The sequence below is a fragment of the Nonomuraea sp. NPDC048881 genome, from assembly GCF_040649795.1.
In the GTDB taxonomy this organism is placed as follows: Bacteria; Actinomycetota; Actinomycetes; order Streptosporangiales; family Streptosporangiaceae; genus Nonomuraea.
Window position 1 is genome coordinate 496,825 of sequence record NZ_JBEZGC010000005.1, and the last position, 113,047, is coordinate 609,871.

Annotated in this window: 110 protein-coding genes and 1 tRNA gene (2 of these 111 running past the window's edge); 50 read left to right on the forward strand and 61 right to left on the reverse strand. The window is 71.0% G+C overall.

Annotation, left to right across the window (positions count from 1 at the left end; all coding sequences use genetic code 11):
- A protein-coding gene (locus AB0C33_RS21110) for a hypothetical protein (RefSeq protein WP_358290394.1) crosses the window boundary here: on the forward strand, positions 1–418 show its 3' portion. Its footprint begins 299 nt before the window's first position; 418 of the gene's 717 nt are visible here — the last part of the coding sequence; its start codon lies beyond the left edge, outside the window; it ends in the stop codon at positions 416–418.
- 5 nt (positions 419–423) lie between these two features.
- Here the strand turns inward: AB0C33_RS21110 and AB0C33_RS21115 are convergent, their stop codons facing one another.
- On the reverse strand, positions 424–3,132 hold the full coding sequence (locus AB0C33_RS21115) for a serine/threonine-protein kinase (RefSeq protein ID WP_358290397.1): 2,709 nt from the start codon (positions 3,130–3,132) through the stop codon (positions 424–426).
- 169 nt (positions 3,133–3,301) lie between these two features.
- Between AB0C33_RS21115 and AB0C33_RS21120 the strand changes: the two genes are divergently transcribed.
- Positions 3,302–3,958: a hypothetical protein gene (locus tag AB0C33_RS21120; protein WP_358290400.1), complete on the forward strand. Its 657-nt coding sequence runs from the start codon at positions 3,302–3,304 to the stop codon at positions 3,956–3,958.
- Between the two features lie 8 nt (positions 3,959–3,966).
- Here the strand turns inward: AB0C33_RS21120 and AB0C33_RS21125 are convergent, their stop codons facing one another.
- Positions 3,967–4,590 (reverse strand): response regulator transcription factor, encoded by a 624-nt coding sequence (locus AB0C33_RS21125; RefSeq protein ID WP_352357384.1) that lies wholly within the window; start codon positions 4,588–4,590, stop codon positions 3,967–3,969.
- Positions 4,587–5,705 carry a GAF domain-containing sensor histidine kinase gene (locus AB0C33_RS21130; RefSeq protein ID WP_358290403.1) on the reverse strand — a complete coding sequence of 373 codons (1,119 nt, stop codon included), beginning with the start codon at positions 5,703–5,705 and terminating at the stop codon, positions 4,587–4,589. Before AB0C33_RS21130 ends, AB0C33_RS21125 begins: the two co-directional genes overlap by 4 nt.
- Before the next feature lie 112 nt (positions 5,706–5,817).
- Between AB0C33_RS21130 and AB0C33_RS21135 the strand changes: the two genes are divergently transcribed.
- The 4 genes from AB0C33_RS21135 to serB all read left to right on the forward strand — a co-directional run bounded on the left by AB0C33_RS21135 (position 5,818) and on the right by serB (position 9,459).
- On the forward strand, positions 5,818–6,474 hold the full coding sequence (locus AB0C33_RS21135; RefSeq protein WP_358290405.1) for an SDR family oxidoreductase: 657 nt from the start codon (positions 5,818–5,820) through the stop codon (positions 6,472–6,474).
- The gene (locus AB0C33_RS21140; protein ID WP_358290408.1) at positions 6,471–7,481 is read left to right on the forward strand and encodes an S-adenosylmethionine:tRNA ribosyltransferase-isomerase; all 1,011 of its coding nucleotides are present in this window, start codon (positions 6,471–6,473) and stop codon (positions 7,479–7,481) included. Before AB0C33_RS21135 ends, AB0C33_RS21140 begins: the two co-directional genes overlap by 4 nt.
- Positions 7,482–7,577: 96 nt before the next feature.
- The gene (locus AB0C33_RS21145) at positions 7,578–8,162 is read left to right on the forward strand and encodes a hypothetical protein (protein WP_358290411.1); all 585 of its coding nucleotides are present in this window, start codon (positions 7,578–7,580) and stop codon (positions 8,160–8,162) included.
- A 79-nt stretch (positions 8,163–8,241) separates the two neighbouring features.
- Positions 8,242–9,459, forward strand: a complete 1,218-nt coding sequence (serB, locus tag AB0C33_RS21150) for a phosphoserine phosphatase SerB (protein WP_352357394.1) — start codon at positions 8,242–8,244, stop codon at positions 9,457–9,459.
- Here serB and AB0C33_RS21155 read toward each other — a convergent pair.
- From AB0C33_RS21155 to AB0C33_RS21175, 5 genes are all read right to left on the reverse strand, one after another.
- Positions 9,449–11,602, reverse strand: coding sequence for an FUSC family protein (locus tag AB0C33_RS21155; protein ID WP_358290414.1), 2,154 nt, complete (start codon positions 11,600–11,602; stop codon positions 9,449–9,451). The two genes, serB and AB0C33_RS21155, sit on opposite strands and share 11 nt — an antisense overlap.
- Before the next feature lie 15 nt (positions 11,603–11,617).
- Positions 11,618–12,085, reverse strand: coding sequence for a histidine phosphatase family protein (locus AB0C33_RS21160; RefSeq protein ID WP_358290417.1), 468 nt, complete (start codon positions 12,083–12,085; stop codon positions 11,618–11,620).
- A 294-nt stretch (positions 12,086–12,379) separates the two neighbouring features.
- Entirely contained in the window at positions 12,380–14,692 is a 2,313-nt protein-coding gene (locus AB0C33_RS21165) for a sodium-translocating pyrophosphatase (protein ID WP_358290420.1), read from the reverse strand.
- A gap of 2,055 nt (positions 14,693–16,747) precedes the next feature.
- Positions 16,748–17,173: an ATP-binding protein gene (locus AB0C33_RS21170; protein ID WP_358290423.1), complete on the reverse strand. Its 426-nt coding sequence runs from the start codon at positions 17,171–17,173 to the stop codon at positions 16,748–16,750.
- Between the two features lies 1 nt (position 17,174).
- Positions 17,175–17,525: an STAS domain-containing protein gene (locus AB0C33_RS21175; RefSeq protein ID WP_043629845.1), complete on the reverse strand. Its 351-nt coding sequence runs from the start codon at positions 17,523–17,525 to the stop codon at positions 17,175–17,177.
- 259 nt (positions 17,526–17,784) lie between these two features.
- On the opposite strand from AB0C33_RS21175, the gene AB0C33_RS21180 reads away from it, so the two are divergent.
- Positions 17,785–20,289 (forward strand): DEAD/DEAH box helicase, encoded by a 2,505-nt coding sequence (locus AB0C33_RS21180; RefSeq protein ID WP_358290426.1) that lies wholly within the window; start codon positions 17,785–17,787, stop codon positions 20,287–20,289.
- A gap of 584 nt (positions 20,290–20,873) precedes the next feature.
- Here the strand turns inward: AB0C33_RS21180 and AB0C33_RS21185 are convergent.
- Complete coding sequence (locus AB0C33_RS21185; RefSeq protein WP_358290429.1) at positions 20,874–21,332, reverse strand: MarR family transcriptional regulator; 459 nt, start codon at positions 21,330–21,332, stop codon at positions 20,874–20,876.
- Positions 21,333–21,395: 63 nt separating this feature from the next.
- On the opposite strand from AB0C33_RS21185, the gene AB0C33_RS21190 reads away from it, so the two are divergent.
- A complete protein-coding gene (locus AB0C33_RS21190) occupies positions 21,396–21,764 on the forward strand; it encodes a VOC family protein (RefSeq protein WP_358290432.1) in 369 nt (122 codons plus the stop codon).
- On the forward strand, positions 21,751–22,614 hold the full coding sequence (locus AB0C33_RS21195) for an NAD(P)H-binding protein (RefSeq protein ID WP_358290435.1): 864 nt from the start codon (positions 21,751–21,753) through the stop codon (positions 22,612–22,614). Before AB0C33_RS21190 ends, AB0C33_RS21195 begins: the two co-directional genes overlap by 14 nt.
- A 276-nt stretch (positions 22,615–22,890) precedes the next feature.
- On the opposite strand, the gene AB0C33_RS21200 is transcribed toward AB0C33_RS21195, so the two are convergent.
- The 8 genes from AB0C33_RS21200 to AB0C33_RS21235 all read right to left on the reverse strand — a co-directional run bounded on the left by AB0C33_RS21200 (position 22,891) and on the right by AB0C33_RS21235 (position 29,906).
- Complete coding sequence (locus AB0C33_RS21200; protein ID WP_358290439.1) at positions 22,891–23,253, reverse strand: Rv3654c family TadE-like protein; 363 nt, start codon at positions 23,251–23,253, stop codon at positions 22,891–22,893.
- A 227-nt stretch (positions 23,254–23,480) separates the two neighbouring features.
- A complete protein-coding gene (locus AB0C33_RS21205) occupies positions 23,481–23,861 on the reverse strand; it encodes a TadE family type IV pilus minor pilin (RefSeq protein WP_358290442.1) in 381 nt (126 codons plus the stop codon).
- Positions 23,858–24,256 carry a DUF4244 domain-containing protein gene (locus tag AB0C33_RS21210; protein WP_358290445.1) on the reverse strand — a complete coding sequence of 133 codons (399 nt, stop codon included), beginning with the start codon at positions 24,254–24,256 and terminating at the stop codon, positions 23,858–23,860. The genes AB0C33_RS21205 and AB0C33_RS21210 overlap by 4 nt, the downstream gene beginning before the upstream one ends.
- 148 nt (positions 24,257–24,404) lie before the next feature.
- Positions 24,405–25,193: a type II secretion system F family protein gene (locus AB0C33_RS21215; RefSeq protein ID WP_358290448.1), complete on the reverse strand. Its 789-nt coding sequence runs from the start codon at positions 25,191–25,193 to the stop codon at positions 24,405–24,407.
- Between the two features lie 272 nt (positions 25,194–25,465).
- The gene (locus tag AB0C33_RS21220) at positions 25,466–26,179 is read right to left on the reverse strand and encodes a type II secretion system F family protein (RefSeq protein ID WP_358290451.1); all 714 of its coding nucleotides are present in this window, start codon (positions 26,177–26,179) and stop codon (positions 25,466–25,468) included.
- Between the two features lie 13 nt (positions 26,180–26,192).
- A complete protein-coding gene (locus tag AB0C33_RS21225; RefSeq protein WP_358290454.1) occupies positions 26,193–27,356 on the reverse strand; it encodes a TadA family conjugal transfer-associated ATPase in 1,164 nt (387 codons plus the stop codon).
- Positions 27,353–28,393, reverse strand: coding sequence for a septum site-determining protein Ssd (ssd, locus tag AB0C33_RS21230; RefSeq protein ID WP_358290456.1), 1,041 nt, complete (start codon positions 28,391–28,393; stop codon positions 27,353–27,355). Before ssd ends, AB0C33_RS21225 begins: the two co-directional genes overlap by 4 nt.
- Positions 28,394–29,126: 733 nt before the next feature.
- The gene (locus AB0C33_RS21235) at positions 29,127–29,906 is read right to left on the reverse strand and encodes an oxidoreductase (RefSeq protein ID WP_358290459.1); all 780 of its coding nucleotides are present in this window, start codon (positions 29,904–29,906) and stop codon (positions 29,127–29,129) included.
- Between the two features lie 392 nt (positions 29,907–30,298).
- Between AB0C33_RS21235 and acs the strand changes: the two genes are divergently transcribed.
- From acs to AB0C33_RS21255, 4 genes are all read left to right on the forward strand, one after another.
- On the forward strand, positions 30,299–32,272 hold the full coding sequence (gene acs / locus AB0C33_RS21240; protein WP_358290462.1) for an acetate--CoA ligase: 1,974 nt from the start codon (positions 30,299–30,301) through the stop codon (positions 32,270–32,272).
- 186 nt (positions 32,273–32,458) lie between these two features.
- Complete coding sequence (locus AB0C33_RS21245; RefSeq protein ID WP_352321392.1) at positions 32,459–32,899, forward strand: phage holin family protein; 441 nt, start codon at positions 32,459–32,461, stop codon at positions 32,897–32,899.
- Entirely contained in the window at positions 32,889–33,806 is a 918-nt protein-coding gene (locus AB0C33_RS21250; protein ID WP_358290465.1) for an alpha/beta hydrolase, read from the forward strand. Before AB0C33_RS21245 ends, AB0C33_RS21250 begins: the two co-directional genes overlap by 11 nt.
- Before the next feature lie 15 nt (positions 33,807–33,821).
- Positions 33,822–34,265, forward strand: a complete 444-nt coding sequence (locus tag AB0C33_RS21255; protein WP_358290468.1) for a DUF309 domain-containing protein — start codon at positions 33,822–33,824, stop codon at positions 34,263–34,265.
- Here the strand turns inward: AB0C33_RS21255 and AB0C33_RS21260 are convergent.
- The gene (locus AB0C33_RS21260; protein ID WP_358290471.1) at positions 34,262–35,452 is read right to left on the reverse strand and encodes a MarP family serine protease; all 1,191 of its coding nucleotides are present in this window, start codon (positions 35,450–35,452) and stop codon (positions 34,262–34,264) included. The two genes, AB0C33_RS21255 and AB0C33_RS21260, sit on opposite strands and share 4 nt — an antisense overlap.
- A gap of 103 nt (positions 35,453–35,555) precedes the next feature.
- On the opposite strand from AB0C33_RS21260, the gene AB0C33_RS21265 reads away from it, so the two are divergent.
- Positions 35,556–36,047, forward strand: a complete 492-nt coding sequence (locus AB0C33_RS21265) for a HEAT repeat domain-containing protein (RefSeq protein ID WP_352321385.1) — start codon at positions 35,556–35,558, stop codon at positions 36,045–36,047.
- A 26-nt stretch (positions 36,048–36,073) separates the two neighbouring features.
- Here AB0C33_RS21265 and AB0C33_RS21270 read toward each other — a convergent pair whose 3' ends face one another.
- Positions 36,074–36,739 carry a CoA pyrophosphatase gene (locus tag AB0C33_RS21270; RefSeq protein WP_358290474.1) on the reverse strand — a complete coding sequence of 222 codons (666 nt, stop codon included), beginning with the start codon at positions 36,737–36,739 and terminating at the stop codon, positions 36,074–36,076.
- Between the two features lie 49 nt (positions 36,740–36,788).
- Positions 36,789–37,511: an endonuclease III gene (nth, locus tag AB0C33_RS21275; protein ID WP_358290477.1), complete on the reverse strand. Its 723-nt coding sequence runs from the start codon at positions 37,509–37,511 to the stop codon at positions 36,789–36,791.
- 76 nt (positions 37,512–37,587) lie between these two features.
- On the opposite strand from nth, the gene AB0C33_RS21280 reads away from it, so the two are divergent.
- Together AB0C33_RS21280 and AB0C33_RS21285 are read left to right on the forward strand one after the other, a co-directional pair.
- The gene (locus tag AB0C33_RS21280; protein WP_358290480.1) at positions 37,588–38,016 is read left to right on the forward strand and encodes a hypothetical protein; all 429 of its coding nucleotides are present in this window, start codon (positions 37,588–37,590) and stop codon (positions 38,014–38,016) included.
- A gap of 133 nt (positions 38,017–38,149) precedes the next feature.
- Positions 38,150–38,830 carry a Crp/Fnr family transcriptional regulator gene (locus AB0C33_RS21285; protein ID WP_125644033.1) on the forward strand — a complete coding sequence of 227 codons (681 nt, stop codon included), beginning with the start codon at positions 38,150–38,152 and terminating at the stop codon, positions 38,828–38,830.
- Here the strand turns inward: AB0C33_RS21285 and AB0C33_RS21290 are convergent.
- Genes AB0C33_RS21290 through AB0C33_RS21305 form a run of 4 tightly spaced genes read right to left on the reverse strand, consistent with a single transcriptional unit; the run spans position 38,812 to position 41,075 of the window.
- The gene (locus AB0C33_RS21290; RefSeq protein ID WP_358290483.1) at positions 38,812–39,600 is read right to left on the reverse strand and encodes an MBL fold metallo-hydrolase; all 789 of its coding nucleotides are present in this window, start codon (positions 39,598–39,600) and stop codon (positions 38,812–38,814) included. The two genes, AB0C33_RS21285 and AB0C33_RS21290, sit on opposite strands and share 19 nt — an antisense overlap.
- Positions 39,597–40,415, reverse strand: a complete 819-nt coding sequence (locus AB0C33_RS21295; RefSeq protein WP_358290486.1) for an NUDIX hydrolase — start codon at positions 40,413–40,415, stop codon at positions 39,597–39,599. Before AB0C33_RS21295 ends, AB0C33_RS21290 begins: the two co-directional genes overlap by 4 nt.
- 49 nt (positions 40,416–40,464) lie before the next feature.
- Positions 40,465–40,923 (reverse strand): RidA family protein, encoded by a 459-nt coding sequence (locus tag AB0C33_RS21300; protein ID WP_358290489.1) that lies wholly within the window; start codon positions 40,921–40,923, stop codon positions 40,465–40,467.
- Complete coding sequence (locus AB0C33_RS21305) at positions 40,920–41,075, reverse strand: hypothetical protein (protein WP_352321370.1); 156 nt, start codon at positions 41,073–41,075, stop codon at positions 40,920–40,922. Before AB0C33_RS21305 ends, AB0C33_RS21300 begins: the two co-directional genes overlap by 4 nt.
- A gap of 131 nt (positions 41,076–41,206) precedes the next feature.
- Here AB0C33_RS21305 and AB0C33_RS21310 point away from each other — a divergent pair, with 131 nt between their 5' ends.
- Positions 41,207–42,211: an ArsA-related P-loop ATPase gene (locus tag AB0C33_RS21310; RefSeq protein ID WP_358290492.1), complete on the forward strand. Its 1,005-nt coding sequence runs from the start codon at positions 41,207–41,209 to the stop codon at positions 42,209–42,211.
- Positions 42,208–43,335, forward strand: coding sequence for an ArsA family ATPase (locus AB0C33_RS21315; protein WP_358290495.1), 1,128 nt, complete (start codon positions 42,208–42,210; stop codon positions 43,333–43,335). The genes AB0C33_RS21310 and AB0C33_RS21315 overlap by 4 nt, the downstream gene beginning before the upstream one ends.
- 53 nt (positions 43,336–43,388) lie before the next feature.
- On the opposite strand, the gene AB0C33_RS21320 is transcribed toward AB0C33_RS21315, so the two are convergent.
- Complete coding sequence (locus tag AB0C33_RS21320; protein WP_090771382.1) at positions 43,389–43,685, reverse strand: WhiB family transcriptional regulator; 297 nt, start codon at positions 43,683–43,685, stop codon at positions 43,389–43,391.
- A gap of 244 nt (positions 43,686–43,929) precedes the next feature.
- On the opposite strand from AB0C33_RS21320, the gene AB0C33_RS21325 reads away from it, so the two are divergent.
- Positions 43,930–46,263, forward strand: coding sequence for a transglycosylase domain-containing protein (locus AB0C33_RS21325; protein ID WP_358290498.1), 2,334 nt, complete (start codon positions 43,930–43,932; stop codon positions 46,261–46,263).
- A gap of 386 nt (positions 46,264–46,649) precedes the next feature.
- On the opposite strand, the gene AB0C33_RS21330 is transcribed toward AB0C33_RS21325, so the two are convergent.
- The gene (locus AB0C33_RS21330) at positions 46,650–47,105 is read right to left on the reverse strand and encodes a GatB/YqeY domain-containing protein (protein ID WP_352321362.1); all 456 of its coding nucleotides are present in this window, start codon (positions 47,103–47,105) and stop codon (positions 46,650–46,652) included.
- 89 nt (positions 47,106–47,194) lie between these two features.
- On the opposite strand from AB0C33_RS21330, the gene AB0C33_RS21335 reads away from it, so the two are divergent.
- The 3 genes from AB0C33_RS21335 (at position 47,195) to AB0C33_RS21345 (ending at position 49,289) form a co-directional block, all read left to right on the forward strand.
- Complete coding sequence (locus AB0C33_RS21335) at positions 47,195–48,058, forward strand: metallophosphoesterase (RefSeq protein ID WP_358290773.1); 864 nt, start codon at positions 47,195–47,197, stop codon at positions 48,056–48,058.
- Between the two features lie 64 nt (positions 48,059–48,122).
- A tRNA-Pro gene (locus AB0C33_RS21340) sits at positions 48,123–48,196 on the forward strand.
- 472 nt (positions 48,197–48,668) lie between these two features.
- Positions 48,669–49,289 (forward strand): TMEM175 family protein, encoded by a 621-nt coding sequence (locus AB0C33_RS21345; protein WP_358290501.1) that lies wholly within the window; start codon positions 48,669–48,671, stop codon positions 49,287–49,289.
- Between the two features lie 90 nt (positions 49,290–49,379).
- On the opposite strand, the gene AB0C33_RS21350 is transcribed toward AB0C33_RS21345, so the two are convergent.
- Both AB0C33_RS21350 and AB0C33_RS21355 read right to left on the reverse strand, forming a co-directional pair.
- Positions 49,380–49,922, reverse strand: a complete 543-nt coding sequence (locus AB0C33_RS21350) for a hypothetical protein (protein WP_358290504.1) — start codon at positions 49,920–49,922, stop codon at positions 49,380–49,382.
- A 454-nt stretch (positions 49,923–50,376) separates the two neighbouring features.
- A complete protein-coding gene (locus AB0C33_RS21355; RefSeq protein WP_358290507.1) occupies positions 50,377–51,780 on the reverse strand; it encodes a hypothetical protein in 1,404 nt (467 codons plus the stop codon).
- 43 nt (positions 51,781–51,823) lie between these two features.
- Between AB0C33_RS21355 and AB0C33_RS21360 the strand changes: the two genes are divergently transcribed.
- On the forward strand, positions 51,824–52,387 hold the full coding sequence (locus AB0C33_RS21360) for a hypothetical protein (protein WP_358290510.1): 564 nt from the start codon (positions 51,824–51,826) through the stop codon (positions 52,385–52,387).
- 30 nt (positions 52,388–52,417) lie between these two features.
- Entirely contained in the window at positions 52,418–52,969 is a 552-nt protein-coding gene (locus AB0C33_RS21365) for a hypothetical protein (protein WP_358290513.1), read from the forward strand.
- A gap of 11 nt (positions 52,970–52,980) precedes the next feature.
- On the opposite strand, the gene AB0C33_RS21370 is transcribed toward AB0C33_RS21365, so the two are convergent.
- The 3 genes from AB0C33_RS21370 to AB0C33_RS21380 all read right to left on the reverse strand — a co-directional run bounded on the left by AB0C33_RS21370 (position 52,981) and on the right by AB0C33_RS21380 (position 55,686).
- Positions 52,981–53,841 (reverse strand): hypothetical protein, encoded by an 861-nt coding sequence (locus tag AB0C33_RS21370; protein ID WP_358290516.1) that lies wholly within the window; start codon positions 53,839–53,841, stop codon positions 52,981–52,983.
- Positions 53,838–54,413 (reverse strand): sigma-70 family RNA polymerase sigma factor, encoded by a 576-nt coding sequence (locus AB0C33_RS21375; RefSeq protein ID WP_358290519.1) that lies wholly within the window; start codon positions 54,411–54,413, stop codon positions 53,838–53,840. Before AB0C33_RS21375 ends, AB0C33_RS21370 begins: the two co-directional genes overlap by 4 nt.
- A 139-nt stretch (positions 54,414–54,552) precedes the next feature.
- Complete coding sequence (locus AB0C33_RS21380; RefSeq protein ID WP_358290522.1) at positions 54,553–55,686, reverse strand: ring-hydroxylating oxygenase subunit alpha; 1,134 nt, start codon at positions 55,684–55,686, stop codon at positions 54,553–54,555.
- A 165-nt stretch (positions 55,687–55,851) separates the two neighbouring features.
- Between AB0C33_RS21380 and AB0C33_RS21385 the strand changes: the two genes are divergently transcribed.
- Complete coding sequence (locus tag AB0C33_RS21385; protein WP_358290525.1) at positions 55,852–56,760, forward strand: hypothetical protein; 909 nt, start codon at positions 55,852–55,854, stop codon at positions 56,758–56,760.
- A gap of 15 nt (positions 56,761–56,775) precedes the next feature.
- Here AB0C33_RS21385 and AB0C33_RS21390 read toward each other — a convergent pair whose 3' ends face one another.
- Positions 56,776–57,129 (reverse strand): YbaB/EbfC family nucleoid-associated protein, encoded by a 354-nt coding sequence (locus tag AB0C33_RS21390; protein ID WP_358290528.1) that lies wholly within the window; start codon positions 57,127–57,129, stop codon positions 56,776–56,778.
- A gap of 17 nt (positions 57,130–57,146) precedes the next feature.
- Complete coding sequence (locus tag AB0C33_RS21395; protein WP_358290531.1) at positions 57,147–57,563, reverse strand: hypothetical protein; 417 nt, start codon at positions 57,561–57,563, stop codon at positions 57,147–57,149.
- 226 nt (positions 57,564–57,789) lie between these two features.
- On the opposite strand from AB0C33_RS21395, the gene AB0C33_RS21400 reads away from it, so the two are divergent.
- The gene (locus AB0C33_RS21400; RefSeq protein ID WP_358290534.1) at positions 57,790–57,930 is read left to right on the forward strand and encodes a hypothetical protein; all 141 of its coding nucleotides are present in this window, start codon (positions 57,790–57,792) and stop codon (positions 57,928–57,930) included.
- Between the two features lie 88 nt (positions 57,931–58,018).
- On the opposite strand, the gene AB0C33_RS21405 is transcribed toward AB0C33_RS21400, so the two are convergent.
- The 3 genes from AB0C33_RS21405 to AB0C33_RS21415 form a co-directional block, all read right to left on the reverse strand.
- Positions 58,019–58,381, reverse strand: coding sequence for a nuclear transport factor 2 family protein (locus AB0C33_RS21405; RefSeq protein ID WP_358290537.1), 363 nt, complete (start codon positions 58,379–58,381; stop codon positions 58,019–58,021).
- A 120-nt stretch (positions 58,382–58,501) separates the two neighbouring features.
- Positions 58,502–58,777, reverse strand: a complete 276-nt coding sequence (locus AB0C33_RS21410; protein WP_358290540.1) for a hypothetical protein — start codon at positions 58,775–58,777, stop codon at positions 58,502–58,504.
- A gap of 80 nt (positions 58,778–58,857) precedes the next feature.
- Positions 58,858–59,124 carry a hypothetical protein gene (locus tag AB0C33_RS21415; protein ID WP_358290543.1) on the reverse strand — a complete coding sequence of 89 codons (267 nt, stop codon included), beginning with the start codon at positions 59,122–59,124 and terminating at the stop codon, positions 58,858–58,860.
- Positions 59,125–59,293: 169 nt separating this feature from the next.
- Between AB0C33_RS21415 and AB0C33_RS21420 the strand changes: the two genes are divergently transcribed.
- Positions 59,294–60,574 carry an esterase-like activity of phytase family protein gene (locus AB0C33_RS21420; RefSeq protein WP_358290546.1) on the forward strand — a complete coding sequence of 427 codons (1,281 nt, stop codon included), beginning with the start codon at positions 59,294–59,296 and terminating at the stop codon, positions 60,572–60,574.
- Between the two features lie 9 nt (positions 60,575–60,583).
- On the opposite strand, the gene AB0C33_RS21425 is transcribed toward AB0C33_RS21420, so the two are convergent.
- From AB0C33_RS21425 to xylA, 3 genes are read right to left on the reverse strand one after another with little or no spacing between them, the layout of a single operon-like run.
- Entirely contained in the window at positions 60,584–61,687 is a 1,104-nt protein-coding gene (locus AB0C33_RS21425) for a Gfo/Idh/MocA family oxidoreductase (RefSeq protein WP_358290549.1), read from the reverse strand.
- Entirely contained in the window at positions 61,684–62,427 is a 744-nt protein-coding gene (locus tag AB0C33_RS21430; RefSeq protein ID WP_358290551.1) for a sugar phosphate isomerase/epimerase, read from the reverse strand. The genes AB0C33_RS21425 and AB0C33_RS21430 overlap by 4 nt, the downstream gene beginning before the upstream one ends.
- On the reverse strand, positions 62,424–63,575 hold the full coding sequence (gene xylA / locus AB0C33_RS21435) for a xylose isomerase (RefSeq protein ID WP_358290554.1): 1,152 nt from the start codon (positions 63,573–63,575) through the stop codon (positions 62,424–62,426). The genes AB0C33_RS21430 and xylA overlap by 4 nt, the downstream gene beginning before the upstream one ends.
- A gap of 90 nt (positions 63,576–63,665) precedes the next feature.
- Here xylA and AB0C33_RS21440 point away from each other — a divergent pair, with 90 nt between their 5' ends.
- Positions 63,666–64,778 (forward strand): ROK family transcriptional regulator, encoded by a 1,113-nt coding sequence (locus AB0C33_RS21440; RefSeq protein WP_358290556.1) that lies wholly within the window; start codon positions 63,666–63,668, stop codon positions 64,776–64,778.
- 4 nt (positions 64,779–64,782) lie between these two features.
- On the opposite strand, the gene AB0C33_RS21445 is transcribed toward AB0C33_RS21440, so the two are convergent.
- Positions 64,783–65,298: a DinB family protein gene (locus tag AB0C33_RS21445; protein WP_358006890.1), complete on the reverse strand. Its 516-nt coding sequence runs from the start codon at positions 65,296–65,298 to the stop codon at positions 64,783–64,785.
- Between the two features lie 89 nt (positions 65,299–65,387).
- Between AB0C33_RS21445 and lysS the strand changes: the two genes are divergently transcribed.
- The 4 genes from lysS to AB0C33_RS21465 are packed head-to-tail and all read left to right on the forward strand — an operon-like array spanning position 65,388 to position 69,325.
- Positions 65,388–67,001, forward strand: coding sequence for a lysine--tRNA ligase (lysS, locus tag AB0C33_RS21450; protein WP_358290559.1), 1,614 nt, complete (start codon positions 65,388–65,390; stop codon positions 66,999–67,001).
- Between the two features lie 13 nt (positions 67,002–67,014).
- Positions 67,015–67,554: an AAA family ATPase gene (locus tag AB0C33_RS21455; RefSeq protein WP_358290562.1), complete on the forward strand. Its 540-nt coding sequence runs from the start codon at positions 67,015–67,017 to the stop codon at positions 67,552–67,554.
- A gap of 60 nt (positions 67,555–67,614) precedes the next feature.
- Positions 67,615–68,343: a glycosyltransferase family 2 protein gene (locus tag AB0C33_RS21460; protein ID WP_352321313.1), complete on the forward strand. Its 729-nt coding sequence runs from the start codon at positions 67,615–67,617 to the stop codon at positions 68,341–68,343.
- Between the two features lie 19 nt (positions 68,344–68,362).
- A complete protein-coding gene (locus AB0C33_RS21465; RefSeq protein ID WP_358290565.1) occupies positions 68,363–69,325 on the forward strand; it encodes a 2-dehydropantoate 2-reductase N-terminal domain-containing protein in 963 nt (320 codons plus the stop codon).
- Here the strand turns inward: AB0C33_RS21465 and AB0C33_RS21470 are convergent.
- Positions 69,300–69,827, reverse strand: a complete 528-nt coding sequence (locus AB0C33_RS21470; protein ID WP_358290568.1) for a DUF6886 family protein — start codon at positions 69,825–69,827, stop codon at positions 69,300–69,302. The genes AB0C33_RS21465 and AB0C33_RS21470 overlap by 26 nt on opposite strands.
- Before the next feature lie 74 nt (positions 69,828–69,901).
- Here AB0C33_RS21470 and AB0C33_RS21475 point away from each other — a divergent pair, with 74 nt between their 5' ends.
- Positions 69,902–70,345, forward strand: coding sequence for a hypothetical protein (locus AB0C33_RS21475; protein ID WP_358290571.1), 444 nt, complete (start codon positions 69,902–69,904; stop codon positions 70,343–70,345).
- 2 nt (positions 70,346–70,347) lie between these two features.
- Here the strand turns inward: AB0C33_RS21475 and AB0C33_RS21480 are convergent, their stop codons facing one another.
- On the reverse strand, positions 70,348–70,761 hold the full coding sequence (locus AB0C33_RS21480) for a hypothetical protein (RefSeq protein WP_358290573.1): 414 nt from the start codon (positions 70,759–70,761) through the stop codon (positions 70,348–70,350).
- A 62-nt stretch (positions 70,762–70,823) separates the two neighbouring features.
- Here AB0C33_RS21480 and AB0C33_RS21485 point away from each other — a divergent pair, with 62 nt between their 5' ends.
- The gene (locus AB0C33_RS21485) at positions 70,824–72,725 is read left to right on the forward strand and encodes a nitrate- and nitrite sensing domain-containing protein (protein WP_358290576.1); all 1,902 of its coding nucleotides are present in this window, start codon (positions 70,824–70,826) and stop codon (positions 72,723–72,725) included.
- On the opposite strand, the gene AB0C33_RS21490 is transcribed toward AB0C33_RS21485, so the two are convergent.
- The 4 genes from AB0C33_RS21490 to AB0C33_RS21505 are packed head-to-tail and all read right to left on the reverse strand — an operon-like array spanning position 72,684 to position 74,644.
- Positions 72,684–72,854 carry a hypothetical protein gene (locus AB0C33_RS21490; RefSeq protein WP_358290579.1) on the reverse strand — a complete coding sequence of 57 codons (171 nt, stop codon included), beginning with the start codon at positions 72,852–72,854 and terminating at the stop codon, positions 72,684–72,686. The genes AB0C33_RS21485 and AB0C33_RS21490 overlap by 42 nt on opposite strands.
- A gap of 10 nt (positions 72,855–72,864) precedes the next feature.
- Complete coding sequence (locus tag AB0C33_RS21495; protein ID WP_358290582.1) at positions 72,865–73,731, reverse strand: hypothetical protein; 867 nt, start codon at positions 73,729–73,731, stop codon at positions 72,865–72,867.
- Between the two features lie 24 nt (positions 73,732–73,755).
- A complete protein-coding gene (locus AB0C33_RS21500) occupies positions 73,756–74,493 on the reverse strand; it encodes an MBL fold metallo-hydrolase (protein WP_358290585.1) in 738 nt (245 codons plus the stop codon).
- 10 nt (positions 74,494–74,503) lie between these two features.
- The gene (locus AB0C33_RS21505; RefSeq protein ID WP_352321299.1) at positions 74,504–74,644 is read right to left on the reverse strand and encodes a hypothetical protein; all 141 of its coding nucleotides are present in this window, start codon (positions 74,642–74,644) and stop codon (positions 74,504–74,506) included.
- Between the two features lie 390 nt (positions 74,645–75,034).
- Here AB0C33_RS21505 and rho point away from each other — a divergent pair, with 390 nt between their 5' ends.
- The 3 genes from rho (at position 75,035) to AB0C33_RS21520 (ending at position 79,090) form a co-directional block, all read left to right on the forward strand.
- A complete protein-coding gene (gene rho, locus AB0C33_RS21510; RefSeq protein WP_358290588.1) occupies positions 75,035–76,147 on the forward strand; it encodes a transcription termination factor Rho in 1,113 nt (370 codons plus the stop codon).
- 20 nt (positions 76,148–76,167) lie between these two features.
- Positions 76,168–77,178 carry a putative RNA methyltransferase gene (locus tag AB0C33_RS21515; RefSeq protein WP_358290591.1) on the forward strand — a complete coding sequence of 337 codons (1,011 nt, stop codon included), beginning with the start codon at positions 76,168–76,170 and terminating at the stop codon, positions 77,176–77,178.
- Positions 77,179–77,323: 145 nt separating this feature from the next.
- Positions 77,324–79,090, forward strand: a complete 1,767-nt coding sequence (locus AB0C33_RS21520) for a prolyl oligopeptidase family serine peptidase (protein WP_358290594.1) — start codon at positions 77,324–77,326, stop codon at positions 79,088–79,090.
- A gap of 50 nt (positions 79,091–79,140) precedes the next feature.
- Here the strand turns inward: AB0C33_RS21520 and AB0C33_RS21525 are convergent, their stop codons facing one another.
- Complete coding sequence (locus AB0C33_RS21525) at positions 79,141–80,343, reverse strand: GAF domain-containing SpoIIE family protein phosphatase (RefSeq protein WP_358290597.1); 1,203 nt, start codon at positions 80,341–80,343, stop codon at positions 79,141–79,143.
- 462 nt (positions 80,344–80,805) lie between these two features.
- Between AB0C33_RS21525 and AB0C33_RS21530 the strand changes: the two genes are divergently transcribed.
- Positions 80,806–84,996 (forward strand): HAMP domain-containing protein, encoded by a 4,191-nt coding sequence (locus AB0C33_RS21530; protein ID WP_358290600.1) that lies wholly within the window; start codon positions 80,806–80,808, stop codon positions 84,994–84,996.
- A 3-nt stretch (positions 84,997–84,999) separates the two neighbouring features.
- The gene (locus AB0C33_RS21535) at positions 85,000–85,629 is read left to right on the forward strand and encodes a response regulator (protein WP_358006940.1); all 630 of its coding nucleotides are present in this window, start codon (positions 85,000–85,002) and stop codon (positions 85,627–85,629) included.
- A 63-nt stretch (positions 85,630–85,692) separates the two neighbouring features.
- Here AB0C33_RS21535 and AB0C33_RS21540 read toward each other — a convergent pair whose 3' ends face one another.
- Together AB0C33_RS21540 and AB0C33_RS21545 are read right to left on the reverse strand one after the other, a co-directional pair.
- A complete protein-coding gene (locus AB0C33_RS21540; RefSeq protein WP_358290603.1) occupies positions 85,693–86,955 on the reverse strand; it encodes an NYN domain-containing protein in 1,263 nt (420 codons plus the stop codon).
- Positions 86,956–87,141: 186 nt separating this feature from the next.
- The gene (locus tag AB0C33_RS21545) at positions 87,142–89,478 is read right to left on the reverse strand and encodes a sigma-70 family RNA polymerase sigma factor (RefSeq protein WP_358290606.1); all 2,337 of its coding nucleotides are present in this window, start codon (positions 89,476–89,478) and stop codon (positions 87,142–87,144) included.
- A gap of 111 nt (positions 89,479–89,589) precedes the next feature.
- Between AB0C33_RS21545 and AB0C33_RS21550 the strand changes: the two genes are divergently transcribed.
- Positions 89,590–90,288: a hypothetical protein gene (locus tag AB0C33_RS21550; protein ID WP_358290609.1), complete on the forward strand. Its 699-nt coding sequence runs from the start codon at positions 89,590–89,592 to the stop codon at positions 90,286–90,288.
- A 10-nt stretch (positions 90,289–90,298) separates the two neighbouring features.
- On the forward strand, positions 90,299–90,832 hold the full coding sequence (pyrE, locus tag AB0C33_RS21555) for an orotate phosphoribosyltransferase (RefSeq protein WP_352357535.1): 534 nt from the start codon (positions 90,299–90,301) through the stop codon (positions 90,830–90,832).
- Here the strand turns inward: pyrE and AB0C33_RS21560 are convergent.
- The gene (locus tag AB0C33_RS21560) at positions 90,807–91,211 is read right to left on the reverse strand and encodes a hypothetical protein (protein WP_358290612.1); all 405 of its coding nucleotides are present in this window, start codon (positions 91,209–91,211) and stop codon (positions 90,807–90,809) included. The two genes, pyrE and AB0C33_RS21560, sit on opposite strands and share 26 nt — an antisense overlap.
- A gap of 89 nt (positions 91,212–91,300) precedes the next feature.
- A complete protein-coding gene (locus tag AB0C33_RS21565; protein WP_358290615.1) occupies positions 91,301–92,011 on the reverse strand; it encodes a DedA family protein in 711 nt (236 codons plus the stop codon).
- A 126-nt stretch (positions 92,012–92,137) separates the two neighbouring features.
- On the opposite strand from AB0C33_RS21565, the gene fbaA reads away from it, so the two are divergent.
- The 3 genes from fbaA to AB0C33_RS21580 all read left to right on the forward strand — a co-directional run bounded on the left by fbaA (position 92,138) and on the right by AB0C33_RS21580 (position 95,018).
- A complete protein-coding gene (fbaA, locus tag AB0C33_RS21570; RefSeq protein WP_352318009.1) occupies positions 92,138–93,160 on the forward strand; it encodes a class II fructose-bisphosphate aldolase in 1,023 nt (340 codons plus the stop codon).
- A gap of 34 nt (positions 93,161–93,194) precedes the next feature.
- A complete protein-coding gene (locus AB0C33_RS21575) occupies positions 93,195–93,605 on the forward strand; it encodes a DUF3151 domain-containing protein (protein ID WP_352318011.1) in 411 nt (136 codons plus the stop codon).
- 129 nt (positions 93,606–93,734) lie between these two features.
- The gene (locus AB0C33_RS21580) at positions 93,735–95,018 is read left to right on the forward strand and encodes an adenylosuccinate synthase (RefSeq protein ID WP_358290619.1); all 1,284 of its coding nucleotides are present in this window, start codon (positions 93,735–93,737) and stop codon (positions 95,016–95,018) included.
- 60 nt (positions 95,019–95,078) lie between these two features.
- On the opposite strand, the gene AB0C33_RS21585 is transcribed toward AB0C33_RS21580, so the two are convergent.
- Positions 95,079–95,654: a GNAT family N-acetyltransferase gene (locus AB0C33_RS21585; RefSeq protein WP_358290622.1), complete on the reverse strand. Its 576-nt coding sequence runs from the start codon at positions 95,652–95,654 to the stop codon at positions 95,079–95,081.
- A 266-nt stretch (positions 95,655–95,920) separates the two neighbouring features.
- On the opposite strand from AB0C33_RS21585, the gene AB0C33_RS21590 reads away from it, so the two are divergent.
- The gene (locus tag AB0C33_RS21590; protein ID WP_358290626.1) at positions 95,921–96,829 is read left to right on the forward strand and encodes a glycerophosphodiester phosphodiesterase family protein; all 909 of its coding nucleotides are present in this window, start codon (positions 95,921–95,923) and stop codon (positions 96,827–96,829) included.
- A 63-nt stretch (positions 96,830–96,892) separates the two neighbouring features.
- Here AB0C33_RS21590 and corA read toward each other — a convergent pair whose 3' ends face one another.
- Positions 96,893–97,909: a magnesium/cobalt transporter CorA gene (gene corA / locus AB0C33_RS21595; protein ID WP_352357551.1), complete on the reverse strand. Its 1,017-nt coding sequence runs from the start codon at positions 97,907–97,909 to the stop codon at positions 96,893–96,895.
- Positions 97,910–98,371: 462 nt separating this feature from the next.
- Here corA and purD point away from each other — a divergent pair, with 462 nt between their 5' ends.
- The 4 genes from purD to AB0C33_RS21615 all read left to right on the forward strand — a co-directional run bounded on the left by purD (position 98,372) and on the right by AB0C33_RS21615 (position 103,257).
- On the forward strand, positions 98,372–99,589 hold the full coding sequence (gene purD / locus AB0C33_RS21600) for a phosphoribosylamine--glycine ligase (protein WP_358290629.1): 1,218 nt from the start codon (positions 98,372–98,374) through the stop codon (positions 99,587–99,589).
- Complete coding sequence (locus AB0C33_RS21605) at positions 99,586–100,422, forward strand: phosphoribosylaminoimidazolesuccinocarboxamide synthase (protein WP_358290632.1); 837 nt, start codon at positions 99,586–99,588, stop codon at positions 100,420–100,422. The genes purD and AB0C33_RS21605 overlap by 4 nt, the downstream gene beginning before the upstream one ends.
- Positions 100,423–100,500: 78 nt before the next feature.
- Positions 100,501–101,766 (forward strand): UDP-N-acetylglucosamine 1-carboxyvinyltransferase, encoded by a 1,266-nt coding sequence (gene murA, locus AB0C33_RS21610; RefSeq protein ID WP_358290635.1) that lies wholly within the window; start codon positions 100,501–100,503, stop codon positions 101,764–101,766.
- 201 nt (positions 101,767–101,967) lie between these two features.
- Positions 101,968–103,257, forward strand: coding sequence for a GTP cyclohydrolase IIa (locus tag AB0C33_RS21615; RefSeq protein WP_352357559.1), 1,290 nt, complete (start codon positions 101,968–101,970; stop codon positions 103,255–103,257).
- 339 nt (positions 103,258–103,596) lie between these two features.
- Here AB0C33_RS21615 and AB0C33_RS21620 read toward each other — a convergent pair whose 3' ends face one another.
- Complete coding sequence (locus AB0C33_RS21620; RefSeq protein ID WP_358290638.1) at positions 103,597–104,064, reverse strand: rhodanese-like domain-containing protein; 468 nt, start codon at positions 104,062–104,064, stop codon at positions 103,597–103,599.
- A 150-nt stretch (positions 104,065–104,214) separates the two neighbouring features.
- On the opposite strand from AB0C33_RS21620, the gene AB0C33_RS21625 reads away from it, so the two are divergent.
- The gene (locus AB0C33_RS21625) at positions 104,215–105,153 is read left to right on the forward strand and encodes an EamA family transporter (RefSeq protein WP_358290641.1); all 939 of its coding nucleotides are present in this window, start codon (positions 104,215–104,217) and stop codon (positions 105,151–105,153) included.
- On the opposite strand, the gene hisC is transcribed toward AB0C33_RS21625, so the two are convergent.
- From hisC to AB0C33_RS21660, 7 genes are all read right to left on the reverse strand, one after another.
- Positions 105,150–106,208, reverse strand: a complete 1,059-nt coding sequence (gene hisC, locus AB0C33_RS21630; protein WP_358290644.1) for a histidinol-phosphate transaminase — start codon at positions 106,206–106,208, stop codon at positions 105,150–105,152. The two genes, AB0C33_RS21625 and hisC, sit on opposite strands and share 4 nt — an antisense overlap.
- Positions 106,209–106,270: 62 nt before the next feature.
- A complete protein-coding gene (locus AB0C33_RS21635; RefSeq protein WP_358290646.1) occupies positions 106,271–106,768 on the reverse strand; it encodes a GNAT family N-acetyltransferase in 498 nt (165 codons plus the stop codon).
- Positions 106,765–107,421 carry an NUDIX domain-containing protein gene (locus AB0C33_RS21640; RefSeq protein WP_358290649.1) on the reverse strand — a complete coding sequence of 219 codons (657 nt, stop codon included), beginning with the start codon at positions 107,419–107,421 and terminating at the stop codon, positions 106,765–106,767. The genes AB0C33_RS21635 and AB0C33_RS21640 overlap by 4 nt, the downstream gene beginning before the upstream one ends.
- A 31-nt stretch (positions 107,422–107,452) precedes the next feature.
- A complete protein-coding gene (locus AB0C33_RS21645) occupies positions 107,453–109,252 on the reverse strand; it encodes a DUF4434 domain-containing protein (RefSeq protein WP_358290652.1) in 1,800 nt (599 codons plus the stop codon).
- 43 nt (positions 109,253–109,295) lie between these two features.
- Positions 109,296–110,384 carry a glycosyltransferase gene (locus tag AB0C33_RS21650; protein ID WP_358290655.1) on the reverse strand — a complete coding sequence of 363 codons (1,089 nt, stop codon included), beginning with the start codon at positions 110,382–110,384 and terminating at the stop codon, positions 109,296–109,298.
- A gap of 19 nt (positions 110,385–110,403) precedes the next feature.
- On the reverse strand, positions 110,404–111,666 hold the full coding sequence (locus AB0C33_RS21655) for a nucleotide sugar dehydrogenase (protein WP_352357573.1): 1,263 nt from the start codon (positions 111,664–111,666) through the stop codon (positions 110,404–110,406).
- A 115-nt stretch (positions 111,667–111,781) separates the two neighbouring features.
- Positions 111,782–113,047: the 3' portion of a glycosyltransferase family 4 protein gene (locus tag AB0C33_RS21660; RefSeq protein WP_358290658.1), read on the reverse strand. Its footprint extends 408 nt past the window's final position; only the last 1,266 of its 1,674 coding nucleotides appear in the window; the start codon falls outside the window, past its right edge; the stop codon is at positions 111,782–111,784.

A 113,047-nucleotide genomic window follows, 5' to 3' on the forward strand; every position in this document is an offset into this window, starting at 1 on the left:
CGGCCTGGTGCCCGTCCCCGACCGGCGCGGCTCCTCGTACGTGGGGACCCGCCTGGAGGTGCACGACGCCGGGCCCGTACGCCAGGACCTGCCCTCGCTGGCCGAGGCCGAGCACGAGCTGTCGTCGGCCATGCGCGCCGCCACCGAGGCGCTGACCGGCGTCGAAGGCCCGGCCCAGGCCCGGCCCGACCGGCCCGGGCGCGGCGGCGAGCTGGCCCCCGGCTACCCGGCCCGCGCCCACCGCGTCTCCACGCTGGCCACCCGGCTGGCCGCCGTCCTCGTCCTGGCCGACGACCGCGGGCTCACCTCGACGCAGGTCGCGGCCAGGGCCACGGCCCTGCGGGAGCTCGACCGGGCCGTCCGCCGCGCCCTGGTGGCCGCCCATCACGCCATCTTCGAGCCGGTACACCACTCGTAGGCGGCTCAGGACCCGGCCTCCTCCTTCGGCTTCCAGACGCGGATGACCTTGTCCTTGCCGGCCGACACGACGACCGGGCCGCCGTCCGAGGGGACGATCCCGACCGCGTACACGCCGCGCTTGTGGGCCTTGACCGGTTTGCCCAGAGGCTTGTGCGTGTCGGGGTCCCAGAGCCGGATGGTCCCGTCGGTCGAGCCGGACAGCAGGACCGGGCGGCCGCCCAGCGTGCCGAAGGACAAGGAGTAGATGATCTTCTTGTGACCCGACAGGGGCGAGCCGATGGTCTTGCCGGTCTTCGGGTCCCAGATCCGGATCTTCCGGTCCTTGCCGCCGGACGCGACCACCGTCCTGTCTCCGAGCCTGCCGGTGGCCACCGCGTACACGCCCTTCGCGTGCCCCTTGTACGCCTTTCCGTACGGCTTGTGGCGGGCCACGTCCCACAGGCGCAGGGTCGCGTCCTCGCCTGCCGAGACGACGATCGCGCGGTCGCCGAGGTGGGTGGCGTTGAGCCAGTTCACGGACGTGCGGTGGGCCTTGACGGCCCTGCCGGTGGCCTTGCGCCTCTTCAGGTCCCAGAAGCGCAGCCAGCCGTTGGCGTCCCCGGTCACGGCGATCCACTTGCCGCCCGCCTTGGTCAGCGCGACCGAGTAGACGGCGTCACCGTGCCAGCCGAGGACCTTGCCCTTGTGCGTCTTGAGGTTCCACAGGCGGACGCTGCCGTCGTAGCCCCCGGACACCGCCATGGGGGTCTTGCCCATCATGACGGCGGCCACGGCGTACACCTCCTCGCTGTGGCCCCTCATGGTGGCCAGCGGCTTGTGCCTGCCCAGGTCCCACAGGCGGACGCGGCCGTCCTGGCCACCGGACACCAGCCAGGTCCTGCCGTCGCCCAGGGACAGGGCGGAGACCGTCTGGACGCCCTTGGTGTGGCCCTTGAGCGACTTGCCGTCCTGCTTGCCGATGGCGGCGACGGCCTGCGGCGGCGGGACCGTCTGTGTGGGCACGGGGGTGACGGTGGGACTCGGGACCGGCGTGGACGGCGGGGTGGCGGTGGCGGGCAGCGTCGCCGTGGGCCGGGCGGTGGGCAGAGCGGGGCTCGGGGCCAGAGACGTGGTGGCCTCGGCCGCCGCGCCCGGGCTCGGCGGGTTTTCCGGGCCGAACATCCTCGGCCCCAGGAACAGCACCCCGCCGGCCAGCGCGAGCGCCACGGCGAGCGCGCTGGACACCATGATCGCGCGCCTGCGCCTGGCCCTGACCTCACCGGGCGGCTCGACGGCGGGGGCGTGCCGGAAGAACGCGTCGTTGCCGCTCCCGGCCGGCGCCTGCCGCGACCCCATGGGGTACGGCGGCGGAAACCGCGGCGGCTGCCCGTAGGGTCCTGCGGGCGCCTGCCGGACGTATCGCGTGACCCCCTCCTGCCCGCCGCCCGCCCCAGCCCCTCCGAACGGCGCCCCGGGACCGGCCGCCCCTCCCCCAGCCCCAGCCCCTCCGAACGGCGCCCCCGGACCGGGCGGCCCTCCCCCGGCCCCACCCGCCCCAGGCCCTCTGGACGGTGCCCCCGGACCGGCCGGTCCTCGCCCGGCCCCGCCCGCCGCAGGTGGGCCCTGGACCGCCGGGCGGGCGGCGGGCGGCGGCGGGGTGTAGGACGCCCCGGACGGATTGGCCCACCCGGTCGGCGCGGGCGCCCCCTGCGGCCCCCGAGCCCCTACCGGCCCCGGATCCCTCACCCCGCCGGCGGGCGCGGGCCCGGACGGCCCGGCGCCCGAGGGCCGGGAACCCGAAGGGAGAGGACCCGAAGGCGGCGGGACCGAAGGGCCGGGGCCGTCGGCGGCGGGGTGGGGGTGGTCGGCGGCGAGCTGGGAGCCGGTGTTGAGGGCGACCTCGGCGTCCCGCTGGGCCGCCGCCCCCTGGTTCTCCAGCAGGGCGAACAGCGCGTCCGCCGCCGTGGGCCGGTCCTCGGCGCGCTTGCTCAGGCACGCCTGCACCAACGGCCGCAGCTCGCCGGGCAGCGCCGACAGGTCCGGCTCCTCGTTCATCACCCGGTAGATGACCGCGGGCAGGCTGTCCTGGCCGAACGCGGGCCGCCCGGTGGCGGCGTACAGCATGGTGAGCGCCCAGCTGAACATGTCGCCGGCGGGCCCCACCCGCTCGCCCGAGATCTGCTCGGGCGACATGTACGCCGGCGTCCCGACCACCCCGCTGCTGATCGTCATCGCCGAGTCCAGCGCCCTGGCGATGCCGAAGTCGATCACGCGCGGCCCGTCGGGCCCCAGCAGCACGTTGCTCGGCTTGAAGTCCCTGTGGACGATCCCGGCCCGGTGGATGGCGGCCAGCGCGGTGACGGTGCCGACGGCCAGCCGGTACAGCGCCCCGCCCTGGCGCGGCCCCTCCCGCTGCACCACGACCTGGAGCGACACCCCGTCGACCAGCTCGCTCACGATGTACGGCTGCTCGCCGTCCAGGTTGGCCCCCAGCACCTGCGCGGTGCAGAACTGGGCGACCCGGCGCGCGGCGGCGACCTCACGCAGGAACCGCTCCCCGTCGAGTCCGGGCCGGTCGAGCAGCGTGTTCAGCAGCTTGATCGCGACAAGCCGCCCGTCGGGCCCCGCCGCCTTGAAGACGACCCCCTGGGCCCCCTTGCCGAGGCGCTCCAGCAGCCGGTAGGCGCCCAGAGATCGCGGATCGCCGGGCTGTAATGGGTGCGTCTCCGGCACCTGGTCCTCCCCTTGCGCTGAGACCCCCGATCGAAGCGTGATGAACCATGCGAAAAGCCCGCAAGCCATCCCAAGTCACGAAAGATCATCGCTCTTTGCGAAAAATTTGCCCTACGCAATAATCACGGAGAAGATCGGGGATTTCCAGCACCGTACGGGGAGCCGTCACATGCGCAAGAGCTTCAGCCTGTTCTTAGTCAGCGGCCTGGCCGCCGTGCCGTTGGTGGCCCCGGCCCAGGCAGAGGCCACGACTACCGCGACAACCACGACGACGCCGGCCGTCGCTGCCAGGGCCAAGCCGTTCTCGAACTTCAAGATCTCCGTTAAGTACAACAACCGCACCAGAAGCGGCGGAAAGATAACTTACTACCTCAAAGCGAAGAATCTGGGGCCGTACTACGCCGACTATTACTGGATCGGCGGACAGGTGCCCAAGGGCGTGGTGCCCACGCTGCGCTGGGGGGCGTCGAAGGGCACGAAGTGCACCTGGGAGGGCCGCTGGTTCTGGTGCTGGGGCAAATTCGTCCTGCCGAAGGGCAAGACGGACTGGCTGAACTTCCAGGTCACCCTGAAGAAGGGCACCAGGGGCGTGGCCGTCGCCAAGCTCGGCGTCATCGCGTACGACGTCGACCAGGGCATGGAGAACATCGACAAGGAAGAGCTCAAGCGCCTCGGCATCAAGGGCTACTCCTGGCTCAGGACGGCCAAGACCAAGATCGTGGTCCCGCCGCGCAAGCCCACCAAGCACTGGACGCCGCCGCCGCCCGTCAAGGAGTACAACCCGCCGGCCAGCCACGAGGAGTCCAATCAGAAGAAGGACACCTGACCGGCTGATCAGGCCAGGCCGTGCCGCACGGCGTACAGCGCGGCCTGGGTCCGGTCCTGGACGCCCAGCTTCATCAGCACATTCGACACATGGGTCTTGACCGTCTTCTCCGCGACGGCGAGGCTGCGCGCGATCTCCCTGTTGGACCGCCCGGCCGCGATCAGGGCGAGCACCTCGCGCTCGCGCTCGGTCAGCGGCGCCGGCCCCGGCACGGCGGCCACCGGCGCCGGGGCGGACAACATCGCCTCGGCCGCCTCCGGCGCGAGCAGCACCTGACCGTTGTGCACCGCCCGCACGGCCTGGACCAGCGCGGACGGATCGACGTCCTTGTAGAGGAAGCCCGCGGCCCCCGCCCGCATCGCCGGGCCCACGTCGGACCGGTCGCTCACGGACGTCAGCACCACCACCCGCGTGGCCGAGCCGGCCAGCCGCTCCAGCGCGCCCAGCCCGTCGAGCACCGGCATCTTCAGGTCGAGCAGCAGCACGTCGGGCGTCAGCTCGCCGACCAGCTCGACAGCCTGCGCGCCGTCGGCCGCCTCGCCGACGACGGTGATGTCGTCCTGCAGGTCGAGGAACGTCCGCAGCCCCTGCCGGACCACCGGATGATCGTCGGCGATCAGCACCCGGATCACACGCCCACCTCCACGCGTACGGTGGTCCCCTGGCCGGGGGCCGAGGAGACCGTCATCGCCCCGCCGACCGACTCCGCCCGGTCGCGCATCGACACCAGGCCGAGGCCGTGCGACTCCCCCTGCTCGAAGCCGTCGCCGTCGTCGTGGACGGTCAGCGCCAGCGTCCCCCCGTCGAGGACCAGACGCACGGACACCCGCGAGGCCCCGGAGTGCCTGAGCGCGTTGTGCAGCGCCTCCTGGGCCACCCGCAGCACGGCCACCTCCACCGCCGAGTCGAGCGGCGGCAGCTCGTCGCACTCGAAGGTGACCAGCGAGGGGTGGAGCCGGTCGAGCATGCGCACGTGCTTGCGCAACGTCTCGGCGAGCCCGTGGCGGTCGAGCTCGGCCGGGCGCAGCTCGACGATCACCGCGCGCAGCTCCGACAGCGCCTCCCCGGCCAGCCGCTGGACGCGTTCGAGCTCGGCGTGCGCCTTCTCGGGGGCCTTGTCCAGCATGGTGGCGGCGGCCTGGGCGGTCAGGCGGAGCGAGAACAGCTTCTGGGTGACCGCGTCGTGCAGCTCGCGGGCCACCCGGTTGCGCTCCTCCAGCATGGCCAGCTCGCGCCCGCGCTCGTAGAGCCGGGCGTTGGTGAGCGCGATGGCGGCGTGCGCGGCGAACAGCGTCAGCAGCTCCTGGTCCTCCTGCGTGAACCCGCCGGGGGTGCGCTTGTTGGCCAGGAAGATGATGCCGATCACCTGGTCGGCGTCGCGGATGGGCACGCCGAGGAAGTCCTTCATCACCGGGTGCGCCTTCGGCCACCACTCGAACCGCGGGTCCTCCCGCAGGTCGGGCAGCCGGGCCGGGGTGCCTTCGCGGAGCATCGCGCCGAGCATGCCGTGCTGCCTGGGCAGCGGGCCGATGGCCTCCCACTGCTTGTCGGTGAGGCCCTCGGCGACGAACTCGGCGAACGAGCCGTCGTCGTCGGGCACGCCGAGCGCGGCGTAGCGGGCGTCGAGGAGGCGCTGCGCCGACCGTACGATGACCTGGAGCACCTCACGGACCGACAGATGGCGGGTGACCGCGAGCACGGCGGAACTCACCGCCTGCAGGATCTCGTCCCGGTCCGATGAGCTCACGGACCCACTCTAGGGTCCCGCTCCAGGGGCGAAGTCCTAGGACGATGTGCCCAGGCGGGAGCGGGCCCTGCGCCCGATGCCGGCGCGGCGCGCCGATCCTAGCGTCGATGTCATGACGAACACCGCTCTCATCACCGGCGCCTCCCGCGGCCTCGGCCTCGCCCTGGCGAGGTCCCTGTCGGAGGCGGGCTGGAACCTCGTGCTCACCGCCCGCGGCGCCGACGAGCTGCGCCGGATCGCCGACGAGCTGGGCGCCACCGCGATCCCCGGCGACGTGACCGACCCCGAGCACATCGCGCGGCTGGGACGGGCCGTGCCCCAGCTGGACCTCCTGGTCAACAACGCCAGTGACCTCGGGGTGACCCCGCTGCCGCCGCTGGCGGGCTACCCGCTGGAGGCGTTCCGGGTCCTGCTGGAGACGAACGTGACCGCGCCGCTCGCGCTCATCCAGGCCACGCTGCCCGCCCTGCGCGCGGCCGGCGGAGCCGTGGTCAACATCACCTCCGACGCCGCCACCGGCGCCTACGCGGGCTGGGGCGGCTACGGCGCGACCAAGGCCGCCCTGGAGCAGCTGTCGAACGTGCTGGCCGCCGAGGAGCCCGGCCTGCGGGTCTGGTGGGCCGATCCCGGCGAGATGAACACCCGCATGCTCGCCGACGCCGTCGGGGCGGAGGAGGCGTCGTCGGCCACCGACCCCGCCAAGGTGGCCGCGGCGCTGCGCGACCTGGTCACGTCCCGGCCGGCCGGCGGGAAGGTGAGCCTGCAATGACGGCGCTGCTGGACTTCGCGCTGCCCGACGACCTGTCGGCCCACGAGCCACCCGAGGCGCGCGGGCTGGCCAGGGACGCGGTGCGCCTGATGGTCTCGCGCGGCGAGGCCGAGCCCGCCCACCACCGGTTCGGCGACCTGCCCGGACTGCTCGACCCCGGCGACCTGATCGTGGTCAACAACTCGGCGACGCTGCCCGCGGCGGTCCGGCTCGACCGGCTCGCGGTGCATTTCTCCACCGCCCGCGAGGACGGCACCTGGCTGGTCGAGCTGCGCCGCAGGACGGCCAAGGCGTCCGAGCCGTACGGGGGCGGCGAGCCGGGCGAGTGGCTGCCGCTGCCCGGCCGGGCCACGCTGCGGCTGATCGAACGGGAGACGCCGCGGCTGTGGCGGGCGCGACTGGACCGGGACGTGCTGCCGTACCTGCGCGAGCACGGCCGGCCGATCCGCTACTCGTACGTGCCGGCCGACTGGCCCATCGACGCCTACCAGACGGTGTTCGCCACCGTGCCGGGCAGCGCGGAGATGCCGAGCGCGGCCCGGCCGTTCACCTCCGAGCTGGTCACCGCGCTGGTCTCGCGGGGCGTGACGATCGCGCCCGTCACGCTGCACACCGGCGTGGCCTCGCCGGAGAAGGACGAGCGGCCCTACGCCGAGCGGTACGAGGTGCCCGCCGCCACCGCCCGGCTGGTCAACCTGACCCGGCGGAACGGCGGCCGGGTGATCGCCGCGGGGACGACCGTCGTGCGCGCCCTGGAGACCGCCGTGGGCCCGGACGGCCTGGTCGGCGCCGCCTCCGGCTGGACCGGCCACGTCGTCACCCCGGCCACCGGGGTACGGGCGGTCACCGGGCTCATCACCGGCCTGCACGAACCTCGCTCCAGCCACCTGCTCATGCTGACGGCGATCGCCGGCGAGAGGGCGCTGGCCCGCGCGTACGAAGAGGCGCTGCGGAAGGGATATCTGTGGCACGAGTTCGGCGACACGCACCTGATTCTGGATAAATAAGCTTTACACACATTTTGCCCTCGTGATAGGAACAGCCGACATTTACGGGGGCTTGTTCAAGCGCGTCCCCGTGCCACTTCCTCTCCGGAGACGTTGATGCGCAACTCCCTCACTAAGGTCGCCTCGCTGGCTTTGCTGGCCGGTGCGCTGATTGTCCCGGCGGTGCCCGCGTCCGCCACGACGACCACCGCCGCCCACACCGCCACGGCCGCCAAGGCCGCCGACGCCCCCTTCGCGGTCTTCGACATCAAGTTGAAGGCGTCCAAGACGGCCAAGGCCGGCGGCCTGATCAAGTACAGCCTCCAGGCGACCAACACCGGCCCGTACTCGGCCGACGCCTGGTTCGTCGGCGGCCAGTTCCCGAAGGGCGTGGACCTCCGGAAGATCAGCTACCGCGCCCCCAAGGGCACCGTCTGCGCCCTCGACGGCCGCGCCCTGTACTGCAGCGTCCCCTACGTCCTGGAGAAGGACGACTGGGTTCGCCTCGACTTCTACGCCAAGCTGAAGAAGAGCGCCACGGGCACGCAGAAGGCGACCCTCGGCGTGGTCACCTACGACGTCCAGCAGGGCATGTGGGACCAGGAGAAGGGCACGTGGTCCCTGGCCCAGGAAGAGCTCGAGCGCCTCGGCATCCCTGAGCACGGCTACGCCAAGACCGCCAAGACGAAGATCGTCCGCTAGTCCCGCGGCCGCTGCGCCCGTGTCCGAATGGCGAGCCTGCTGCGCGGGCACCGGACCGGGCGCAGTACCGTGGCTGGATGTGGACCAGCGCACCCTCCTGATCACCCTGACCGGCCCCGACCGGCCCGGTGTCACCTCCAGGCTCTTCTCCGTGCTGTCCGGGTTCCCGGTGACGGTCGCGGACATCGAACAGGTCGTCATCCGCGGCAGACTCACGCTCGGCGTGCTCGTCGCGTACGCCGGCGGCCCGTCCACCGGCACGGGCACCACCCTCGGCGCGATGTGGACCGCCGTCGAACGGGTGGCCGAAGACCTCGGGATGGAGGTCGAGCTCTCCACCGGCTCCCAGGCCAAGGAACAGCGCCGCCGCGGCCGCCTGTCGGTCAGCGTGCTGGGCGCCACCCTCCAGCCCGCCGCCATCGCGGGCATCGCCGGCCGCATCGCCGCCGCCGGCGCCAACATCGACCGCATCGAACGCCTCGCCCAGTGGCCCGTCACCTGCATCGAGCTGTCGGTCTCCGGCGCCAACCCGACCGCCCTGCGCGTCGAGCTGGCCGCCGAGGCCGCCGCCCAGGAGGTCGACGTCGCCGTCCAGCGCACCGGCCTGTCCCGCCGGGCCAAGCGGCTCATCGTCATGGACGTCGACTCCACCCTCATCCAGGGCGAGGTCATCGAGCTGCTGGCCGCGCACGCCGGCTGCCTGGACGAGGTCGCCCGGGTCACCGAGCAGGCCATGCGCGGCGAGCTCGACTTCGCCGAGTCGCTGCGCCGCCGCGTCGCGCTGCTCGAAGGGCTGCCGGCCGAGGTGTTCGAGCAGGTGCGCCAGGAGGTCGTGCTCACCCCCGGCGCCCGCACCCTCGTCCGTACGCTCAAGCGCCTCGACTACCGCTTCGCCATCGTCAGCGGCGGCTTCACCCAGATCACCGACGCCCTGGTCGAGGAGTTGGGCATCGACTACTCGGCGGCGAACGTCCTGGAGGTCATCGACGGCAAGCTCACCGGGCGGGTCGTCGGCGAGATCGTCGACCGGCCGGGCAAGGCCCGCGCGCTGGAGCGGTTCGCCAGGGAGGCCAGGCTGCCCATCTCCCAGACGGTGGCCATCGGCGACGGCGCCAACGACCTCGACATGATCGCCGCGGCCGGGCTGGGCATCGCCTTCAACGCCAAGCCCGTCGTCCGGCAGGCGGCCGACACCGCGGTCAACACGCCCTACCTCGACTCGATCCTCTACCTCCTGGGCATCTCCAGGGACGAGGTCGAGGCCGCCGACGCCGAGGACGGCGTGCTCACGTCCTGAACCGGGCGGTGACCTCGGCGGCCAGGTCGAGCGCGTCCTTGCAGAGCGACCTGAGCGCCGGGTGGGCGGTCACCGCGTGCCGCAGCCGCCTGCGCACGGCCGTGCCCTCGCCCGCCGCCGCCTCCTCCATCAGCGAGCTGACCTCCCGCGCCACCTCGTCGAGCTGCGCCTCGAACGCGTCGGCGGCGGGCGGCGGCTCGCGCTCCCGTACGGCCTGCCCCACGGCGTCCAGCCGGTCGGCCACCGCGTCGAGCACGCCGGCGGTGGCGTCCGAGCCGGGCTCGGCCCCGCGCAGCACGGCGCCGAGCAGGATCGCGTCGTCCCTGAGCTTCCTGGCCAGCGTCAGCGCGGCCCGCAGCTCGGCCGGCGCCCTGCCGCCCGGCTCCTTGTCCAGCTTGTCCAGCGACTCGCGCAGCCGGTCGGCCGCCGTCCCGGCCGATTCCGTACGGTCGGGCAGCCGGTCCAGGTCGCCTTCGGCCAGCGCGCGGACGAGGCAGGCGTGCTCGCGCAGCAGCTCGGCGGCCAGGCCGCGCAGCCGTCCCGCCTGGCCGCGCGGCCACAGCAGCCGGGCCGCCGCCAGCGCCAGCACGCCGCCGCCCGCGGTGAGCGCCAGCCTGATCCCCGCCGCCTCCCAGTCGAGCCGGGTCGAGAAGTCGGTGAGCATCATGGCCAGCGGCGTCGCGAAGATCGACCAGTAGCCGTAGCTGACCTCGCGCAGGGCGAACCCGAGCGTGCCGAACACCAGCACCGTCCCCACGATCGTGTACGGCCCCGGCACCGCCGCCAGGATCAGCGCCGCCGCCGCGGCCCCCGCCACGGTGCCGGCCACCCGCAGCACCACCCGCTCGACGGTGTCCCCGTAGGTGGGCCGCACCGCCAGCAGCACGGTGAACACGAACCATTTGCCGTACTGCTCGTGCACCCCCAGCATCAGCGCCATCGCCACGGCGGCGGTGAGCCCCAGCCGCCCGGCGTGCTCAGGCCCCGAACCGCCCGGCGGCGGCTTCCACGGCAGCCGCGCGAACAGCCGGCGCCCCGCCGCAGGCTTCCCGGGCAGCAGCCCGCGGCCCGCCGCAGGCTCTTCCGGCAACCCCGCCAGCAGCCCGCGCCCCGCCGCAGGCTTTCCCGGCAACCCGGGCAGCAGCCCGCGGCCGGCCGGGGGCACGTGCCGGGCGGCCAGGAGGCCGACCGTGCGCACCCCCACCGCGATCCGGTCCAGGCAGCGCCGGGCCTGCCCGAGCACCGCGCCGCTGCGCAGCGCCGCCGGGTCGGCGCCCGGCTCGCGCGCGCCCAGGCGCTCGGCGTAGTCGGCGGTGACGGCCAGCGCCTCCACCACCCCGGCCCGCCGCCCGTCCGCGGCCTCCCGCAGGTCCGCGGCCAGCGTCGTGGCCACGTCGTCGATCCCGTCCTGCTCGTCCGGGGCGGCAGCGCGCAGGGCGCGCAGCGCCACCGTCTCGTGGAAGATCCGGACCAGCGCCTCGACGTACGCGTCGGCGGACCGGCCGGCCGCGTCCATGCTCTCGAACGACGCCGACGCCGTGGCCGCCGTCTCCAGGGCCTTGGACGCGCGTTCCCTGCGGTCGTCCCAGTCGTCGCCGGCGAGCCCGTCGAGCAGCCCGGCCACGCCCCGGACGGCCTCGCCCAGCGCCGTCGCCAACGGGTCGAACCGGCGCAACGGCCACAGGGCCAGGGCGGGCACGGCGTACAGGAGGCCGCCGAGCACCATCAGCTCGGGCGGCCCGAACCCCGCGGGCACCGCCAGGTAGAACCCGGTGACCAGGGCGAACGCGGGCGGCGTCCCGACCGTGCGCCACCGGCCGCCCGCCGCGGCGACCGCTCCGAGCGCCAGCACCGCCCACCAGGGCCGATCCGCCAGGTACAGGCCCAGCCAGCACCCGCCCGCGATCAGCACGATCTTGATGGCCATGGACCGCGCCCGCGCCGCGTACGGCTGCCCGTACATGTCCCCGAACGCCGTCAGATACGCCCCCAGGGCCAGGAACGCCCCCGACTGCGGCCGGCCCGCCAGCACCCCGGCCAGCAGCGGCCCGGCCACCGCGAGCCCGCACAGCAGCCCGTACCCCCAGGGCGGGCGCGCGGGCAGCGAGAAGCCGTCACGCAGCGCTCTGGCGGCCCCCCGCATAGGCGTCGTCCCCGGTCAGTGCTCCTTGGGATCCCAGTGCGTGACCAGGCGTCCCTCCCCCGGCCACAGGTCTACCCACGCCGCCTGCACCTGGATCACCGCGAACGCCCCCGGCCGGAAGCCGTAGTCGCCGCCGCCCAGTTGCAGGGCCAGCTCGTGCACCGCGGGATTGTGCCCGCACAACACGACCGTGCCCAGCTCAGGGTCGGTCCTGCGGAGCAGTTCGAGCAGTTCTTCGGGATAGGCCTGGTAGATGTCGCGTTCGTAGCTGATCTCCATGCCGGGGAAGGCCAGCTCGGCGGTGCGCCTGGTCCGCAGCGCCGGCGAGCAGAGCACCGCGTCGGGGCTCAGCCCGGCCGCCCTGATCTCGTCGCCGGCCCGGCCGGCGTCCCGCTCACCGCGCTCGGTCAGCGGACGTTCGCGGTCGGCCAGACCGGGCACCTGCGCGGCCTTGGCATGGCGGAGCAGTATCAGGGTCCGCATCACGTCATCACCTCGGCACGTCATCCTCTCGACACGTCATCATCTGGCACGTCATCACCCGGCACGTCATCATCTGGCACGTCAGCCCTTCGACGCCCAGATCCCGAGCCCGATGATCACGCCCAGGATGACCAGCATCGCCAGCAGGATCAGGCCCAGCGTCTTCCCGCCCGAGGGCCGGTTGTCCTCTTCCACCCGCCCAGTTTCCCACCGCGCCCCCGCCGTCCCCGCGCCACCCACCCGCATGCGAAGACGCCCGCCCCTGGCCGGGACGGGCGTCTCGTCGATCGGTCGTTACGAGGCCACGGGCTCGTGCTCGCGGTCGTTGTTGGCCGGCTCGCTCGTCACCGACCTGCGCTTGGAGATGACGATGGCCGCCACGACCACCGCCACCGCCACCACCGTGATGCCGATCCGCAGCGCGGCGTTGCCCGCGTACAGGACGACGGCCGGCGCGACCAGCAGCGCCACCAGGTTCATCACCTTGATCAGCGGGTTGATGGCCGGGCCCGCGGTGTCCTTGAACGGGTCGCCGACCGTGTCGCCGATGACCGTGGCGGCGTGGGCCTCGGAGCCCTTGCCGCCATGGTGCCCGTCCTCGACCAGCTTCTTGGCGTTGTCCCAGGCGCCACCGGAGTTGGCCAGGAAGACGGCCATCAGGGTGCCGCAGGCGATCGCGCCGGCCAGGAACGCGCCGAGCGGCGCGTAGCCGAGCGCGAACCCGACCGCGATCGGGGTCATCACCGCCAGCAGGCCGGGCGTGGCCAGCTCGCGGAGCGAGTCGCGGGTGCAGATGTCCACGACGCGGCCGTACTCGGGCTTCTCGGTGCCGTCCATGATGCCCGGCTTGTTGCGGAACTGGTCGCGTACCTCGAAGACCACCCGCATGGCCGCGCGGCCGACCGCAGAGATCGCCAGGCCGGAGAACAGGAACACCACCGCGGCGCCGACGATCAGCCCCACCAGCACGTTCGGCTGGTCGATGCTGAGGCTGAAGGTGGAGAAGGCGCCCAGCGCCGCCTTGATGTCCTGGCCGGCCTTGGAGAGCTGGTCCTCCACCGCCGTGCGGAACGCGCCGAACAACGCCGTCGCCGCCAGCACGGCCGTGGCGATGGCGATGCCCTTGGTGATGGCCTTGGTGGTGTTGCCGACGGCGTCGAGGCTGGTGAGCACCCGCGCACCCTCGCCCTCGACGTCGCCGGACATCTCGGCGATGCCCTGGGCGTTGTCGGAGACCGGGCCGAAGGTGTCCATGGAGACGATGACGCCGACCGTGGTCAGCAGGCCGGTGCCGGCCAGGGCCACCGCGAACAGCGCGATCGTGACGTTCCCGAACCCGAGCAGGAACGCCCCGTAGACCGCGCCGCCGATGATCAGCGCCGAGTAGACGGCCGACTCCAGGCCGACGCTGATGCCGGCGAGGATGACGGTGGCCGGCCCGGTGGCCGAGCTCTCGCCGATCTCGCGCACCGGACGGCGGTTGGTCTCGGTGAAGTAGCCGGTCAGCAGCTGGATCGCGCTGGCCAGGACCAGGCCGATCAGCACCGCGCCCACCGCGATCAGGCGCGGGTCGGCGTCGGAGGTGACGGTCGAGCCCGACAGGGCGCCGAAGCTGCTGGGCAGATACCAGAAGGCCGCCGCGGCGACCAGCACCGCCGAGATCCCGGCCGAGATGAAGAAGCTGCGGTTGATCGCCGCCATGCCGCTGCGGTCGCGGTCGCGCAGCCCCGTGACGAAGATGCCGATGATCGCCGTCAGCACGCCGATCATGGGCACGATCAGCGGGAAGATCAGGCCCTGCTCGCCGAAGGCCACCTTGCCCAGGATGAGGCTGGCGACCAGCATGACCGCGTACGACTCGAACAGGTCGGCCGCCATGCCCGCGCAGTCGCCGACGTTGTCACCGACGTTGTCGGCGATCGTCGCGGCGTTGCGCGGGTCGTCCTCGGGGATGCCCTGCTCGACCTTGCCCACCAGGTCGGCGCCGACGTCGGCGGCCTTGGTGAAGATGCCGCCGCCGACTCGCATGAACATCGCCAGCAGCGCCGCCCCGAACCCGAAGCCTTCGAGAACGTGGGGCGCCTCGCCCTGGTAGATGAAGACGACCACGGCCGCACCGAGCAGCCCGAGGCCGACGGTGAACATGCCGGCGACGCCGCCGGTGCGGAAGGCGACGCGCATGGCGCGCTTTTCGCCCGACTCGTTGGCCGCGGCGGCGACACGCACGTTTCCGCGCACCGCCAACCACATGCCCATGAATCCGGTCAATGCGGAGAACACCGCACCGACCACGAAGAAGATCGAGCGACCGACGCGTACGTCCATTTCGCCCGGCAGCAAGAGCAACAGGAAGGGAATGACGATCACGAAGACCGCCAGTGTGCGGAATTGGCGCGTGAGATAGGCAGCCGCGCCTTCCTGCACGGCTCGCGCGATGTTCTGCATGCGTTCGGTGCCCTGGCCGGCGGACAGCACCTCGCGTACGAGGCCGCCGGCGACGGCTAGCGCGATCAGCGCGACCGCGGCGACCACGATCACGATGGTGAGATTGTTACCGCTCAGGGACAGATTGGGCGCTGGCGCCAATGCCAGCATGTGCCTGCTCATCGTTCTCCTCGGCAAGACCGGTCGTCCTGCCCGAACGGTGCTGCGGATTTCTCGGCGGGCGGGTGCGGCACCATCCGGGTTGTGGGTGCCGCTTCCGGTTGAATCCGCGGTTCCGCCGGATCACCTTGGCCGGTGCCGGGAGTCTACGCAGGCACTGAACGGATATGAAGGCTCTCGGGGCGGCTATTTGCGCGGGCGTTCAGTAATCCCCTGACAGCGGGCCGGTTTGAGATCTGACAGGCGAAATTTCCTCAGGTTTACGGGCATGACAACCCCACAAATCGGACCGCCCGAAACCCAGATTTAATCCCCACGACACGCCGACCCACCCCACCACCCACCCGCACCGACACCCCCACCGGCCATCCGAGCCTCACCACCACCGCTTGGCAGCACCGCTTGGCACCACCTCCAGGCGCGACCGCCGGCCGCGACCGCCGGGTGCCACCTCCCCGCTACCTCCGCGCGCCACCTCCCTGCTACCTCCGCGAGATGCGGCGGGGCACCACGACCGACGGACGCGCCCAGCAACACAGCCCGCCGAACGCGCCCTGGCCGACGCGGCCCGATGACACAACCCGCCAGGACACGTCCCGGCCAACGCGGCCGATGACACGGCCTCGCAGGGACACCCGATCGACGCAGCCCGATGACATGGCCCGCCGGAGCTGCCCGGCCGCCGCGCCTCCCGCGACACGGCCCACCGGACGCGGCCAACCGACGCGGGCCCGGCGACCCGGCCACCCACCGCCTCCTGGAGCCGTACGCCGTCCCTGACCTCCCGCCGGGCACCACTCGGCCCCTGGCCGACACCGCCCCGCCCCGCCCCGCCCCTCCAGGCCACCTCCACGACAGCCCACAGCTCGCGCGTCGGCCCGAAAGGCTCTACACCGCCTCAAGAGCCCCTGCGGCGGCCGAGAAGCTACGCCAGCCAATAACCAAACCCGATGCCTCAATCTCGGCCTGGAGCTCCCACGCGGCCCTCCGGATGTCGGTCCTGACAGCCCCATGCACAGCCGCCATGCCTTCCTTCCACTCGCCGCCAGTCACCCACCTCACCCCGTGCCCCCGCCGCCCCACGGCGAGACCTTCTGACGACCCGGCCGACTATCCCCCGCCCATCCACAGCCTGTGGATAACTCTCATCGCCTTCCACAGACACCACTGGGGGGAGCAAGATCCTATGGGGCAGTCGCGTCGCTCCACCAGAACACCCCAAGCAGGCCCAGGCCGTACTTCGCCGCCCTGGCTTTCGACCCTCAGTCGCGACAGCGCCATGCGGAGCCTTCGCAGCGACTGAGCCTTCAGCCCTCAGCCCAGGCCCTCACCGCACTGACCTTCGACCCTCAGCCGCCGGCCTTCGCCGCCGTAGACCTTGGCCCTTCGAGCCCAGCCATTGACCCGCGCCCGGTGGAGCCGCCTGCACGGCCGGCCCGCAGTCCGCCCCCTGAGCAACCGCCCGATCGGAACCTGGGCGTCTCGCCACACGACACAGCGGTTGAACGTGCAAAGCCGGGCTCTGGCCTGCTCCGAGGCCAAAGCTCCGTAAGCGTGCGGCACAGAAGCGTCAGGCGCAGAAGCGTCAGGCGTAGCAGAAGCGTCAGGCGTAGAGGCGTGCGCCCCTCACACTGCTTCGACGCCATGCCAGGCCCCGCGCCGGATCGCCCTGAGCCGCTTCGGCCGGTGCACGCCGAAGTCCCTGTGGCACCGAACCCCTGCACCGGACCTCGCTGAACCGCTCCAGCCGAACCCCTGCACCAGACTTCGCCGAGCTTCGCACCAGGCGTGGCCCAATCCGGCGGCCGGGCCGTCCGACGTCCGCGTGCACACGCGCTGCCGCTTGTCGCAGAGCGGCGCAGGCCGTCCGGGCATGCCGACAGAACGAGGCACTCAGCGACCTCGTCAGGGCATGCGGAAATGTGGTGCGACTCGACGGGGAGGAAAGCATGCCACAACCGGACATCCCCTCATCCCCGTCTGTCGCCCCTAAAACCACACCCGACCAGCTCGAACACGCCCCCAGGGAGACAAGGGACCGATCCAAGCGATGTCAGGTCAGGAACCCACCCCGTTGGAGGCGGGCCAGCTCATCCGGATGTTCGTCCCCTTGGGGCTGGGGAAGACCTCGACGTCATCGGCCAGACCCGAGATGACGGCGATGCCGAAGCCTGACATGAACGAGTCAGAGAGCATGCCCAGATCGAGCGGCTGCTCCTGCTTGATCTCGTCACTGGGGGCCAGATCGCTGACCGTGACCTCGAAACGCCCGGAGTCGTCACGTAGCTCGATGCGGATGGGCTCGCCCGGGCAGTGAAGTCGATGCGCCTCGACCGCCCGGGAGCATGCCTCACCCACGGCGAGCCTGACTTCGTCCAGCAGCGATTCCTCCACGCCGGTACGACGGGCGATCGCCGTGGCCACCAGCCGGGCGGTCCGCACGTGCGCGGGGAGAGCGCTGAACGTCAGCTCGACGGTAGCCATGCTACTTGTCTTTGCCGTGAGCTTCCTTGGCCTCGTCGACGGAAGCGTAAATCCCGAAGACCTTGGTCAGACCGGTGATGCGGAAGATCTTGAGGATGCGCTCCTGGGTGCACACCAGCTCAAGCGAGCCGTCGTGCGCCCGGACCCTCTTGAGCCCTCCGACGAGCACTCCCAGCCCCGTGGAGTCGAGGAAGTCGACCTTCTCCATGTTCACCAGAAGGTGGAAGTTGCCCTTGTTCACCAGGTCGATGAGGAGCTCACGCAATCTCGGCGCCGTGTAGACATCGATCTCACCCTCGACCTCCACGATGGTGAGTCGGTCTTCGGTGCGGTGATCCAACTTCAGATCCACAGATCCTCCAGCGCCTCGCCTGCGAAAGTACTCTTGCGGGCCTGGCAATCTGGAGCGTGGCCCCAGACTGTCCGACCCTGACGCGCGGCATTCAACCACGCGTCTGGCTTGTGTCTATACGAAATCACGATTCCCGGCGACTTTGCCCATCGATGCAAGACTGGAAACAGTGACTTCCTCGGCATCCTCCCCACAACAGGCAGGTCCACTCCTCGCCCACCTGCTCGGAGTTCCCGCACGTCATGAGCGTGTCACCCATGTGGAGCATGTTCCAGCACGTCAGGCGGGTCAAGCCCGTTGGCCGGACTGGGCTCCGGAAGTCCTGGTTACGCGCTTGGCGAACCGTGGAGTTACAGGACTCTGGCCCCACCAGTACGAAGCCGCCGACCTGGCTTTCCGTGGCCGAAACGTGATCATCAGTACGGGAACGGCCTCGGGCAAGTCCCTGGCGTACCTCACGCCGGCGGTCGCCTCCTGCCTCGACGGCGGCACCGTCCTGTACCTGACGCCGACCAAGGCCCTGGCCGCCGACCAGCTCCGCGGCCTGCGCGAACTGCGCATCACACAGGTGCGCGCCGCCTGCTTCGACGGCGACACCCCCTTCGAGGAACGTACGTGGGTCCGCCAGCACGCCAACTACGTCCTGACCAATCCGGACATGCTGCACCGCGGCGTCCTGCCCCGGCACGCGCAGTGGTCCTCGTTCTTCCGCCGCCTCCGCATGGTCGTCGTGGACGAGTGCCATGGATACCGCGGCGTCTTCGGCTCGCACGTGGCCCAGATCCTGCGCCGCCTGCGCCGGGTCTGCGCCCGGTACGGCTCGCGCCCCACGTTCGTGCTCGCCTCGGCCACGGCGAGCGAGCCCGGCGTGTTCGCCATGAGGCTGACGGGGCTTGAGATGGACGAGGTGACCACCGATGCCTCGCCGAAGGGTTCCACGACCATCGCGCTCTGGGAACCGCCCCTGACGGATCTGCGGGGCGAGGGAGGGGCTCCTGTGCGCCGCACGGCCACCGCGGAGACCGCCGACCTCCTCGCGGACCTGGTTCTGGCGAACGTACGGACGCTCGCATTCGTGCGTTCGCGACGCGGCGCGGAGACGGTCGCCCTGTCCGCCCGCGCCAAACTCGCCGACGTCGCCTTCTCCGTCACCGCGCCTTGGCCTCCCCAAGCCACCCCCGAAACCGCGGCCTGGCCTGCGCACACCACCACCGAAACCGCTCCCTGGCCTTCGCATACCACCCCCGAAGCCGCGCCCGCGGATTTCTCCCCCAGCGCCGAGCCCCCGCCGCTCGCCTCCCCCTCCACCCCTGAGGACTCCGCTTCACCCCTTGGAAGCGCCACCTCCGACGCCCAGGACCCGCGCCACCCCGCCCCCGCGAGCCCGCTCACCTGGGCCATCCCCGACGACGTCCAAGACCTGGCCGCCCTCCCCGACAAGGTCGCCGCCTACCGCGCCGGCTACCTCGCCGAGGACCGCCGTCTCCTGGAGAAGGCCCTGCGCGCCGGCACCCTCATGGGCCTGGCCACCACGAACGCCCTCGAACTCGGCGTGGACGTCTCGGGCCTGGACGCCGTACTGATCGCCGGCTGGCCCGGCACCCGCGCCTCCCTCTGGCAGCAGGCCGGCCGGGCGGGACGCGACGGCCAGGACGCCCTCGCCGTGCTCATCGCCAGGGACGATCCCCTGGACACCTACCTAGTCCACCACCCGCAGGCCCTGTTCGGACGGCCGGTGGAGGCGATCGTCCTGGACCCGGACAACCCGTACGTCCTGGGCCCCCACCTGTGCGCCGCCGCCGCCGAGATCCCGCTGACGGACGACGACCTGCCCGTCTTCGGGACCACCACCCCCGACGTCCTGGAAGACCTGGTCGCCCGGAACCTCCTGAGACGCCGTCCCGCGGGCTGGTTCTGGACCCGTCGCGAACGCGCCACCGACCTCGCCGACATCAGAGGCGGCGGAGGCGCCCCGATCCAGGTGGTCGAGTCCTCGACCGGCCGCCTGCTCGGCAGCGTGGACGAGCCGTCCGCCCACACCACGGTCCACACCGGCGCGGTCTACATCCACCAGGGCGAGACCTTCCTCGTGGAGACCCTCGACCTGGACTCCGGGGTCGCCCTGGTCGAGGCCGCCAATCCCGACTACTCCACGTTCGCCCGCGACATCACCGACATCTCCATCCTGGCCACCCAGCGCTCCCGCCCCCTCGGCCCGGGAACGCTGCACTTCGGCGAGGTCGAGGTGACCAGGCAGGTGGTCTCGTACCTGAAAAGACGCCTGCAGTCAGGCGAGATGCTCGGTGACGAACCCCTCGACCTGCCGCCCCGCACCCTCCGCACCCGCGCGGTCTGGTGGACCCTGCCCGCCACGGCGGTCGCGCCGCTCGCGGCGGCGGACATCGACCTCGGCGGCGCCGCACACGCCGCCGAGCACGCCTCGATCGGCCTGCTCCCCCTGTTCGCCACCTGCGACCGATGGGACATCGGCGGCGTCTCCACCGAACTGCACGCCGACACCGGCCTGCTCACCGTCTTCGTGTACGACGGTCACGAAGGCGGCGCGGGCTTCGCCGAACGCGGCTACGCGCGGGCCACCGACTGGCTGACGGCCACGCGTGAGGCGATCGCGTCCTGCGAGTGCGAGCGCGGGTGCCCGTCCTGCATCCAGTCCCCGAAGTGCGGCAACGGCAACGAGCCCCTGCACAAACGCGGCGCGCTCCAGCTCCTGGACATCCTCCTCACCCCCGGCCCTCTGTCCTGACTGTCACCCTTCTCCGGCCGACGCCCCGCACACGCCCGCTCTGCTTCGTCGTAGGCGTCATCGTCATCGTCGGCGGCCCAGAAGTCGCCGGCGCCGGGCAGCGGACGCTCCCAGAAGCCGCTGTCCTCCATGCACCTGGGCGACGGGGGCAGGTAGTCGTCCCATCGCTGCTCCAGGGGTGGCGGGTGGGACAGCGGGCCGGGCTCGGGAACGTCCGTGACGGCTCAGCTGGTCAATACGATGCGCAGCGGCTCCTGCCGCGCATCCCGCCCTGTCTCCCCCGCCGTTTCCCGGCCCGCTTCCGGCCGAGCCCCATGACGGGCTGACTCCTGCACTTCCTGGGCCGCGCGTAAGTCCTGCACGCTCAAATGGATCGGCAGAACAACCGGCGCCTGCCCCGACGCCCCACCCGGCACCTTCACCACCCTGGGCTCCGCCTCGCCCCTCAGCTTGCGCCACACGGGCCTTCACTAATTCGCTCGCCTGACGATCTATAGGTGCCGGATTTTCGAGGTCACTCGCACAGATTTCCACACCCGCCCGCGCCCCTGACCCGACGCGGCGAATCGTGCACCGAGAAACGACTAGGCACCGCCGTCACCATCGCGCAGCGAATGAATCATGCTCTGCAAAATCCGGAACGCGTCCGACTGCTCGGCGTCGGTCATGCCGGCCAGCATTCTGACCTCGACGGACCGGACCGCCGCGCTCGCCTTCTCCAGACTCCGTCGTCCGCGAGGCGTGAGCCGCGCCGGAAGAGCCTTTCCGACGGGCGCCTCCGCTGGCCTGGTCACGTAGCCGTCTCGTTCCAGGGTCTGGAGCAGCACGTTCATCGACTGCCTGGTCACGAACGCGCCACGCGCCAGCTCGGAGTTCGACAAGCCCGGCCGTTGAGCCAGCAACTCCAGGCAGGAGTAGTGCGTCACGGTCATCCCGAGTGGCCGCAGCACCTCCTCCATGGCTGCGCGCAAGGCGCTCGAAGCCTCTTTCAGCAGGTAGCCCAGCGATTTGTCCAGGTCGACGCCGGCACCGTTTTGACTCATGTCAGTATTCTGACATACATTGCGACGTGTCAGCTAACTGACATGAGGACAAGGAGCATCACCATGCCCGTCACCGGCCCCGACTTCATCTCGCTGCAAGCGCGCGACCTCGACGCTTCGCGAGCGTTCTACGAGCAGTACCTCGGCCTCGTCCGCTCGCAGGCCGGGCCTCCGCACGCCGTCGTCTTCGAGACGAAGCCGATCGCGTTCGCACTCCGCGAGGTCGTTCCCGGCACCGATCTCGCCTCCGCTGCCCAGCCCGGCATCGGTGCCGCGATCTGGCTCCACGCCACCGACGTCCAGGCCATCCACGACGCCCTCGTCGCCGACGGTCACACCATCGTCTCCGCACCGATCGACGGCCCCTTCGGCCGCACCTTCACCTTCGCCGACCCCGACGGCTACCAGATCACCCTCCATGACCGCGCCTGAGGCGAGCACCCTCGTCTTCGGGGCCACCGGGGCACTCGGTCGCCACGTCCTGAACGCGCTGGCCGCTCGGGGAACCAGCCCAGGAACGATCACCGCGGCCGGTCGGAACCAAGCGCGCCTCGGGGAACTTGCTTCCACCGGATTCAACACCGCCGCCGTCGACCTGTCGGATTCGGCCACCGTCGCAGCGCTGGTTGCCAGGCACTCCGAGATCGTGTTGATCTCGGGCAGAGACCCGAACCGCCTTGCTCAGCACGAGTCGATCGTCAAGGCGGCGAAGAACGCCAAGGTCCGACACGTCTACTACACCAGCGGAGTCCGGGCCGACGACGACCGGTTCGAGATCAACGCGGACCACAGAGCGACAGAGGACGCTCTCACCGCTTCCGGCGTGACGTACACGATCCTGCGGAACACCTGGTACATCGAGAACTACATCCAGGCGCTGGCAGGCCCCCGCTTCTCCGGCGTCCTGGCCGCCGCCACCGGCAACGCCGTCGTTGCCCCAGCCAGCCGGAAGGACCTGGCTGAGGCGTTGGCCACCGTCGTCACCACAGACGGGCACGACAATGTGACTTACAGCCTCTCCGGCGACACGAACTTCACCTACGCCGACATAGCCGACGCAATGTCGGTCGTCCTGAAGCGCGAGGTCACCTACCGGCCTGTCACTCCCGAAGAGTTGCAGGCAGCGCTCATCAACTCGGGGATGGACAGCAAGCTGGCCGGCTTCTTGGCACGTCTCGATGAAACCATCGCCGCCGGGGTCTTCGCTCGGGTCGGTGACGATCTTCCTCGACTCCTCGGCAGGCCGACTACCGGCCTGGTCGAAGGACTGACAGCAGAGTGAACACCGGGGCTGGCGCAGGCGGATCGACATCTCGGCTCGCGCCGCCCCTTCTCCCGATCAGCGCGTCTGGCGCAACGCCGTCAGTTTGGATCACGTCGAAGCGGGCGGCCACGGAGGCTGCACGCATGTGGGCCACGGCGCCGGCACGCGCTTCTCAGCCTGAGGAGCCGGTCGCCGGACTCGCGCGACACGCCCCCAGGCTTGCACGGTCGCGGTCGGTCACGCGCCCCCAAGGCCCAGGACGGTGGCCTGACGGCCGACTGCTGCAAACAGTTGCTACCCAGGTGACATCGTGACCGGCCCCGCGCGAGACCTGCCCATAAGAGTGTGTGCTCCGGCGATCGGCAAGGTGATCGACAGAGAGGTCCGGACATCCGCGATCTCTCCCGTGATCTCACAAGCCGCCAGCCGGACGCCGTTCCTTCTGGCCAACGCGGCCGCCCTGCCGCAAGCGCCCTCCGGATCGATGATCGCCGCTCTGGCCGCGGCCAGAGCGCTCAGATCGGCCGCGCTGTCGACCCGATGGCGAGCCACACGAACCGCCCCCACGGAGGCCAACCCTCCGGCAACCGCCATCAGGAGCCCCATGAGGGCCACTCCCCATAAGGTCGCCGACCCTCGTTCCTTGTGCTTGATCATCCTTGTCCTCGGAGTGATGGGTCGGTGAAGGTCGTCGATTCGCCCGGCCTTGAGACGCTTCTGCGCCTCCCGCGCGGACGATCTCCGTGCCGCGTCGCGGAGTTGTTGTCTCTTCTTGTGGGTAGAAGACGCCGTAGGGGTTGGAGATTTCGCCCCCCGACTGCCAGGAGGACACGAGGGCTCATGTCCTCCTGGCAGATCTCATTTCGGCGAGTACGTGCGTGACGTCATGGTTCTGTGGCGGCTGTCGCCGAGGCCGACACGGGGACGGCCGGTAGCGAAACGCCCCAAGCTGGTCGTACATCTACTGCGATCTCTACGTGGGTGAATTCTGCGTCGTGGGTGATCTCTACGTGTGCGTCTGGGCGAGTGGCCGAGCGGGCGAGCTCGCGGACCTGGTCCAGCGGCTCACCTCGGGCTGCGGCGCGCACCGCCGCTCGGGCTGCGTCTACACATTCCAGTTGGACGTTCACCGCTTGTATGGCCCAGAGCGCGGCTGCCAGGACGATCATGAGCGCGGGCAGCATGGCGGCGGTCTCGGCGGTCACCGAGCCGCGTGATGCCGACCGTTGCCTGGTGGCGGCGTTCCGCGTCTGGTGGAGGGTCATCCGGTCATCTTGAGCGCTCGGTCTATGAGGGACTTCAGCATCTCCTGAACCTCCGGGCTGCTGACCACCTTGAACAGGAGCGCGGCGAAGGCGCAGGCCGCGATGGTGCCGACTGCGTATTCGGCTGTGGACATGCCGCGCTCTCTGTTCGCAACAGCGCAGGTGATCCACTTGCCCGGGTACCAGCGTGAGCTCTGCCCAGTGGGCCCACCGGGAGGACCGGAGGTGGTCGAGGAAGCGCGGGCGGCTTCCGTCTCGACGTTGGAGGAGGCGTCGGCTTCGAGAGGCGGCGCCGTGGTGGTCGGCTCGGTGCAGGCGGTGGGCCGGGGTGAAGTGGTGTACGCGTGAGCTGGAGTGGGGCTGAGGGTGCCTGGCATGGTGGCGGGACCTTGCATCGTGCCTCCAGGTGGTCGGAGCCGGGTCTTGTCCGGCGGGAGTCCAAGATTCGCCGAGAAGGCACAGCTGCCGTCAGGCCGAATGGCGTTCTGGGGATTGTCCAGCGGGGTCGGCCCTCAGGCTGTGGACAACGCCGCCGTCGGGATGTCACGGCAGGACGATCGTGGAGGCGAGGCCGGCGATCACCGGGATGATGCCCAGCAGGACGAAGGCCGGCAGGAAGCACAGGCCCAGCGGGGCGACCGCTTTCACGCCCACGGTCCGGGCGGCGGCGAGTGAGGCGGCTCTGGCTGTGTCTCTCGCGTCGTCGGCCAGGCGGGTCAGGACGTCCGCCAGCGGGGCGCCGGTCTGCGCGGCCCGGCTCATCGCTCTCGACAGCTGGCTCAGGGCCGGGTCCTTCGCCAAGATTGCCCAGGTCGGCTCGGGGTCGGCGCCCAGGCGGAGTTGGCTGCCCACCCATGCCAGACGCTGACCGAGAGGGCCGCCGATCGTGGTCGCGGCCAGGTCGGTGGCGGCGGTCACCGGCTGTCCGGCGAGAAGGCAGGCGGTCATCAGGTCGGCGACGAAGGGGAGATCGGCGGTGATCTGCTCGCGTTCCTGGCGGGACCGCGGAGGTTCCTTCCTGTGCAGGATCAGGGCGGTCACCGGGGTCAGCAGCAGGGCCACCGCGATTCCTGGGAGGCCGCCGACCAGGAGGGCGGTGATCACGCCGGTGATGGCGGCGGTGGTGACGGTTCTGCGGGTCGGGCGGCGGTGGTGGGGGTCCTTCTTGTCGAGCCAGTCGGGCTGGGCGGGGGTGTCCGTCGAAGAGATGGCGGGGCTCGACGGCGGGTCGGGTGAGGGCAGGAGGCGGGCGAGGCGGTCTACCGGGGTGCGTGGGGCCGACCACAAGAAGGTGGCGAGGGCTGCGCAGAAGGCGGACAGCAAAGGGAGCATCGGGCGGATCCAGTGGTTCGGGCGGACGTGGATGAAGACGACTCGGCGGCGGGGATGAGGACGACTCCGACGGGCGGGGACGAGGACGACTCGGACGGGCGAGGATGAGCACGGCTCAGGGAGGACGACTCGCCGGAATAAAGGGCCTACAGGCTTCCCTGGAGTGCTGGCCTACAGGACTCGCATGAGCGCGGAGCCACAGGACTCGCATGAGCGCAGAGCCACAGGACTCGCCGGAGCCCTGGCCTACAGGTGTTCGGGGACGTGGCGGGTCAAGGTTGGGCCTTGGTGGCCATGCGGTGGGTCCACCACAGGCCGCAGACGTCGAGGGCGATGCCGGACAGGAGGCAGAGCAGGCCCGGCAAGGTGCCGAACAGGAAGCTCAGCGGGTGCATGTTGAGCGCTCCCGCCATGACCAGGCCGAGGACCGGCAGGGCCGCGAGCATCCGGGCTGTGGTGCGGGGGCCGGCCAGTTGGGCGGCGACGTCCTGGCGGTGGGTCTGGGCGGCGCGGAGCGTGCCGCCGACTCGTTCGACCAGGGCGGACATGCCGGCGCCCACGGTGAGGCTGACGTCCCAGCAGGCCGCGAGCCGGCGGAGGCCCTCGCCGCCCTGAGCCGGCGCCGCCGCCGTGAGGGTCGCGGAGACGTCGCCGCCGTCTCGTGCGGCGGCCAGGGCGGGGCGCAGGGCTTCCGGGTCGGGGAAGTCGACTGCCGCGATGGCTCGGGTCAGGGCTTCGCCAGGGGTGCGGCCCGCGGCGAGCTCGGCCGAGAGCGACTGGCACAGCTCTATGGAGGCCCGGCGCCAGGAGTCGGCACGGCGGGCAGGGCCGGGGCGGGTGAGGGTGGCCCGCAGCAGGTGCTGCCATGGGAGACGGCCATGGCGAGCGGTCAGGAGCGCGTGCAGGCGGAGGGCGGGCGTGGCGGGGCCGGTCCACAGCCAGATGGCACAGGCTGTGGACAGCGCTGAGACGATCGCGGCGGTCATCGTCCGGGGGCCTTCATGATGTCCTGCGCAACAGGGATTCGTAGCCGGGGCCGGTGTGGACGGAGCCGTTCGGGGCGAAGGTGAGGGCGGGGAGCGACTCGACGAGGCCGGCCGGGGTTCTGGAGAGCAGGCAGATCTCGGCGACGCGCCTTCGGCCGTCGCTGCGGGTGCGGGTCAGGTGGACGACCACGTCGAGGGCCGCGGCCAGCTGGCTGTGCACGGCCTCCCTGGTCAGGCCCGCCGCGCAGCCGAGGGCTTCCAGGCGGGGTGGCACGTCGGCGGCGGCGTTGGCGTGCAGCGTTCCGCAGCCGCCCTCGTGGCCGGTGTTCAGGGCGGCGAGCAGGTCGACGACCTCCGCTCCCCTGACCTCGCCCACCACGAGCCGGTCCGGACGCATGCGCAGCGCCTGGCGCACCAGGTCGCGCAGGCTCACCCCGCCCGCTCCTTCGAGGTTGGCCGGGCGGGTCTCCAGTCGGACCACGTGGGGGTGCAACGGGCGTAGCTCGGCGGAGTCCTCCACCAGCAGGAGGCGTTCGGCCGGGTCGGCCTGGGACAGGAGGGCCGACAAAAGCGTGGTCTTGCCCGTGCCGGTGCCGCCCGTGACGAGGAAGGCGAGCCGGGCGTCGACCATCCCCGTCAGCACCGTGACGGCCGCCGGCGCGATCGTGCCGGCCGACACCAGGTCGGACAGGGTGAAGGTGCGGCGCGGCGGCAGGCGCAGCGACACGCAGGTGCCACCGGACGCGATCGGCGGCAGGACGGCGTGCAGCCGGACGCCGCCGGCCAGCCGCGCGTCCACATAAGGCGATGCGTCGTCGAGCCGGCGACCGGCGGCGGCCGCGAGGCGCTGGGCCAGCCTGCGGACCGCTCCGTCGTCGGTGAAGGTGACGGAGGTGCGGCGCAGGCCGCCGCCGTCGTCGATCCAGACCTCGCGTGGGCCGTTGACCAGGACGTCGGTGACGTCGGGACGGGCCAGGAGCGGCTCCAGCGGGCCGGCGCCGATCAGGTCGGCGCACAGGGCGCGGGCGACCGCCAGGATCTCGGCGTCTCCGTAGACCGAGCGTTCGGCCCGGAGCGCCACGGCCACCTGGGCCGCCGTCGGCTCCACACCGGCGCGCGCCAGCCGGACGCGGACGGCCTCCACGAGCTCCGGTGAGACCTCCTCCGCGGCGCTCATGCCGGAAGCAGGTCGCGGAGGAGGGCGGCGCAGAGGGTGCCGAGAACCGTGCGCGGGCCGAGCCTGGGCAGCTCGCCGCGGTTGAGGGTGGCGGTGAGCCTCGGGTGGTCGGGCAGGTGGGCGGCGACGGGGATGCCGAGGGACGCCGCGGCCGTCTCCTCGTCGAGGACGCCGGGACGGAGGACGGCCCGCACGTCGGAGGTGTGTTTGCGCAGCTCGCCCAGGACCTGGACGGTGGACAGGATGCCGCGCAGGTCTGCCGTGGTGACCGTCAAGGTCGTGGTCGCCCTGGTGAGGGCTTCCACGGCGGCCAGGTCGAGATGGCGCGGCAGGTCGACGACGATCAGGTCGAAGCCGCGCCGGCCCGCTTCCAGGACCGAGCGCATGGCCTGGGGCGGGATCGCGGCCACCTCACCGCGGTGGAAGGACAGGACGGCGAGGTCGCCGAACGACGGGAGCGCCGCCTGCAGGGCGCTGGAGCTGATCCTTCCCTCCCTCGCCACGAGGTCGCCCCAGCGGGCGCCCGCCGACTCCTCGTGGCCGAGCAGCGCGTCGATGCCGCCGCCCAGCGGGTCGGCGTCGATCAGCAGCGTACGGAGGCGGTCGCCCGAGGCGCGCAGGGCCAGGCAGGCGGCGACCACGCTCGCGCCCGCCCCGCCGTGGCCGCCGATGACGCAGGTCACCGCGCCGGATCGGGGTTCGGGCTCCATGGCGTCGGCGAAGCGTTCCACGAGGTGGCGTTCGTCGCCCGGGAGGCGTACGACGGCCTGGGCGCCCACCGCCACGCATTTTCGCCACGTGTCGGGGTCGTCGGGGGCGCGGGTCACCAGGAGCACCTGGTCGCGGGCGGGCGGCGAGGTGGCGGAGAGGGCGTCGGCCTGGTCGGGGCCGACGGCGACCATGGGGGCGAGGTTCCAGTAAGGGCGCGCGCCGGCGGGGGTGTGGGCCACGTCGAGCTGGGCGCCGGCGGCGGCCGCGATGCGGACCAGGTCGTCGAGGAGGTCGTGGTCCTCGGTGATGACCAGGGGGCGGTGCACGGGGTCCTCCTCTTGCGGGGGCGTGGGAGGCCAACCCTGCCGAGGAGGACGGACGTCGCGAGAAGGCGAACGGGATTCTGGGGACGGCGGCGCGGAGGCGCGGGCCGCCTGTGGACAACCGATGGGCCCAGCGCGACTTGGGGCGGAAAAAGGGCGACCCCCGCCGGGGGGGAGAGCGGGGGTCGCCTGATCGGTCCGGCTCCGGGGGGGTAGAGCCGGTCCCGTTTCAGAAGAAAGCTTTCATCACTTCACCGGAGCATGGCAAGAGACTTGCAAAGCAATCCCTCACACAGCCGCTCCAGTTTCGGGCGATACCACCGTATGCTGCCCGATCCACTCGAGTTTCGTCGAGCAGTAATCTGGCATTTTCGCCAAGTTTTTTCGCCACCCCATAACAATCACATAAAGGCGATCACTGTCTGTAATCGTCACAGGTAGATAACGGGTTGGCGCCGACGGGCGCCGCAACGGGACTCTCCCGGCCGCTCCACGGCTCGGTAAAGGTCTTGCTCCAAAGGGTTCCCATCAGGGGGGATCCGACGTAGAAAGGTGTTACGGACCACTTGTCCGGGTGCATCAGCCGGGCACCCACGCGCGACCAGCCGCGGGAGGCGCGTCGTGGCGGGCTTGACCCGCTCCGACGGATTGAGGTGCACGCTTGGTAACCCGGTGTGATGCACCGGCGGACGGCGTCTCGGACGAGACGCCGTCAGCTATGTGACCAGCCCGTCCGTCAGCCCCGCTGCATCGCTTCGCAGATCGCGGTCGTCTCCCGTACCCCCAGGCTTACCGCCGAGGCACAGTGTTGTACCCACTGGCCGACGCCCTCCGGAGTCCCGGTCAGGTACGCCCGCAGCGCCTCCGCGTACGGCAGCTCCAGGTGCCCGATCTCCACGACGACCAGCGATTTCGGGTCGAGCCCGTACTCGACCAGGGTCAGCCGCTCCGCGGAGCGCGCCACGACGCCGTCGCACGTACCGAACGGACGCAGCACCGCCAGCTCGGCGTGCACCACGGCGGCCAGCACGATCGCGGGCGCCTTGCCCGCGCCCTCCAGCAGCCGGAGCAGGGCCTCCATCCGCGTCGCGGTCTCCGCGGCCCCCGGCGCGGGGCCGAGCCCGAGCGGGTCGGGGGCGGAGTCGTCCGTACGGGGACGTCCCAATGCGGGCTGGTCGGCGAGCCCCGCGGCGGCGACGGTGTGCAGGCGGGCCAGCACCTGCCTCGGGGCCTTCCGCCAGGTGGCGCCGAGCCGGCCCATCTCCGCGGACGCCCGCAGCGCCCCCTGGACCAGCGGGTCGTGCACCTCGTCGCGGCGCAGCGCGTCCAGCGGCACGTCGGCGCCCTCGATCGCGGCCGAGGCCCGCGCGCCGCGCAGGGACGACTCGGTGGACACCGCCGGGCTCGCCCGGCGCAGGACGCGATGCCGATAGAGCCGGTCGACGGCCTGCCGCGCCTCGTCAACCGCCTCGGACACGCCTGGGAACCGCGCGATGACGGCCAATGGGTCACTCACGGAAACCGACCTTACCGGCGGGTACACCGTGCCCTGCCATGGGCCACACCGCCGCCGGAAAAGGCACCCACGCAGGGCTCCGCCGGACACCGCTCCACCGCCGCACAAGGCGCCGCGGGAGCGCGACATAAGTCCTACGCCGCCCCCGCCATGGACCGGACCGCCGCCGGATTAGGCGCTACGGCGACCCCCGCTTTTTCCCGCCACGCCGAACCGCATATTCTCCTGATTTCAGGATGACAACAGTTCAATTGCGTTTGTCATGCGAGCTGATAATCATGCGGCCACCCACGCGAATCGGTACAGACCTGTCTAGACCTCTTGTGTGGGGAGGCCGTGAGCTGGTGAAGTGGGAGCCGACCTATCCCACCTGGCCATAGAAGGAGCACGAAGTGGCCCCGGAGACCCCTGGCAACGAGACCCAGGCGCTGTCCAACCTGCTGCAGGAGAACCGCCGGTTCGCACCACCGGCTGAGCTGGCCGCGGCCGCGAACGTGACCGCCGCCGCCTACGCCGAGGCCGACGCCGACCGTCTCGCCTTCTGGGAGCGCGCGGCCGAGCGGCTGACCTGGGCCAGGCGGTGGGACACGACGCTGGAGTGGAACGCGCCGTTCGCCAAGTGGTTCGTCGGCGGCGAGCTCAACGTCGCCTACAACTGCGTCGACCGGCACGTCGAGGAGGGACGCGGCGACAAGGTCGCCTACCACTGGGAGGGCGAGCCCGAGGGCGACAGCCGCACGCTCACCTACAACGACCTCAAGACCGAGGTCAGCAAGGCCGCCAACGCCCTGCAGGAGCTCGGCGTGGGCAAGGGCGACCGGGTGGCCATCTACATGCCGATGATCCCCGAGCTGCCGATCGCGATGCTGGCCTGCGCCCGCATCGGCGCGATCCACTCGGTGGTGTTCGGCGGCTTCTCCGCCGGCGCGCTCAAGAGCCGCATCGACGACGCCGACGCCAAGCTCGTGATCACGGCCGACGGCGGCTACCGCCGCGGCAAGCCGAGCGCCCTCAAGCCCACCGTGGACGAGGCCGTCGCCGAGTGCCCGCAGGTGGAGAACGTGCTCGTCGTACGGCGTACCGGCCAGGACGTCGCGGTGGGCGAGAAGGACGTGTGGTGGCACGACCTGGTCGAGCGCCAGAGCGACCAGCACACCGCCGAGCCCCACGACGCCGAGGACCCGCTGTACATCCTCTACACCAGCGGCACCACCGGTAAGCCCAAGGGCATCCTGCACACGACCGGCGGCTACCTCACCCAGACGGCCTGGACGCACCACGCGGTCTTCGACCTCAAGCCCGAGACCGACATCTACTGGTGCACGGCCGACATCGGCTGGGTCACCGGCCACTCCTACATCGTCTACGGCCCCCTCGCCAACGGCGCGACCAGCGTCATCTACGAGGGCACCCCGGACACCCCGCACCGCGGCCGGTTCTGGGAGATCGTGCAGAAGTACAAGGTCACGATCCTCTACACCGCCCCCACGGCGATCCGGACGTTCATGAAGTGGGGCGACGACATCCCCGCCAAGTTCGACATGTCCAGCCTGCGCGTCCTGGGCTCGGTCGGCGAGCCGATCAACCCCGAGGCCTACGTCTGGTACCGGGAGAACATCGGCCACGACCGCTGCCCGGTCGTGGACACCTGGTGGCAGACGGAGACCGGCGCGATCATGATCAGCCCGCTGCCGGGCGTCACCTCGGCCAAGCCGGGCGCGGCGATGCGGCCGCTGCCGGGCATCAACGCCGACGTGGTCGACGACCAGGGCAACAGCGTGCCGAACGGCGGCGGCGGCTTCCTCGTGGTGCGCGAGCCGTGGCCCGCCATGCTCCGCACGATCTGGGGCGACGACCAGCGCTACATCGACACGTACTGGTCGCGTTTCGAGGGCATGTACTTCCCCGGCGACGGCGCGAAGAAGGACGAGGACGGCGACCTGTGGCTGCTCGGCCGCGTCGACGACGTCATGCTCGTCTCCGGCCACAACATCTCCACCACCGAGGTGGAGAGCGCGCTGGTCAGCCACCCCAAGGTCGCCGAGGCGGCCGTGGTCGGCGCCACCGACCCGGTGACCGGCCAGGCCATCGTGTCGTTCGTGATCCTGCGCGGCAGCGCCGAGGAGAGCGACGACATCGCCGCAGAGCTGCGTGACCACGTGGCCAAGACGCTCGGCCCGATCGCCAAGCCGCGGCAGATCCTGGTCGTGCCCGAGCTGCCGAAGACCCGCTCCGGCAAGATCATGCGCCGCCTCCTGCGCGACGTGGCCGAGAACCGCAGCATCGGCGACGTCACCACGCTGGCCGACAGCACGGTGATGAACCTCATCTCCGAGAAGCTGCCCGCGGCCAAGTCCGAGGACTGATCAGGCCGCAGGTCAGCTGAGGCGCATGCCCGAACCGGGCATGCGCCTCAGCCGTCTCCACCGGACGGCGTTATCGTGGGCGATCGGGTAGTTCTGTGAGTAGCAGCGTCCTCGGCGTGTTCGGTGGCGCCCAGCCGTCCGTACGGGATGTTTGACACGGCCACCAGGCCTCGATAGGAGACGTTCATGCCGCAGACTCCCGAGGAAGAATCCCTGGGCTCGCTGGTCGCCCAGGCCAGCAGCCATATCTCCGACCTCGTCCGCTCCGAGATCGAGCTGGCCAAGGCCGAGTTCAAGTTCGACGCCAAGCGGGTGGGCATGGCCGCGGGCCTGTTCGCCGCCGCCGCGTTCATGGCGCACCTGTGCCTGATCCTGGCCTCGTTCACCATCGCGTACGTGCTGGCCCAGTGGCTGCCCAACTGGCTGGCCTTCCTCATCGTGACCGTCTTCTACCTGGTGGCCGCGGGCCTGCTGGTGCTGGTCGGCGTGCGCAGGCTGAAGGGCCTGGCCGGGATGAAGCGCACCGCCAGGTCGATCAAGGGCCTCAAGGAGATCGCGACGCCGGAGGAGCAGCCGCTTCCCGTGCCCAGTCCCGAGGGCCAGCCGGTGAGTCGTGATGGCACCTGACGAGTCGGTCGTCCAGATCGACGGCCCGTGGACACACCGGGCCGTGCACGCCGGCGGCACCCGCTTCCACGTCGTGGAGGCCGGTGAGGGGCCGCTGGTCCTGCTGCTGCACGGGTTCCCGCAGTTCTGGTGGACCTGGCGCAACCAGCTCACCTCCCTCGCCCGGGCCGGTTTCCGGGCGGTCGCCGCCGACCTGCGCGGCTACGGCGGCAGCGACAAGCCGCCGCGCGGCTACGACCTGCCCACCCTGGCCGCCGACGCCACCGGGCTGATCCGCGCGCTGGGCGAGACCGGCGCGGTCGTCGTCGGGCACGACTGGGGCGGCCTGCTGGCCTGGACGATGGCCGTGCTCGACCCCAAGTGCGTGCGCCGGCTGGTCGTGGTCTCGGCGCCGCACCCGCTGCGGCTGCGCAACGCGCTGGTGACCGACCCCGCCCAGTTCAGGGCCGGCCGGCACGCGCTCGGCTACCAGCTCCCGCTGCTGCCCGAACGCCGGCTCACCCGGCACGACGCCGCCCTGGTCGGCCGGATCCTGGCGGGCTGGTCGGCGCCCGGCTGGCCCGACGCCGAGACCGCGCGCACCTACCGGGAGGCGTTCCGGATCCCCGCCGTGGCCCACTCGGCGCTGGAGTACCACCGCTGGTTCGGCCGTTCGCAGCTCCGGCCCGACGGCCGCCGCTACGCCAGGGTCATGCGTACCGAGATCGAGGCGCCGACGCTGCACCTGCACGGCGCGCTCGACCCGTGCGTGCTGCCCCGCACCGCCCAGGGCTCCAGCCGGTACGTCGCCGCCCCCTACCGCTGGCGGCTGTTCGAGGGCGCGGGCCATTTCCCCCACGAAGAGATCCCCGACGTGTTCGACACCGAGCTGCTCGGCTGGCTGGCCGACCCCGAGCCCGACCGATAGGAAGCCCCGCGAGCGATGAGAGACCGCGACCCCCAGGGCAAGCCGCGCAACGCCAGGCCACGCGACGCGTACGGCAGGCCGCTCCCCTACGGCTCGCCCGGCGTCGACCGGGTCCCCGACGACTACGCCCCCACCGCCGACCAGGCGCTCGCCGACGCGCGGCGCTTCCTGGCCGAGGGGCTGCCGTTCAACGCGCACGAGGTCTTCGAGGGCCGCTGGAAGTGCGCGCCCGAGGAGGAGCGCGAGCTGTGGCAGGGGCTCGCGCAGATCTGCGTCGGCCTGACGCACCTCCAGCGCGGCAACGGCCGCGGCGCGGTCACCCTGTTCAGCCGCGGCGCGGCCAGGGCGCAGGCGTACGGCGGCGACTACGACGCCGTCGGCAGGGCGGTCACCGGCCTGACCCAGGACAGCGACCCCGTCGAGGCGATCGCCCTCGTCCTGGGCGAGCTGCCCGGCTAGTCGCACTCCTGGGTGCTGGCCGCGGTGGTGTCGTTCCTGCCCTGGCCGGCGTCGGGCGCGACCTCCTCGGCGGTCAGCACGTAACCGGTGTCCTTCTCGCTGACCGCGGCGGCGAAGATCACGCCGTAGACGCGGCCGTCGACGGTGAGCAGCGGGCCGCCGGAGTTGCCCGGCAGCACCTTGCCGCGGATCGCGTAGACCTTCCGCCGGACGTTGCTGCCGTGGTAGATGTCGGGGCCCTCGGCGTCGAGGCGGCCGCCGATGCGGGCCGGCTCGGCGGTGAAGCCCTTGCCCCTGGGGAAGCCGGCGATGATCGCGTTGGCGCCGCGCTTGCCGTCGGCCTCGAAGCTGAGCTGCGGCAGGTCGAGGCCGGGCACGTGGAGGATCGCGATGTCGCGCTGGGGGTTGTAGCGCACGACCTTGGCCGGGTGGCGCACGTTCTTGTAGTCGATGACCTCAAGGTCGCGGGTGACGCCGGCGACGACGTGGGCGTTCGTCATGATCCGGCCGTCGGCGTAGACGAAGCCGGTGCCCTCGATGTGCTTGTTGCAGCTCTCGGCGTTGCCCTGCACCTTGACGATGGCCCGCTGGGCCCGGCCCAGCTTGGCGCCCTGGAGGATGCTCTGCGCGGGCGGCGGCACGTCGATCAGCGTGTCGGCGCCGATCGCGTCGAAGACGGGCGGGAACTCCGACCGGTCGACGAACTTCTTGAACGGCTGCTGCCAGTTGCGCGCGGCCTGCGGGATCGCGTCGTCGACGGTGGTCAGCAGCGCGGAGTTCTTGACCTGGTCGACCAGCGGGGTGAACGTCGTGGAGACGATCAGCGACCCGATCAGCCAGGCGATCACCAGCACGGACAGCGCGCTGGCGAACGTGCCGCCCACCGCGTCGGCCATCTTGGCCGGCTCCCACGTCACGTGGCTGCGCACGACCGCGCCGACCGTGGAGGAGGCGAACTGGCCGATCGTGGCGGCCAGGAAGACGATCACGATCGCGAGCAGCGCCTGCGGGGTGTCGCCGTCGACGACGGCCTTGGCGACCGGCGGAGCGATGAAGATGCCGAGCACGGCGCCGCCCACGAACCCCACGAAGCTCATCGCGCCGATGATGAAGCCCTGTCGGTAGCCGGATACGCCGAAGGCGATCACGAGGCCGATCAATATGAGGTCAAGCAGATCACCGCGCACGCTTCAAAGGTAACCAGCGATACGGTCAAGTGTGCACGTCTTCCGCCAGGACGGCGTCACCCGCCTGGCTATCTTGAGCGGTATGCCGCCGGCCGAGGGAACAGTGCGCGATCTCATCCAGGCCGCTCTCAGCGACACCGATCCGGACGGCCCGCTGCGCTGGCACGTGATCTGTCAGCTGCGCCAGCGGGCCGACCTGGAGTCGTTCATCGAGGCACGCCGCCTGTGCGCTGCGGACAACGTGGCCGAGCGCCTGCTCGGGGTGGACATCATGGGCATGTTGCGGCCGTTCGTGGACCGTACGCTGCCGGTGCTGCGCTACCTGGCCGCCAGCGAGGACGACGCCATGGTCCTGTACTCGGTGCTGATCGCCTTCGGCCACCTGGCCGACCCCCGCTCGCTGCCTTCGGTGATCGACCTGGCCTGTCACGGCGACGCGAGGGTGCGGTACGGGGCGGCGTACGCGCTGCAGCACGTGCTCGGCGATCCGCCCGACCGGGCCGGCCTGGAGATGCTGCGCACCCTGGCCGCCGACGACGACGCCGACGTGGCCGACTGGGCCTCCCTGGGCGTCTCGCTCAGAGCCCCGGAATGACCCCAGAATGACCCCGGCGTCCTGCGTCAGGGCGCCGGAGTGGTCCGCTCGCGCAGGCCCAGCCGGACGACCTCGGCCGGCAGGTCCTCCAGCCGTGCCTGGTCCCAGGGGCGTTCGAGGCCGCCCTCGCGCAGCACGACGTCGAGCACCATCGCGGTGAACCCCCACACCAGCATGCCCCGCACGCGGAAGGCGGGGCCGGCGAGCCCGCTGGGATGCCGCAGCATGACCCGGTTGCCCGGATCGACCAGCTCCGCGACCGGCACCCGCTCCACGGACTCCACCTCGTCGGGCGAGGCCGCGTGCACGGCGGACGGCGTGTGCCACCAGCCGAACACCGGGGTGACCCGGTTGTCACTGTGGTCGAGGTAGAGCTCGGGCATCGTGCCGAGCACGCGGACGCCGCGCGGATCGACGCCGGTCTCCTCCTCCGCCTCGCGCAGGGCCGCGCCGACCGGGCCGCCGTCGCCGGGATCGACGCCGCCGCCGGGGAAGGCGGGCTGGCCCGCGTGCCTGCGCCCGCGTGAGCTGCGCTGGATGAGCAGCACGTCGGGGCCGAGCGGGCCCTCGCCGAACAACATCAGCACCGCGGCCAGGCGCCCGCCGTCGGCCGGGGGACGCAGGTATCGGGGGACCGTGATGCGCGCGGCCTGCGCCGCCAGCCGTTCGAGCCAGTCGGGCACTTCTGTCACGCCAACCTCCAACACGGCACGGCCTCGATCACTTCCCGCGGCTCGGGGATCAGGAGAAGGGGCCGGGCCTGACCAGCTTCTCGGCCTCCGCCTCGCCGGTGGGCCCGGTGCCGAAGGAGGGGCACAGGCTCGCCAGCGGGCACACGCCGCAGGCCGGGCGGCGGGCGTGGCAGATGCGGCGGCCGTGCCAGATCACCCGGTGGGAGAAGATCGTCCACTCGCGGCGGGGCAGCAGCTCGGCCACGATGTGCTCGATCTTGACGGGGTCGGTCTCCTCGGTCCAGCCGAAGCGGCGCACGAGCCGCTGGAAGTGCGTGTCGACGGTCAGCCCCGGCACGCCGAACGCGTTGCCGAGCACCACGTTCGCGGTCTTGCGGCCCACGCCGGGCAGGGTGACCAGGTCTTTGAGCCGGCCGGGCACCTCGCCGCGGTAACGCTCGCACACGGCCTGGGCCATGCCGATGATGCTGTTGGTCTTCGCGCGGAAGAAGCCGGTCGAGCGGATGATGTCTTCCATCTCGGCGCGGTCGGCGGCGGCGTAGTCCTCGACGGTGGGGTATTTGGCGAACAGGGTGGGGGTCACCATGTTCACCCGCTTGTCGGTGCACTGGGCCGACAGGATGGTGGCGACCAGGAGCTCCAGCGGGTTGCGGAAGTCGAGCTCACAGTGGGCGTCGGGGTAGGTCTCGGCGAGGATGCGGTTCATCTTGCGTGCCCGCCGTACCAGGGCGAGCTGGGTCTCCGGCTTGCGCCCCGCCGCGTTCGTGGCCATGCCGCAAGACTATGGGAACGGTTGAACCTTCTACGCCGCGTTCGCGTACAACCTGGCGGCTTGGAGGGCGGCGACCATGGGCGATCGGCACAAGGGCGAGTCACTGACCGAGTTCGTCCGCGCGGGCGGACCGTTGCGCGGCGCGGCGCTGCACCGGCTGGCGCTGGGCAGCGCGGCGGCCATGGCCAGGATGCACGCCCATGGCGTGACCGGCCTGCGGCTCACTCCGGACAACGTCGCGCTCGGCACGCGCGGCCAGGTGCTGGTGGGCGTGCAGGGCTCGCCCGGCCGCGGCGGCCAGGCCGCCGACGTGCGGGACTGGGCCGAGCTGGTGAGGTTCGCGAGCGGGTCCGGCGCGCTGCCGCAGCCGCTGCGCGGGATCGTCGAGCGGTGCCGCCGTCCGGAGCCGGCCGGCCGCCCTTCGGCGGCCCATGTCGTACGCGTCCTGCTGGGCCACACGATGGCGACGGCGGTCGCCTCCGTGGACGACCTCCTGCGGAAGTAAGCAGGTCACCCGATTTGTTCATACACTTCAGTGCGCAACACAACAGGGCAATCCCGGGCTAACCCGGGCATTCCCATAGCCTGTGTGTGCCGCCCGGAGTGGGGTGAGTCACAATGGCAGCAGAGGAGGCAGAGTGAACACCGAAGATGTGCTGGGCAAGGCCCCCCTGTTCGCCGCGCTCGACCGCGAGAGCGCCGCGGCGCTGCGGACGAGCATCACCGAGGTCCAGCTGTCCAAGGGACAGACCCTCTTCCACGAGAACGAGACCGGCGACCGGCTCTACGTCGTGCTCGAAGGCAAGATCAAGCTTTCCCGCACCTCGCCCGACGGCCGCGAGAACCTGCTGAGCGTGCTCGGCCCGAGCGAGATGTTCGGTGAGCTGTCGCTGTTCGACCCGCGTCCGCGCACCGCCACGGCGACGGCGCTGACCGACGTGCGCCTGGCCGGGCTGGGCCACGACGACCTGCGCCCGTGGCTGACCGGCCGCCCCGAGGTGGCGCTGCACCTGCTGCGCGCGCTGGCCCAGCGGCTGCGCCGCACCAACGACGTGCTGGCCGACCTGGTCTTCACCGACGTGCCCGGCCGGGTCGCCAAGCAGCTCCTCGACCTGGCCGAGCGGTTCGGCACCAAGACCGACGACGGCATGCGCGTGCACCACGACCTCACCCAGGAGGAGCTGGCCCAGCTCGTCGGGGCCTCGCGCGAGACGGTGAACAAGGCCCTGGCCGACTTCGCCCAGCGCGGCTGGCTGCGCATCGAGGCCAAGGCCGTGGTCATCCTCGACATGGACCGGCTCTACAACCGTTCCAGGTAGTCGAGCTGGGCCCGCACGGAGACCTCCGCGGCGGGCCAGAGCGACCTGTCGACGTCGGCGTACACGATCTCGACGACCTCCCGCGGCGTGCGCGCGCCCCGCGCCTGCGCCGCCCTGATCTGGTCGAGCCGCTGCCGCCGGTGGGCGATGTAGCCGTCGAGGGCCGCGATCGGGTCGGGCAGCACCGGGCCGTGGCCGGGCAGCAGCGCCCGCGCCCCCAGGCCCTCGGCCGCCGCCCGCAGCCGGTCGAGGCTGCGCAGGTAGTCGCCGAGGCCGCCGTCCTGGGCGATGATCGTGGTGCCCCGGCCGAGTACGGTGTCGCCGGTCAGCATGGCCCGGTCCTGGGGCAGCCAGAAGCACAGCGAGTCGAACGAGTGGCCGGGCGTGGCGTAGACGTGCAGCTCCAGGCCGTCGACCGTGATCACGTCGCCGTCGCCTAGCCCTTCGTCGCCGAGCCGGTGGCGCGGGTCGAGGGCGCGTACGGGAGCGTCGACCAGCTCGGCGAATCGTTTCGCGCCGCCGCTGTGGTCGGCGTGGCCGTGCGTGAGCAGGATCTGGGTGACCCGCCGCTCGCCCAGATGGTCGCGTACGCGCAGCAGGTGCGCCTCGTCGTCGGGCCCGGGATCGACCACGACCGCGTCGCGGGTGCCGATGACCCAGGTGTTGGTGCCGTCGAGCGTCATCGCGGACGGGTTGGGCGCCAGCAGGTTCTCGGCGTGCTCGGTACGGGAGCCGTCGGGCGTGCCGAGCGGGATGTGCAGGCCGCTCACGGCGTCATCAACCTCATCTCCCCCTCGACCTCCACGGCCGCCGGCAGGATCGCGGTGATCCGCCGCTCCTCGGCCAGCACGGACGCCACGCTGTCGTGCCCGGCCAGCTCGGTGAGCGTGTGGGAGGTGGGCGGCATCAGGAAGATCTCCCCCGCGCGCCACAGCTCGATCGCCTCGGCCGGCCGCCGCCACACCACGTGGTCGGCCTCGCCCCCGACGTCGCGCGTGCGCTGGCCCTCGGGCAGCACCGCCACGAAGAACCGGGTGTCGAACCTGCGCTGCTCGATCTCCGGCGTGATCCAGTGGGCCCACGGCTTGAGCAGGTCGGACCGCAGCACCAGGCCCCGCTTGGCCAGGAAGTCGGCGAAGGCCAGACTCCGGTCGATCAGCGCCAGCCGGTCGGCCTCCCAGTCGTCGCCCGTGGTGTCCTCGACCACGCTGTCCGGCCCCGGCCCCGCCAGCAGCACGCCGGACTCCTCGAACGTCTCCCGCACGGCCGCGCACACCAGCCCGCGCGCGACGTTCTCACTGGCGTGGAAGACCTCGCCCCACTCCTTGGGGGACGGCCCGGCCCAGGCCACCGCCTGGTCGGTGTCGCGGGGATCGACGGAGCCGCCGGGGAAGACGTAGGCGCCCGCCGCGAAGGCCATCGTGGACTTCCGCCGGAGCAGGTAGACCTCGGGCCCGCCGCGCGGGCCCGAGCCGCGCAGGATCACCACCGTGGCGGCGTCGCGCGCCGGGACGGGGGCGAGCCGCCCGGCGATGATCTCTCTGGCTCGCGCGGCGAGCTCGTCGGGAAGGGGAAGACCGGCCACCTGACCTCCTACTAGAACATCACTCGGTCATGGTGACACATCCTGATGGTCAGGAGACCTCCGCGATCAGCTCCACTTCCACGGGGGCGTCCAGCGGCAGCGCGGCCACGCCCACGGCGCTGCGGGCGTGCTTGCCCGCCTCGCCGAACACCTCGGCCAGGAAGTCGCTGGCGCCGTTGGCCACCTGGGGCTGCTCGGTGAAGCTCGGCGCGCTGGCCACGAAGACCACGACCTTGACGATCCGCCGCACCCGGGACAGCTCGCCCAGCTCGGCCTTCAGCGCGGCCAGCGCGTTGAGCACGCAGATGCGCGCCTGCGCCTTGCCCTCGTCGACGCCGAGGTCGACGCCGAGCTTGCCGGTCTGGTGCAGCTTGCCCTCCAGCATGGGCACCTGGCCGGAGGTGTAGACGAGGTCACCGGTACGGACGGTCGGCACGTACGCGGCCAGCGGCGTCACCGGCTGGGGCAGCTCGTACCCGAGCTCGGCGATCCGCTCCTCGGGGCTCACGCCTTCTCCCGCTTGAAGTAGGCGACGAGCTGCTCGGGCGAGGCGCCCTGGACGATCTGGACGAGCTCCCAGCCGTCGGACCCGAAGTTGTCGAGGATCATCTTCGTGTTGTGGATCAGCACCGGAGCGGTGAGGTACTCCCATTTCTTCATGGCATGACGATCTCATGGAAAGCCGCTTCCCGGCCTGTCACCCCACCCATACGGGGGGCGGTGACCACAATGTGAGCAATCAAACGGTGGCCGTCGGGTTTCGACAAGTAACCGTTCGGTAGCCTCGAAACGTGGACTCTCCGGACACGGATTGGGGCGACGTGCGGCTGCACGTCGTCACCGGCAAGGGCGGCACCGGCAAGACGACCGTCGCCGCCGCCCTCGCCCTCGCACTGGCCGCGGGCGGGCGCAAGGTGCTGCTCGTCGAGGTGGAGGGCAGGCAGGGCATCGCCCAGATCTTCGACCTGCCGCCGCTGCCCTACGAGGAGCGCAAGATCGCCGTCGCGCCCTCCGGCGGCGACGTGTACGCGCTGGCCATCGATCCCGAAGAGGCCATGCTCGAATACATGGAGATGTTCTACGGCATGCGCAGAGCCGGACGCGCGCTGACCAAGATGGGCATCGTCGACTTCGCCACCACCGTGGCCCCCGGGTTCCGCGACGTCCTGGTCACCGGCAAGACGACCGAGGCCGTGCGCAGGCGGGGCAAGAACGGGCGCCGGGTCTATGACGCCGTCGTCCTCGACGCGCCGCCCACCGGCCGCATCACGCGCTTCCTGAACGTCACCCAGGAGGTCGCCGGCCTGGCCAAGGTCGGACCGATCAAGAATCACTCGGAACTCGTGAACGGCGTCGTGAAGTCCAGGGAGACGATGGTGCACTTCGTCACCCTCCTGGAGGAGATGCCGGTGCAGGAGACCCTCGACGGGGTCGCCGAATTGCGCTCGGCCGGGCTTCCCGCAGGTTGCGTTTTCATCAACATGGTCCGTGAATCACTGCTTCCACCGGCCGCTCTTGACATGGCTGTCAAGGGCCGATTCGACGTGGGCGAGCTGGCGCTCGGGCTCAAGGCGGCCGGTCTCGCCGACACCTCCGACGCCGCCGCGATGGCCGAGGCGCTCGCCGAGGAGGTCGTCGAGCACGCCCGCCGCACCGAGCTGGAACACGCCGAGCGCGAGTCGCTGGCCGAGGCCGGCCTGCCGCGCGTCGAGCTGCCGCTGCTGGCCGACGGCGTCGACCTGGCCGGCCTGTACGAGCTGGCCGAAGTCCTCCGCACCCACCGGGGAGCAGCGTGAAGAAGCCCATCCCCCTCGACGTCGACGCGATCCTCGACGACAAGGGCACCCGGATCATCGTCTGCTGCGGCTCCGGCGGCGTCGGCAAGACCACGACCGCCGCGGCCCTCGGCCTGCGCGCCGCCGAACGCGGCCGGTGCGCGGTGGTGCTGACCGTCGACCCGGCGCGCCGCCTGGCCCAGTCAATGGGCCTGACCGAGCTGGACAACACCCCGCGCCTGGTCAGCTCGCCCGAGGGCGGCGGCCAGCTCTTCGCCATGATGCTCGACATGAAGCGCACGTTCGACGAGATCATCGAGGCGCACGCCGACCCCGAGCGGGCCCGCCAGATCCTGTCGAACCCCTTCTACCAGTCGCTGTCCTCCAGCTTCTCGGGCACGCAGGAGTACATGGCGATGGAGAAGCTCGGCCAGCTCCGCCGCTCCGACGAGTGGGACCTGATCATCGTGGACACGCCGCCCTCGCGGTCGGCGCTGGACTTCCTGGACGCGCCGGAGCGGCTCGGCCGCTTCCTCGACGGGCGGTTCATCCGGCTGCTCACCGCCCCCGCCAAGGCGGGCGGACGCAGCGCGTTCCGGCTGCTCAACGCCGGGTTCGGGTTGATGGCCGGAGCGATGACCAAGCTGCTCGGCGCACAGGTGATCAAGGACCTGCAGACGTTCGTGTCCGCCCTGGACGCCGTGTTCGGCGGGTTCAGGCAGCGGGCCGAGATGACGTACCAGCTGTTGCAGGCGCCGGGCACGGCCTTCCTCGTGGTGGCCGCGCCGGAGCGCGACGCGATGAGGGAGGCGTCGTACTTCGTGGAACGGCTCGCCGAGGAGCGCATGCCCCTCGCCGGGCTCGTGGTGAACCGGGTGCACGTCTCGCCCGGCTCGGCGCTCTCGGCGGCACGCAGCGCCGCCGCGGCCGAGGACCTGGAGTCGAAGGGCGAACACGAGTTGACGGCCGCTGTGCTGCGGCTGCACACCGGCCGGATGCAACTCGCCACTCGCGAGAGCCGCGAGCAGGAGCATTTCGTCTCGGCTCATCCCACGGTGCCCGTGGCACAGGTACGTGCGATGTCCGGAGATGTCCACGATCTAGCCGGACTGCGGCAGATCGGGAACCTGTTGGCGAGCGCGTAGAGAAAGCACGGCCGACGGGCGGCGCCGGCCGTGCTCTCCCGCCGCGGGCCAGATCAGCCCGCGATCAGCTCATTGGTCCGTTCGTACTCTTCCTTCGCGGACTCGAGCAGGTCGCGCCACGAGTCCACGTCGGGCCGGCGCCTGAGCAGCGCACGGCGTTCGCGTTCGGTCATACCGCCCCACACCCCGAACTCGATGCGGTTGTCCAGCGCATCGGCGAGGCATTCGGTACGGACCGGGCATCCTCGACAGATCAGCTTCGCCCTGTTCTGTGCGGCGCCCTGGACGAACAGCGCGTCCGGGTCCGCACCCTTACAGGCGGCACGGGAGGTCCAATCCGTGATCCACATTTTTCGACCCCACTCCCCTTAGGTGGTCAGTCGTCATTTGGGGCCGACGGGCGCGGGCGCCGAGCCTCCGTATTCAGTTGCCGCAGAGGATGAACGTACGCAACTTCACGTTCGGGCCGACAGACCCCAGAGGACCAATTTCTCGCCGGACTGTTGACCGGGAATGACTAGTCACCCCTCCCAGTCAAGGCGAAATGGTGTCGTGTTACCGATAAGGACAGTGTTTCGACGTACCCTTGGGAGCGTGCAAGCGAAGGGCAAAGACCGCTCCCACCCGCTCCTCAGCGTCCTGCGTCTGATCATCGCCGGGACGGCGGCGGGTGTGCTGGCGGCGGCGGTGGCGCTGCCGGCGGTCGGCGGGGCGGGCGTGTCGGCCAAGACCGCCATGGACGGACTCGAACTCAAGCCCAGGGAACTCGACGAACCCCCGCTGCCGGAACGCACGAAGCTGGTCGACGCCAACGGCAAGCAGATCGCCCAGTTCTACTACGAGAACCGGCAGTCCGTGACCCTCGACAAGGTCGCGCCCATCATGCAGACCGCGCTGATCGCGATCGAGGACTTCCGCTTCTTCGAGCACGGCCCGATCGACGTCGAGGGCACCGCCCGCGCCCTGGTGAAGAACCTCACCGGCGGCGGCGTCATGCAGGGCGGCTCCTCGATCACCCAGCAGTACGTCAAGCAGGTGCTGGTCAACAAGGCCGAGACGCCGGAGGAGCAGCAGGCGGCCATCGCCCCGACGATGTCCCGCAAGCTCCAGGAGCTGCGGTACGCCATGGCGATCGAGCGCAAGTACAGCAAGCAGCAGATCCTGGAGAAGTACCTCAACATCGCCTACTTCGGCGCGGGCGCGCACGGCATCCAGGCCGCGGCCAGGCGTTTCTTCGACAAGCCCGCCTCCGAGCTCGACCTGTCGGAGGCCGCCACGCTGGCCGGCGCCGTCCAGAACCCGGCCCGCACCGACCCCAACGTCGGCCCCGAGTCGCGCGAACGGCTGCTGATGCGCCGCAACACCGTGCTCGACCGGATGGCCGAGATCCACAAGATCACGCGGGCGGAGGCCGACGCGGCCAAGGCCGAGAAGCTCGGCTACAAGGACGTCAAGTTCCCCGGCGGCTGCGAGGCCAGCAAGTTCCCGTACTTCTGCCTCTACGTCCAGTACGAGATCCTCAACAACGACGACTTCGGCAAGAACCAGGACGAGCGCAGGAAGCTGCTCCAGCGCGGCGGCATGACGATCAAGACCACGCTCGACCCCAAGATGCAGAAGGCCGCCGAGAAGGCCATCAAGAAGTACGTCAGCCCCAAGGACAAGCCCGTGGCCGCGCAGGCCATGGTCGTGCCCGGCACCGGCGAGATCAAGGCGATGGCGGCCTCGCGCAAGTTCGGCGGCAGCAAGAAGAAGAACGAGATGAGCTACAACGTCGTCGCCGACGCCGCGCACGGCGGCGGGCGCGGGTTGCAGCAGGGCTCGACGGCCAAGGCGTACACGCTGGCCACCGCCCTGGAGGAGGGCCTGAAGTACGGCGACGGCTTCCCCTCGCCGGCCGGGTTCACCGCGAGCGGCTACAACTCGTTCAAGGACTGCAAGGGCGACAACGTCGGCGACCCCTCGCACACCGCGCACAACTCCAGCGAGGGCGGCGGCGGTTTCAAGACCCTGCAGACCGGCACGTGGGGCTCGGTGAACACGTTCTTCCTCAAGCTGGAGCAGGAGGTCGGGCTCTGCAAGGTCGTCAAGCTCGCCAAGCGCCTCGGCGTCAAGCGGGCCGACGGCGGCAAGCTGCGCGAGGTCGAGACGTTCACGCTGGGCGTCAACGAGGTCGACCCCGTGACGATCGCCAACTCCTACGCCGTGTTCGCCTCGCGCGGCCAGTACTGCAAGCCGCTGGCCATCACCGAGATCAAGGACAGGAACGGCGCCGCCAAGCAGTACAAGCCGAAGTGCTCGCAGGTCATGGAGGAGGAGGTCGCCGACGCGGTCAGCGGCATCCTGTCGGGCGTGTTCACCAAGGGCACGATGAGCGGCGTGGGCGGCATCGGTCGTGACGCGGCCGGCAAGACCGGAACGACCGACGACTACATGTCCGCCTGGTTCGCCGGTTACACCCCGAACCTGTCCTCGGCCGTGAGCCTCGGCGACCCGCGCGGCGCCTCCACCCACAAGCTGATCGGGGTCACGATCGGGGGCCAGTACTTCCCGTACGTGTACGGCGCCTCCATCTCCGGGCCCATCTGGAAGCAGGCGATGATGCAGGCGCTCAAGGGGGTGGAGCCGGTGGAGTTCACGCCGGTGGACCACTCGCGGTTCGGCGGCTGCTCCGACAAGTGCGCGCCGAAGCCCAAGAAGAAGAAGCGCGGCGGCGACGAGGGGCCCGGGGACGGCGATCCGTTCGACAACTTCTTCGGCGACCACAACGACCGTGGCGACGGCGGCGGGGACGGGCGCGGGCCGGGCGACTGGCAGCGGCCGGGCAACGGGTTCGGCGGCGGAGGGCTCGGCGGGGGGCTCGGCGACGGGCTCGGCGGCCAGGCCAACCTCGGGCCCACAGCCCCGGCGGCCCGAACCCGCCGCTGAGAGACACTGGGCGGCCCCGAACGGCCTTCGCCACCGATTGCCCCTCTATGGCCGCCCAGCCCCTCGCACAACGCCTTCAGAGGCTTCGTGGGGACGCCCTCAGCCGGTCGTCCCCGACCACCTCCCACAACGCCCCTCAGCCAGACGCCGCGGCCCGGTCGCCGCGGCCGCCCGGCGAACCGGCAGCGCCACTCTCTCGGAGCGCCGCCACCGCGGACCACTGCCGTCGTCCTGTGGGGCCGCTACCGCCCCCAAGGCTGGTGTCCCGAGGGCGGTGTCCCGAGGGCGGTGTCCCGAGGCTCGGGTCGCGGGGGCGGCGTCCCACGCGAAGGCGTCCCGTGCGAAGGCGGCGCGAGTGTGGCGATCGGTGGGGGGAGGGGCCGGGGTCAGGCGGTGAGGCGGGCGCGGACGGCGGCGGCGACGCGGCCGCCTTCGGCCCTGCCCGCGACCTTGGGGTTGACCACCTTCATGACCTGCCCCATGGCCTGCGGCCCCGACGCGCCGGTCTCGGCCACGGCCGCGTCGACGATCTGGGCCAGCTCCTCGTCGGAGAGCTGCGCCGGCAGGTACTCCTCCAGCACCGCCTGCTCGTCCAGCTCGGCCTGGGCCTGCTCGGTGCGTCCGGCGTTCTGGAACGCCTCGGCGGCCTCGCGCCGCTTCTTGGCCTCCTTGGTCAGCACCTTGATGACCTCGTCATCGCTGAGCTCCCTGGCCGCCTTGCCCGCCACCTCCTCGACGTTCACGGCCGCCAGAGCCATGCGAATCGTCCGGAGACGGACTTCGTCCCGGCTCTTCATCGAGGCCGTGAGATCGGCCTTCAGCTTGTCCTTCATTGCGCTCATGCGGTCCATCTTGCCGTCTGCCGGGACGGCTCGTGCCCGTTGTCAGGCATCATGAGTACGTGAGGAAAGCCGTCGCAGTGCCCCTGTCCATGATCGGTCTCGGCCTGGCCGGGCTGGGCTACGCCTCAGTCGTGGAGCGCAACTGGTTCCGCCTGCGCCGCTTCGACGTGCCGGTGCTGGAGCGCGGGCGGCGTCCCGTACGCGTGCTGCACCTGTCCGACCTGCACCTGACCCCCAGGCGCACGATGCTCATCAACTGGGTGCGCTCCCTGGGCGCCCTGGAGCCCGACCTGGTGGTCAACACCGGCGACTCGATCGCCCACCCCGAAGCGGTCCCCGCGCTCCTGTACGCCCTGGAGCCGCTGCTGTCCCGTCCTGGTCTGTTCGTCTACGGGTCCAACGACCTCTACGCCCCCCAGCCGAAGAACCCGGCCCGCTACCTCTGGCGTACCTCGAAGAACGACCGCCGCCAGCACATCCCCAACCTCCCGTGGGAGGAACTGGGCGCCGGCATGGCCGCCGAGGGCTGGCTGGACATGAACAACACCACCGCCCGCGTCAAGATCGGCGACCTCGACGTCGCGGTGGCGGGCATCCACGACTCCCACATCTCCCGCGACCGTTACGACCTGGTCGCCGGCCCGGCCCCCGCCGACGCCGACCTCCGCCTCGGCGTCATGCACTCCCCCGAGCCGCGCAACATGACCCGCTTCGCCGAAGACGGCTACCAGCTCCTGCTCGCCGGCCACACCCACGGCGGCCAGCTCTGCGTCCCCTTCTACGGCGCCCTGGTCACCAACTGCGGCATCGACCGTGCCCGCGTGAAGGGCCTGAGCCGGCACGAGAACGCCTGGCTGCACGTGTCCGCCGGCCTCGGCACCTCGCCGTACGCACCGGCCCGTTTCGCGTGCTTCCCGGAGGCGACGTTGCTCACGCTGGTTCCGCGACGCTGAGGCGGTCACGAGTACCCGCGAAGTCCGCTAGACTTTCTCAAGCACGCGCAAGACGGGCGTGCACCGGGGTGTAGCGCAGCTTGGCAGCGCGCTTCGTTCGGGACGAAGAGGTCGTGGGTTCAAATCCCGCCACCCCGACACAGTTTGACCAGGTAGAGGGCTTGATCCGCAACGCGGGTCAGGCCCTTTCCCGTTTCCGGAAGTCGATGGGAGCCATCTCGTTCGGACTCATCCCGTTGGCTTGTCACCGAAGGTCGTGTTCACAGTGTGGGCTCCCTTGGTGATCATCGGCTTGAGCTGTTGCCGGTAGACCGTTTCTGTGACCGCTGGTGCCGGCGTGCCCGGCGAGATCGGCGATGGTCTCGATGGGGACGGCCTGGTCACTCATGGTGGAGACGAACGAGTGACGCAGTTCGCGAGGTGTCCAGCCGGTTCCGATTCGCATTGCTTGACCGCGCCGCACGGGATGGCCAAGGTTGAGATTCTTCGGCGTGCTTACGAGGTTCAGCCTCGCCGTGCCGCCGAGACGGCACCGAGTCCCGCCTAGCAGTAGAAATTCACCGAACTGCCCGTCATCGGGCGACTTGGTCCTCTCGCTACGATACGCGGCGTGAGCGATGACTCTTCCGTGATGAGCACCGGGCGCCTGGAGGCGTTCAGCGACGGCGTTTTCGCCATCGCAATCACCCTGCTGGTGCTTGAGATCCGGCTGCCCGAAGGCTGGGAAGAGGACCTCGGGGGCGCCCTGATCGGCCTGTGGCCGTCCTACCTCGCCTACATGGTGACGTTCCTGCTGGTGGGGATGATCTGGATGAACCACCATCGGATGTTCCACTTCATCCAGAGGACTGACGGCCTGCTGCTGGCCCTCAACGTGCTCCTCCTGATGGATGTCGCCTTCCTGCCGTTTCCCACGCATGTGCTGGCCGAGGCGCTGCACGCCGACCACGACACCCAGACGGCCGCCGTCTTCTATGGAATCGTGCTGGTGATCGGCGGCATCTTCTACAACGCCGTGTGGTGGTACGCCTCGTCAGGGCACCGTCACCTCGGCGGGCACATCACTCCGGCCGAGGCGCGCTCGCTGCGATTTCGCTGGGGCATGGGGCCGGTGCTCTATCTCGTCGCGACCGTCATCGGCGCGCTCAGCGCGATTGGCGCGCTCGTGTTCTACGTGTTGCTGCTCATCTTCTACATGTTCGACATGCGCCCCAGGCGACAGGCTGCGTAGCACCCGGCAGGCCATCATCGACGATGGTGGTGGTGGTGGTGGTGGCCTGTCGAGAGCGTTGGCCATGCAGGATCGCACTGTCAGGCAGCCTCATCGAAGTGCGAAAAGTCGCAACAGGTCTGCTTGCTCGGGGGTTACTGAAAGTACCGGGCTATTTGCGCTCGGGTAAATCTCAGCTGCTGCCCACTGCGCTGCTCGAACGCTGGAGGCGGCTCCGATCTTGACACCGCGCGCACGAAGCTCCGCCAGCAACTGCTTGGAGTCGAACAAGTACACCGACTCGATACACCAAGGACGAGTGCCGCCTCGCGACGAGGCCGCCGGTGATGCAGGCCCCGTCAGCACGAGGTAGTAGTCGAGCACTGTCCGCTCGGTGACGTCCAGTAGTCCCTCGCGCTTGAGATACCACTTCACATTGACAGTGCGGCCACGCAACGGACCGGACGTGAATTGGCCATCGACTGCGGCGGCCACGGCGGACGTCTCCAACCCGATTCCGAAGACTTGCGCTGCGATCCACTCGCCCAGATGGCCCGCGGTCATGGGACGCTGGATAGTCGCTGCGATCTTCTCATCGACACCGTTCCGCTCCCTCAGCAACGCGGCAATCTGCTTCACATCGGCGTCCCTCATGCCGCTCTGCCTTCCACTCCCGGCCTACATGTCGAGGTGTTACGCCTACCGAAAGACCGGAGAGTCAGCGAAGTGCCGGTCGCACACCGCCCACCAACTCTCTCCGCGGGCATCACGCACCAGGACGCTTCGGGTCGCCTGAGTCGGGCAAGGTGCTCCCCACGTGCATTCGCCTCGCCGCGCTGGACTCTCGGTGCCGTGCGCGCCGGCATTCCACTCACGTTCTTCTATGAGCTCCACGCCTTCAACATAGACCTTGCGGTTTCCGCCGTCCCCATGGTGAACAAAGCGAAGGACGCCGCCCGAGAACTCGGTGTGACCACCTGCCTACGCGTACATCGCCAGATCAGATCTCACTCGCGGCGCCGGGGGGCTCACTGCACGGGTGAGGTGGCGAGTTCGGTGGGTGCCGCGGTGAAGGGGAGCCAGGCAGGACGGTCTGTGTCGGGTTCTTCTACTGGTTCGCGGGTTGGTAGCCGTCCGGCAGGCCGTTCTTGACGTACCGGGTCTTGCCGGTTGCCAGGTCGAGGAAGAAGGTTCTGCGCTCCCCCGCCCCCGCGTTCTCCCGGAGAACCTGGAAGGGGCCCTTGGTCGACCAGCCCTCGCCTGCTTCGATCGCATCCCCGCCTGGGAGTCGGGGACGCACACGGTGGATGCGCTTGCGGGTGGCGAGGTCGTAGGTCTCGACGAGTTCGCCGTAATCGCTGATGACCACGAGCCGGCTGCGGTCCGGCTTGAGGAAGGCGGTGTGGGAGTCCAGTAGCACGTCGCGGATGGCGATGTTCAGCAATTCCTTGCCGCGATGGTCGTGGGCCACCAGGCGGGAATCCGTCGTGGTCACCACGCCCGCGGAGTTGACCTCAAGCACTTGGAGCGCGCCGGGAAGCGTGATCTCGTTCCACGACTCGGTGTCGATGACGCGGGTGCCGTTCTTGGTCAGGGCGACGTACCGGCCGCGGTCGCTGATGCTCACCTCGGGCACGTCCGCGTCGGCGAGCCGGCCGCTGAGATCATGCCGGTTCCCCGCGTGTTCGTGAACCATGCGGCGCGAGGTCCGGTCCAGGTAAACGGCGGTTCGCCGATCGGGGCTCACCACGAACGGCGCCGCCCTCGGCGCCCCGCCCTTCATGAGGACGTATGGCGCGGCCTGCGGGAACGGGTCGCCGTCCACCAGCCAGTAGCGGCACGGGTCGTCCATCTGGTCGGACCATGGGCAGGTGGGTCCTTTCACCTTGCCGATTTTCCGGAAGGAAGCCTGCTGCTCCGGGAACTGCCGGGGCATCGTGTACTGCTGCGGTTCGCTCGCCGGCTCCTGCCGGGGCGCGATGAGCGCACCGGCGAGCACTGTCGCGATTCCCGCCAAATAGCCGGTGCGAACAGACCATTGGCGAATGGCCGACTCCGTCTGGTCCGGGATTTCCGGCCGGGCCTTTCGCTCGCCGCGCGATATCACCGTCACCACCGCGACCACGAGGGCAGCATGGGCCAGCCGGGTCGAGGTGAATCCGCGCGATATCAGAAGGTAGCAACCTGTCACGGCGGAACCGCACACGGCGAGCAGCCAAGCTCGTCGATAAAGGGCGTCAGCGGCCGGCGGCCGTACGACACCGAGAACCGGAACCGCGCACCAGCCCAGGACGAGATAGAACGGATCCGCAGTCAGCCCCGCCACAGGGGCGGCGAGGACCACGGCCACCAGCCGCCACCGGCGCAGCCCGGCGAAATAGGCGACGATCCGGTGGCCATTGGCGCTGGTGACGGTGAGGCCCGTCAGGACGGCGAACCGGTCGAGGCGCCCCTGACTGAGGGGCACGGCTGCGGCCAGTACGGTGACCAGCACCGCCACCCAGAAAATCACCGGGGGTATCGTCACAAGGCGCCACGATATATGGTTCCGTCTCGTGAGTTCAGCGGATATATGGCAGCAATTCGGCGTTGCCCCGCGTACGCGACGATTGCCGCTCATGGTGTCCTGTTGTCTCGTGCTGGCGTGTGTGGCGGGGGGTTTGTCGTGGGCGGGGGCGATAACGCCGCAGACCAACTGGCTAATCGACGACTTCTTTGTCGGGGCTCAGGTGGACGACAATGGCGTGCTGTCCACCAGGGCCGAGATCGAGCTTGAGAACGAGGCGATTTCCCCATTCACCATCACGGATATCTCGCTGTCCATACCGGGCCTGCGCCTGCTCCCTCCCGAGAAATCGCTGGGCGAATCGGCCGAGATCACTGTTGAGGGCGACGGATTCGGCACGGTGAGCCGGCGCATCGTCATCACCGACTGTGGGGCGGTGCCGCACGAGCCGCAGCCGATCCGATTCACCTACCGGACCTGGCTGGGGTCGGGTTCGTCGGATGTGACGCCGGCTTGGTGGGAGAAGACAGGGAGGACGGACCGTGTTCCCGTCGCCTGGCAACGCGGCCTGGCCACGATGGCGTGCAACAAGGCGGTGAGCGGCGAGTTCTGACCGCCGCCCCACACGAGAAGGGCACTGCGCGTGCGTCCCGTCACGAAGATCGCCACCGGGCTGGTCATCACCTTCGGCGCCCTCCGGTTCAACGGCCTCGACCTGCTGTTCGACCCCGTCGGCTGGGGACTGTGCGCCGACGGGCTGCTGCGTCTGCAGCGGCCGGGCGACGCCTTCGCCAGGGCCCAAGCATGGGCGGTCGGCATGATCCCCGTCTCACTGGTGGCCGTCTTCACGGGCGGCACGCCTACGTACGAGCCGATCAGGTACGTGATCGGCACCGCCGCCACGGTCGGCGGCCTGGTCACCGTCTGGTTGATCGCGGACGCGCTCATGACCCGGATGCGCTCGGGGGGCGGCGGCTCACAGGTCCCCCTGCTGGACGTGTTGCGCTGGGCGGTGGCGGGTCTGGGCACGGCCGGTCTGCTGGCCGGTCACGGCTACAGCGAGTTGTCACCCGTCCTGCTCGTCGGGTGGTTCATCGTGATCGTCGCCCTGGTCGTCGTGCTCTATCGCGCGGCCGGCAGGCCGGAGTTCTCCGCCGTCCCGCCGGCCTCCGACGACAAGGTCGGCTCCGGGTAGCGCGATGACGATCACGTCTCAGGCGGGCATCCGGCCTTCTCCTTCAGCGTGCGCACGAGGTCGGCGGGCAGGTCCGAGTCGCTGACCTGGACTGCCGCCTTGCCGGCCATCGTCAGGTAGCCGCCGACGACGTGCATGGACTCCGGGACCGACGCCTTGGTCACCGGCTCGGTCTCCTTGCCCTCCTTCGTCCAGAAGGCGGGACCGAGGACGTCGAACGCCTGGATGTCCACCCCCCGGTCCCTGAGCAGGGTGCGCACCTCGCTGACGGGCCTGTTGTAGTACGGCGCGCAGTGCATGGGCTCGCCGGGCACGTCGAAGCCGGTGATGATCTGGTATTCCTCGCCGGGACGCGCCTTCCGGCCGAGGACGAGCTCGGCCGAGCCCTTGAAGTCCCGGCGGACCTTGATGCTGATCGGGCAGCCGCCCGCCGTCTCGCAGCCTTCCTGACGGTCGATCACCTTGATCCCGTCCGGTTCCACCGTGCTCGGGGCGACCGAGCCGACGTTGCTGGGCGTGGAGGGCAACAGCCGCAGCTTGATGTCGAGCCCGGCGTCGCGCAGCTGCTGCTGGTACGCCTCCGGCTTGGCGAACATGTCCTTGACCTCGATGACGAAGTAGCCGCCCTCGTCCTTGACGTCGAGGGCCGAGGCCGAGGCGGGCCCGAGGGTGACGACGACGGCCAGCGACGCCGCGAGGGCGCCCAGCGCGGCCGGCAGCGCGAGCAGGGCGCGCCGCCTCCCGCGCGCGGGCAGGGACGGAGCCGGCTCCGCGTCCATGATCTTGAACATCGTCTCCCTGGCGCCGGGCGTCAGCCCCGGCCCGGCGGGCGGGGCGAGCCGCCTGACGATGTCGTCGAGCTGCGGGTTCATGAGGTCTCCTGGGCGAGACGGACGGCCCGCGGGCCGTACCGGGCGAGATCGGGGTCGTCGGCGGCGAGCTCGACGGCCAGGCGCTTGCGCGCGCGGTGCAGGCGCTGCCGGACGGCGAGGCGCGAGCAGCCGAGCACCTGCGCCAGCTCGGCGTTGCCGAGCCCCTCCCAGGCGACGAGCGAGAGCACCTCGCGGTCGTCGGCGGACAGCCGCATGAAGGCCGCGCGGGCGGTCTCGGGCACGGCGTCCGCCACCGGGTCCGCCGCGGGATCCGCCGCCGGGCCGGTCCATTCCGCGAGCTCGGCGCGCAGGCGCGTGGTGAGGGCCGCCCTGCGGGACTCGCCGCGGCGGTGGTTGGCCAGGGTGCGCCGGGCCACGCCGTACAGCCAGAGCCGGGCGCGGTCGCCGGGCGGCACCTCGCCGAGGCGCCGCCACGCGGTCGTGAACGTCTCGGCTATGACGTCGGCGACGTCGTGAGGATCGTCGCTGCGCCGCCGCACGTAGCCGGAGACGGTCGCGTAGTGCTCGGTGTAGAGCTCCTCGAAGCGTTGCCGGGGGTCCGGTGGGCCCACGCGCTCGTCCCTTCCTTGGGGGTATGTCACAACAAGCAGGTGTCCGGATGGTTCCAGGCGTGACAGACGAACACGGAGAAGGCCGCCTCCGGCTCCGGAAGCGGCCTTAAGCGGCCTTCTGGTCGGGGCTGTGTGAGTCCTATGACCGTTGTTCGAGGTGGCGGCGGTAGGCGTCCAGGACCAGGCCGTGGAAGTGGTGGACGGCGTGTTCCGACAGGCCCGAGCCGCCGGGATCGTAGACGATCTTTCCCTGCGTGAACGCCGGGGTGCGCATCCCCCGCTGGACGCTCTCCACCAGGGCGATGTCCTCCACCTGGAGCACCTCGTCGATGTAGCGGATGCCGTCCAGCTCGGCCTCGTCGGGCTCGGCGGTCTCCAGGTAGAAGTCCCAGGTCTCGCGGGTGCGTCCGGGGCCGTCGGGGACGATCTGCAGGACCATGAAGTTCCCCCGGCCGGGGTAGCGCAGCAGGCACGTGTTGGGCCAGAGCCACCAGACGGCGTGCTCGGTGACCGTCGCGCCCGACACGTCATAGGCGGAGTTCTGCGACCTGCCCGCCTGGGCCATGTGGCTGGAGTAGATGCCGTACGTGGTGACCTTGTACGTGTCCATGTCCACCAGGGACACGAAGTCCTTGTGCGCCACGTGGCAGTGGTAACACTCCAGGAAGTTGTCGACGACGTTCTTCCAGTCGGCGGCGATGTCGTAGGTGAGCCGGCGGGCCAGGGTCAGCCCGGCCACGTCGGGGGCCCGTGCCGCGATCTCCGCCTCCAGGTTCCCGGCCTGCTCCGCCAGCGGAGGCGCGTCGGGGGCCAGGTTGACGTAGACCATGCCGGCGAACTCGGTGACCTGGATCCGGTCGAGGCGCACCGTGGCGGGGTCGAAGCCGGGCATGCCGCCGGTGTTGCGCGCTCGTCTCAGGCGGCCGGTCAGGTCGAAGTTCCAGGCGTGGTACGGGCACACGATGCTGCACCGGACGCCGGAACCGGTCAGCAGTTCGTGGGCGCGGTGCTTGCACACGTTGTAGAAGGCGCGCAGGGTGCCGGACTCGTCCCGTACGGCGACGATCGGCAGGCCGGCCACCGTCCCCGTCACGTAGCTGCCCGGCGTCCGCAGGCGTTCCACGTGACACAGCCACTGCCAGGAACGGGCGAAGATGGCCCGCTGGTCGATGTCGTGCCATTTCGGGGCGGTATAGGCGTCGGCGTGCAGGGACATCGACAGTGCGGGATCGGGGTGGTATCCGGCGGAGATGTGAGCGAAATCGGGGGTCACCGTACCTCCGATGCAGAACATGAGCCGCATTGAGGCCATTGAGCAATTGCGCGCCGGTTCAAGGCTCAGTTCCGTCGTCTTGTTCCGGCCGGGACTGGCGTCATCAAGAGCATTGGTGGGATGATCCTATGATTATTGCCGATATCAGGAGAATGGGGTTGTCGAATGAGTCCTTCTTCCCGGGCGCTGCCGATGGCGGGGTTCATGTTCTCCGCCGTCGGGGTGGGCGGTGTGGTTCTGCAAATGTTGAGCGTGGCCTATCCCGACGGCGATCCGGCGAAGGCGCGGGCGGCCGCGGAGTTGCTGCGCCAACTGGCCGGACGCGTGGACGCCAGCCTTGACGACGTGGAGGAGGTCGCGGCCCGGGTCTGGCTGCCGCCGAACAGCGGAGCGGGCATCGACGCGTTCCGAACGTATTTCAACCAGGAGATCGCGCCCTATCCGCCGCGCGTCTCCGCCTACATCCGCGGACTGGCGGACGCGGTCGAGGATTACGCGGAATTGCTGGAACGGACCCAGCACACGTTGCGCACGATGGCCATGATCCAGTGGATCGAACTGCTGATGTTCTTCTGCTGGCCGGCGATCGACAAGAAGGTCCAGGTGCTGATCAACTGGGCGATGCGCAGGTCGCAGGCGCGGCTGCTGCTCAAGATGTTCGAGAACGCCGTGGGGAAACGGTTCATCTACGCCGTCGGGGGCAGCCTGGCCTACACCGTGCTCGACCAGGCGGTCGTCGACGGGCTCAAGCTGGCGCGCGGCGAGGACACCGGCTCCTGGGGGGACCGCGGCGAGTACATGCTGAAGAACTTCGCGGCGGCCATGGTCTTCTACCACGTGGACCCGGCCAACTTCGGCAAGGCCGCGAACGTGCTGCCGAAGAACCCGGCGGCGCGTAACGCGGTCGTGTTCCTGACCGGGTCCACCATCTTCAGCACCACCGCCAACGCGCTCAACCGGCCGGGCGACGTCGTGGACGACCCGGTCAGCCTGTTGCCGACCTGGCAGCAGATGCTCGCCAAGCTGGGGGTCGCCGCGGGCCAGGACCAGTTCAGGCGGTGGCGCCGGTACTGAGTGCCGGTCACGTCGTCAGTCCCGGGTGAAGCGACGGACCTCGTCGGCGAAAGGGGTCAGACCGGTCGTCATCAGGCCGGTCATCTGGGCGGCGAGGTCCTCGGCGGCGGCGTTCGCGGCGGCCAGGACGGCCTCGGCCAGGGCGTCCGCGCCCAGTCGCATGGCCCGCGGATCGATGCGCAGGCCGCCGAGCGCGCCGGTCGGCAGCACCTCGGCCCTCACCTGGCCGTCGGCGGCCTCGCCACGGCCGCGGACGGCGTCGAGGCTCTCCTGCAACTCCTCCAGCGGGCGGATGTCGGCCTGGAACTGGCCGAGGAGCCGGCGCATCTCGTCGTCGAGGTAGGGGGTGGGGTCTTCGGGGGTGGTCATCGGGGGCTCCAGGGGTGTCAGGCGAACTGTCCGTCGGGGGCGAGCTTGGGCGGGTCGGACACTTCGGGCAGGGAGGCGATGGTGGCCCAGTTGGCGACGTCGAAGCTGGTCCGCATGTCGGCCAGGCGGTCAGCCACCGCCGGATAGACGTCGCGCAGGGCGTCGACGTAGGTCTCGGCCTTCTCCAGGGCCGTCAAGTAGTTCTTCTTGAAGGTGTTCGCGGTCTCGTCGGTGCCGGCGAAGTCGCCCAGCGCGTCGAGGGCGTCGAGGATGCGGCGGGTGTCGGTCGCGTATTCGGTGCGCTCGGCGAGGAAGGCGCCGGCGGCCTTGGTGAAGGCGGTGCCGTGCACCTCGGTGGTCGGCATCCCGGAGCCCTGGGGGGCGGCCGCGGCCGGGGCGGGGGCCGAGGGGGTGGCGCTCGGGGCCGGAGCCACCCCTGAAGGGCTCGGCGTCGCACTGGGGGTGGTGGCCGGGGCCGGGGTCCCGGTGGGGGTCGGGGTCCCGGTCGGGGTCTGGGTGGGTGTCCCGCTTGGGGTTGAGGTCCCGGTTGGAGTCGGGGTCCCGGTCGGGGTCTGGGTGGGTGTCCCGCTTGGGGTTGAGGTCCCGGTTGGAGTCGGGGTCCCGGTCGGGGTCGGGGTCCCGGTCGGGGTCGGGGTCGCCGTGGGTGACGGGGTTGCCGTGGAGGTCGGGGTGGGGGTGGGGTACGGGGTCGTGGGGCTGGGGGTCGGGGGCTCGCTGGGGGTCGGGGGCGTGGGGCTCGGGGCGGGGGTGCCGGTCGGGGTGGGGGTGGGCGGCTCGTAGGTGGGCATGGCGGTTCTCCTGTCGGTACGTGGCCGCCGGCGGCGCACGAGAGTTTGTCCACAATACCGACAGGAATACAGGGCAGGGGCTACGGCTCGTATACGGGGGCTAGATCGGCGAAGATGCGGTAGTCCGAGATCAGGCCGTCGTCCCGGGTGCGCCAGATCGACACCGCCACCACCGCGGCGTCCTTGCCGTCGAGCCGCCGGTACGTCACCTCGGTCTCGGCGATCGTGTCGGCCCCCGCCCGCCAGTCGCGGACGATCCGGTGCCGCAGGCCGCCGATGGTCGAGTAGAACGTCCGCAGGCCGGCGGCGACGGCGTCGCGTCCCACCATGGGCTCGGCGTTGCCGAACACCAGGGTGGCGTCCTCGGCCAGCAGCTCGGCGAACTTGTCGGGGTCGAACGAGTCGACCACCTGGAAAACGCGTCGTACCACATCGCGGGACATGTTGATCATTCCTCACGGGGACGGGGTCGCTGCTGCGGACGATACGGGACGACGCGTTCCCGTGCGACAGGCCGGCGCGTCCGGCGCTTCCGGCACACAGCCGGGCTTTCCGGCGGGTGCTCAGGCGGGCGAGGCCCCGCCGGGACCGGGCGGCGACTCGAAGGTGATCGACACGATGGCGCTGATGGCCAGGTTGTGCTCCCGTACGCCGGAGGTCCGCTCCGAGGATTCGACGGTGACGACGGAGTCGCCCCGGCGGGTGACGTGGCCGGTGAAGGAGTCGCCGCTCAGCAGGCGTACCGAGATGACCCGGTTCTCGTGGCGGGCGTTGTCGAGGAGCGCGATCCAGGAGGTGATGAGCCCGGTTCCGGGAGGTTCGAAGGGGTCTTGGGTCATGAGCACCCTCCTGCCCCGAACGAAGGGAAGGGAACGGCCGGACCGGGGACCTCACCGGCAGGCAAGGAACCAGGACGGGCTCAGCCCGTGCAGCCCTCGCCCGACAGGGAGCCGTTCCAGGAGAAGGCCGTGCGGCACAGGTACGTGCCGGGGTCGGGGCCGGCCGTGATCGTGACGTTGACGTTCACGTAGCCGACGCCCTCGCAGTCCTGGCCGGAGATCGTGCCGTGGTCGATCCGGCCGAGGAAGCAGGTGTAGGCGCCGTCGGCGCGGGCGGCCTGCGCGGGCAGCGGCGAGCAGATGAGCGCGGCCGCCGCGACGACGGCCGTACGCCGGATGAGGGTCACGGCTCCACGGTAGGAAGCCCCCCGAAAGCCGCCTAGTACGACATGTCACCGACCGTCGTGAAATTTCGTGGGATGTCGCGTGACGAATTCACGCGCCCTTCAACGGCAGGACATCCAGCGCGGATACCTTTCGACCCTTATCTGTAGATTTGCTGCCAAGGGAAGCGTCATGTCTCGTTCGTTCATCGCCATGCTGGCCGTCGGCGCGGCCCTCGCCACCACCGTCGCCGCGCCCGCCGACGCCGCCTCGGGACGGCAGCCGCGCGTCCTGTCCGACGTGACGCTGCCCGCCCCCGACCTGGCCGCCTTCGAGCCGGACATCGTCAAGGACTCCCGCGGCGTCAAGCTGGGCGGCCTCGGCAGCGGCCTGTTCCCGGCCAGGCGCGCGGGCGAGTACTGGATGGTCACCGACCGCGGCCCGAACGGCGAGCCCAAGATCAACGGGGAGAAGCGGCGCACGTTCCCGGTGCCGGAGTTCGCGCCGGCGATCGTCCGCGTGGCCGTACGGCACGACACCGCGCGCATCGTGGAGAGCATCCCGCTGAAGAGCTCCGACGGCACCCCGATCACCGGCCTGTCCAACCAGTCCGGCCACGACGAGATCCCCTACACCTGGGACGGCCTGACGCAGCTCCCCTACGACCCGAACGGCCTGGACACCGAGGACATCGTCACCGACGGCCGCGGCGGCTTCTGGCTGGTGGACGAGTACTCCCCCTCGCTGCTGCACGTGGCGAGCGACGGCCGCGTCCTGGCCAGGTACGTCCCCAAGGGCCTGAAGCTCACCGGCGCCGGCTACCCGGTCCACGAGACGCTGCCCGCGATCCTGGCGACCCGGCAGCAGAACCGCGGCATCGAGGCGCTCGGCGTCTCGCAGGCCGAGCGCGCCCTGTACCTGGCCGTGCAGAGCCCGCTCGCCAACCCCGACAAGAAGACCGGCAAGGCGTCGAGCACGGCCCGCATCCTGCGGGTGGACCTGCGTACCGGCCGCCCGACCGGCGAGTGGGCCTACACGATGGAGAACGTGGCCGGCTTCGACCCGGCGGCCGAGCAGGGCGACATGAAGATCTCCGCCCTCAACGTGCTGAGCCCCGGCCGCCTGCTGCTCCAGGAGCGCACCGACGCCGTGGCCCGCCTCTACACCGTCGACCTGCGCCGGGCGACGAACCTGCTCGGCGGCCGGCACGACGACCCGGCCACCACGCCCTCGCTGGAGGCGTCGCTGCCGTCGAACGTCACCGTCGCCACCAAGGCACTGGCCGTGGACCTGGCGGCGATCCCCGGCCTGCCCGGCAAGATCGAGGGCGTCGCCCTGCTCGACCCGGTGACGCTCGCCGTGGCCAACGACAACGACTTCGGCCTCGGCACCTTCGACGCCGACGGCCGCCTGGTGGACTCGGGCGTGACCAGCCGAATCCTGACGATCCGGCTGGCCAAGCCGCTCTTCTGAGCCGTCCCGTCAGGACAACGTGCTCGCGTACGGGTCCCAGCCGGCGGGCAGGGGCTCGGGGGCCGTCACGGCCGAGGTGATCGGGCGGAACTCGGCGCGTTCGCCCGACTCGGTGATGGCCGTCATGAGCTCCAGCACGTGCAGCGTCAGCTCGCCCGAGGCCCGGTGCGGCGTGCCCGCGCGCAGCGACCGGGCCAGGTCGAGCACGCCGATGCCGCGCCCGGCCTGGTCGGCGGCGACGGGCAGCTCCCGCCAGTCGGGGTCGTGCGGGCCGCGGACCAGCAGCGGGCCGCCGAAGGTGTTGGGGTCGGGCAGCAGCAGGGCTCCTTCCGTGCCGATCACCTCGATCAGCTTGCGGCTGACGGGCGAGTCGAAGCTGAAGGTGGCGGTGGCGGTGGCCGTGCCGGGGAAGTCCAGCAGGGCGTTGACGTGGGTGGGCACGTCCACGGGGAACAGGGTGCCGGCCTTGGGGCCGGAGCCGACGACCCGCTCGGCGCGGGCCCTGCGCGTGCCGCCCGCGACCCGGGCGACCGGGCCGAGCAGGGAGACCAGCGCGGTGAGGTAGTAGGGGCCCATGTCGAACAGGGGGCCGCCGCCGGGCCGGTAGTAGAACTCGGGATCGGGGTGCCAGGACTCCGGGCCCAGGTTCTGGAAGGCGACGGTGATCCCGACCGGCTCGCCGATCAGGCCGGAGCGCAGGGCGTGCGCCGCGGCCTGAAGACCGGGGCCGAGGAAGGTGTCGGGGGCGCCGCCGACGCGCAGGCCCAGGTTGGCGGCCTCGGCCATGACCTTGGCCGCCTGGTCCATGTCCAGGGCGAGCGGCTTCTCGCCGTACACGTGCTTGCCGGCGCGCAGGGACTCCAGCGCGACGGCCGCGTGCGCGGCCGGGACCGTCAGGTTGACCACGATCTCGACCTCGGGCAGGGCGAGGATCTCGGCCAGGCTGCCCGAGGCGGGCACGCCGTGCTCGCGGGCCGCCGCGGCGGCCCGGCCGGTGTCGAGGTCGGCCACGCCGAGCACCCGCACGTCGGGGAAGGCGGTGAGGTTGCGCAGGTACTGGGCGCTGATCACCCCGGCGCCGACGACCGCGACGCCGACCGGCCCGCTGCTCATGAGCCCTCCAGGCCGGTCAGGTGGGCGTGGCTGTCGGCCAGGGCGGTGAACAGGTCGGTCGCGCACGTGTCCAGCTCGACGATCCGCCAGGCGTCCGGCGCGGCGGCCAGGATCTCGGGCACCGGCATCGCGCCCGCCCCCACCGCCGTGTGCGGCTCGCCCTTCACCATCGGCCCGTCCTTGACGTGCAGCGCGAGCGTGCGCCCGGCCAGGCGGCCGAGCAGGGCGGGCACGTCGGCGCCGCCCACGGCCGCCCAGTACGTGTCGATCTCCAGGAACACCTCGGGGGCTAACAGGTCGGCCAGCGCCTCGATGGCGTGCCGGCCGTCGATCCTGGGCTCGATCTCCCACCAGTGGTTGTGGTAGCCGATGCGCATGCCGTGCCCGGCCGCCTGCTCGGCCAGGCCGTTCAGCAGGTCGGCGGTGCGCGAGAGGCCGTCGCGGGTGGTGAACTCGGCCTCGGGGACGCCGCCGGGGATGATCACCAGGTCGGCGCCGACCGTGGCGACGGCGTCGAAGACCTCGGCGGGGTCCTGGCTGAGCAGCGCGTACGCGTGCGTGCTGCTCACCGTGAGCCCCAGGTCGTCGATCACCTGGCGGAAGCCCTTGGGGTCGGCGGTCGGGTCGAAGGGCTCGACGGCGCCGTAACCGATGCCGGCGATGCGCTCAAGGGTGCCGTCGCGGTCGGCGGCGAGCTGTTCCTTGACGGTGTAGAGCTGGACGCTGAGCGGCCTGGTCATCCACGGACCCCCATGAGGTGCTCAAGGGCGAGCTGGTTGAGCCGGGTGAAGTGGAAGCCGCGCCGGGCCGCCGCCTCGGGGTCGAAGTCGTCGGCGGCCAGGTCCTGCCAGGTCTCGCCCGCGGCGAGGGTGGGCCGGGCCAGCTCGTCCACGCGGGAGGCGCGCAGGGCCTCCTGGACCTCGGGGTCGGCGCGGAAGGCGCGCGACTTCTCCTTCAGGATCAGGTACGTGCGCATGTTGGCGGCGGCCGAGTCCCACACGTCGTCGGGGTCCTCGGTGCGCAGCGGCTTGTAGTCGAAGTGGCGGGGGCCGTCGTAGCCGCCGTTCTCCAGCAGGTCCACCAGGAAGAAGGCGCTCTTGAGGTCGCCGTGGCCGAAGATCAGGTCCTGGTCGTACTTCGGGCCGTGCTGGCCGTTGAGGTCGATGTGGAACAGCTTGCCGTGCCACAGCGCCTGGGCGATGCCGTGGACGAAGTTGAGCCCCGCCATCTGCTCGTGGCCGACCTCGGGGTTGAGGCCCACCATCTCCGGGTGCGCCAGGTCGTTGATGAGCGCCAGGGCGTGGCCGATGGTCGGCAGCAGGATGTCGCCGCGCGGCTCGTTGGGCTTGGGCTCCAGGGCGAAGCGCAGGTCGTAGCCGCGGTCGAGGACGTACTGGCAGAGCAGGTCCAGGCCCTCCTTGTAGCGGTCGAGGGCCGCCTTGACGTCCTTGGCCGCGTCGGACTCGGCGCCCTCGCGGCCGCCCCAGCACACGTACGTGGTCGCGCCGAGCGAGGCGGCCAGGTCGATGTTGCGCATGACCTTGCGCAGGGCGTACCGGCGCACGTCGCGGTCGTTGCTGGTGAACGCGCCGTCCTTGAACACCGGGTGGGTGAACAGGTTCGTGGTGGCCATCGGGACCTTCATCCCGGTCTCGTCCAGGGCCTTGCGGAAGGCGGCGATCGCCTTGTCCCGGTCGGGCTCGACGGCCAGCAGGTCGTCGTCGTGGAAGGTGACGCCGTACGCGCCGAGCTCGGCCAGCCGGTGCACGCTCTCGACGGGGTCGAGCGCGGGACGGCTCGCGTCGCCGAACGGGTCACGGGCCTGCCAGCCCACGGTCCAGAGTCCGAAGGTGAAGCGATCGGCGGGTGTCGGAGTGAAGGATGACATTTGCTGACGTCCCCTACCTTTAGTCCATAATCTGTACATAATCCTGAGGAGGCATGCATGGTGGCGTCAAGGGGGGTCCGGCATGATTCCATGCGTGCCCGCAATCTGGCCGTGGTACTCCAGGCCGTCCACGCGCATGGCCCGCTCACCAGGGCGGCGTTGGCCGAGCTCACCGGGCTGACCAAGACCACCGTGTCCAGCCTGGTCGCGGCCTTGCTGGAGGCCGGCGCGGTGAGCGAGTCGGGCGCGGTGCGCGACGGCGAGCGCGGGCGGCCCGGCGTGGCCGTGCGGCTGAGCGGGCACCGGGTGGCCGCGCTCGGGCTGGAGGTCAACATCGACTATCTGGCCGCCTGCGTGGTCGACCTGACCCGGTCCGTACGCCTGCGCCGCATCCGTCCGGCCGACAACCGCGGCTCCGACCCGGCCGACGTGCTGCAACTGCTGCGCGACCTGGTGAAGGAGGTCACCGCGGAGGCCGAGGCGGCCGGGCTGCGGATCATCGGTGCCGCCCTGGCCGTGCCCGGCACGGTCGAGGACGGCCTGCTGCGCAACGCCCCCCACCTGGGCTGGCGCGACGTACGGGTGGCCGACCTGCTCGACCTGCCGTGCGCGGTCGACAACGAGGCGAACCTGGCGGCGCTGGGCGAGTTGTGGTTCGGCTCGCGGGCGACGGACTTCCTCTACGTCTCCGGCGAGATCGGCGTCGGCGCCGGGCTGGTCGTGGACGGGACCGTGTTCCGGGGGACGTACGGGCTGGCCGGCGAGCTGGGCCATGTCGTCGTGACCCCCGACGGCCCCGCCTGCCGCTGCGGCGGCCGCGGCTGCCTGGAGGTGTACGCGGGCCAGGACGCCCTGCTCGGCGACCTGGACTCGGTCGCCGCCCTGGCCGACGCGCTGGCCGCGGGCGACCGGCGCGCGCTGGCCGCCTGCGCGCGGGCCGGGGAGGCGCTCGGGGTGGCGCTCACGTCGGCCGTGCATCTGCTGGACCCCGGCCGGATCGTGCTCGGCGGCGTCTTCGCCCCGCTGTTCCCGTGGCTGGAGACCCCGGCCCGGGACGTGCTGGCGGCCCGTCTGGGGCAGATGCGCGGCACGCCGCCCGCCCTGGTCGTCTCGGCCAACGGCGCCGACGCGGCGGTGCTGGGGGCGGCCGGGCTGATCATCCAGCGGATCGTCGCCGACCCGGCGGGCGTGCTGGGCGTGTGACGGGTCAGTAGTAGCCCTTGTTCCCGTCGACCAGCTCTCTGACGATGTCGAGGTGGCCGGCGTGCCTGGCGGTCTCCTCGACCATGTGGATCAGCACCCAGCGCAGCGAGGACGCCGCCGACCGGAAGTCGGGGTGCTTGCCGACGTCGTCGAGCGAGTGGGCGGCGACGATCTCGTTGGAGCGCTCGCACTGCTTGGCGTAGTCGTCGAGGAGCTGGGCCAGCGTGACGCCCTCGACCAGCATGTCGGCGTCTTCGGGCTCCTCCAGGAACTGCGGGTTGCCCTCGGCGCTGCCGCCCAGGAAGAGCACCTCGAACCAGCAGTGCTCGGTCCAGCGCATGTGGGCGACCAGACCGGCCACCGTCATCAGGGGCGAGGTCGGCAGGACCGGCCGGTGGGCGTCGGCCTCGGACAACCCCTCGCACTTCCAGTGGACGATCGAGCGCTGCATGTCCAGCCAGCCGACGAGCTGGGTACGTTCGTCGGCCACGAAGGGCGGACGTACACGGGGTGGCGTCATGCGCGGGAGGCTACTGCAGGGCTCGCCGGCGACGCACCGGATTTTCGGCCGGTTCGCGTATGACCCGGGCGAGCCGCGACAATGGCTCGATGGCGGAAAGTGCAGAGGCCGACTGGGTCTCCAGGTTCGCGGACGAGGTGATCTCCGAGGCGGAGCGTCGTGCCCCGGGCAAACCGATCGTCTGCGCCTCCGGGCTCAGCCCCTCGGGCCCCATCCACCTGGGCAACCTGCGCGAGGTCATGACCCCCCACCTCGTCGCCGACGAGATCAGGCGGCGCGGCCTCGACTGCGTCCACCTGCTGTCCTGGGACGACTACGACCGTTTCCGCAGGGTGCCCGCGGGCGTCGACCCGTCCTGGGCCGAGCACATCGGCAAACCGCTGACCTCGGTGCCCGCCCCGCCGGGCAGCCCGCACGCCAACTGGGCCGAGCACTTCAAGGCGCCGATGACCGCCGCGCTGGCCGAGCTGGGCGTCGACTACCGGGGCATCAGCCAGACCGAGCAGTACACCTCGGGCGCCTATCGGGAGCAGATCCTGCTGGCCGTGCGCGAGCGGTCGCGGATCGACGCGATCCTGGCGGCGTACCGGACCAAGGACGGCGGCCGGGAGGTGGCCGACTACTTCCCGTACAAGCCGTACTGCGAGCTGTGCGAGCGCGACCTCACGAAGGTCACCGCGTACGACGACGAGACGACCGAGCTGGCCTACACCTGCGAGTGCGGGTTCGGCGAGACCGTGCGGCTGGCCGAGCACGATCGCGGCAAGCTGGTGTGGAAGGTCGACTGGCCGATGCGGTGGGCGCATGAGGGCGTGGTCTTCGAGCCGTCGGGCGTCGACCACCACTCCCCCGGCTCGGCCTGGGTCGTCGGCGGCCAGATCGTCGGCGAGGTGTTCGGCGGCGAGCAGCCGATCGGCCCGATGTACGCCTTCGTCGGCATCACCGGCATGGCCAAGATGAGCAGCTCCAAGGGCGACGTGCCGACCCCGGCCGACGCGCTGGGGATCATGGAGGCGCCCGTGCTGCGCTGGCTGTACGCCCGCCGCAAGCCCGCCCAGTCCTTCAAGATCGCCTTCGACCAGGAGATCCAGCGCCTCTACGACGAGTGGGACGCCCTGGCCCGCAAGGTCGACTCCGGCCAGGCCCAGCCCGCCGAGCTGGCCGCCCACGCCCGCGCCGTGGGCACCGCCGCCGGGCCGCTGCCGGCCACGCCGGTCCCGGTGCCCTACCGCACGCTGGCCTCGATCCTCGACATCACCACCGGCCACGACGAGCAGGCGCTGCGCATCCTGCGCGACCTCGACGCCGTCGACCGGCTCGACCAGGCTCGCCCCCGGCTCGACCGGGCGCAGCGCTGGGTGGCCGACCACCTGCCCGCCGACCAGCGCACCCACGTGCGCGAGACGCCCGACCAGGACCTGCTCGACTCCCTCGGCCAGACCGAGCGCGAGTCGTTGCGGCTGCTGGCCGACGGCCTCGACGACTGGACGCTCGACGGCCTCACCAGCCTGGTCTACGGCGTGCCGAAGCTCCAGGCCGGCCTCGACGCCGACGCCAAGCCCACGCCGGAGCTGAAGGCGGCCCAGCGCGCGTTCTTCGTCCTGCTCTACCGGCTGCTGGTGGGCCGCGACACCGGGCCGCGGCTGCCCACGCTGCTCATGGCGGTGGGCGCCGACCGGGTGCGGAAGCTGGTCGGCGGATGAGGAGTGGCCGCGGGTGAACGGCGTCGTCCTGGTCACCGGGATCTCGGCCGCCGGCAAGTCCACGGTCGCCCAGGCGCTGGCCGAGCGCCTGCCGCGGTCGGCCCACGTCCGGGGCGACGCCTTCCGCCGCATGGTCGTGGGCGGCCGGGCCGAGATGACGCCCGGGTCGGAGGAGGAGGCGGTGCGCCAGTTGCAGCTGCGCTACCGGCTCGCGGCCCAAACGGCGGACTTGTATTTCGAAGCCGGATTTACAGCAATTGTGCAAGATGTGGTGCTTGGCGAGGACTTGGAGCGGTTCACCGGGTGGATCCGCACCCGTCCGCTCCGGGTGGTCGTGCTCGCCCCCGACGCCGCCGCCGTCGCGCGCCGCGAGCGCGAACGCGCCAAGACCGGCTACGGCGCCTGGACGATCGCCCAGCTCGACGCCGCCCTGCGGACCGAAACGCCGCGCATCGGCCTGTGGCTGGACACCTCCGCCCAGTCCCCCGCCGAGACCGTCGAGGAGATCCTCGCGCGGGCGGACGAGGCATTGGTCGGTGGAGATCGCATATAAGTAGGATCACTGCAAGGCAGTGTCAAGTGGGCTGCATGTGTGCAGGTGCACCTTGTACCCATGAACAAGCAGCCCTTCGCCGCCAGTGTCAGTGTCATCGTCCCCGCGATGAACGAAGCCGAGAACCTTCCCCACGTCTTCGCCACGCTGCCCGACTGGATCGACGAGGTGATCCTGGTCGACGGCAACTCGACCGACGACACCGTCGCCGTCGCGCGCAGGCTGCGCCCCGACCTCCGGGTCGTCGTGCAGAGCCGGCGCGGCAAGGGCAACGCCCTCATCGAGGGCTTCCAGGCCGCCCGGGGCGACATCATCGTCATGATCGACGCCGACGGTTCCACCGACGGCAAGGAGATCCGCTCGTTCGTCGAGACCCTCATCGACGGCGCCGACTTCGCCAAGGGCTCCCGGTACGCCCCCGGCGGCGGCTCCGACGACCTCAGCCCCATCCGGTCGCTGGGCAACAAGTTCCTCACCGGCCTGACCAACATGCTGTACGGCACCCGCTTCACCGACCTGTGCTACGGCTACAACGCCTTCTGGCGCGACCACCTGGACGTCATGGAGCTCGACTGTGACGGCTTCGAGATCGAGACCCTGATGAACGTCCGGGCCGCCCAGGCCGGCCTGGTCATCCACGAGGTGCCCAGCCACGAGCGCTCCCGGATCCACGGCGCGAGCAACCTGCACGCGGTGCGCGACGGCTGGCGCGTGCTGAAGACGATCATGCGCGAGCGTACGCGCGGGACCGCCCTGATGCCGCAGACCGAGGTGGCGCTCGCGAAGTAGGAAGTGACATTCTCGGACAATGCGCTACATAGTGATCGGAGCAGGAGCAGTCGGCGGCACCATCGGCGCCCGCCTCCACCAGGGCGGGCACGAGGTCGTGCTCGTCGCGAGAGGCGCGCACCACGAGGCGCTCAAGCGTGACGGACTCCGCCTGATCACTCCCGATTCCGACGAGACCCTGCGCATCCCCGCGGCCTCCGGCCCGATCCCCACCCGCGACGACGACGTGCTGATCCTGGCCACCAAGTCCCAGGACACCCTGGCCGCCCTCGATCCCTGGCCGACGGACCTGCCGGTCGTGTGCGCGCAGAACGGCGTGGCCAACGAGCGCACCGTCCTGCGCAGGTCCGAGCGGGTCTACGGCATGTGCGTGTGGCTGCCGTCCCAGCACCTCGAACCCGGCGTCGTGGCCGCCTACGGCCGGCCGTACTCGGGCCTGCTGCACGTCGGGCGCTATCCCCGGGGTGTGGACGACCTCGCCGGGCAGATCGCCGACGACCTCGGCAAACACGGGCTGCTCGCCCGCGCCACCCCCGACGTCATGCGCTGGAAGCACGGCAAGCTGCTCAACAACCTCGGCAACGCCGTCGAAGCCCTCGTCGGGCACGCCGACGGCATGGCCGACCTCGCCGACCGGGCCCGCGCCGAGGCCGTCAGCGTGTTCGAGCACGCGGGCATCCCCTACTCCACCGCCGAGGACGAGCGCCGGGTCCGCGGCCACCAGGTGGACGTCGTGCCGATCGAAGGCGTCCGGCGTGGCGGCGGATCGTCCTGGCAGAGCCTGGCCAGGGGCAGCGGCTCGATCGAGGCCGACTACCTCAACGGCGAGATCGTCCTGCTCGGCCGCGAGCACGGCGTGCCCACGCCGGTCAACGAAGTGCTGCGCCGCGAGGCCAACCGGGTCGCCCGCGAGAAGCTGCCGCCCGCCTCGATGCCGGTGGCCGAGCTGACCGCGCTCATCGACGCGCGTTCCGCAGCCTGATCCCGCTGAAGCGCATACTGCTGCCGGTCACCTCGTGCCAGAACGGCCACAGGTTGTCCAGCACGCGCAGCTGGATCCCGGCCTGCTCGTGCAGCTCGAACAGGTCGCCCACCGGCTCGGGCGGGCCGATCGGGACGACCGGCTCCCTCGACACCACGGCGTGCGGCGGGTCGCCGATCGGCGCGAACCCGGCCGCGGGCAGGCGGTAGGCGTACAGGCGGACGTCCATGATGGCCTTGAGCCAGGCGTACTCGACGGCGTGCACGCGGTCGCCGCAGCCCGCGCCGGCGATCCTGGCCACGTCCTCGTCGGTGGTGTCCGGCCCGCGCCAGGCCATCGCCCGCGGGCAGGCGCGCGGGAACCAGTGGTCGGGGCAGCGGTCGTGGCCGACCGCCCACACGTACGGCTCGCCGAGCGAGGACGTCACCGCGACCTGGGGCACGAACCGCTCGATGGTCGGGTCCTCGGTGAAGTGCAGCACCTGGCCGGGCTCGGGTCTCATACCCGCCATCATGCGCATACCCCGTCTGCGTCAGGGCAGAAGAAACGCGCTCTGACGACAAGGGGTGAGTTCGGATGGTCTTATTGGGTCTGATCCTGGTCCTGCTCGCCGGCGGCGCCGTCGCCTTGGTGGCGACGGAGGAGAGCTCCAGGTACATCCTGTTCGGCAACACCTACCAGCTCGACCACGTCCAGATGTTCATCGCCGGAGCGGTCGTCGCGGCCGCCCTGCTGGCGGGGATCTGGCTGATCGGCGCCGGGTCGCGCAGGACCGCCAGGAAGCGCCGCAGGCTGCGGGCCGTCCGCGCCGAGGCGTCCGACCGGGTCTCCCGCCTGGAGGACGAGAAGCGCGACCTCGAACGGCGGCTCGAACGCGACCGCAACCGCGCCGCGCACGACGGCGGCGGAACGGACGGCCGCGTCGCGCACGAACGGGTCGCGAGCGAGCGGGCCGCGCACGAACCGGTGGACGGCGACCGGCTGGTGGCCGGCGGCCGCCCCGACGACACCAGGCCGTGAGCTCATGGGCGCGAGGGCAGCAGCTTGCCCTCGCGCCCGAGCGCGAACCCCGTGACCAGCGCTCCCACGCCTTCCCAGAGCCCCACGCCGAAGAACTCGCCCGGCGCCGCCCCCGTCAGCACCAGCGTCGTGAACACCGCGAACGTCACCAGCCGGAACGGCACGGTCCACCGGAAGAACGGCGTGTAGTCGGCGGATGCCGCGAAAACGTAATAGACCCCCATGTTCACCGCCGCCATCGACGAAGCCGCCATGTAGACCAGCGTGTAGTCGCCGGACGGGCGTACGTCGAGCACCTCGAAACCCAGCAGGACCAGCAGGGAGTCCGGCGACAGCAGCCCGACGAGCCCGAGCGCGAAGGCGAGCACGCCGAAGACGCCGATGGTCCAGCCGGCGGCGGAACGCGGAAGACGCACAGAAATCCTTCCAAAGGGGGGTGTAATCTGCGAGGCGATCTCATCATGCACCCGGAGGTCGCATGCCCCCCACGCGTGGCCGTCCCATTGCTCTGAAGCTCCTGATCCTCCTGCTCGTGCCGCTGCTGTCCCTGGTCGGGCTGTGGGCGTTCGCGGCGGGCCTGACCGGCGGCGACGGCCTGCGCCTGCTGGAGATCAACAAGCTGGCCTCCAACCTGGCCACGCCGTCGGAGCGGATCAACGCCGAGCTCCAGGACGAGCGGCTGGCCTCGGTCGAGTTCCTGGCCACCCACCGCGGCGCGGACAAGCTGGCCAGGCAGCGCGGGCAGACCGACCGGGCCGTGGCGGCCTTCCGAAAGCTGGCCAAGGACCAGCGCGGGATGTCGCCCGAGATGCGCACGCAGCTCGACGCCCTCAACGCCAAGCTCGACCTGCTGTCCGGCATCCGTGCCGAGGTGGACGGCGACACGGTCGCGCCGCTGGCCGTGATCGACGGCTACAGCCAGATCGTGGACGCCTCCTTCCGCATGTACGACGCGATGGTGCTGGTGCCCGACATGTCGCTGTACCGGCAGGCGCGGGCCGTCACCATGCTCGGCGAGGCCAAGGACCTGGTCTCGCGCGAGCGCGCGATGATCGTCGTGGTGCTGGCCAGAGGGCGGGTGGAGGCCGTCGAGCGGGAGGCGTTCACCGGGATGGTGGCGACCCGGCGGCTGCTGTACTCACAGGCGCTCTCGCACCTGGACGGCGGCCTGCGCGGCCCGTACGCGCAGCTGGCCACCTCGCCCGTCTACAAGGAGTTCCTCGACGCCGAGGACGCCATCCGGGGCCAGGCCGCGATGAACGGCCTGCCCGCCACCGCCGCCACCTGGGAGGTGGACGGCCAGAACCTGTGGGCGGTGCTCGAACGCGACCAGGGCCAGGCCGTGGAGGGCATCGTGGCCCGGGTGACGCCGGCCGCCGGGAGCATCCTGATCAAGATCGGCGTGGCCGGCGGCGTGGGCCTGCTCGCCGTGCTCGCCTCGATCCTGCTGTCGCTGCGCTTCCGCCGGCGGCTGGTCCGCGAGCTGGCCGGGCTGCGCGACGCGGCCACCGAACTGGCCGAGGTGCGGCTGACCGGGCTGATCGAGCGGCTGCGCACGAACACCCGCCCGCCCACGGCCGCCGAGGTCGCGCCGCTGGAGGTCAGGACGGAGACCTCCGAGGTCGCCGACATCGTGCGGGCCTTCAACCACGTGCAGTCCACGGCTGTGGAGGCCGCCGTCGACCAGGCCAGGCTGCGGCACGGCGTCAGCCAGGTCTTCGTGAACCTGGCCCGGCGCAACCAGTCGCTGCTGCACCGCCAGCTGCTCCAGCTCGACAGCATGGAGCGGGCCACCGAGGAGCCCGACCTGCTGTCCGACCTGTTCAAGCTGGACCACCTCACCACCCGCATGCGCAGGCACGCGGAGAGCCTGATCATCCTGTCCGACCAGGCCCCCGGGCGCGGCTGGCGCAACCCGGTGGCCATCCTCGACGTGCTGCGCGCGGCCGTCGCCGAGGTCGAGGAGTACGAGCGCGTCGAGATCCTTCCGCCGCCGCAGACCGCGCTGCTCGGCGCGACCGTCACGGACGTGGCCCACCTGCTGGCCGAGCTGGTCGAGAACGCCACCCTCTTCTCACCCCCGCAGACCAGGGTGGACGTGCGCAGTTCGAGCATCCCGAACGGCCTGATGATCGAGATCGAGGACCGCGGCCTCGGCCTGCCCCGCGTCGAGCTGGACGAGCTCAACGACCGGCTGGCCAAGATGCCGGAGTTCGACCTGGCGCAGAGCGACCGGCTGGGCCTGTTCGTGGTCGGCCGGCTGGCCGCCCGGCACGACATCAAGGTCACCCTCGCGCCCTCGCCCTACGGCGGCCTGACCGCGATGGTCTTCCTGCCCTCAGCCCTCCTGGCCGACCAGCCGGTCCTCGCCGGGAGCTAGGTAGGCCGTCCCGCCCGGGGCCCGCGCCCGCGCGGCCGCCAGCAGCCGCCGGTGGCCGTGAGCGGGCAACAGGCGGGCGGCCGCGGCTCCGGTGACGGCCCGGTTGACGGTGGACCAGAAATCGTTCACCGGGCCGACGTTACGGCAGCACCTGCAGCAGCGCCTGGGTCCTGGCCCTGGCCGGTTCCTCGATCCGCTGGCTCTCCTTGCCCGCCGCGTCCAGCACGACCAGCGTGTTGTGCGCGCCGCCCGCCACGCGGACCACGAGCCGCCCGTCGGCCAGGTAGAACGCGCCGATCAGCCGGCCCTTGACGGCCGGGGTGAGCTTCCGGCCCGTCACCAGGTCGACCACGGCGGGCTTGAAGGCCGCCGGCCAGCTCCCGTCGCCGAGCGCGGCGGGATCGGCCGGGACCGCGACGACCGCGTTGCGGCCGTTCGGCGACAGGCTCTGCACGTGGGTGACGAGCTTGACGCCCTTGGCCCTGGCGGCCTTCCCGGTCTTGACGTCGAGCCGGTAGACGGCGTCGGCCTCGCCGGTGTAGCCCGCGAGGTAACGGCCGCCCGCCGCCCACGCCAGATGGCACACGCCCTTGGACGTGCCGAGCCTGCGCCTGCCGGTGCCGTCGGCCTTGACCGCCATGACGGTCTCGCCCTTGCCGACGTAGGCGACCTGCGTCGAGTCGGGCGACCAGACGGGGGTCAGGCACGGCGTGCCGCCCTGGAGCTTCGTGGCCGCGGTGACGGTCTTGGCACCGTCCTTGACCTGGAGGTCGCCGCCGTCGGTCACCCAGGCGGCCTTCCTGCCGTCCGGCGAGACGGCGAACTGCGGCAGCGCGCCGATCTTGGCGAGGGTGGTCCACTCCCCGCCTTCGTAGCGGGCGAGCCGGTGGCCGTCGTCGGCGTAGACGGCGGCGCCCGAGAGCTCGGGCGCGGTGGCCGCCGACGCCGGGGCGGGGGCCAGCAGCGCGGCGCCGAGAGCGATCCCGGCCACAACACGAATCTTCATGACAGCCAATGGTGCCGTAACGGATCAAAGACGCATGAACGGCTCGCTGAAGTGCGCGGTGGCGATCGTCGCCCGCTCGGCCCGCAACGCCGCCAGGACCTCGGTGCGCGTGCGCGCGGCCGTCTCCTGGTCGTCGTCGTAGACGTAGTGGATGCCCGGGTCGGCCAGTTGCACCGGGTGGAGCACGAGGTCTCCGGTGATGGCCAGGTCGCCGACCCTGGCGATCTGGTGGCCGGGGGTGTGGCCGGGCGTGTGCTGGACGTGGACGCCCGGCGCGATCTCGGCCTGCCCCTCGACGACGTGGAGCTGGTCCTTGAGCGAGGTCAGCAGGTCGGACATGGCTCCGGAGGCCGCGTCCACCTCGGCCCGCTGGAGCACGTGGCGCGCGTTCTCGAACACCGGCCGGCCGCCTGTGACCGCGCCGCTCGCGTGGTCGCTGTGCAGGTGGGTGAGGACGACGGTGCCGATGTCGGCGGGCGCGACGCCCACCGCCGCCAGCTCGTCCGTCAGGACGCCGGGCACGGGCGCCCAGCCGGCCGCCGGGGAGTCCTCCCCGCCGATGCCGGTGTCGACGAGGGTGAGGCGGCCTGCGCCGTCGCGCAGCAGGTAGCAGTGGAAGTGCAGGACCCACGGATCGTCCGCCGGGCCGGATCCGGGGAACATCTCGGCGAGCGGGAGGCGGATCGCGGGGCCCATCGGGCCCACCGCGTCGCAGAGCGGCGTCACCTCGACGCCGGAGACGGTGATGGGGCTGTGCTTCATCCCGCCTAGGTTAGGCGGCGACGGGCTGCCGCGGAACGTACTCGTTCTCCAGGTCGGCGGCGTAGACGGCGCGGCAGCAGTGGGCGCACCGGTACATGATCGGGCCCTCGTCGAGCGTGTGCTGGCACTGCGGGCAGTGGACGGTGTTCATGGTGTTCCCCCAAGGAGCTCGGATGTGTCCATGGAACCCCCGCCGAGTTGCAGGGGTCCTGCATGTCACTTGACACGGTGCCGCTGCGCTGATGGGGGTTTGTGTGCCTTCGTCGCACCGCCGGCCGGGCGTCTTCCTCACGGCGTGGTGCGATGAAGAACATTGTCACGCGTACGGGCCGGGACACGCGGCAGAACACACCAGAACCGTCCGGGAATAGTCCAAGAGGGCTAGGCGTTTGATGGGGCGGAACGTGTGGTATCTTCCCCACAAGCGTTGAGCTTCCGCTCCGCTGGTTCTGCTCCAGCCCCGCCCAGGTTTCTCCGGGCCCGGCTTCTTCATCGCACTCGCCGATCTCCGGTCGGCGCATCTCCCCCAAAGGGGCTCATCATGTCTGTTCACACCATTCCGCAACAGCGCGCGGAAACGCCCGCAGGGCAGGTGAGCGGCCTCCTCGACGTACAGGAGAAGTCCGCCTTCATCCGCGCGGAACACCTTCCCGGGCCGGGCGACGTACGCGTGCCGCCCGAGCGGGTCAGGCAGCTCGGGCTGCGGCGCGGCGACCGCGTCGTGGCCACCGTGGCCGGGAACAAGCTGGCCGGCGTCCAGTCCGTCAACGGCCTGGCCGAGTGGCGGGACCGGCCGCGTTTCGAGGAGCTGACGCCCGTCCACCCGGACGAGCGGCTGGTCATCGAGACCGGGTCGCTCAGCACCCGGGTCATCGACCTGGTCGCGCCCATCGGCAAGGGACAGCGCGGTCTCATCGTGGCGCCGCCCAAGGCCGGCAAGACGATGGTGCTGCAGGCGCTGGCCGCCGCGGTCACCCGCAACCATCCCGAGGTGCACCTCATGGTCGTGCTCGTGGGCGAGCGGCCCGAGGAGGTGACCGAGATGCGGGCCTCCGTCCAGGGGGAGATCTTCGCCTCCACCTTCGACCATCCCGACCGCGACCACGCCGCCGTCGCGGAGCTGGCCCTCGAACGCGCCAAGCGCCTGGTGGAGGGCGGCCGCGACGTCGTGCTGCTGCTCGACTCGCTGACCCGGCTCGGCCGGGCCTACAACAACCTCGCGCCCGGCGGCGGCCGGGTGCTCACCGGCGGCATCGACGCCCGCGCCCTCTACCCGCCCAAACGCTTCTTCGGCGCGGCCCGCAACGTCGAGGACGGCGGCTCGCTGACCATCCTCGCCAGCGCCCTCGTGGACACCGGCTCCCGCATGGACAACAGCCTGTACGAGGAGTTCAAGGGCACCGGCAACATGGAGCTCCACCTCGCCCGCGACCTGGCCGAGCGACGCCTGTTCCCGGCGGTCGACCTGGAGGCCTCCGGCACCAGGCGCGAGGAGATGCTGCTGCACCCGCAGGAGCGGCAGGTGATCTGGCGGCTGCGCCGCACGCTGGCCGGGCTGGACCGGCAGCAGGCCCTGGAGACGCTCGTCGGCAAGCTGCGCGCGACGCCGTCCAACGCCGCGTTCCTGCTGGAGGCGCTGCGCGCGGCGGCGTGAGGCCGCTGGAGAATGGGCGCATGCTGGCCGACATCGTCGAACACCTGATCTGCCCCGTCTGCCACGCGGACGTGGAGCTCGCCGAGGGCGCACTGCGGTGCGCGCGCGGGCACTCCTTCGACGTGGCCAAGCAGGGGTACGTGAGCCTGCTCACCGGGTCACGCCCGCCCGGCACCGCCGACAGCGCCGCGATGGTGGCCGCGCGGGCCGAGTTCCTGGCGGCCGGGCACTATGCCCCGCTGGCGCAGGCGCTGGCGGAAACCGTACGCGTACGGGTGACGGCCGGAGAAAAACGTGAATCTTCTACTGAATCGAATGACGAAACCGGGCCGGGAGCGTACGGTGGGGCGGGAGTGGAGGCCGGTCCGCAAGGTGGGCCGGTGACCGTCGAAGGTCTCGGCGCGGCGGGCAGGGTCGCACCGCTGATCGTCGACGCCGGCACGGGCACCGGGCACTACCTGGCGGCCGTGCTCAATGCGGTGGACGATGGCATCGGGATGGCGTTCGACGTCTCCAAGCACGCCGTACGGCGGGCGGCGCGGGCGCATCCGAGGCTGGGGGCGTTCGTGGCGGACGTGTGGCGGCCGCTCCCGATCCGGCATGGGGTGGCCGATGTGGTGATCGATGTGTTCGCGCCCAGGAACGGGCCCGAGTTCCGGCGGATCCTGCGCCCTGGAGGGGCCGCGGTCGTCGCGACCCCCGCGGCGGCGCACCTGAGCCCGCTGGTCGGGGAGCTGGGGCTGCTCTCGGTGGACGAGGAGAAGGATCTCCGGGTCGCCCGCAGCATGCAGGGGTTCACCCGGACCGGGCGGCGCGCGATCGAGTTCGACATGGAGCTCGGACCGGACGAGCTGGTCCAGGTCGTGGGAATGGGCCCGAGCGCGTGGCACACTGATTCCGCCGAGCTGGCCGCCCGCATATCCGGTTATTTCAGCCGACATGCCAAGAATGGCCAGAAGAAAGTTACGGTCAGAGCCGCGTTTCATCTGTCTATCTTCGAGCCTGAGCCCCGTTCAAGACCTGTTCCTTGACGGGCATCTGCGACTGGTGTTACTGATGGGGCATTTAGTCCGAAATTCCCCCACATTCCCCGAGTATTTCCCCGACTCAGGCGCAATACTGGACGGCATCCCGCACCCAGAGGGCGTGGGCCATCGATGGGAGGGGGCGCGCCGGATGAAGGCGGAGGAACGCTGGCAGGCCAGGTTCCGCGCGTCGCGCATGACGCTGCCGGCCTGGGCCCGCCAGGCCCCGAACCGCTCCATCTACCGCTCCAACGCCACCGGGACGTGGGAGGTCTACGCCTGGGACCGGGCGACCGGCGCCGTGCGCCAGGTCACCGACCGGCCCAAGGGCACCGCGTACGCGGCGATCGACCCGGCGGGACAGTGGATCTACTGGTTCGCCGACACCGACGGCGACGAGTTCGGCACCTGGTGGCGCCAGCCGTTCGCGGGCGGTCCGAGCGAGCCGGCCGCGCCCGGCCTGCCGCCGGGCCAGCCGGGCGGCATCGCGCTGTCGGCCACCGGCCTGGCCGCCATCAGCCTGGCCAGCGAGGGCACGTTCCGGATCCACCTGGTACGCCCCGGCGCGCCGGCCGAGCTGCTGTACGAGCACGCCGAGGCCGCCTGGGTGACCGACATGTCCCTCGACGGCTCCCTCATCGCCATCAACCACGGCGAGTACGGCGACTTCCGGCGTCCGGCGCTGCGCGTCGTCGACCAGCACGGCGAGACCGTCGGCGAGCTCTACGACGGCCCCGACAAGGGCGTGCACGGCCTCCGCTTCGCCCCGGTGCTCGGCGACCGCCGCCTGCTGACCCTGCACGAGCGCCGCCAGCGCCACGAACCCCTGGTCTGGGACCCGGTCACCGACGAGCAGCGCGAGATCTGGCTGAAGGACCCCGGCGACCTGGCCGCCGAGTGGTTCGACGACGGCCGCGGCCTGCTGATCGTGCGCGACCACCGCGCCCGCAGCTACCTGCACCGCTACGACCTGGCGGGCGGCGTCCTGACCCTCATCGACACCCCGCACGGCGTGATCGACGAGGCCGCGCCGCGGCCCGGCGGCCACATCGAGTACTCCTGGTCCAGCGGCTCGCGCCCGCCGGTCATCCGGTCGAGCAACGGCCAGGTCGTGCTCAACGCGGGCGGCCCGCCGGCGCCGCCGAGCGTCCCCGTCGAGGACCTCGACGTCGAAGGGCCCGGCGGGCGCATCCACGCGCTGGTGTCCAAGCCCGAGACCGGCGCGGCGCCCCACCCGGCGGTCTTCCTCATGCACGGCGGCCCGACCGACCACGACCGCGACGCCTTCTCCCCCGAGGTCGCGGCCTGGGTCGACGCGGGCTTCGCCGTCGTCCGCGTCAACTACCGCGGCTCGACCGGCTACGGCTCCGCCTGGCGGGACGCGCTGCACGGCGACGTCGGGCACATCGAGCTGGCCGACATCGCCGCCGTGCGCCAGGCGCTGGTGGACCGGGGCACGATCGACCCCGCCCGGCTGATCCTGGCCGGCACCGCCTGGGGCGGTTACCTCTCGCTGCTCGGCCTGGGCGTCCAGCCCGGCCTGTGGGCCGCGGGCATCGCCGCGGTGCCCATCGCCTGCCACCAGACCTGCTACGAGGACGAGGCCGAGAGCCTGCGCGCCTACCAGCGCGCCCTGCTCGGCGGCTCCCCCGACGAGCAGCCCGAGCGGTACGCGTTCTGCTCGCCGATCACGTACGTGGACCAGATCAAGAGCCCGCTGCTGATCCTCGCCGGTGAGAACGACACCCGCTGCCCGCTGCGCCAGATCGAGAAGTACGTGGCCAAGCTCGCCGAGCACGGCCGCGAGCACGAGCTCTACACCTACGGCGCCATCCGCGGCTCGCTCGTGGTCGCCGAACGCATCGCCCAGACGGCCCTGCAACTGGAGTTCGCCCGCAAGCACGTGCACGTCGGCTGACCTCGCGCGCACGTCGTGGGAGCGCTCCTGCGGGGGCGCTCCCGCGCCGGTCAGCGCGCGCGCAGGACCACGATGGCGAGGTCGTCGGCGCTCGGCTCGGCGGCGAACTCCGCCGCGCCCCTGCGGATGCGCTCGGCCACCGCCCTGGCCGACAGCCCGGCGCACTCGGCCAGCAGCTTGGCCAGGCCGCCGTCGTCGTCGAGCAGCCGCCCGCCCGAGCGCCGCTCGGTCACGCCGTCGGTCACCGCCAGCAGCACGTCGCCGTGGTCGAGATGGATGGTGTCGGCCTCGAACACGACCTCGTGGAAGACGCCGAGCAGCGACTGCGGCGTGGTCACCGCCTCCACCTTGCCGCTCGGCCTGAGCCGCAGCGCCTCGGGATGGCCGGCGGACACCAGCCGCACCTCCAGGCCGGACGCCACGGGCGTGATGTCGCCGTGGAGCAGCGTGAGGAACCTGGCCCGCTCGCCCTCCTCCAGGATCGCCTGGTTGAGCCGGCCGAGCACCGCGGCGACGCCGTAGCCCTCGCGGGCCAGCAGGCGCAGCGTGTGGCGGGCCAGGCCGGTCACCGCGGCGGCCTCGGGGCCGGTGCCGCAGACGTCGCCGATCGCGAAGCGCCAGGAGTCGTCGCCCGCCTTGAACAGGTCGTAGAAGTCGCCGCCGACCTCGTTGGCCTCGCCGGCGGGCTCGTAGATGACGCCGTAGTCGAGACCGGGCACCTCGGGCTCGTTGGGCGGCAGGAGGCTGCGCTGCAGCGCCCGGTTGGCCGCGGCCTGCTGGGCGTAGAGCCGGGCGTTGTCCATGGCCAGCGCGGCGCGCCTGCCGATGTCGTCGGCGAACTGGATGACCTCGTCGGGGAAACGGTCGGACCGGCCCAGGCACATCATCCCGAGCCCGCGGCCGCGCGCGGTGAGCGGCACGGCCAGCACCTGGGAGTCGTTCAGGTGGATGACGGACGTGGCCCTGGTGTCGGCCGCGCCGACGTCCATGTCCGTGAGCTGCTCGCGCAGGCCGTCGATACGGGCCTCGTCGGCGTGCCAGAGGTAGACCAGCCGCAGCGGGCCGCCCGAGTTGCCGGCGGTGTAGACCGCGCACCAGCTCGACAGGCGGGGCACGACGATCTGGGCGATGATCGCCGGGACCATGTCGGGGTCGAGGGTGCCGGCCAGCAGGTCGCTGGCGTCGGCCAGGAAGCCGAGCCAGTGGGGGCCCCGAGCGCTCTCCTCCGCCCATTCCGCGGCCACCTGGTCCACGGAGCCGGGTAGCGTGAGCCTTGCCCAATGGACACGGGAATCGCCCGCGAAGGTGACTCCCCACTCCTCCACGTTCACGGAAGGAGCCTTCGGGTCACCGTGCGCGGTGATCCGCTGCCGCAGTTCGACCTGGACTGAGTCCCCGTAATGCTTCCAAATCACCTCAAACGGCTCGTCAGAGACCTGCTCCGCCAGATCGCCGGCCACCTGCTCGGCGGTATGGAGCACGCTGACGGTGGCCCACGCGGTCATCACCTCGCGCGTGAACCTCATCGCAGCCGTCACAGCGGTGTCGCCAGGCGCGAAGGTCGCGGCCAGGACCGCGTGGGGAGAACCAGTCATCCCATCGTGCCTACCACACTTCTCACTGACTTGGGGTAAATCCAAGGGCAGGACTACGAGCTACTCATCGTGACAGACTTGAATCACTCGCCGGGACCCGTCGCGAGTGAAGGAGGCCCCATGACCACGGCCAAGGCCGCATCAAGCCCGGAGGAGCGGACCTATACAGAATCGGATCTCGTTCCCGTGCTGGAGACTCTCTTCTCCTGGCGTGACGGCGATTTCCGGCGTCGGGTCCCGCACGCTCCTCCCGGCATCCTCAGCGAAGTGCGCCTGCTGCTGAACGAAGTGGCCGACCGCCGCGAACATCTCGCCAACGAGCTGGCAAGGGTTCGCAAAGAAGTCGTCAAGGAAGGGCGCTTCGGCGAGCGGCTGACGCCCGGCCCGGGCGTCGGAGCGTGGTCCGAGAGCGTCGAGTCGGTCAACATGCTGATCGACGCCCTGGTCAGCCCGGTCAGCGGCGCGGCCGACGTGATCGACGCGGTGGCCAAGGGCGACCTGTCGCGGCGCATCGACCTCGACCGGTCGGCCCGCGGCGAGGTGCGCCGCCTGGGCAAGGCCATCAACGGCATGGTCGACCAGCTCGCCCTGTTCAACTCCGAGGTCACCAGGGTCGCCCGCGAGGCGGGCACCGAGGGCCGGCTGGGCGGCAGCGCCAACCTGCGGGGCATGTCGGGAAGCTGGCGCGACCTCACCGAGGCCGTCAACACGATGTCCTCGCGCGTGGCCGCGCAGGTCCGCGACATCGCCGTGGTCACCACGGCGGTCGCCAAGGGCGACCTGAGCCGCAAGGTCACGGTCGACGCCGTGGGCGAGATGTTCGAGCTGAAGAACACCGTCAACACGATGGTCGACCAGCTCTCGGGCTTCGCCGAGGAGGTCACCCGCGTGGCCCGCGAGGTGGGCACGGAAGGCCAGCTGGGCGGCCAGGCGCAGGTCACCGGCGTGTCGGGCGTCTGGAAGGACCTCACCGACAACGTCAACTTCATGGCGAACAACCTGACCTCGCAGGTGCGCTCGATCGCCACCGTCGCGACGGCGGTCGCCCAGGGCAATCTGTCGAAGAAGATCACCGTTGACGCCGAGGGCGAGATCCTGCAGCTCAAGGACACCCTCAACACCATGGTCGACCAGCTGTCGTCCTTCGCCGACGAGGTCACCCGAGTCGCCCGCGAGGTCGGCACCGAGGGCAAGCTCGGCGGGCGCGCCGAGGTGAAGGGCGTGTCGGGCGTCTGGAAGGACCTCACCGACAACGTCAACTCGATGGCCAACAACCTGACCTACCAGGTGCGCAACATCGCCCAGGTGACGACGGCCGTGGCCAACGGCGACCTGACCCGCAAGATCGACGTCGACGCCCAGGGCGAGATCCTCGAACTCAAGTCGACCATGAACACGATGGTCGAGCAGCTGTCCTCGTTCGCCTCCGAGGTCACCCGCGTGGCCCGCGAGGTGGGCACCGAGGGCCAGCTGGGCGGCCAGGCGCAGGTGCGCGGCGTGTCCGGGGTCTGGAAGGACCTCACCGACAACGTCAACTCGATGGCCAACAACCTCACCTCGCAGGTGCGCCAGATCGCGGCCGTCTCGTCCGCGGTGGCGCAGGGCAACCTGTCGAAGAAGATCACCGTTGACGCGCAGGGCGAGATCCTCCAGCTCAAGGACACCCTCAACACCATGGTCGACCAGCTGTCGTCCTTCGCCGACGAGGTCACCCGCGTGGCCCGCGAGGTGGGCACGCAGGGGCAGCTCGGCGGCCAGGCGCGGGTGCAGGGCGTGTCGGGCGTGTGGAAGGACCTCACCGACAACGTCAACTTCATGGCGAACAACCTGACCTATCAGGTGCGCAACATCGCCGAGGTCACCACGGCCGTGGCCAACGGCGACCTGACCCGCAAGATCGACGTCGACGCCCAGGGCGAGATCCTGGCGCTGAAGACCACCATCAACCGGATGGTCGACCAGCTGTCCTCCTTCGCCTCCGAGGTCACCCGCGTGGCCCGCGAGGTGGGCTCGGAGGGCCAGCTCGGCGGCCAGGCCCGGGTCGAGGGCGTCGAGGGCACCTGGAAGCGGCTCACCGAGAGCGTCAACGAGCTGGCCGGCAACCTGACCACGCAGGTGCGCGCCATCGCGACCGTCACCAGCGCCGTGGCCCGGGGCGACCTGACCCGGTCGATCGCCGTCGAGGCGCAGGGCGAGCTGGCGGAGCTGAAGGACAACATCAACTCGATGGTGGCCAACCTCCGCGAGACGACCCAGGCCAACCAGGAGCAGGACTGGCTCAAGTCGAACCTGGCCCGCATCTCGCGGCTCATGCAGGGCCATCGCGACCTGTTCGAGGTGGCCAAGCTGACGATGAGCGAGCTCACTCCGCTGGTCTCGGCCCGCTACGGCGCCTTCTACGGCATCGACCCCGAGGGCGACCACGAGCTGACGCTGATCGGCGGCTACGGCGTGCGTCCCGACCGGGGGCCGCGCCGGCGCTTCGCGATCGGCGAGGGCATCGTCGGCCAGGCGGCGGCCGAGGGCAGGCACATCATCCTCGACGACGTGCCGCCGCAGTTCATCACCATCGACAGCGGGCTCAGCCAGTCCACGCCCGCGCAGATCGTCGTGCTGCCGATCCTGTTCGAGAACCGCGTGCTCGGCGTGCTGGAGCTGGCCTCCTTCACCCCGTTCGGCGAGGTGCACCTCGACTTCCTGACGCAGCTCGTCGAGACCATCGGCGTCACGATGAACACGATCATCGCCAACTCCCGCACCGAAGACCTGCTGACCGAGTCCCAGCGGCTCACCCGCGAGCTGCAGGAGCGCTCCGACGAGCTCCAGCGGCAGCAGGAGGAGCTGCGCAGGTCCAACGCCGAGCTGGAGGACAAGGCGGCGCTGCTGGCCAAGCAGAACCGCGCGATCGAGATCCAGAACTTCCAGATCGAGCAGGCCCGCCGCACCCTGGAGGAGCGCGCCGAGCAGCTCGCGGTCTCCTCGCGGTACAAGTCCGAGTTCCTCGCGAACATGTCCCACGAGCTGCGCACGCCGCTCAACAGCCTGCTGGTGCTGGCCAAGCTGCTGACCGAGAACGCCGAGGGCAACCTGACGTCCCAGCAGGTCGAGTTCGCCCGCACGATCCACAGCGCGGGCTCGGCGCTGCTGCAGCTCATCAACGACATGCTCGACCTGTCGAAGGTCGAGGCGGGCCGGATGGACATCCATCCGATCCAGGTGTCGCTGCCCAAGATGGTCGACCTGCTGGAGGCGGCCTTCGCGCCGCTGGCCCAGGACAAGGGGTTGTCCTTCGGCGTCGAGGTGGCCTCCGACGTGCCGAGCGAGCTGCGGGCCGACGAGCAGCGCCTGCAGCAGGTGCTGCGCAACCTGCTGTCCAACGCGGTGAAGTTCACCCCGAAGGGCGAGGTCAAGTTGCGGGTCGCGGCGGCCCCCCGAGGGGTCGACTTCGACGACGACACCCTCCACGACGCCACCGACCTGCTGGCCTTCCAGGTGATCGACACCGGCATCGGCATCGCGCCCGACAAGCGCGAGGTCATCTTCGAGGCGTTCCGGCAGGCCGACGGCACCACCAGCCGCAAGTACGGCGGCACCGGCCTCGGCCTGGCCATCTGCCGCGACATCGCCCGGCTGCTCGGCGGCGAGATCCACGTCGAGAGCGAGCTGGGCAGGGGCAGCACGTTCACCCTCTACCTGCCGGCCTCCTACACCGGCCCGCTGGCCGCCACCGACGGCAGCACGGCCCCGCGCCGCCAGCTCATGACCTCGCCCGCCGAGGAGCAGGCCGCCGCCGCGACCCTGCCCGAGCCGCCGCCGCTGGACATGCCGATGCCCGAGCTGGTCGAGCCGCCGGTGGAGACGCCCGCCCAATGGCAGGGCGACGACCCGCTCAACGGCGCCAAGATCCTCATCGTCGACGACGACATCCGCAACGTGTTCGCCCTCACCAGCGTGCTGGAACGACACGGATCGACGGTCGTCTACGCCGAGAACGGCCGCGAGGGGATCGAGCAGCTGGAACGGAACGAGGACGTCGCGCTCGTGCTGATGGACATCATGATGCCGGAGATGGACGGCTGGGCCACGACCTCGGCCATCCGGCGCATGCCGCAGTTCGCCGACCTGCCGATCATCGCGCTGACCGCTAAGGTCATGCGTGGTGATCGCGAGAAGAGCATCGCCTCGGGCGCGTCCGACTACGTGCCCAAGCCGGTCGACGTCGATCGCCTGCTCGAACGGCTGCGCGGCTGGCTCAGCCGTGGGCGGGGAGCCACGACCGACTCGTCGCCCTCAACCGCTGAAGGGTCGTGATCGATGCCGGACCGTGCAAAGATCCTCCTGGTCGACGACCGCGAGGAGAACCTGATCGCCCTGGAGGCGATCCTCAGTTCGCTCGACCTGGTGCCCGTACGCGCCAGGTCCGGCGAGGAGGCGCTCAAGGCGCTGCTCAACACCGAGTTCGCGCTGATCCTGCTCGATGTCCGGATGCCGGGCATGGACGGCTTCGAGACGGCCGCCCACATCAAGCGGCGGGAGCGGACCAGGAACATCCCGATCATCTTCCTGACCGTGGTCGACAGCGCCCCCGACTACGCCTTCCGCGGATACGCGGCGGGGGCGGTCGACTATCTCACCAAGCCGTTCGACCCCTGGGTGCTGCGGGCGAAGGTGTCGGTGTTCACCGAGCTCTACAACATGAACAAGCGCCTGGCCGAGCAGGCGTCGTTGCTCCGCGAGCGGCTGACCGGTGAGCTGCCGCCCGGAGCGGGTGACCACGCCTCGGTCCTGCCGGAGTTGTCCCGGCGGCTGACGGCGGTGGAGGACGAGCTGGCCCGGGCGCGGGAGCTGGCCCGCAAGTCGCAGGATCCGGCGCTCGCCGTGCCGCTGGCCGACCTGGGCGATCGGGTCGCCCACCTGCGCGCCGGGTTCGACGCGCTCTCCTGATCTCGTCCGACGCCCGGGCCGCCGCTCATGGCCCGGGCGTCCGGCTTGCCGTGCGGGAGCGGGTCAGTGGCGGGCGCGTTCGAGGGCGTCCCAGAAGCCGCGGCGCAGGGCGTGGCGGACCTCGTCGTGCAGCAGGAAGTCGATCGGCAGCGAGGAGCCCTGCAGCAGGCGGGCCTCCAGGTCGGAGGGCATGCGCGGCTTGCGGGCCAGCACCGCCTCCAGCCACAGCGCGGGCGCGTCGCGGGCGACGGACTCGCCGAAGTCGTGCCCTTCGCGATGGGCGGCCTTCACGGCGTCGGCCAGCGTGGTGGCCCCGGCGGTGGCGGCGGGCGGCGGGGAGACGGGCGCGGCCTGCGGCCCGGTGTACGGCCCGAGCTGCGCCGGCTGGTAGGCGCCCCCCGAGGACGGCGTGGCGAACTGCCCGGTGCTGGGCGAGGCGGACTGCGGCTGCTGCAGCGGCCCGGTCGCCGGCGCGGACGGCGGCACGGACGGCGGCACGGACGGCGGGATCGACGGCGGCTGCTCCTGGTACCCCGAGTACGACGGCAGCACCGGCGGCGTGGCCGACCGCCCGCCCGAGGACGCCTGCCCGTTGGCGGACGACTGGCCGGAGGAGGGGGCCGCGTGGCTCCCGGAGTGCTGCCCGGCCGCGTGGCTGCCCGCGGACGGCGCCGGCGGCAGCGAGGCCGTCGGGGTCGCCGGGGGCGCGGCCGGCGGCGCGGGCGGCAGCGAGGGGGCGGCGTGCCCGTTGCTGAGCGGCTGGTGGTGGCCGTTGGAGGACTCGGTGACACCGCTCACCATCGTGACGTAGGGCCGCAGGTGGGCGTTGCCCAGCTCGACCAGGTCGTCGCACTCCTGCCGCAGCGACCGGGACACGGCCCACCCGCCGTCGGCGGCGATGTGGATGACGGTGACCCTGATGCCGAGGTCCTGGGCGTCGCACACCACCTGGGCGAGGTCTTCGTCGCCGCTGACGACGACGGCGTCGCAGATGGCGTTGTTGCGGGCGAGGGTCATGAGGTCGCGATGGACCTGGGCGTCGACGCCTTCGCGGCGGCCCGGCCGGATGCGCGAGAGCCTGAGCTTGAGGCCCGGGATGTCGGCCAGCGCGTCGTGCTCCGGGGTGCGGCGGCCCTCGACGGTCGCCTCGTACCAGTAGCACCGCAGCAGCGGCAGGCCCGTGCGTTCGCGCGACAGGTTGGTCATCAGCTGGAGGAGCCCGGGATAGTCCCAGGCGACGGCCTCTCGATGGCGAGTGCCGTGCACGGCCATCGCTCCGTCCGCCAGCAGATAGCCGGCGTCCACGAACAGCGCACAGCGATCCACTGACACCGCCCCTTTCCTGGTGGTCCGACCTTGCTGGCTCTGCACCGTCAGAGACCGGACTCGGCGGCCCTCTTTCAGGGTAATGAAAGCAGGTGATCGCGCGAGGGTGAATCCCGACGATTCGACCGCGGGCCGCCGTGCAGCCGGACCATTTAGGCAGACCGTACCAGTTCGTCCTGTTTGCGGTCATGAGCGTGCCCTGACGGTCAGCGCGGCCGCTCCGAAGAGCACGACGTCCTTGTCGGTCACGATCGTCAGCGCCGGATCGCGGCCCAGCTCGGCGTCGACCGTGTCGACGTCGACGCCGAAGGTCATGCCGCCGGCGCCGTTGGCGGAGCCGTCGAAGACGTTGGCGCGCTCGCGGTCGCCGCCCTCCGGGACGATCGCGCCGGTGCCGAGCGAGACCTTGTCGCCCTGGAGATCGGCGTCGCCCTCCCAGGTCACCAGCTCGGCCCTGGCCGGCGCGGCGGCCGGGCTCAGGCCGCCGAGCGGCATGCGCGCCTTCCTGTCCGCGCCGCCGATCACGGTCGCCGTGTCGAGCACCACGGCCTGGCTGTACGGCTGCCGCGGCCCGGTCACGACCACCACCAGGCTCCACCCGGCGTGGCTGGAGGCCCCCTCCGCCATCGGCGCGTCGGCCGCCCACCACAGGCCGCCCGGCCGCGCCTGCCCGGCCAGCGCGGTGACGTCGGCGAACGCCTGGTAGGCCGGGCCGAGCGGCATGTCGAGGGCCGTGACGTGGTCGGGACGGACCGACACGTACGTGCGCCGGCCCGGCGCCCTGACCTTGACGGGCCCCGCCGCCGCGCCGCTCGCCGACCAGTAGAGGCCGGCCCACACGACCCGGCTGTCCTTGGGCAGGGTGAGCCGGGCCGCGCTGGAGGCGCTGGTGGCCGGGCTGGCATCCTGGTCGAGGGGGGTCATCGGCCACAGGTCGTTGTCGCGCTGGTCGCCCTGGCGGCGCCTGGCCTCGGGACAGCCGTCGTGCTCCTCGGGACAGCTCAGCAGCGTGTTGCCGATCGCCCGGACGGCCACCCTGCCCTCGGTGGCGAACCTGGCCGACGCCCCCACCGTGCGCACGCCCTGCGCGGCCCGCGCGTTGACGTGGAGGTCGTCGGCGTCGACGCGCACGGCGGGCCCGGCGCCCTCCGGAGCCAGCTCCGACACCAGCACGCGCAGGAACACCGCCGTGCCCTGCCCGGCGGCCAGCGGCTGCCTGGCGCACCGCGCGCCCTGCCCGGCCTGCCGGCAGGCCCAGCCGTCGACCGTGCCCACGGGTTCGAGCAGCGCCACGCCGTGCCCGCGCCTGGCCGGCGGCAGGAGGGTCACGCCGGGCGGCAGCTCGACGGTCGCGGCCAGCTCGCCGCTCGGGCCGTCGCCGTCGTTGCGCAGGCGCATGCCGACGATGCCGGGCTGGGCGCGTACGAGGGCGCCGAGCGCGCCGATCGTGGCCCGCAGCCGCGCCCTGCCCCGCGGCTCCCTCCGCGGCGGTGGGACGCGCGCCGGCGGCTCGCTCGCCACGGGCAGCGGCACCGGCCGCACCGACACCGGGGGCTGGGCCACCAGTGTGGGCGTGGCCACCGGCCGCTCGGCCACCGGCGACTCCCCGGACACCAGCACGAACGCCGCCACCGCCGCGGACGCGACCGCGACACTGCCCGCCGCCACGACCTGCTGCCGGGAGGGCGCCCGCCGCAGCCAGCCGAACAGCCGCAGCAGCCAGCCCGCTCCGCCACCGGCCGCGCCCGCCTTGGCCAGCGCCGCGGCGTAGCCGCTGAACACCGGGCCGGCGATCAGCGGGCCGACGATGACCCGCAGGCCGCGGTTGACGTCGGTCAGTTCGAGCAGGACGCCGTGGCACTCCTCGCAGTCGTTGACGTGGTCGTCGACCGCGCGCGAGTCGCGCCTGGCCAGGCCGCCCCTGACGTAGGCGCCCATCTTGCCGAGCACCGGACGGCACTCGTGCTGCGGCGCCGCGCGCAGGTGCATCTGCAGGTACGCCTGCCGCAGCCCCTCGCGCGCCCGGTAGGCCAGCGCCGCCACCCCGTTGGCCGACAGGCCGAGCAGCGGCGCGACCTCCGCGGGCTTGCACTTCTCCACCTCGGTGTGCCAGAGCACCGCCCGCCACCGCTCGGGCAGCGACAGGAACGCGCGCGAGATCATCGACCGCTCCAGGCCGACGAGCGCGGGATCGACGAAGGGCACGCCCGCGTCGTAGCGCTCGATCTCGCCGGTGGTCACCTGGCGGCTCTCGACCCGGCCGCGGTCGTAGACGGTACGGCGCACGACGGTCAGCAGGTACGTGCGGAACCCCGACTCGGGGCCGCCTCCCCTGCCCACCAGGTCGAGGATCTTCGTGAACGACTCGGCCACGACGTCCTCGACCTCGGACTCGCCCCTGACGAGCTGCCTGGCCAGCGCGCGGGCCGCGGCCACGTGACGCTCGTAGAGCCGTCCGTACGCGGTCGCGTCGCCGGCGCGGACCTCCTTCAGCAGGTCCGCATCGCTTCGCGGCGATTCCACACTCATTGTGACCTCACGATTACGGTGGGTTGCCCCGCGCAATCATTCCGCATTCTCCGTCATGACTAAACCGCAGCGCCGTCTTTACCTCTGAGGACCACGGGAGGATGCATGGACGAGGACGTGCTGTCGCGCTGGCGCGGCCGGAGCATGGCGGAGGGCTGGTCGCTGGCCGACGACTGGTGGACCCCGGCGGCGGCGTACGCGATCAAGGCCGTGACGGACGGCGGCGACCTGCCGCGCGCCTGCGAGGAGCTGGGCGCGGCGCGCGCCGGGGCGGGAGTCGGGATCAGCGAGGGACTGGGCGACCTGGCGGCGCTGTTCGCCGTCACCGATCGAGGAGAGCCGACGTTCCCGCTGGTACGGGCGTACGCGGCCGGGTGGGCCGAGCAGAGCTTCGCGCCCATGAACGACCTGCAGTGCGAGGACCCGCTGACCGGCCTGGCCACGGTGGCCTACCTGCGTACCAGGCTGGGCGAGCTCTACCGGGGGGCGGTCGCGGGCGGGCATCTGCTGGTGGTGGCCGAGCCGTACGGGCAGATCACCGAACTGGCCGAGCGGCTGGCGGCGGCGCTCAACCTGGCCACGGCGCTGCGCAGGGCGTTCACCGGCGACGAGACGCTGGCACTGCTCGCGCCCACCCGCGTCGGCGCGGTGACCAGGGAGGACGACCGGCTGGCCGGCAAGGTCGCCGACCTGCGCGCCACGGAGATCCTGTACGGCCGCCACCCCCGCGTCCGGGTGCGCCGGCTTCCTCGCGCGCACGCGCAGGCCCTGGCTCTCATCAGGACGCTGAGCCTGGGACCCTAAGCTTGGGCGCATGACAGACCGCGACAACCTGCTGGCCGAGATCAAGCGCAAGGCCGTCGTCCACGGCAAGGTCACGCTCTCCTCGGGCAAGGAGGCCGACTTCTACCTCGACCTGCGGCGGATCACGCTCGACGGGGTGGCCGCGCCGCTCGTCGGCAAGGTGATGCTCGACCTGACCGACGATCTCGACTTCGACGCCGTCGGCGGGCTCACGATGGGGGCCGACCCGGTGGCCTGCGCGATGCTGCACGCGGCGGCGGCGCGCGGGCGCACGCTCGACGCGTTCGTGGTGCGCAAGGCGCAGAAGTCGCACGGCATGCAGCGCCGGATCGAGGGGCCCGAGGTGAAGGGCCGCCGGGTGCTGGCCGTGGAGGACACCTCGACGACCGGCGGCTCGCCGCTGACCGCCGTGGAGGCGCTGCGGGAGGCGGGCGCCGAGGTGGTGGCCGTGGCCACGATCGTCGACCGGGGCGCGGGCGCGCGGATGGCGGAGGAGGGGCTCGACTACCGCACCGCCTTCACCCTCCAGGACCTCGGGCTGTGAAGGCCTCCCTCGCGCCCTGCTCGCCGGGGGCGCGGGGGCTGCCGTTCTCGGTGACGCGGACGGTGCCCGCGTCGCCGAGCACGACGTCGAGCTCGGGCTCGAAGTAGCTGACCTCTTCGCCCCTGCTCATCTCGCGATGGTGCAGCACGTCCCCGCCGGGGACGCGGACGGTCACGGTGGGGCAGACCTCGGCCACGCACTCGATGCGCACGGTCGGCGCCCTGCCCTCGCTCGCCCGCACGACCGTGGACCCTGCCGCGGCGGGCGGCCGCTCCGGCTGCGAGCCGGACGAGCCGATCAGGGCGCGCACGCCGACGACCACCAGCGTCACCACGGCCCCCACCGCGAGGACGACGAGGGCTGATCGGGCGATTCCCATCGGATCTGACCTGTGGCGTCCCACAGGGGGCACTGTACCCGGTGGTAACTCAAGGGCCCCCGGTCAGCGCCGGGGGCCGGGGCCTGGTGTCAGTGCTGGGGGTCGGTGCTGGAGGGCACGCGGTGGTGCTTGCCGTTGGGCAGCGGCAGCCGCTTGCGCTCGCGGCGCTTCTTGACGACCTCGACGATGATCGGGATCAGCGAGATGAAGACGATGATGAACACGCCCGGCAGGATGTACTTGTCGATCTGCTTGGGATCGACCTTGCTGCCGAGGAAGTAGCCGAGCAGCACCAGGCCCTCGACCCAGACCACGCCGCCGATGACGTTCCACAGGAAGAAGCGCCTGGCGGGCATCTCCAGGACGCCGGCCACCGGGTTCATGAACGTGCGGACGATCGGCACGAACCGCGCCAGCACGACCGCCCGCGCCGGGCCGAACTTCTGGAAGAACTCCTCGGCGCGCACCACGTGTTCGCGCTTGAACAGCCGCGAGTCGGGCCGGTCGAACATCTTCCTGCCGAACCTGGCCCCCAGGAAGTGGCCGAGCTGGGCGCCCGCGATGGCACACAACGGTGTGCCGATCACCAGGACGGGGAAGGAGATCGGCGGCGCCTCGCCCACGACCAGCGACGCGGAACTGAAGATCCCCGCCGCCACCAGCAGCGAGTCGCCCGGCAGGAAGAAGCCGAGCAGCAGACCCGTCTCGGCGAAGATGATCGCCAGGACGCCGATGGTGGCGAAGGCGCCGAGGATGGTGAGCCACCACGTCGGGTCGAGGAGATTCCAGAGCCAGTCCACCCCGTGAGCCTACCTGGAGCCGAGCGAATCGGATGTGGCCATCCGGCACGCGTTGTCACTACCAGTTGTGGTTGGGAGCCGGGATACTGGGCAGGCGCGAAGCCGTACTTCTCAGGGAGATGACTCATGCCCATCGCGACTCCAGAGGTCTACGCCGAGATGCTCGACCGTGCCAAGGCGGGCGGGTTCGCCTATCCGGCGATCAACGTGACCTCTTCTCAGACCTTGAACGCCGCGCTGCGCGGGTTCGCCGAGGCCGAGAGCGACGGCATCGTGCAGGTGTCCACCGGCGGCGCCGAGTTCCTCTCCGGCACGACGGTCAAGGACATGGTGACGGGCGCGACCGCGCTGGCCGAGTACGCGCGGGTGGTGGCCGCCAAGTACCCGGTCACGGTGGCGCTGCACACCGACCACTGTCCGAAGGACAAGCTCGACGGCTACATGCGACCGCTGATCGACATCTCGCTGGAGCGGGTGTCCAAGGGCCTCGACCCGCTCTTCCAGTCGCACATGTGGGACGGCTCGGCCGTGCCGCTGGAGGAGAACCTGGAGATCGCCAAGGAGCTCCTGGACAAGTGCGCCCGCGCCCGGATCATCATGGAGATGGAGATCGGCGTCGTCGGCGGCGAGGAGGACGGCGTCGTCGGCGAGATCAACGAGAAGCTCTACACCACCGCCGAAGACGCGCTGGCCACGGCCGAGGCCGTCGGCGTCGGCGACCGGGGCCGCTACATGCTGGCCGCCACGTTCGGCAACGTGCACGGCGTCTACAAGCCGGGCCACGTGAAGCTGCGGCCGAGCGTGCTGAAGGAGATCCAGGAGGCGGTCGGCGCCAAGTACGGCAAGGACAAGCCGTTCGACCTGGTCTTCCACGGCGGCTCCGGCTCGCTGCTGGAGGAGATCCACGAGGCCATCTCCTACGGCGTGGTGAAGATGAACGTCGACACCGACACCCAGTACGCCTTCACCAGGCCGATCGCCGACCACATGTTCCGCAACTACGACGGCGTGCTGAAGGTCGACGGCGAGGTCGGCAACAAGAAGGCCTACGACCCGCGCGCCTACGGCAAGAGCGCCGAGACCGGCATGGCGGCCCGCGTGGCGGAGGCCTGCCACAACCTCAAGAGCAGTGGGACGAAGATCTCCTAGCCACTTGGGCGGCACGGCGGGTATGACTTGTCCTATGGATAACCTTCTCGCCGGGCCGCCCCCGACTCACCTGCCGGACCTGCCCGAGGCCAGGGAGGCGCTGGAATCCGGGGCCAAGGCCGCCGACGTGGCCGCCCGCTTCCCCGCCCACCCGGCGGCCTGGGCCGCGCTCGCGGAGGAGTACTTCGCGCAGGGCCATGCCGTCACCTCCTACGCCTTCGCCCGCACGGGCTACCATCGCGGCCTCGACCAGCTGCGCAGGAACGGCTGGAAGGGCCACGGTCCCATCCCTTGGGAGCACGAGCCCAACCGCGGCTTCCTGCGCTGCCTGCACGCCCTGTCCAGGGCGGCGCAGTCCATCGGCGAGAAGGACGAGGCCGAGCGCTGCCTGCAGTTCCTCAAGGACAGCAGCGAGACCGGATATGAGGCGCTGACCAAGGGTTAGCAGCGCATTGGGCCCGCATTGGGCCCACGCGCCTTGGGACGAATGGGCAGACTCGGGTAGTCTCTCTACGCAAGAGCCCCTGTCGCACTTGCGCCAGGGGTTTTCGTTTTGTGCTCGGGAGACTGAACAATGCCGGCTGCCGTTCTCGTTGGGGCCCAGTGGGGCGATGAGGGCAAGGGCAAGGCCACCGACCTGCTCGGTGGCGACGTCGACTACGTCGTCCGTTATCAGGGTGGCAACAACGCGGGACACACCGTCGTCATCGGTGACCAGAAATACGCTCTGCATCTTCTGCCGACGGGGATCCTGTCGCCGGACGTCGTACCGGTGATCGGCAACGGTGTGGTGATCGACCCGGGGGTGCTGCTGAGCGAGATCGACGGGCTGGCCGCGCGGGGAATCTCCGCCGAACGCCTGCTGATCTCCTCCAACGCGCACCTGATCATGCCGCACCACAAGGCGCTGGACAAGGTCACCGAGCGCTATCTGGGCAAGGCCAAGATCGGCACCACCGGACGCGGCATCGGCCCCGCGTACGGCGACAAGATCGCCCGGATGGGCGTGCGGGTCCAGGACCTGCTCGACCCGGGCATCCTGGCCAAGAAGATCGAGGTCGCGCTGACCGAGAAGAACCAGGTGCTGACCAAGGTCTACAACCGGCGCGGCATCGACCCGGCCGCCGTGCTGGAGGAGTACCTGGCCTACGCCGAACGGCTCAAGCCGCACATCGCCGACACCTCGCTGGTGCTCTCCAAGGCGCTGGACGAGGGCAAGTTCGTGCTGCTGGAGGGCGGTCAGGGCACGCTGCTGGACATCGACCACGGCACGTACCCGTTCGTCACCTCCTCCTCGCCGACGTCCGGGGGCGCGTGCGCCGGGGCGGGCATCCCGCCGAACCGGCTCACGAAGATCATCGGGATTCTGAAGGCGTACACGACCCGCGTGGGCTCGGGGCCGTTCCCGACCGAGCTGACCGACGAGACGGGCGAGTGGCTGCGCAGGACCGGCGGCGAGTACGGCGTCACCACCGGCCGCGACCGTCGCTGCGGCTGGTTCGACGCGGTGATCGCCCGCTACGCGACCCGGATCAACGGGGTCACCGACTACTTCCTCACCAAGCTCGACATCCTGTCGGGGCTGGAGCGCATCCCGGTGTGCGTGGCCTACGAGGTCGACGGCGAGCGGTTCGACGAGATCCCGATGACCCAGACCGACTTCCACCACGCGGTCCCGGTCTACGAGGAACTGCCGGGCTGGAAGGAGGACATCTCCAACGCGAAGTCGTTCGACGACCTGCCGCCGAACGCGCAGTCGTACGTGCGGGCGCTGGAGGAGATGAGCGGGGCGCCGATCTCGGCGATCGGCGTCGGCCCCGGCCGCGACCAGACCGTCGTGGTGCGGTCGCTGGTCTGACCGGCACGTGACGAGGGGCCCGGCGCGACAACGCGCCGGGCCCCTCGCGTGTAAAAGGGACTACGGCCGGACGGCGGGCTCCTCCTCCGCCGGGCCTCCGGCGGTGAGGACGGCGGCGGTCATCGGGGTGTGCAGGGTCCAGCCCAGGGTCTCGTACAGGGCCTGGCCCGCCTCGGTGGCGACCAGGATGCCCGTGCGGGCGCCCCGGGAGACGGCGGCGGCGGCGAGCGCGGCCATGACGACCGTGCCGAGGCCGCGCCGGCGGTGTTCGGCGGCCGTCTCCACCTGGTCGATCACGGCGGCCCGGTCCGCGACGGCGAACTGGCCGCGCGCCGCGACCTCGCCCGCGGCCGTGAGCAGCCGGGCCACGGTCACCCCCGCCCTGGTGGTGATCGCCAGGGTGTAGCCCGCGGGGGCCTTCGGGGTGGTGCGGGCCAGGGACGCGGTGGTCATCATGTACTCCTGCTCCTGCACGGACCACCGCGGGGGCAGGGAGGGGGCGACCGCCTCGGCGGGGGCGCAGAGCTTGAGCCAGGTGCCGGGGACGGTGAGGGCGCCGGTCAGGTGGTCCAGGATCTCCGCGGTAGGGGTGGGGACGACGTGCCGCGCCACGTGGCCGGGAAGGCCGACGTCCACTCTGAGGCCCCACGGTTCGGGTACGGGCCGAGGGGCGTTGCGGGAGATCACCCAGCCGTCCACCCATGCCCGGACTGTTGCTGAATGGGCATGTTTGAGAACCTCCGTCATGAGCTCCAGCTTATTGCAAGGTAGTTGCATTTATCGTGCAATAAGCGGGCGGAGAGTCCTCTTGGCGCCTTCCCTTCCGACCGGGGCGTAGCAGGATAAAAAGGACACGGCGTGGCACTGCCTCAGCGGGCCTCGCGCCGGGTAGTGTCCCCGGTGTGCGCGTTGAGATTCATGGTCACCGGGGAGCGCGGGGCCTGTGGCCGGAGAACACCCTGCCAGGGCTGAGCCGCACGATGGAGCTGGGCGTTCACGCGCTTGAGCTCGACGTCGCCCTCACCGCCGATCGCCGCCTCGTGCTCACGCACGACCTCACGGTCTCGGCCGTCACCAGTGCCGACCGCCGTCCGCTGCGGCAGGGCGATCCGCTCTTCCCGTACGTGGGCAAGCCGATCAACGCGCTCAGCCTCGCCCAGCTGCGCACGCTCGACGTGGGCGTACGCCTGCCGCGTCACCTCGACGACCCGTTCGCGCTCACCCAGGTCGCCATGCCGGAGACCAGGATGCCGACGCTCGGCGCGGTGCTCGGGCTGGTCAACGCCTACGAGGCCGAGCACGTGCGGCTGCACGTCGAGCTGAAGTCCGACCCGACCAGGCCGGAGCTGACGGCCGACCCCGAGATGTTCACCGAGCTGGTGGTCGAGGAGCTCGACCGGCACGGCCGGCTGGGCAACGCCGCCGTCCTCAGCTTCGACTGGCGCGTCATCAGGCACGCGGCGCGGCTGGCGCCGGCGGCCAGGCGGTTCGCGCTGATCGAGCTCGACACGCTCCACTGGCACGAGGGCGGGCTGGGCGACGACATCCCGGCCGCCGCCCGCGAGGCCGGGGCCACCACGCTCTCGCCCGAGCACGTGATGGTCGACGAGAAGCTGATGGCCCAGGCGGCCGCGGCGGGCCTCGACGTGGCGGTCTGGACGGTCAACGACCAGGCCCTGGCGAGCCGCCTGATCGACCTCGGCGTGGCCGGGATCGTGACCGACTACCCCGACCGCATGCGGGAGCTGTGGCGCGAGCGCGGCCTCGAACTGCCGGAGGGCGTCCGGCCGCTCAAGCCCGTGAGCGTCTGACCGCCGCTCAAGCCCGTGAGCGTCTGAGCGCCGCGCGAGCCCCCGAGCGTCCGGACGCGCCGCTCAGAGCCAGCCGTTGCGGCGGAAGCCGCGGTGCAGCAGCACGCAGGCGGTGATCATCACGGCCAGCACCGCCGGATAGCCCCAGACCTGCTTGGTCTCGGGCATGAAGTCGAAGTTCATGCCGTAGATGCCGGCGATCATCGTCGGCACGGCCAGGATGGCGACCCACGACGAGATCTTGCGCATGTCCTCGTTGGCCAGGGCGTTCGAGCGGGCCAGGGCGGCCTGCAGGATCGAGCTGCACAGTTCGTTGGAGGACTCGACCTGCTCGCACACGCGGGACAGGTGGTCGCCGACGTCGCGGAAATACTCGCGCATCTCTGAGGGGATGACGCGGCGCTGCGGCAGCGCCGAAAGCGGCGACTGCAGCGGGGTCACGGCCCGCTTCATCTCCAGCATCTCCCGCTTGAGCTGGTAGATCCGGTTGATGTCGCGGGAGCTGACGTCGGCGAAGACGGTCGCCTCGACCTCTTCGAGCTCCAGCTGCATCAGGTCGGCCACCTGGAGGTACTGGTCGACGACGTGGTCGGCGATGGCGTGCAGCACGCCGGCCGGGCCGCGGTTCATCAACTTGGGCTTGTCCTCAAGACGCTCGCGGACCAGGGTCAGCGGGCAGTGCTCGCCGTGGCGCACGGTGACCACGAAGTCGACCCCGAGGAACACCATGATCTCGCCGGTGGCGATGATCTCGCTGTTGGCCGTCAGCTCGTCGTGGTCGAGGTAGGCGACCGTCTTCAGCACCATGAACAGCGACTCGCCGTAGCGCTCGACCTTGGGACGCTGGTGGGCCTTGACCGCGTCCTCGACGGCCAGCGGGTGCAGCCCGAAGACCTCGGACAACCACTCCACCTCGGGGGCCTCGGGCTCGTGCAGCCCGACCCAGACGAACGCGTTCGCGCCGTCGGAGTTCTTGTTGTGCTCGCGGACGAGGTCGAGGGACTCGACGATGCCCGGGGCGCAGACCTTCTTGCCCTGGATGTAGGCGCCGAATTCGACGATGGAGTCGACAGGGGGCACGCAGACCTCACGCACCGGCTTGGTGAGCGGGCGTGCGGCATGCGGCTGAACAGGGTGACGGTTGATGCGACGGAAAAGCGTGGACGAGCGCATGGCAGTCCCTTTCCGCCCGACCTGGCACGCTCCACGCGCGATGAAAAGTCACCTCAATCGACACAAATGCGTGGAGGCACGATCAGGCTGCCGGATTGGAGTGGTCGGGGGTAACTGGGGCGTACGTGGGAGAGCACGTACTGCTGGGATCACCAGGTTTCATCCCGGACCACCTCCAATCACAAGAGACGCCGCAAAGCCGCCTTAACCTACCACAGGCGGGTGAACCCAAACGACGATACTCGCCGGAGGGTGCTCGGTTCAGGTAGAACCGCACAAAGATGCGGGCTTGTTCCGGCATTCGACGTGCCTGCAACCCGCCCGGGACCCGCGCCGGGCGAGGGGGCCGGGCCTGCGACAATGGGGCACGTGCGCGTTCTAGTCATTGGTTCCGGAGGGCGTGAGCACGCCCTGTGCCGTTCGCTCAAACTCGATCCCCAGGTCAGCGAGCTCCACTGTGCTCCCGGTAACGCGGGCATCGAGGGCGTCGCGACCGTTCATCCCGTCGATCCCGTCGATCCCGCGCAGGTGGCCGAGCTGGCCGGGCGGCTGGGGGCGGACCTCGTCGTCATCGGGCCGGAGGCGCCGCTCGTCGCGGGCGTGGCCGACGCCGTGCGCGAGGCCGGCATCGCCTGCTTCGGGCCGACCCGTGAGGCGGCCATGCTCGAAGGCTCCAAGGCGTTCGCCAAGGAGATCATGAATGCCGCCGACGTGCCCACCGCCCGGGCCCGCACCTGCGAGACCGAGGAGGAGGCCGCCGCCGCGCTCGACGAGTTCGGCGCCCCCTACGTCGTCAAGGACGACGGCCTCGCCGCGGGCAAGGGCGTGGTCGTCACGCGCGACCGTGACCAGGCGCTGGAGCACGCGCGGGCCTGCGAGCGGGTGGTCATCGAGGAGTTCCTCGACGGGCCCGAGGTGTCGCTGTTCGCGCTCTGCGACGGCAGCACGGCGGTGCCGCTCCAGCTCGCCCAGGACTTCAAGCGCGCCTACGACGGCGACGAGGGGCCCAACACCGGCGGCATGGGCGCGTACACGCCGCTCCCCTGGGCGCCGGAAGGGCTGACTGAGCAGGTCATGCGCGAGGTCGTGCACCCGACGATCGCCGAGCTGGGGCGGCGCGGGCTGCCGTACCAGGGGGTGCTCTACGTGGGGCTGGCCCTGACCCAGAAGGGGCCGAAGGTGGTCGAGTTCAACGCCCGGTTCGGCGACCCCGAGACGCAGGTGCTGCTCGACCGGCTGGAGACGCCGCTCGGCGGGCTGCTGATGGCCTGCGCCACCGGCGAACTCGGCCTCGACCCGGTGTTCAAGGACGGCTCGGCGGTGACCGTGGTGATCGCGGCGGAGAACTACCCCGACTCCCCGGTCAAGGGCGACGTGATCACCGGCCTGACCGAGACCGAGAACGCGTACGTGATCCACGCCGGCACCGCGCGCGGCCCCGGCGGCGAGGTCGTCTCCAACGGCGGCCGGGTGCTGACCGTCGTCGGCCACGGCCCCGACCAGGCGAGCGCCCGCCGCAACGCCTACGACCTCGTCGACCGCGTCGAGCTGCGCGGCTCGCACCACAGGACGGACATCGCCCGATGAAGCATCTGCACTCCGGCAAGGTACGCGACCTCTACGAGACCGACGAGGGCCTGCTGCTGATGGTCGCCTCCGACCGCATCTCGGCCTTCGACTACGTGCTGGAGCCCGGCATCCCCGACAAGGGCGCGATCCTCACGCAGATGTCGCTGTGGTGGTTCGACCAGCTCAAGGACGTCGTGCCCAACCACATCCTGGCCAGGGGCGACGACGCGCGCAGCGTGCTGTGCAAGCCGCTGCGCATGGTCCAGGTGGAGTGCGTGGCCCGCGGCTACCTGACCGGCGGCGGCCTGTCGGAGTACCGCGCGACCGGCACGGTCTCCGGGGTGCCGCTGCCCCCCGGGCTGGAGGACGGCTCCCGGCTGCCGGAGCCGATCTTCACCCCCTCCACGAAGGCCCCCCAGGGAGAGCACGACGAGCCGATCTCCTTTGAGCAGGTGGTCGCCGAGGTCGGCGCGGAGACGGCCGACGAGCTGCGGCGCATCACGCTCGACGTCTACACGCGCGGCTCGGAGATCGCCCGCGAGCGCGGCATCATCCTGGCCGACACCAAGATCGAGCTGGGCTTCGACGCCGACGGCGTGCTGACCCTGGGCGACGAGGTGCTGACGCCCGACTCGTCGCGGTTCTGGCCGGCCGACGAATGGCAGCCGGGCAGGGCGCAACCTTCTTTCGATAAGCAATATGTACGTGATTGGCTGCTCTCGCCCGAATCCGGATGGGACAAATCCTCCGGAAACCCCCCACCTCGGCTTCCCGAGCATGTTGTCGAGCGCACAAGGCAGCGATACCTAGAAGCGTATGAGCGCGTCACGGGGGCTCCCTTTAGCGGATGATTCGGCTGGGTCACCTGGTGTCAGCCACTACTGTTGGCCCGATCGAGCCTCACCGTTGATTTCAAGGAGCCGCACGAAATGGTCCGTTACCGCGTGCGCGGTGGCAACGCACTGCGTGGAACCGCGTTCATCCAGGGCGCGAAGAACGCCGTGCTTCCCATGATCGGTGCGGCTCTGCTGGCCGCCAAGGGCCGTACCGTGCTGCGGAACGTGCCGATCATCGAAGACGTCCGGCGCGCGGTCGAGCTGGCCGAGGCGATCGGCGCGTACGTGGAGCTGCACGAGTCCGAGCGCACGCTGGTCATCGACGCCTCCCGGCTGAGCAGCCCGGTGCTGCCGGCCGAGATCGCGCGCCGGTTCCGCGGCTCGGTGCTGTTCACCCCCGCGCTGCTCCACCGGCTGGGCGAGGCGATCGTGGAGGGCGTGGGCGGCTGCAACCTCGGCAGCCGCAACCTCGACTTCCACTACCTGGGCTACAAGCGGCTGGGCGCGGTCGTCGACGAGGGCGAGACCGTCATCCACGTCAAGGCCAGCGGCCTGACCGGCGCGACGCTCTACCTGGACACGCCCTCCCACACCGGCACCGAGAACCTGATCATGGCCGCCGCCCTGGCCAAGGGCACGACGGTGATCGAGAACGCGGCTCTTGAGCCGGAAGTGCTCGACGTCATCGACATGCTCACCAAGATGGGCGCGCGCATCAGCGGCGGCGGCACCGGGTTCATCACCGTCGAGGGCGTGGAGGAGCTGCACGCCGTCGAGCACACCGTGATGCCCGACCGGCTCGACGCGGGCGTGTTCGCGATGGCCGCGGCGATCACCGGTGGCGAGCTCAGCCTCGTGGGCACCGGCCTCGACCTGGGCGTCGTCCGCTACAAGCTGGAGCAGATGGGCGTCGACTTCGCCCGTCAGGGCGCGGTGCTGCACGTGCGGTGCGACCGCCCGCTGCGGCCCATCAACATCATCACCGACACCTATCCCGGCTTCGCGACCGACCTGCAGTCGCCGATGATGACGGTGGCCGCCCTGGCCGACGGCACGAGCTACATCCACGAGCGCATCTTCGACGGCCGTTTCGCCCTGGCCGGCGAGCTCAACAAGATGGGCGCCGACGTCGAGGTCGACGACAGCAGGGCCGTCGTGCGCGGGCGCACGCCGCTCAAGGGCGCACAAGTCACGGCGCACGATCTGCGCTCCGGTATCGCGCTCGTACTCGCCGGTCTGGCGGCCGAAGGAGAGACCGTCATCGAGTCCGGATACCTCATCGATCGCGGCCACGCACATCTCGCGGCACGAATGCGCGCGCTCGGCGCGGACATTACACGAGAGATTTCTGAGCGCTAAAAAACATGAGAAAAACCGCGTTGAGCTGCTGAGACATCTTGTCGGGCGGTCAACCAGAACGACTTTCCGGAAAAGTCGGGCGTGACATTACGGCCCCCGCGAGCGATCGTTCCAAAAGAGAGCACTGCAACGGACGGCAGGATGGGACGAACATTGGTCGAGAGGGCCGAAGAAACTCCCCGAGTGTCACGCCCGGGCGCCATGACACCGGACCTCACCATCGGCGTGGTCGGACCCCACGACCTGGTCGAGCGAGTCATGCTGATGGGTCACGCCGCGGCACCGCTGCCGTGTCGCCTGGTCGCGGCCGCGTACCGCGATGAGCAGGAGGCGCCCGACAAGGTGACGCGGCTCGGTCCCGGTGTCGACGCGTGCCTGTTCGCCAGCCCGGTCCCTTATGACCTGGCCCGGCGATCAGGCGTGCTGACGATGCCCGCGACCTACGTGCAACTCGGCGGAGCGGCATTGGTGGCGGCGCTGGCGAAGGCCGCACTTGACACTCGGATGGACCCGCAACGGGTCAGCGTGGACGTGGTCAGCAGGGCGGATGTCGAGGAGGCGTACACCGACCTCGGCATACCGGCCACAGACGTGCACAGCCGCGACGAGCCCGGAGCCACGGGCACGATCGCGGCCTACCACGAACGGCTGGCCCGCCAGGGCGCCACCTCGGGGGCACTGACGTGCCTGCCCGCGGTGGCCGAACGCCTGCACGCAGCCGGCGTGCCGGTCATCAGGATCAGGCCGACCTCGGCCGCGGTCCGGACGGCGCTGCACACCGCGGCGCTGCTCGGGGCGCATCACCGGCTGGAGGAGTCGCAGCTCACCGTGGTGCTGGTGGAGGTGCCGACGCTGCGCGAGCCCGTGCGGCGCGCGGCGCCGCGCTACTGGCGCGACGAGCTGCGGCTGTCGCTCCACCGGTTACTGGTCCAGGAGGCGAACCGGATCAACGCGACCGTCTGGCCGATCGACGATCACAGTTACCTGGTCACCGCGACCAGGGGCTCGATCGCCGCGGCCACCGACGGGTTCAGGGTGCTGCCCTTCGCGGCCAGGATCCGGGACGAGCTGGGGCTGGCGGTCGAGGTAGGCGTCGGGATGGGGCGGACGACACACGACGCGGAGTCGCACGCGCGGGCCGCGCTGGCCCGCACCCAGGCGGGCAAGCAGGCGCAGGGGTTCGCGGTGGACCGCGAGGGCCGGGCCCTCATCCCGGCCCCCCGGATGCCACCCTCCGGGTCGACCGCGCTCAAGCCGAAGGGCGTGGAGGTGCTGGCCAGGCTGGCGGCCAAGCTCGAAGGCGGCGACACGGTGGTCGACGCCGAGGGCGCGGGCAAGATGCTCGGGGTGACGCCGCGCACGGCTCGGCGGTTGCTGCGCACGCTGGTTGACGAGGGACTCGCGTGGCCGCTTCCGCCGAACCGCACCCCGCAGCCGGGGCGTCCGCGCCAGCTCTACCGGCTCATCGTGGAGAAGCTCGGACCGCGGTGACCGTACGGGGCCCGTCGTCCCATTTCATGGGCGACGGGTGCCCGGTTCTTGACCTGGGGAGTCAAAGGTACAGACAATCCGCTTGACTCTTGTGGTCTTATTGGTTGACCCGAGTAGATGCGGGTATGTTCTCCCACGCCCCCGATCGACGGGATTCGGACGGGGGCGCCAAACTTCCCGCACAGCCCCTTCGCCGCCGCCCTTTTTACGGAAGGCGTCCGGACGGGGCTGTGAGGCCGTTTGGCGGCACTGTCGGACCGGCGGGCATGTCCGGATATAGCCGGTCACCACAACCCGCCTGGGACGCTTTCAGCAGGCGCACGCCATCCCACACCGGCTTCAGCAGGCGCACGCGATTCCCGACACCGGCGCCGTCAGGGCGTCGATCGGCCGCCGGGTCACGCCCGACGCCGTCTCGACCGGAAAGCCCTCCCTGGCCCAGTACTCGAAGCCGCCGAGCATCTCCTTGACCGCGTAACCGAGCCGGGCGAACTCCAGGGCGGCCCGCGTGGCGCCGTTGCAGCCGGGACCCCAGCAGTAGGTGACGACGGTGGCCTCCCGGGGGATCAGCGCGGCGGCCCCGGCGGCGATCTCGGCCGTCGGCAGGTGCACCGCCCCCTGGACGTGCCCCTGTTCCCAGCTCTCCCGGCTGCGCGAGTCCACGACCACGACGCCCGGCGCGCCGGCGGCCAGGTCGGCGGCCACGTCAGAGACGTCGGTCTCGAAGGCCAGGCGGGCGGCGAAGTGGGCGAGGGCGGCGGCGTTGGGGGCGGCCGGGGTGGAGGTGACGGCTGACATCTTCGACATTTCCCTTCATTGCTGGTCAGTGGCGATCGTCCCAGCCGGCCCGCCTGCTCAACAGTGGCACGAAAGCCGCCTGTCGCTAATATCGCGCCAAATCCCTAAGTCCGATACCCGCAGGTGATTTGTCGTGGTCGCCCGATAAAGTCATGACCCATGAGTGCGAACACCACTGACAGCCGGGCTCCCGTCCTCGTCTGGAGCGCCCTGGCGATCGTGTACGTGGTGTGGGGCTCGACCTACCTCGGCATCAGGATCGCCATCGAGACCATGCCCCCCATGCTGAGCGGCGCGCTGCGATTCGTGACGGCCGCGCTGCTGCTCGGCGGCTTCCTGCTGATCAGGAAGGGCCTGGAGCCGTTCCGGGTGTCGTGGCGGCAGTTCTGCGGGGCCGGGCTGGTCGGCCTGCTCCTGCTGACCAGCGGCAACGGCATGGTCGCCGTGGCCGAGCAGCACATCTCCAGCGGCCTGGCCGCGCTGCTCGTGGCCTCGGTGCCGCTCTGGCTCGTCGTGTTCCGGATCCTGGTCAGGGACCGGCCGGCCGTGCTGACGCTGGCCGGCGTGCTCGTCGGGTTCGCCGGCGTCGCGGCGTTGTCGCTGACCGGTGGCCAGTCGGTGGACACCACCGGGATCGTGGTGATCCTGGTGGCCTCGTTGTCGTGGTCGGTCGGCTCGTTCCTGTCGGCGCGCATCCCCATGCCCGCCAACCCCTTCGCGGCCAGCTCGATCGAGATGCTGGTCGGCGGCGCCGGCCTGGCCGTGACCGGCACAGTGCTCGGCGAACGGCTCGACCTGGCGGCGGTCTCTGGACGTTCCTGGGCGGCGCTGGCCTACCTGGTGCTGGTCGGCTCGCTGGTCGGCTTCACCGCCTACACCTGGCTGCTGGGGAACGCGCCGATCTCGCTGGTCTCCACGTACGCCTACGTCAACCCGGTCGTCGCCGTGCTCCTCGGCGTGCTGGTCGTGAACGAGCACGTGACCCCGCAGATCATCGCCGGCGGGGCGGTGATCCTGGTGGGCGTCGCCCTGGTGGTCTCCACCGAACGACGCGCCAGAGCCAGGACCGCGCCCCTCGCGGAGGAGGTCAGCGCCTAACCGCGGAACTCCTTGGCGGCGGCGAGGAAGGCGTCGTTGGCCTCGGGGTCGCCGATGGACACCCGGGCCCCCTCGCCCGCGAACGGCCGTACGGCCACGCCCTCCACCGCGCAGGCGGCGGCGAAGTCGAGGGTGCGCTCGCCGAGCCGCAGCCAGACGAAGTTCGCCTCGGTCGGCGGCACCGTCCAGCCCTGCTCGATCAGCGACTCGCGGACCCGGCCGCGCTCCTTGACCACCCGCTCGACCCGCTCCAGCAGCTCGTCCTCGGCCTTCAGCGAGGCGATGGCGGCGACCTGCGCGAGGTGGTTGACGGCGAACGGGATGATCGTCTTGCGGACGGCCGCCGCCACGGGCTCGTGCCCGATCAGGTAGCCGACCCGCAGGCCCGCCAGCCCGTACGCCTTGGAGAAGGTGCGCAGCACGCAGACGTTCGGCCGGTCGCGGTAGAGCGTCAGGCCGTCGGGGACGTCCTCGTCGCGGACGTACTCGCGGTAGGCCTCGTCCAGCACCACGAGCACGTTCTCCGGCACGCGGTCCAGGAAGGACACCAGGGCGTCGCGGCGGATCGCGGTGCCGGTGGGGTTGTTGGGGTTGCACACGAAGACCATGCGGGTGCGGTCGGTGATCGCCTCCGCCATGGCGTCCAGGTCGTGGTCCTCGCCCGCCAGCGGCACCTGGACGGACGTGACCCCCGACAGGTCCGCCAGCAACGGGTACGCCTCGAACGACCGCCACGCGTAGACGACCTCGACGCCGGGCTCGCCGACCGTCTCGAACAGCTGCTGGGCCACCGTGACCGAGCCCGCGCCCAGCGCGATGTGCTCGAACGGCACGTCATACCGCTCGGCGATGGCCTCGGTCAGCCCGACGGCGCCGGGGTCGGGATAGCGGTTGATCTGCCGGGCTCCCTCGGCGACGGCCTCGACCACGGAGGGCAGCGGGTCGTAGGGGGATTCGTTCGAGGAGAGCTTGTACGACCGGCCGTCGGCGGAGACCACGGCCTTGCCCGGCTTGTAGGGGGGCATGGTGTCCAGGATGTGGCGGAAACGAGGCATAGAACTACCTTAAAAGGCCACGCCCGATGAAGCATCCGCCAGCCCCCGCACGTCGAGAGGGCTCACGGCCGGACACGTTCCCAGCGTGTCTCCCCGTCGTGCACGAGGTCGGTGGGGTGGAGGCCGGCGTGGGCGGCGACCGCGGCGGAGGCCGCGTGGCCGGGGTGGATGTGGGCGACGACCGTGCCGAGGTCGTGGGCGTCGCACCAGGAGACCAGGGCGCGGGCGGCCTCGGCGGCCAGGCCGCGGCCCTGCCAGGGCACCCCGACCACCCAGGCGATCTCGGCCGTGCCCGCCTCGACGGTCGCCTGCACGTAGCCGGTCAGCCGGCCGTCGGCACGCAGGCGGAGCACCCAGTTGCGCCAGCCGGGCGGGCCCGCGGCCAGGCGTTCGTAGCGGGCGCGCAGCTCCTGCTCGGTGGCGGGGACGCCGCCGATGAACTCGTGCAGGCGCGGGTCGGCGAGCACGGCCGCCATCTCCGCGGCGTGCTCGACCCGCAGGGGCACGAGCGACAGGCGAGGGGTCTCGATGACGTCGATGAGGTCGTCCGGGATGGTCACTCCTGGAGCATGGGCGGGTGGAGGAGTTCGGCGGGGCCGCGGCGGAAGAGCTTGGCGGGGCGGCCGCCGTCTCTGGTGGTGGTGGCGCCCGTCTCCACCAGGAAGCCCTCCGCCTTGGTGACCTTCCGATGGAAGTTGCGGGGATCGAGGGGACGCCCCCAGACGATCTCGTACACCCGGCGCAGGTCCGCGACGGTGAACTCCGGCGGGCAGAAGGCCGCCCCCAGGGACGTGTACTCCAGCTTGGCGCGGGCGCGGTCGACGCCGTCGAGCATGATGCGGCGGTGATCGAAGGCCATGACGGACAGCGCCTCGACCGGCTGCCAGCTCATGTGCGCCTTCTCCGAGGCCGGCAGGTCGGGGGCCAGGCCCAGGTAGGCGACGCTCAGCACGCGCTGGCGCGGGTCGCGGTCGGGGTATCCGTACGTCTGGAGCTGCTCCAGGTGCACCGGGGCGCCCGGGAGCCCGGCCCGCTCGGCCAGGATGCGGTGGGCGGCGGCCGGCAGGTCCTCGTCGAGCTGGATGAAGCCGCCGGGCAACGACCAGCGGCGCAGGAACGGCGGGTTGTCGCGCCGCCACACCAGGGCGCTCAGGGCGTGGTTGCGCACGGTGAGCACGACCAGGTCGACGCTGACCGGGATGCTCGGGACCATGGACGGCACGTTACACGGAGTCCCGTCTGCCCTATGCGGATATGCGTACGTGGAGGGGCGTCGTGGCCTCCTTGCCGGACGCCCCCTTGATCCCTATCTTGACCCATTCCCCGGGCGGCACCTGGGTCCAGTCGAACGGCACCCAGGCCGTCGCCATCCGGGCCGGGTGCTCGTCCAGCGGGTCCTTGTCCAGCCAGCCGACGGCCGCGACCACCAGTTCCTTGGTGCCGCCGGACCATTCGACGAGCACGGTGCTGCCGTCCAGGTTGTAGCCGCGCACCTCGACGCCGTCCTGGGGGTCGCGGGGCCGCCTGATGGCGTCCACGGCGATCGGGCGCTGCCAGTCGCCGGCGATCTCGTCCTGGAGCGAGGGGTCGCCGCAGGTCATGAAGTCGCTCCACATGTAGGAGACGATCTTCTGGACGTACCGGCCGGCCATCGTGACGGCCTGGTCGAGGCGCTTCTTGTCCGTCTGGCCGCGGGTGCCCTGCGGGGCGCACGGCTGCTTGCCGGACGGCTCGAACGCCTCCACGTTCGCCCACAGCTCCACCTCGTGACCGGCCTGGAGCATCTCGTCGCGGGCCTTGGCCATCTCCCGGTAGTAGTCGCGGGTCGAGCCGTGGTACGCGGTGCCGTACGTGGCCTCGCCGACCACCGGACGCAGCCGGTCATCCACCTCGGTGTCGCGCTCGTCCGGCCAGAACAGGCCGACCTTGCCGGTCCCCCGGCTGTCCTGCGGGGCGATGATGCCGACGCCGGTCCGGGCCAGCGCCTTGAACGCCTCGGCCACCTGCGCCGGCGTCTGGCCGAAGCCGACCCGCTTGCGCGCGTCCAGGTACGGGCTGATCAGGATCGGCTTGCCCAGCTCCTGCTCCACGATCCGGTGCTGGTCGGCGTACACCTCAAGGGTGGGGTTGGTGGCCAGCGTGGCCCCCATCTGGACCTCGAACGGCTGGTAGACGCCGCCCAGGGCCTGCCGGTCGGCGAAGCGCACGCCGTAGTCCTGCAGGATGCGCCGGGTCAGCGTGGTGAGGGTGCCGATGTGCCGCTTGTTCGCCCTGGTCGGCGTCTCGGAGTCGCGCGGGGCGAGCGGCAGTGCCGGGAAGACCCGCATGCTGAACTGGTCGGCCAGGTCGAGCAGCTCGGCCAGGCTGTCCTTGGCCGAGCCGGCCACCAGGATCAGGTCGTACGACGTGGCCTTCTTGGTGAAGTCGCAGGTGGCGTCGTCGGAGCCGTCCGGAGGGGCGACCATGCGGTAGTAGATGCGGTCGCCGGCCTTGACGGCGTGTTCCATCTTGGGGCAGCGGAACAGGTCGCCGCCGAACGCCTCGTCGGTGCGGTAGACGTACGTGCGCCCGATCCGGTTGCCGGGGTTGGCCTTGCGCAGGTCCCGTTCGGCGGCGTCGTGGCAGCTCAGGCCGTCCTCTTCGCACGCCTTGTACAGCGGGTCGAGCGTCCCGTCCTTCGCCAGCACCTCGCCGGTGTCGTCGGAGACGCTACGGAACTGCAGGCCGTACCCGATCCTGATGATCGTGTCGCCGCCGGCGCGGTGGATCTCCTGGAGCTGGTGACGCCAGGTGCACGGGTTCGACTTCGGCGTGATCCAGTAACCGGTGACGGCGTAGAAGTTCTTGGTCGTGGTGTCGAACGTGCCGCAGGGGTCGGTGAACTCCTTGACCTTCGGCGGCGGCGGCGTCGATACGGTCCTGGACGGCTTCGGCGTGCTCGACGAGGACGCGACCGGCCGCTCGGACGACGACGGGAAGAGGATGATCACCACCGCGACCACGGCCAGGACGGCTGCGCCCACGAGCAGGAAGAGCCATCGCACGTTCAGGAACCTACCGCTCTCGTGATCTGCCGGAGATAAACCGCTATCGCGTGATCCCGGCCCATGCCTCAAGCTGGGTCACGAACCGCTTGGCCGAGTTCGGCCAGTGGTGGTTCGCGCGGGCCGCGGCATACCCGCGAGCGCCCTGCGCCCGCCGCTCGCGCACGTCGTCCCGCAGCGTCAGCACCGCCTGCGCGACGGCCTTCGGGTCCTCCCAGGGCACGACGACGCCGCTGTCGTACCGCTCCACCAGCTCGACCGCGCGCGGGGACGGCGTCGTGATGACCGGGATGCCGTGCGCCATGTACTCCACGATCTTGGTGGGCATCGAGTGCCGGTAGTTGGGCTCGTCGTGCAGCAGCGACAGCCCGGCCAGCGCCCCGTCGAGCCGCTTGAGCGCCTCGTCGTTGGGCATGAAGTCACGCCACTCCAGCAGGCCGTCGGCGACGGCCTGGTTGAGCATCGGACGGCTCTGCGGATCGGCGTACCCGATCAGCTCCACCGTCACCCGGTACGGCTGCAGCAGCTTGGCCACCTCGACGGCCTCGAACACCCCGCGCGCCCGCGACAACCACCCGAGGTAGACCACCCGGTCGTCACCCGGAGGCGTCACCGAGTCCGGTACCCAGGTCTCGTTCGGCACGATCAGATGGGCGTGCTTGAACCGGCCCGCGTAGGCGGTCTCGGCCAGCAGCAGGTGCATGTGCCGCTCGGCCGTGCCCTCCAGCATGCGGGCGAAGAAGCGCACCGGCGGGCGCAGGAACGAGGGCAGCCACGGCTTGAGCGACAACGTCGCCGGGGTGTCCTCGTGCACGTCCCAGACCACCGGCGGCCGGTTGCGCACGCCCCAGACCGCGAACAGCAGCTCCGGGTCGTGGATCAGGACCAGGTCGACCTTGTTCCGCATGCGCTTGAACAGCCGCCGGGCGGCCCAGACGGCCGCCACGCGTTTCCGCTGGGCGGCCCTGGGCAGATCGACGCCGTTGACCCATGGACGCGGTACGACCCCGTGCGCCGAGAAGGAGGCGGCATACGTGACCTCATGACCGGCATCCACGAGGGCACGGATCTGCCGATGCAGAATTCTCGCGTCCTCGGGGTTATGCACCACCGTCATGACGAGCACGTGCACTGCGCGCAGCCCTCCGTCGCTACAGCCGCTCGACGCGTTCACCCTCGGTGAGCACACCGCGGGTGTCCAGCACGAGCTTGGCCTTCGCCTCGACCATGGCCAGATCGAACGCGGCGTGCTGCTGCAGCAGCAGCGTCACGTCGGCGTTGACCACGGCCTCGGTCAGATCCTCTTCCCGTGGCACCGGAGTGCCGTCGACCGACCACTCCTTGACGTACGGATCGGCGAACGAGAGATCGGCCCCCAGCTCCAGCAGCGCACGCGCCACAGGCAGAGCCGGAGTTTCCCGTTCGTCGGCGATATCCGGTTTGTACGTGACGCCGAGCATAACCACTCGGGCGCCGTTCACGGGCTTCTTGTGTCTGTTCAGCAGTCGCTGGACGCGCGCCACCACGTAGGACGGCATGCGCTCGTTGATCTCCTGGGCCAGCTCCACGAACCTGAACGGGTACCCGAGCTTGCGCACGGTGTAGGACAGGTACGAGGGGTCCACGGGGATGCAGTGACCGCCGACGCCCGGCCCCGGCAGGAACTTCTGGAAGCCGAACGGCTTGGTGGCCGCGGCCTCGATCGACTCCCACAGGTTGATGCCGAGCTCGTCGCAGAAGATCGCCATCTCGTTGACGAGGGCGATGTTGACGTGCCGGTAGGTGTTCTCCAGCAGCTTGGCCATCTCGGCCTCGCGGGTGCCGCTGACCGGCACCACCTGCTCGATGAACTGCTTGTAGAACGCCGTCGCCCGGTCGCGGCAGACCGGCGTGTAGCCGCCCACGACCTTCGGGGTGTTCTTGAGCCCGAACTTCGGGTTGCCCGGGTCGATGCGCTCGGGCGAGAAGGCCAGGTGGAAGTCCACGCCGGCGGCCAGGCCCGACTGCTCCAGCAGCGGGCGGGCCACCTCGTCGGTGGTGCCGGGCCAGGTGGTGGATTCGAGCACGACGAGCGTGCCCTTGCTGAGGTTGCGGGCGACGGCCTTGGTCGCGCCCTCGACCGCGGACAGGTCGGGACGGTGGTCCTCGTCCAGCGGGGTGGGAACGCAGATGACGATCGTGTTGCTTCTGGCCAGCACGGACTCGTCCAGCGTCGCGCTGAATCCGTTCGCCAGCATGTGATCGAGGTCAGCGTCGGTCAGGTCATCGATGTAGGACTGCCCGGCGTTGAGCGCGTCGACCTTCCGGGGGTCGACGTCCACGCCGACGACCCGCAGCCCGGCGGCAACCGCTTCCTTCGCAAGCGGCATACCGACGTAGCCCAGGCCGATGACAGCCAAGTCGATTTCTGTCACAGCAGTGCCTTCGAGAGCCGGAAACAACACTTCATGGTCGCAAAGGTTATCTCAAGTCCACCTAGCTCACGCCTAATGCGACCGAACCCGTCACAACGTACAGGCAACGTGGAGGTCATCTTTCGGCAAGCGATCGGTATAGAGCTTGATAAGTCTCGGCAACGCGGCTCCAGGTCCGCTTCGCGGCGACTTCGGCGCGTCCGGCCTCGCCCATCTCCGCCCGTCTGGCCGGGTCCTCGCGCAGGCCGGCGATCGCCTTGGCCAGCTCGGCCGGGTCGCCGGCAGGCACCAGCAGACCGGCCCCGTCGGAGCCGACGAGCTCGGAGAGCGCGGGCAGATCGCTGAGCACCACCGGCTTGCCGAGCGCCATCGCCTCGACCGGCTTCAGGGGCGTGACGAGCCGGCAGACCCGCAGGTCCTCACGCGGGCAGGCGAAGATGTCGATGGCGTCCTGGGCCTGCAGCGCCTCGTCGGGCCCGACCCGGCCGGGCAGGACGGCGTCGCGCAGCCCCAGCTCCTCGACCAGGGCGAGCAGGTTCTCCCGCTCGGCGCCGTCGCCCACGATGAGCACCCGCACCGGCGTGCGGTCGTCACGCAGCAGCGCGGCGGCGCGCAGCAGGGTCGCGAAGCCCTCGTAGGCCACGATGCTGGACACCGAGCCGACCACGATCTCACCGGGGGCGATGCCGTAGGCGTCGCGGAACGAGGCGCCGTCGTAGTGGGCCGACAGCAGGGTGTCGTCGACGGCGTTGGGCGCCAGGTGGATGCGTTCCCTGGGCACGCCGCGCTCGACGATCTCGGTGGCCATCGTCTCGGCCAGCGTGACGACCGCGTCGGCCTCGCGCATGAGGAACGCCTCGCGCTCGCGCTGGAGCACGTGCCGCTGGCTGCCGACCCGGACGGGGTCGCGGGAGGCCCACGTCTCCTCCAGGAAGCCGCGCACCTCGTAGACGAACGGCGTGCCCGTCCGGTCGCGGACGGCGTGCGCGACCGAGCCGTTGCGGTGGTCGGTGGCGGCGTGCAGGACCTGCGGGCGCAGCTGCTCGACCAGGCGGGTGACGCCCTCGGCGCCCTTGACCATGCGACCGCGCATCTCGAACGGCACCTCACCGTGCCCGTCGGGCAGCAGGCGGTAGTACGGGATGCCGTCGATCTCCTCCTGCGCGGGCGCGTCGGCGTGCCCCTGGAGCATGGGCCAGCCCCAGCTCGTCACGACGTGCGGGTCGAGCCCGGCCGCCTTCTGGGAGGTGACGATCCGGTGGGTGCGCACGGTGTAACCGGCCTGCGTGTACGGCAGCGCGTTGGTGACCAGGTGCAGCACGCGGCCCTCGACGCGCCCGGCGATGGCGACCTTCGGCGCCGGCGGGATCGGGTCGGGGCT

Coding starts and splice junctions, on each gene's coding strand:
- AB0C33_RS21425 (WP_358290549.1), bottom strand. CDS start 61,687: ATGAGCAGCGGGCCGGTCGGCGTCGCGGTCGTCGGCGCCGGGGTGATC.
- AB0C33_RS21370 (WP_358290516.1), bottom strand. CDS start 53,841: ATGAACCCGCAGCTCGACGACATCGTCAGGCGGCTCGCCCCGCCCGCC.
- AB0C33_RS21465 (WP_358290565.1), top strand. CDS start 68,363: ATGCGCTACATAGTGATCGGAGCAGGAGCAGTCGGCGGCACCATCGGC.
- AB0C33_RS21460 (WP_352321313.1), top strand. CDS start 67,615: ATGAACAAGCAGCCCTTCGCCGCCAGTGTCAGTGTCATCGTCCCCGCG.
- AB0C33_RS21210 (WP_358290445.1), bottom strand. CDS start 24,256: ATGCAAGGTCCCGCCACCATGCCAGGCACCCTCAGCCCCACTCCAGCT.
- AB0C33_RS21440 (WP_358290556.1), top strand. CDS start 63,666: ATGCGTGCCCGCAATCTGGCCGTGGTACTCCAGGCCGTCCACGCGCAT.
- AB0C33_RS21120 (WP_358290400.1), top strand. CDS start 3,302: ATGCGCAAGAGCTTCAGCCTGTTCTTAGTCAGCGGCCTGGCCGCCGTG.
- AB0C33_RS21190 (WP_358290432.1), top strand. CDS start 21,396: ATGCCCGTCACCGGCCCCGACTTCATCTCGCTGCAAGCGCGCGACCTC.
- AB0C33_RS21495 (WP_358290582.1), bottom strand. CDS start 73,731: ATGAAGATTCGTGTTGTGGCCGGGATCGCTCTCGGCGCCGCGCTGCTG.
- AB0C33_RS21485 (WP_358290576.1), top strand. CDS start 70,824: ATGCCCCCCACGCGTGGCCGTCCCATTGCTCTGAAGCTCCTGATCCTC.
- AB0C33_RS21500 (WP_358290585.1), bottom strand. CDS start 74,493: ATGAAGCACAGCCCCATCACCGTCTCCGGCGTCGAGGTGACGCCGCTC.
- AB0C33_RS21410 (WP_358290540.1), bottom strand. CDS start 58,777: ATGACCCAAGACCCCTTCGAACCTCCCGGAACCGGGCTCATCACCTCC.
- AB0C33_RS21470 (WP_358290568.1), bottom strand. CDS start 69,827: ATGAGACCCGAGCCCGGCCAGGTGCTGCACTTCACCGAGGACCCGACC.
- rho (WP_358290588.1), top strand. CDS start 75,035: ATGTCTGTTCACACCATTCCGCAACAGCGCGCGGAAACGCCCGCAGGG.
- AB0C33_RS21445 (WP_358006890.1), bottom strand. CDS start 65,298: ATGACGCCACCCCGTGTACGTCCGCCCTTCGTGGCCGACGAACGTACC.
- AB0C33_RS21250 (WP_358290465.1), top strand. CDS start 32,889: ATGGCACCTGACGAGTCGGTCGTCCAGATCGACGGCCCGTGGACACAC.
- AB0C33_RS21185 (WP_358290429.1), bottom strand. CDS start 21,332: ATGAGTCAAAACGGTGCCGGCGTCGACCTGGACAAATCGCTGGGCTAC.
- AB0C33_RS21145 (WP_358290411.1), top strand. CDS start 7,578: ATGCGCAACTCCCTCACTAAGGTCGCCTCGCTGGCTTTGCTGGCCGGT.
- fbaA (WP_352318009.1), top strand. CDS start 92,138: ATGCCCATCGCGACTCCAGAGGTCTACGCCGAGATGCTCGACCGTGCC.
- AB0C33_RS21350 (WP_358290504.1), bottom strand. CDS start 49,922: ATGAGGGACGCCGATGTGAAGCAGATTGCCGCGTTGCTGAGGGAGCGG.
- AB0C33_RS21160 (WP_358290417.1), bottom strand. CDS start 12,085: ATGCGGACCCTGATACTGCTCCGCCATGCCAAGGCCGCGCAGGTGCCC.
- AB0C33_RS21200 (WP_358290439.1), bottom strand. CDS start 23,253: ATGATCAAGCACAAGGAACGAGGGTCGGCGACCTTATGGGGAGTGGCC.
- AB0C33_RS21605 (WP_358290632.1), top strand. CDS start 99,586: ATGAAGCATCTGCACTCCGGCAAGGTACGCGACCTCTACGAGACCGAC.
- lysS (WP_358290559.1), top strand. CDS start 65,388: ATGGCGGAAAGTGCAGAGGCCGACTGGGTCTCCAGGTTCGCGGACGAG.
- AB0C33_RS21550 (WP_358290609.1), top strand. CDS start 89,590: ATGGACGAGGACGTGCTGTCGCGCTGGCGCGGCCGGAGCATGGCGGAG.
- AB0C33_RS21170 (WP_358290423.1), bottom strand. CDS start 17,173: ATGGCTACCGTCGAGCTGACGTTCAGCGCTCTCCCCGCGCACGTGCGG.
- AB0C33_RS21215 (WP_358290448.1), bottom strand. CDS start 25,193: ATGCTCCCTTTGCTGTCCGCCTTCTGCGCAGCCCTCGCCACCTTCTTG.
- AB0C33_RS21195 (WP_358290435.1), top strand. CDS start 21,751: ATGACCGCGCCTGAGGCGAGCACCCTCGTCTTCGGGGCCACCGGGGCA.
- nth (WP_358290477.1), bottom strand. CDS start 37,511: ATGGCCACGAACGCGGCGGGGCGCAAGCCGGAGACCCAGCTCGCCCTG.
- AB0C33_RS21255 (WP_358290468.1), top strand. CDS start 33,822: ATGAGAGACCGCGACCCCCAGGGCAAGCCGCGCAACGCCAGGCCACGC.
- AB0C33_RS21320 (WP_090771382.1), bottom strand. CDS start 43,685: ATGTGGATCACGGATTGGACCTCCCGTGCCGCCTGTAAGGGTGCGGAC.
- AB0C33_RS21135 (WP_358290405.1), top strand. CDS start 5,818: ATGACGAACACCGCTCTCATCACCGGCGCCTCCCGCGGCCTCGGCCTC.
- AB0C33_RS21625 (WP_358290641.1), top strand. CDS start 104,215: ATGAGTGCGAACACCACTGACAGCCGGGCTCCCGTCCTCGTCTGGAGC.
- murA (WP_358290635.1), top strand. CDS start 100,501: ATGGTCCGTTACCGCGTGCGCGGTGGCAACGCACTGCGTGGAACCGCG.
- AB0C33_RS21220 (WP_358290451.1), bottom strand. CDS start 26,179: ATGACCGCCGCGATCGTCTCAGCGCTGTCCACAGCCTGTGCCATCTGG.
- AB0C33_RS21560 (WP_358290612.1), bottom strand. CDS start 91,211: ATGGGAATCGCCCGATCAGCCCTCGTCGTCCTCGCGGTGGGGGCCGTG.
- AB0C33_RS21140 (WP_358290408.1), top strand. CDS start 6,471: ATGACGGCGCTGCTGGACTTCGCGCTGCCCGACGACCTGTCGGCCCAC.
- AB0C33_RS21305 (WP_352321370.1), bottom strand. CDS start 41,075: ATGAAGAAATGGGAGTACCTCACCGCTCCGGTGCTGATCCACAACACG.
- AB0C33_RS21515 (WP_358290591.1), top strand. CDS start 76,168: ATGCTGGCCGACATCGTCGAACACCTGATCTGCCCCGTCTGCCACGCG.
- AB0C33_RS21505 (WP_352321299.1), bottom strand. CDS start 74,644: ATGAACACCGTCCACTGCCCGCAGTGCCAGCACACGCTCGACGAGGGC.
- AB0C33_RS21405 (WP_358290537.1), bottom strand. CDS start 58,381: ATGTCCCGCGATGTGGTACGACGCGTTTTCCAGGTGGTCGACTCGTTC.
- AB0C33_RS21155 (WP_358290414.1), bottom strand. CDS start 11,602: ATGCGGGGGGCCGCCAGAGCGCTGCGTGACGGCTTCTCGCTGCCCGCG.
- AB0C33_RS21475 (WP_358290571.1), top strand. CDS start 69,902: ATGGTCTTATTGGGTCTGATCCTGGTCCTGCTCGCCGGCGGCGCCGTC.
- AB0C33_RS21225 (WP_358290454.1), bottom strand. CDS start 27,356: ATGAGCGCCGCGGAGGAGGTCTCACCGGAGCTCGTGGAGGCCGTCCGC.
- AB0C33_RS21620 (WP_358290638.1), bottom strand. CDS start 104,064: ATGTCGAAGATGTCAGCCGTCACCTCCACCCCGGCCGCCCCCAACGCC.
- AB0C33_RS21280 (WP_358290480.1), top strand. CDS start 37,588: ATGGGCGATCGGCACAAGGGCGAGTCACTGACCGAGTTCGTCCGCGCG.
- pyrE (WP_352357535.1), top strand. CDS start 90,299: ATGACAGACCGCGACAACCTGCTGGCCGAGATCAAGCGCAAGGCCGTC.
- AB0C33_RS21640 (WP_358290649.1), bottom strand. CDS start 107,421: ATGGTCCCGAGCATCCCGGTCAGCGTCGACCTGGTCGTGCTCACCGTG.
- xylA (WP_358290554.1), bottom strand. CDS start 63,575: ATGTCATCCTTCACTCCGACACCCGCCGATCGCTTCACCTTCGGACTC.
- AB0C33_RS21165 (WP_358290420.1), bottom strand. CDS start 14,692: ATGAGCAGGCACATGCTGGCATTGGCGCCAGCGCCCAATCTGTCCCTG.
- AB0C33_RS21535 (WP_358006940.1), top strand. CDS start 85,000: ATGCCGGACCGTGCAAAGATCCTCCTGGTCGACGACCGCGAGGAGAAC.
- AB0C33_RS21580 (WP_358290619.1), top strand. CDS start 93,735: ATGCCGGCTGCCGTTCTCGTTGGGGCCCAGTGGGGCGATGAGGGCAAG.
- AB0C33_RS21575 (WP_352318011.1), top strand. CDS start 93,195: ATGGATAACCTTCTCGCCGGGCCGCCCCCGACTCACCTGCCGGACCTG.
- AB0C33_RS21420 (WP_358290546.1), top strand. CDS start 59,294: ATGTCTCGTTCGTTCATCGCCATGCTGGCCGTCGGCGCGGCCCTCGCC.
- AB0C33_RS21330 (WP_352321362.1), bottom strand. CDS start 47,105: ATGAGCGCAATGAAGGACAAGCTGAAGGCCGATCTCACGGCCTCGATG.
- AB0C33_RS21335 (WP_358290773.1), top strand. CDS start 47,195: ATGATCGGTCTCGGCCTGGCCGGGCTGGGCTACGCCTCAGTCGTGGAG.
- AB0C33_RS21205 (WP_358290442.1), bottom strand. CDS start 23,861: ATGACCCTCCACCAGACGCGGAACGCCGCCACCAGGCAACGGTCGGCA.
- AB0C33_RS21430 (WP_358290551.1), bottom strand. CDS start 62,427: ATGACCAGGCCGCTCAGCGTCCAGCTCTACACCGTCAAGGAACAGCTC.
- AB0C33_RS21520 (WP_358290594.1), top strand. CDS start 77,324: ATGAAGGCGGAGGAACGCTGGCAGGCCAGGTTCCGCGCGTCGCGCATG.
- AB0C33_RS21530 (WP_358290600.1), top strand. CDS start 80,806: ATGACCACGGCCAAGGCCGCATCAAGCCCGGAGGAGCGGACCTATACA.
- AB0C33_RS21615 (WP_352357559.1), top strand. CDS start 101,968: ATGACACCGGACCTCACCATCGGCGTGGTCGGACCCCACGACCTGGTC.
- AB0C33_RS21390 (WP_358290528.1), bottom strand. CDS start 57,129: ATGACCACCCCCGAAGACCCCACCCCCTACCTCGACGACGAGATGCGC.
- hisC (WP_358290644.1), bottom strand. CDS start 106,208: ATGCCTCGTTTCCGCCACATCCTGGACACCATGCCCCCCTACAAGCCG.
- AB0C33_RS21245 (WP_352321392.1), top strand. CDS start 32,459: ATGCCGCAGACTCCCGAGGAAGAATCCCTGGGCTCGCTGGTCGCCCAG.
- AB0C33_RS21385 (WP_358290525.1), top strand. CDS start 55,852: ATGAGTCCTTCTTCCCGGGCGCTGCCGATGGCGGGGTTCATGTTCTCC.